Source organism: Vibrio hepatarius (assembly GCF_043642085.1).
GTDB lineage: Bacteria > Pseudomonadota > Gammaproteobacteria > Enterobacterales > Vibrionaceae > Vibrio > Vibrio hepatarius_C.
The window spans coordinates 114,372-220,018 of record NZ_JBHZSA010000007.1 but is presented as its reverse complement, the minus strand read 5'-3'; the positions used below and the strand labels follow the sequence as shown (position 1 = coordinate 220,018).

Annotated in this window: 86 protein-coding genes and 1 pseudogene (1 of these 87 only partly in view); 23 read left to right on the top strand and 64 right to left on the bottom strand. The window is 44.6% G+C overall.

Annotation, left to right across the window (positions count from 1 at the left end; translation table 11 throughout):
• Nucleotides 1-113: 113 nt before the first annotated feature.
• Nucleotides 114-1,175: a protease SohB gene (gene sohB / locus ACHUFZ_RS15265; protein WP_394127813.1), complete on the bottom strand. Its 1,062-nt coding sequence runs from the start codon at nt 1,173-1,175 to the stop codon at nt 114-116.
• Nucleotides 1,176-1,264: 89 nt separating this feature from the next.
• Between sohB and ACHUFZ_RS15260 the strand changes: the two genes are divergently transcribed.
• From ACHUFZ_RS15260 to ACHUFZ_RS15245, 4 genes are all read left to right on the top strand, one after another.
• Nucleotides 1,265-2,008, top strand: coding sequence for a YciK family oxidoreductase (locus tag ACHUFZ_RS15260; RefSeq protein ID WP_394127812.1), 744 nt, complete (start codon nt 1,265-1,267; stop codon nt 2,006-2,008).
• A 148-nt stretch (nt 2,009-2,156) separates the two neighbouring features.
• The gene (gene imuA / locus ACHUFZ_RS15255; RefSeq protein WP_394127811.1) at nt 2,157-2,834 is read left to right on the top strand and encodes a translesion DNA synthesis-associated protein ImuA; all 678 of its coding nucleotides are present in this window, start codon (nt 2,157-2,159) and stop codon (nt 2,832-2,834) included.
• A gap of 2 nt (nt 2,835-2,836) precedes the next feature.
• A complete protein-coding gene (locus ACHUFZ_RS15250) occupies nt 2,837-4,237 on the top strand; it encodes a Y-family DNA polymerase (RefSeq protein ID WP_394127810.1) in 1,401 nt (466 codons plus the stop codon).
• Nucleotides 4,238-4,250: 13 nt separating this feature from the next.
• Complete coding sequence (locus ACHUFZ_RS15245) at nt 4,251-7,322, top strand: error-prone DNA polymerase (protein WP_394127809.1); 3,072 nt, start codon at nt 4,251-4,253, stop codon at nt 7,320-7,322.
• A gap of 288 nt (nt 7,323-7,610) precedes the next feature.
• Here ACHUFZ_RS15245 and ACHUFZ_RS15240 read toward each other — a convergent pair whose 3' ends face one another.
• Together ACHUFZ_RS15240 and mlc are read right to left on the bottom strand one after the other, a co-directional pair.
• Nucleotides 7,611-8,558, bottom strand: coding sequence for a chemotaxis protein CheV (locus tag ACHUFZ_RS15240; protein WP_394127808.1), 948 nt, complete (start codon nt 8,556-8,558; stop codon nt 7,611-7,613).
• 132 nt (nt 8,559-8,690) lie between these two features.
• Nucleotides 8,691-9,908 carry a sugar metabolism global transcriptional regulator Mlc gene (gene mlc / locus ACHUFZ_RS15235; RefSeq protein WP_394127807.1) on the bottom strand — a complete coding sequence of 406 codons (1,218 nt, stop codon included), beginning with the start codon at nt 9,906-9,908 and terminating at the stop codon, nt 8,691-8,693.
• A 321-nt stretch (nt 9,909-10,229) separates the two neighbouring features.
• Here mlc and pyk point away from each other — a divergent pair, with 321 nt between their 5' ends.
• Nucleotides 10,230-11,672 carry a pyruvate kinase gene (gene pyk, locus ACHUFZ_RS15230; RefSeq protein ID WP_134833890.1) on the top strand — a complete coding sequence of 481 codons (1,443 nt, stop codon included), beginning with the start codon at nt 10,230-10,232 and terminating at the stop codon, nt 11,670-11,672.
• Between the two features lie 31 nt (nt 11,673-11,703).
• Here the strand turns inward: pyk and ACHUFZ_RS15225 are convergent, their stop codons facing one another.
• On the bottom strand, nt 11,704-12,861 hold the full coding sequence (locus tag ACHUFZ_RS15225) for a patatin-like phospholipase family protein (RefSeq protein ID WP_134833891.1): 1,158 nt from the start codon (nt 12,859-12,861) through the stop codon (nt 11,704-11,706).
• Nucleotides 12,862-12,868: 7 nt separating this feature from the next.
• Nucleotides 12,869-12,961, bottom strand: a complete 93-nt coding sequence (cydH, locus tag ACHUFZ_RS15220; protein WP_134833892.1) for a cytochrome bd-I oxidase subunit CydH — start codon at nt 12,959-12,961, stop codon at nt 12,869-12,871.
• A 129-nt stretch (nt 12,962-13,090) separates the two neighbouring features.
• Between cydH and ACHUFZ_RS15215 the strand changes: the two genes are divergently transcribed.
• Entirely contained in the window at nt 13,091-13,684 is a 594-nt protein-coding gene (locus tag ACHUFZ_RS15215) for an outer membrane protein (RefSeq protein WP_394127806.1), read from the top strand.
• A gap of 63 nt (nt 13,685-13,747) precedes the next feature.
• Here the strand turns inward: ACHUFZ_RS15215 and ACHUFZ_RS15210 are convergent, their stop codons facing one another.
• From ACHUFZ_RS15210 to yceD, 15 genes are all read right to left on the bottom strand, one after another.
• The gene (locus ACHUFZ_RS15210) at nt 13,748-14,170 is read right to left on the bottom strand and encodes a hypothetical protein (RefSeq protein ID WP_394127805.1); all 423 of its coding nucleotides are present in this window, start codon (nt 14,168-14,170) and stop codon (nt 13,748-13,750) included.
• Between the two features lie 177 nt (nt 14,171-14,347).
• Nucleotides 14,348-15,778: a PTS glucose transporter subunit IIBC gene (ptsG, locus tag ACHUFZ_RS15205; RefSeq protein ID WP_134833895.1), complete on the bottom strand. Its 1,431-nt coding sequence runs from the start codon at nt 15,776-15,778 to the stop codon at nt 14,348-14,350.
• A 445-nt stretch (nt 15,779-16,223) separates the two neighbouring features.
• Complete coding sequence (locus tag ACHUFZ_RS15200) at nt 16,224-16,991, bottom strand: TatD family hydrolase (RefSeq protein ID WP_394127804.1); 768 nt, start codon at nt 16,989-16,991, stop codon at nt 16,224-16,226.
• Nucleotides 16,982-17,944 carry a DNA polymerase III subunit delta' gene (gene holB / locus ACHUFZ_RS15195; protein WP_394127803.1) on the bottom strand — a complete coding sequence of 321 codons (963 nt, stop codon included), beginning with the start codon at nt 17,942-17,944 and terminating at the stop codon, nt 16,982-16,984. The genes ACHUFZ_RS15200 and holB overlap by 10 nt, the downstream gene beginning before the upstream one ends.
• 3 nt (nt 17,945-17,947) lie before the next feature.
• Entirely contained in the window at nt 17,948-18,577 is a 630-nt protein-coding gene (gene tmk, locus ACHUFZ_RS15190) for a dTMP kinase (RefSeq protein WP_394127802.1), read from the bottom strand.
• On the bottom strand, nt 18,574-19,590 hold the full coding sequence (mltG, locus tag ACHUFZ_RS15185) for an endolytic transglycosylase MltG (RefSeq protein WP_394127801.1): 1,017 nt from the start codon (nt 19,588-19,590) through the stop codon (nt 18,574-18,576). The genes tmk and mltG overlap by 4 nt, the downstream gene beginning before the upstream one ends.
• A complete protein-coding gene (pabC, locus tag ACHUFZ_RS15180) occupies nt 19,587-20,390 on the bottom strand; it encodes an aminodeoxychorismate lyase (RefSeq protein ID WP_394127800.1) in 804 nt (267 codons plus the stop codon). The genes mltG and pabC overlap by 4 nt, the downstream gene beginning before the upstream one ends.
• A gap of 97 nt (nt 20,391-20,487) precedes the next feature.
• Entirely contained in the window at nt 20,488-21,732 is a 1,245-nt protein-coding gene (gene fabF, locus ACHUFZ_RS15175; RefSeq protein ID WP_053438273.1) for a beta-ketoacyl-ACP synthase II, read from the bottom strand.
• Between the two features lie 91 nt (nt 21,733-21,823).
• Entirely contained in the window at nt 21,824-22,057 is a 234-nt protein-coding gene (gene acpP / locus ACHUFZ_RS15170; protein WP_004406112.1) for an acyl carrier protein, read from the bottom strand.
• Between the two features lie 305 nt (nt 22,058-22,362).
• Nucleotides 22,363-23,097 (bottom strand): 3-oxoacyl-ACP reductase FabG, encoded by a 735-nt coding sequence (gene fabG, locus ACHUFZ_RS15165; RefSeq protein WP_394127822.1) that lies wholly within the window; start codon nt 23,095-23,097, stop codon nt 22,363-22,365.
• Between the two features lie 27 nt (nt 23,098-23,124).
• Nucleotides 23,125-24,048 carry an ACP S-malonyltransferase gene (fabD, locus tag ACHUFZ_RS15160; protein ID WP_053438274.1) on the bottom strand — a complete coding sequence of 308 codons (924 nt, stop codon included), beginning with the start codon at nt 24,046-24,048 and terminating at the stop codon, nt 23,125-23,127.
• Between the two features lie 76 nt (nt 24,049-24,124).
• Complete coding sequence (locus ACHUFZ_RS15155; RefSeq protein WP_134833903.1) at nt 24,125-25,075, bottom strand: beta-ketoacyl-ACP synthase III; 951 nt, start codon at nt 25,073-25,075, stop codon at nt 24,125-24,127.
• A gap of 5 nt (nt 25,076-25,080) precedes the next feature.
• The gene (gene plsX, locus ACHUFZ_RS15150; RefSeq protein WP_394127799.1) at nt 25,081-26,106 is read right to left on the bottom strand and encodes a phosphate acyltransferase PlsX; all 1,026 of its coding nucleotides are present in this window, start codon (nt 26,104-26,106) and stop codon (nt 25,081-25,083) included.
• A 9-nt stretch (nt 26,107-26,115) separates the two neighbouring features.
• Nucleotides 26,116-26,286 (bottom strand): 50S ribosomal protein L32, encoded by a 171-nt coding sequence (gene rpmF / locus ACHUFZ_RS15145; RefSeq protein WP_004414666.1) that lies wholly within the window; start codon nt 26,284-26,286, stop codon nt 26,116-26,118.
• A 30-nt stretch (nt 26,287-26,316) separates the two neighbouring features.
• Nucleotides 26,317-26,844, bottom strand: coding sequence for a 23S rRNA accumulation protein YceD (yceD, locus tag ACHUFZ_RS15140; RefSeq protein WP_394127798.1), 528 nt, complete (start codon nt 26,842-26,844; stop codon nt 26,317-26,319).
• Between the two features lie 148 nt (nt 26,845-26,992).
• Here yceD and ACHUFZ_RS15135 point away from each other — a divergent pair, with 148 nt between their 5' ends.
• Nucleotides 26,993-27,574, top strand: a complete 582-nt coding sequence (locus ACHUFZ_RS15135; protein WP_394127797.1) for a Maf family protein — start codon at nt 26,993-26,995, stop codon at nt 27,572-27,574.
• Nucleotides 27,575-27,760: 186 nt separating this feature from the next.
• On the opposite strand, the gene rluC is transcribed toward ACHUFZ_RS15135, so the two are convergent.
• Nucleotides 27,761-28,711: a 23S rRNA pseudouridine(955/2504/2580) synthase RluC gene (gene rluC / locus ACHUFZ_RS15130; RefSeq protein ID WP_394127796.1), complete on the bottom strand. Its 951-nt coding sequence runs from the start codon at nt 28,709-28,711 to the stop codon at nt 27,761-27,763.
• A 573-nt stretch (nt 28,712-29,284) separates the two neighbouring features.
• Here rluC and rne point away from each other — a divergent pair.
• Entirely contained in the window at nt 29,285-32,242 is a 2,958-nt protein-coding gene (gene rne, locus ACHUFZ_RS15125) for a ribonuclease E (protein ID WP_394127795.1), read from the top strand.
• A gap of 300 nt (nt 32,243-32,542) precedes the next feature.
• On the top strand, nt 32,543-34,090 hold the full coding sequence (locus ACHUFZ_RS15120) for a SulP family inorganic anion transporter (RefSeq protein WP_394127794.1): 1,548 nt from the start codon (nt 32,543-32,545) through the stop codon (nt 34,088-34,090).
• Nucleotides 34,091-34,180: 90 nt separating this feature from the next.
• Here ACHUFZ_RS15120 and rnd read toward each other — a convergent pair whose 3' ends face one another.
• From rnd to ACHUFZ_RS15080, 8 genes are all read right to left on the bottom strand, one after another.
• On the bottom strand, nt 34,181-35,296 hold the full coding sequence (gene rnd / locus ACHUFZ_RS15115) for a ribonuclease D (RefSeq protein ID WP_394127793.1): 1,116 nt from the start codon (nt 35,294-35,296) through the stop codon (nt 34,181-34,183).
• Between the two features lie 98 nt (nt 35,297-35,394).
• Nucleotides 35,395-37,092: a long-chain-fatty-acid--CoA ligase FadD gene (gene fadD, locus ACHUFZ_RS15110; protein WP_394127792.1), complete on the bottom strand. Its 1,698-nt coding sequence runs from the start codon at nt 37,090-37,092 to the stop codon at nt 35,395-35,397.
• Nucleotides 37,093-37,201: 109 nt separating this feature from the next.
• The gene (locus ACHUFZ_RS15105) at nt 37,202-38,056 is read right to left on the bottom strand and encodes an alpha/beta fold hydrolase (RefSeq protein WP_394127791.1); all 855 of its coding nucleotides are present in this window, start codon (nt 38,054-38,056) and stop codon (nt 37,202-37,204) included.
• The gene (locus ACHUFZ_RS15100; protein ID WP_134835366.1) at nt 38,056-38,610 is read right to left on the bottom strand and encodes a Slp family lipoprotein; all 555 of its coding nucleotides are present in this window, start codon (nt 38,608-38,610) and stop codon (nt 38,056-38,058) included. The genes ACHUFZ_RS15105 and ACHUFZ_RS15100 overlap by 1 nt, the downstream gene beginning before the upstream one ends.
• 21 nt (nt 38,611-38,631) lie before the next feature.
• Nucleotides 38,632-38,934, bottom strand: coding sequence for a hypothetical protein (locus tag ACHUFZ_RS15095; protein ID WP_053438286.1), 303 nt, complete (start codon nt 38,932-38,934; stop codon nt 38,632-38,634).
• Between the two features lie 34 nt (nt 38,935-38,968).
• Nucleotides 38,969-39,670, bottom strand: a complete 702-nt coding sequence (gene tsaB, locus ACHUFZ_RS15090; protein ID WP_394127790.1) for a tRNA (adenosine(37)-N6)-threonylcarbamoyltransferase complex dimerization subunit type 1 TsaB — start codon at nt 39,668-39,670, stop codon at nt 38,969-38,971.
• Nucleotides 39,671-39,694: 24 nt separating this feature from the next.
• Nucleotides 39,695-41,611 carry an ATP-dependent DNA helicase gene (locus ACHUFZ_RS15085; RefSeq protein WP_394127789.1) on the bottom strand — a complete coding sequence of 639 codons (1,917 nt, stop codon included), beginning with the start codon at nt 41,609-41,611 and terminating at the stop codon, nt 39,695-39,697.
• A 90-nt stretch (nt 41,612-41,701) separates the two neighbouring features.
• Nucleotides 41,702-41,905, bottom strand: coding sequence for a hypothetical protein (locus ACHUFZ_RS15080; RefSeq protein WP_394127788.1), 204 nt, complete (start codon nt 41,903-41,905; stop codon nt 41,702-41,704).
• 197 nt (nt 41,906-42,102) lie between these two features.
• Here ACHUFZ_RS15080 and purU point away from each other — a divergent pair, with 197 nt between their 5' ends.
• Nucleotides 42,103-42,936 (top strand): formyltetrahydrofolate deformylase, encoded by an 834-nt coding sequence (gene purU / locus ACHUFZ_RS15075; RefSeq protein ID WP_004414684.1) that lies wholly within the window; start codon nt 42,103-42,105, stop codon nt 42,934-42,936.
• Nucleotides 42,937-42,983: 47 nt separating this feature from the next.
• Here purU and ACHUFZ_RS15070 read toward each other — a convergent pair whose 3' ends face one another.
• A complete protein-coding gene (locus tag ACHUFZ_RS15070; protein ID WP_463596554.1) occupies nt 42,984-44,987 on the bottom strand; it encodes a 2,4-dienoyl-CoA reductase FMN-binding domain-containing protein in 2,004 nt (667 codons plus the stop codon).
• A gap of 208 nt (nt 44,988-45,195) precedes the next feature.
• On the opposite strand from ACHUFZ_RS15070, the gene sppA reads away from it, so the two are divergent.
• A complete protein-coding gene (gene sppA, locus ACHUFZ_RS15065) occupies nt 45,196-47,046 on the top strand; it encodes a signal peptide peptidase SppA (RefSeq protein WP_394127786.1) in 1,851 nt (616 codons plus the stop codon).
• A 158-nt stretch (nt 47,047-47,204) separates the two neighbouring features.
• Nucleotides 47,205-48,221, top strand: a complete 1,017-nt coding sequence (gene ansA / locus ACHUFZ_RS15060) for an asparaginase (protein WP_394127785.1) — start codon at nt 47,205-47,207, stop codon at nt 48,219-48,221.
• A 137-nt stretch (nt 48,222-48,358) separates the two neighbouring features.
• On the opposite strand, the gene serS is transcribed toward ansA, so the two are convergent.
• The 4 genes from serS to ACHUFZ_RS15040 all read right to left on the bottom strand — a co-directional run bounded on the left by serS (nt 48,359) and on the right by ACHUFZ_RS15040 (nt 52,416).
• Nucleotides 48,359-49,666 carry a serine--tRNA ligase gene (gene serS, locus ACHUFZ_RS15055; RefSeq protein ID WP_394127784.1) on the bottom strand — a complete coding sequence of 436 codons (1,308 nt, stop codon included), beginning with the start codon at nt 49,664-49,666 and terminating at the stop codon, nt 48,359-48,361.
• A 96-nt stretch (nt 49,667-49,762) separates the two neighbouring features.
• Nucleotides 49,763-51,109, bottom strand: coding sequence for a replication-associated recombination protein A (locus ACHUFZ_RS15050; RefSeq protein ID WP_394127783.1), 1,347 nt, complete (start codon nt 51,107-51,109; stop codon nt 49,763-49,765).
• 2 nt (nt 51,110-51,111) lie between these two features.
• On the bottom strand, nt 51,112-51,708 hold the full coding sequence (lolA, locus tag ACHUFZ_RS15045) for an outer membrane lipoprotein periplasmic chaperone LolA (protein ID WP_053438296.1): 597 nt from the start codon (nt 51,706-51,708) through the stop codon (nt 51,112-51,114).
• Nucleotides 51,709-51,801: 93 nt separating this feature from the next.
• A complete protein-coding gene (locus tag ACHUFZ_RS15040; protein ID WP_394127782.1) occupies nt 51,802-52,416 on the bottom strand; it encodes an SEC-C metal-binding domain-containing protein in 615 nt (204 codons plus the stop codon).
• Between the two features lie 261 nt (nt 52,417-52,677).
• Here ACHUFZ_RS15040 and ACHUFZ_RS15035 point away from each other — a divergent pair, with 261 nt between their 5' ends.
• On the top strand, nt 52,678-53,241 hold the full coding sequence (locus ACHUFZ_RS15035; protein WP_394127781.1) for a prepilin-type N-terminal cleavage/methylation domain-containing protein: 564 nt from the start codon (nt 52,678-52,680) through the stop codon (nt 53,239-53,241).
• A 53-nt stretch (nt 53,242-53,294) separates the two neighbouring features.
• Entirely contained in the window at nt 53,295-54,248 is a 954-nt protein-coding gene (gene dusC / locus ACHUFZ_RS15030; RefSeq protein WP_394127780.1) for a tRNA dihydrouridine(16) synthase DusC, read from the top strand.
• On the opposite strand, the gene ACHUFZ_RS15025 is transcribed toward dusC, so the two are convergent.
• The 6 genes from ACHUFZ_RS15025 to cysB form a co-directional block, all read right to left on the bottom strand.
• Nucleotides 54,245-55,705 carry a sensor domain-containing diguanylate cyclase gene (locus ACHUFZ_RS15025; protein ID WP_394127779.1) on the bottom strand — a complete coding sequence of 487 codons (1,461 nt, stop codon included), beginning with the start codon at nt 55,703-55,705 and terminating at the stop codon, nt 54,245-54,247. The two genes, dusC and ACHUFZ_RS15025, sit on opposite strands and share 4 nt — an antisense overlap.
• A 134-nt stretch (nt 55,706-55,839) precedes the next feature.
• Nucleotides 55,840-56,634 carry an ABC transporter ATP-binding protein gene (locus ACHUFZ_RS15020; RefSeq protein ID WP_394127778.1) on the bottom strand — a complete coding sequence of 265 codons (795 nt, stop codon included), beginning with the start codon at nt 56,632-56,634 and terminating at the stop codon, nt 55,840-55,842.
• Nucleotides 56,631-57,557, bottom strand: a complete 927-nt coding sequence (locus tag ACHUFZ_RS15015) for an ABC transporter permease (protein WP_394127777.1) — start codon at nt 57,555-57,557, stop codon at nt 56,631-56,633. The genes ACHUFZ_RS15020 and ACHUFZ_RS15015 overlap by 4 nt, the downstream gene beginning before the upstream one ends.
• Before the next feature lie 69 nt (nt 57,558-57,626).
• On the bottom strand, nt 57,627-58,592 hold the full coding sequence (locus tag ACHUFZ_RS15010; protein WP_134835352.1) for an ABC transporter substrate-binding protein: 966 nt from the start codon (nt 58,590-58,592) through the stop codon (nt 57,627-57,629).
• 306 nt (nt 58,593-58,898) lie between these two features.
• The gene (locus tag ACHUFZ_RS15005; protein ID WP_394127776.1) at nt 58,899-60,092 is read right to left on the bottom strand and encodes a methyltransferase; all 1,194 of its coding nucleotides are present in this window, start codon (nt 60,090-60,092) and stop codon (nt 58,899-58,901) included.
• Between the two features lie 54 nt (nt 60,093-60,146).
• On the bottom strand, nt 60,147-61,121 hold the full coding sequence (cysB, locus tag ACHUFZ_RS15000) for an HTH-type transcriptional regulator CysB (RefSeq protein WP_053438304.1): 975 nt from the start codon (nt 61,119-61,121) through the stop codon (nt 60,147-60,149).
• Nucleotides 61,122-61,417: 296 nt separating this feature from the next.
• On the opposite strand from cysB, the gene ACHUFZ_RS14995 reads away from it, so the two are divergent.
• The 3 genes and pseudogenes from ACHUFZ_RS14995 (at nt 61,418) to ACHUFZ_RS14985 (ending at nt 66,385) form a co-directional block, all read left to right on the top strand.
• Complete coding sequence (locus tag ACHUFZ_RS14995; protein ID WP_053438305.1) at nt 61,418-62,182, top strand: hypothetical protein; 765 nt, start codon at nt 61,418-61,420, stop codon at nt 62,180-62,182.
• A gap of 75 nt (nt 62,183-62,257) precedes the next feature.
• Nucleotides 62,258-62,407, top strand: a pseudogene (miaE, locus tag ACHUFZ_RS14990) (tRNA isopentenyl-2-thiomethyl-A-37 hydroxylase MiaE); the annotation flags it as partial.
• 198 nt (nt 62,408-62,605) lie between these two features.
• Nucleotides 62,606-66,385 (top strand): hypothetical protein, encoded by a 3,780-nt coding sequence (locus ACHUFZ_RS14985; RefSeq protein ID WP_394127775.1) that lies wholly within the window; start codon nt 62,606-62,608, stop codon nt 66,383-66,385.
• Between the two features lie 60 nt (nt 66,386-66,445).
• Here ACHUFZ_RS14985 and ACHUFZ_RS14980 read toward each other — a convergent pair whose 3' ends face one another.
• On the bottom strand, nt 66,446-68,551 hold the full coding sequence (locus ACHUFZ_RS14980) for an AAA family ATPase (RefSeq protein WP_394127774.1): 2,106 nt from the start codon (nt 68,549-68,551) through the stop codon (nt 66,446-66,448).
• Between the two features lie 160 nt (nt 68,552-68,711).
• Here ACHUFZ_RS14980 and miaE (ACHUFZ_RS14975) point away from each other — a divergent pair, with 160 nt between their 5' ends.
• Nucleotides 68,712-69,467, top strand: coding sequence for a tRNA isopentenyl-2-thiomethyl-A-37 hydroxylase MiaE (gene miaE / locus ACHUFZ_RS14975; RefSeq protein WP_394127821.1), 756 nt, complete (start codon nt 68,712-68,714; stop codon nt 69,465-69,467).
• A gap of 41 nt (nt 69,468-69,508) precedes the next feature.
• Here the strand turns inward: miaE (ACHUFZ_RS14975) and pyrF are convergent, their stop codons facing one another.
• The 13 genes from pyrF to tig all read right to left on the bottom strand — a co-directional run bounded on the left by pyrF (nt 69,509) and on the right by tig (nt 83,799).
• Nucleotides 69,509-70,204 (bottom strand): orotidine-5'-phosphate decarboxylase, encoded by a 696-nt coding sequence (gene pyrF / locus ACHUFZ_RS14970; protein ID WP_394127773.1) that lies wholly within the window; start codon nt 70,202-70,204, stop codon nt 69,509-69,511.
• A gap of 89 nt (nt 70,205-70,293) precedes the next feature.
• On the bottom strand, nt 70,294-71,463 hold the full coding sequence (lapB, locus tag ACHUFZ_RS14965) for a lipopolysaccharide assembly protein LapB (RefSeq protein ID WP_394127772.1): 1,170 nt from the start codon (nt 71,461-71,463) through the stop codon (nt 70,294-70,296).
• A 30-nt stretch (nt 71,464-71,493) separates the two neighbouring features.
• Nucleotides 71,494-71,772: a LapA family protein gene (locus ACHUFZ_RS14960; protein WP_134835346.1), complete on the bottom strand. Its 279-nt coding sequence runs from the start codon at nt 71,770-71,772 to the stop codon at nt 71,494-71,496.
• A 138-nt stretch (nt 71,773-71,910) separates the two neighbouring features.
• The gene (gene ihfB / locus ACHUFZ_RS14955; RefSeq protein ID WP_053438311.1) at nt 71,911-72,192 is read right to left on the bottom strand and encodes an integration host factor subunit beta; all 282 of its coding nucleotides are present in this window, start codon (nt 72,190-72,192) and stop codon (nt 71,911-71,913) included.
• 211 nt (nt 72,193-72,403) lie between these two features.
• A complete protein-coding gene (rpsA, locus tag ACHUFZ_RS14950) occupies nt 72,404-74,074 on the bottom strand; it encodes a 30S ribosomal protein S1 (RefSeq protein WP_394127771.1) in 1,671 nt (556 codons plus the stop codon).
• A gap of 103 nt (nt 74,075-74,177) precedes the next feature.
• Complete coding sequence (gene cmk / locus ACHUFZ_RS14945) at nt 74,178-74,858, bottom strand: (d)CMP kinase (protein WP_394127770.1); 681 nt, start codon at nt 74,856-74,858, stop codon at nt 74,178-74,180.
• 141 nt (nt 74,859-74,999) lie between these two features.
• Nucleotides 75,000-75,293, bottom strand: a complete 294-nt coding sequence (locus ACHUFZ_RS14940; protein ID WP_394127769.1) for a ComEA family DNA-binding protein — start codon at nt 75,291-75,293, stop codon at nt 75,000-75,002.
• A gap of 135 nt (nt 75,294-75,428) precedes the next feature.
• Nucleotides 75,429-77,288, bottom strand: coding sequence for a peptidylprolyl isomerase (gene ppiD, locus ACHUFZ_RS14935; RefSeq protein ID WP_394127768.1), 1,860 nt, complete (start codon nt 77,286-77,288; stop codon nt 75,429-75,431).
• 178 nt (nt 77,289-77,466) lie between these two features.
• Nucleotides 77,467-77,739, bottom strand: a complete 273-nt coding sequence (locus ACHUFZ_RS14930; RefSeq protein ID WP_004414742.1) for an HU family DNA-binding protein — start codon at nt 77,737-77,739, stop codon at nt 77,467-77,469.
• Nucleotides 77,740-77,932: 193 nt separating this feature from the next.
• The gene (gene lon / locus ACHUFZ_RS14925; protein ID WP_394127767.1) at nt 77,933-80,284 is read right to left on the bottom strand and encodes an endopeptidase La; all 2,352 of its coding nucleotides are present in this window, start codon (nt 80,282-80,284) and stop codon (nt 77,933-77,935) included.
• Between the two features lie 129 nt (nt 80,285-80,413).
• Nucleotides 80,414-81,697, bottom strand: coding sequence for an ATP-dependent protease ATP-binding subunit ClpX (gene clpX, locus ACHUFZ_RS14920; RefSeq protein WP_053438317.1), 1,284 nt, complete (start codon nt 81,695-81,697; stop codon nt 80,414-80,416).
• Nucleotides 81,698-81,762: 65 nt separating this feature from the next.
• Nucleotides 81,763-82,389, bottom strand: coding sequence for an ATP-dependent Clp endopeptidase proteolytic subunit ClpP (clpP, locus tag ACHUFZ_RS14915; RefSeq protein ID WP_053438318.1), 627 nt, complete (start codon nt 82,387-82,389; stop codon nt 81,763-81,765).
• A gap of 105 nt (nt 82,390-82,494) precedes the next feature.
• Entirely contained in the window at nt 82,495-83,799 is a 1,305-nt protein-coding gene (gene tig, locus ACHUFZ_RS14910) for a trigger factor (protein ID WP_134835340.1), read from the bottom strand.
• 507 nt (nt 83,800-84,306) lie between these two features.
• Between tig and ACHUFZ_RS14905 the strand changes: the two genes are divergently transcribed.
• Both ACHUFZ_RS14905 and ACHUFZ_RS14900 read left to right on the top strand, forming a co-directional pair.
• A complete protein-coding gene (locus ACHUFZ_RS14905; protein WP_394127766.1) occupies nt 84,307-86,088 on the top strand; it encodes an ATP-binding protein in 1,782 nt (593 codons plus the stop codon).
• Nucleotides 86,089-86,104: 16 nt separating this feature from the next.
• Nucleotides 86,105-87,448, top strand: a complete 1,344-nt coding sequence (locus ACHUFZ_RS14900) for a sigma-54-dependent transcriptional regulator (RefSeq protein WP_394127765.1) — start codon at nt 86,105-86,107, stop codon at nt 87,446-87,448.
• A gap of 163 nt (nt 87,449-87,611) precedes the next feature.
• On the opposite strand, the gene ACHUFZ_RS14895 is transcribed toward ACHUFZ_RS14900, so the two are convergent.
• The 9 genes from ACHUFZ_RS14895 to ACHUFZ_RS14855 all read right to left on the bottom strand — a co-directional run bounded on the left by ACHUFZ_RS14895 (nt 87,612) and on the right by ACHUFZ_RS14855 (nt 97,753).
• A complete protein-coding gene (locus ACHUFZ_RS14895) occupies nt 87,612-88,973 on the bottom strand; it encodes a TRAP transporter large permease (protein ID WP_053438322.1) in 1,362 nt (453 codons plus the stop codon).
• A gap of 3 nt (nt 88,974-88,976) precedes the next feature.
• The gene (locus ACHUFZ_RS14890; protein ID WP_394127764.1) at nt 88,977-89,663 is read right to left on the bottom strand and encodes a TRAP transporter small permease; all 687 of its coding nucleotides are present in this window, start codon (nt 89,661-89,663) and stop codon (nt 88,977-88,979) included.
• A 97-nt stretch (nt 89,664-89,760) separates the two neighbouring features.
• On the bottom strand, nt 89,761-90,756 hold the full coding sequence (locus ACHUFZ_RS14885) for a TRAP transporter substrate-binding protein (RefSeq protein ID WP_134835335.1): 996 nt from the start codon (nt 90,754-90,756) through the stop codon (nt 89,761-89,763).
• 425 nt (nt 90,757-91,181) lie between these two features.
• Nucleotides 91,182-92,297, bottom strand: coding sequence for an ABC transporter ATP-binding protein (locus ACHUFZ_RS14880; protein ID WP_394127763.1), 1,116 nt, complete (start codon nt 92,295-92,297; stop codon nt 91,182-91,184).
• Nucleotides 92,298-92,302: 5 nt separating this feature from the next.
• Complete coding sequence (locus ACHUFZ_RS14875) at nt 92,303-93,160, bottom strand: carbohydrate ABC transporter permease (RefSeq protein ID WP_394127762.1); 858 nt, start codon at nt 93,158-93,160, stop codon at nt 92,303-92,305.
• Nucleotides 93,157-94,080, bottom strand: a complete 924-nt coding sequence (locus ACHUFZ_RS14870; protein WP_134835332.1) for a carbohydrate ABC transporter permease — start codon at nt 94,078-94,080, stop codon at nt 93,157-93,159. The genes ACHUFZ_RS14875 and ACHUFZ_RS14870 overlap by 4 nt, the downstream gene beginning before the upstream one ends.
• Nucleotides 94,081-94,195: 115 nt before the next feature.
• A complete protein-coding gene (locus ACHUFZ_RS14865) occupies nt 94,196-95,443 on the bottom strand; it encodes an ABC transporter substrate-binding protein (protein ID WP_394127761.1) in 1,248 nt (415 codons plus the stop codon).
• Nucleotides 95,444-95,586: 143 nt separating this feature from the next.
• Nucleotides 95,587-97,041: an ATP-binding protein gene (locus tag ACHUFZ_RS14860; protein ID WP_394127760.1), complete on the bottom strand. Its 1,455-nt coding sequence runs from the start codon at nt 97,039-97,041 to the stop codon at nt 95,587-95,589.
• A complete protein-coding gene (locus ACHUFZ_RS14855; protein WP_394127759.1) occupies nt 97,031-97,753 on the bottom strand; it encodes a response regulator in 723 nt (240 codons plus the stop codon). Before ACHUFZ_RS14855 ends, ACHUFZ_RS14860 begins: the two co-directional genes overlap by 11 nt.
• 202 nt (nt 97,754-97,955) lie before the next feature.
• On the opposite strand from ACHUFZ_RS14855, the gene ACHUFZ_RS14850 reads away from it, so the two are divergent.
• Together ACHUFZ_RS14850 and ACHUFZ_RS14845 are read left to right on the top strand one after the other, a co-directional pair.
• Nucleotides 97,956-98,921 carry an ABC transporter substrate-binding protein gene (locus tag ACHUFZ_RS14850; RefSeq protein WP_394127758.1) on the top strand — a complete coding sequence of 322 codons (966 nt, stop codon included), beginning with the start codon at nt 97,956-97,958 and terminating at the stop codon, nt 98,919-98,921.
• Nucleotides 98,922-98,927: 6 nt separating this feature from the next.
• A complete protein-coding gene (locus ACHUFZ_RS14845) occupies nt 98,928-102,041 on the top strand; it encodes a response regulator (protein ID WP_394127757.1) in 3,114 nt (1,037 codons plus the stop codon).
• Here ACHUFZ_RS14845 and ACHUFZ_RS14840 read toward each other — a convergent pair.
• Nucleotides 102,038-103,504 (bottom strand): protein adenylyltransferase SelO, encoded by a 1,467-nt coding sequence (locus ACHUFZ_RS14840; RefSeq protein WP_394127756.1) that lies wholly within the window; start codon nt 103,502-103,504, stop codon nt 102,038-102,040. The genes ACHUFZ_RS14845 and ACHUFZ_RS14840 overlap by 4 nt on opposite strands.
• Before the next feature lie 255 nt (nt 103,505-103,759).
• Here ACHUFZ_RS14840 and ACHUFZ_RS14835 point away from each other — a divergent pair, with 255 nt between their 5' ends.
• A protein-coding gene (locus tag ACHUFZ_RS14835; RefSeq protein WP_394127755.1) for a methyl-accepting chemotaxis protein crosses the window boundary here: on the top strand, nt 103,760-105,647 show its 5' portion. It continues 110 nt past the right edge of the window; the window shows 1,888 of its 1,998 coding nt (coding positions 1-1,888); the start codon lies at nt 103,760-103,762; the stop codon falls past the right edge of the window.

The window sequence follows — 105,647 nt, the reverse complement described above, 5'->3', positions numbered from 1 at the left end:
AAATCCCCACTAACTTTGTTAGTGGGGATTATCATACGTCCCGAGGATCATTCAAGTCTCTAAACCGATCGGCATTACGCCAAATGGCGGGCGTTATTTAATTGGTCATCCATTTATACAATTGGACGTTGACCTCGGTCGATAAGTTTCATCAGTACATTGTCAGCCGCTTCGCCCGCAAGACCTGCAAGCTTGGAAGTAAGTTTTTTCTTCTCAACATAGTGAATAGCCAATACGGTTTTATCTTTACACGCTTCAACAACCAGATCGTCTGAAGTTTTGATCTCATCAACCAAGCCGAGCTCATGCGCTTGTGTACCAAACCAGTGTTCACCTGTTGCCACTTTATCTAGCTCAAGTGCAGGGCGACGTTCGCGGATAAAGTCTTTGAACAAGCCATGCGTTTCTTCCAGCTCGTGCTTGAATTTCTCACGCGCTTTATCCGTATTTTCACCGAACATAGTCAAAGTACGTTTGTACTCACCCGCCGTTAACTGCTCATACTCAATATCATACTTCTTAAGCACTTTATTAAAGTTTGGTAGCTGAGCAATCACACCGATTGAACCTACGATGGCAAATGGAGCAGAGACAATTTTGTCTGCGATACACGCCATCATGTAACCGCCACTTGCGGCAACTTTATCTACCGAGATAGTCAATGGCAGCTTAGCCGCTTTAAGACGATCAAGCTGAGACGATGCTAGGCCATAGCCGTGAACCATACCACCGCCAGACTCTAGGCGCAGCAACACTTCATCGCCTTCACGAGCCACTGCTAGAATCGCCGTCACTTCTTCACGTAGCGATGTAACTTCTTTGGCATCAATACTGCCTTTAAAATCTAAAACAAACAGATGTGGTTCGCGTTTGCTATCAAGATCGCCTTCTTTTGACGCTTTCTTGATCTCTTTCTCGCGAGTTTTGTTTTTCTCTTTATCTTGTTTTTTCTCTGCTTTATCACGAGCTTTGATAAAGGCTTCATCATGCAGATGGTGCTCTAACTGCTCTACGGTATGCTTGTGCTGTTCAGTTAAGTTGGTAATTTCTAACTCACCTTTCGTTGCGCCGCTTTTACCACCAACCGCTTTGGCTATAACTAAAATCGCAATCACTGCGACTACGACAGTCACAATCTTGGCTAAAAACAGCCCGTAGTCCAATAAAAATTCCAATGTGATTATCCTCTAATGTGCGAATTAGTGTATTGTAACCACCATCTTACGGAATCATAAAGTAAATCATTACAATAAGGATACACATCGTGGAATATGCTGTTTCTTCAGATGCCTTGAAGGGTAAAGTCATTCTGGTAACTGGTGCGGGCGCGGGTATTGGTAAACAAGCCGCTCTTTCTTATGCTCAGCACGGCGCAACTGTGATTTTACTTGGTCGTACAGTGAAAAAGCTGGAACAAACTTACGACGAAATTGAAGCTGCGGGTTACCCACAGCCAGCGATTATTCCGCTTGATATGAAAGGCGCGACGAAGCAAAACTACCTTGATATGGTCGATACCATTGGAGGTCAGTTCGGCCGCTTAGATGGCGTACTTCACAACGCAAGTTTGCTCGGTGTGATCAGCCCATTTGACCAAATTGGCGAAGATACCTTTGACGACATCATGCAGGTGAACGTAAAAGCGCAATTTTTGATGACTCAAGCGGTTTTACCACTGCTACATAAGTCTGAAGATGCTCGCATTGTCTTTACCTCTTCCACTGTAGGCCATAGTGGTCGTGCATTCTGGGGCACTTACGCAATGTCGAAGTTCGCAACAGAAGGTATGATGCAGATCCTTGCTGATGAGCTCAGCGACACCACTATCCGCGTTAATGCGATTAACCCAGGTGCGACACGTACTGGTATGCGTGCCAAAGCGTACCCAGCAGAAGATGCCGAGCTGCTAAAAACACCACTGGATATCATGCCACTGTACCTATACTTGATGGCACCAGAAGGTAAAGCAATCAATGGCGAGTGTATTGATGCTCAGCCAAAAAAGTAATCGCTAACTCGAATACTTTCTAAATAAAATTCAACGCCTTGTGTTTTCAAAGTAGAAACACAGGGCGTTTTTTTATCCATTCGAACACTCACACCCTTGCCGATAATTAATAATAATTTATACTGTATATATATACAGGTAAATTGTTATGTATGAATTAATCGAAAACCTTAAACAGAAACAATGGCTTTGGTCTGGAGTGCAAACTCCGGAGCATTCTGACCACTACCCGACAGGCTATGATCTTCTGGATCAAAAGCTAGAAGGGGGATTTCCTAAACACGGCGTGGTTGAGCTCCAAGGTGCGTCAAGTATTGGCGAACTGCGTCTATTAATCCCACACCTAAAAAATACCAGTCAGGAGCGCTTGTCGGTTTTTATTCAGCCTCCAGGGTATCTCTGCGCAGAGCAATTATGCAATGAAGGGATTGATAACAATAAAGTCTTACTTGTCTACCCAAGAAACGAGAAAGAAGCATTATGGGCTGCAGAGCAATGCTTACGCAGTGGTACCTGTAGTAATGTATTGCTATGGCACTCTAGCCTTGAAGTCCACCAAGCTAGGCGTTTACAGGTTGCAAGTGAGCGCGGCAATGCCGTCCACTTTTTGTTTAAAACCGAGAACAAACACGTTTTCTCTTTACCCGTAAACCTGAGCATGCGGTTAACCCCTCATCCATCAGGTCTGGAAGTCACTATCACCAAAAGAAAAGGTGGGTGGCCACAAGGCAGCTTCATTATTGATATGTCATCTCACTGGCCAAGCCTGACGCTACAGCCAAAACCGCCAGTGGTGATTCCGTTCCCGATCAGACAGCAAGGTTAAACATGCAGAGCTGGATATATCTTCACTTTCCAAGCTTACAATTAGACGGTCTGTTTTCAGAACACACCGCCCTACCCTTAGCGATCGTTGAATCTAAACGATTTAAGGTCGTACAGCACAATATGACCGCCCATGAGCAAGGCATAGAGATCGGTATGGGTTTAGGGACAGCCAGTGCACTCTGTCACCAGCTGCAAGTCCACCCTTATGATGAAGATGTAGAGCAGCAAGCCTTGATGAGCATCGCTCAATGGCTGTATATGGTGACGTCTGATATCTGTCTGACTCCACCCCAAGGTATACTGCTTAAAGTGACCAATATGCTTTCTCTCTATGGCGGATTAGAACGCTATTGGCAGCGTGTGTCCGAGCATTTAAACCAGCTCGACTTTCACTATCAATTCTCGATTGGTTTCTCTCCTTTTTCGGCGATGTTACTGGCGAAAGCGAATACACAGCTATTAACGCTAGATAAACAGGTGATTGTTGGTGCTCTCAAGCCTTTCTCACTCCAAGCCACCGAGCTAGAGATGAACAAAGTCGAGAAATTACAAAGAGTCGGAGTGGCAACTTTACGTGAGTTACTGGACATACCGATGCAAGAGCTGGCACGCCGCTTCGATATTGATTTAGTCAATTACATCGGCCGACTAATGGGACAATTTAAGCACCCGATTGATTTCTATCACCCACCAGAGCAGTTCGAGAACTATCAAGAGCTACTGTTTGATATCGAGAACATCCAGTGGCTGGAAAAACCGTTATCTAAGCTGCTTAAAAAACTAGAGATGTTCTTAACCTTACGCAACCAAGTCGGTTATGAGCTTGAACTTGTGTTGCACCAACGTGATAAACAAGCCTGCTCCGTTCACTTTTATTCGGCCAGTGGCGATTACTTTGCCAAGCGTTGGATGGTGCTGTGCCAGCTCACGATGGAATCTTTACAGCTGGAAGCTCCCGTTCAAGGCTTAACACTGCGCTTAATCCGCTGTGGCGAGCTTGAATCCACCAGCGCAGACCTGTTTAAAGGTTTTCAAGGTGAACAAACTGAGATGGAATTAATCGGTCTTCTGCAAGCGAAGTTAGGCAAAGAGCAGGTACGAAAAACGGTGCACAGTCACGATCCTCGCCCAGAAAAATCCACCTTTCTCTGCGATCCGACTCTGCCGATACCAAATAAAGTGACGAGCAATAAGCTACGACCTAACTTTATGCTGCCTACACCAGAGCTTTTATCGGAAAAAGTATCGCTGATTCAAGGTCCAGAACGTTTTGTCACTGGATGGTGGGATGGTGATGACATGACTCGGGATTACTTTGTTGCACGTAGCGACCAAGGACGCTGGCTATGGGTGTTTCGTAACCAAGATAGGCAGTGGTTTACCCACGGTCTATTTAGTTAATCAAGGTAATGCTATGGCTTACGCTGAACTTTTCTGTCAGAGCAACTTTTCCTTTCTAACCGGAGCCTCTCATGCGCAGGAACTGATCTTACAGGCGGATTTTCTCCGCTATCACTCACTAGCTATCACCGATGAATGCTCTGTGGCCGGTGTCGTGAGGGCTTACAGCACAATCAAAAATCAACAGCTCAATATCAAACTGATTATTGGCAGCATGTTTTGGCTCAATGATGAATGCCAAGTCGTGCTACTGTGCCCTAGCCGCGACGCCTATGCGGAGCTATGCCGTATCATAACCAATGCCAGAAGACGCTCGGAAAAAGGAAAGTACCAACTTTCTGAGTGGGATTTGATGTCGATTCGTCACTGCTTAGTTCTGTGGCTACCTTGCCACAAGCCTAGTGACAATAAATGGGGGCGCTGGCTTACTCAGCACCATCAGCACCGGTTGTGGCTTGCGGTGCAACGTCACCTATCCTGCGATGACAAACAATACCTCGAATACTGCCAGCAACTCGCCGATGAAATACACTTGCCTACCACTGCCTGCGGTGGCGTACTGATGCACACGGCCACACGCCTGCCCTTGCAGCATACGCTGTGTGCCATCAAACACGGCTGCAGCGTGAGCGAACTAGGCGAGCAATTACTGACCAACACCGAAAGAAGCCTGCGCAGCCAAGAAAAACTCAGCAAACTGTTTAAGCCAGAATGGTTAGCCGAAAGTGTCGCCATCGCCCAACGATGCAGCTTTAGCTTAGCTGACCTTCAATATGAATACCCAAGCGAGTTGGTTCCTGACGGCTATTCGCCTATGAGTTACCTCCGACAATTGGTCGAAAAAGGTAAAACGCTGCGCTTTCCTGAAGGTGTGCCTGATGACATCCAACAAACCATTGATAAAGAGCTCTGTTTAATCGACGAACTTAACTACCCGTTTTATTTTTTGACCATTCACGACATCGTAATGTTTGCCAAGCGCAGTCATATCCTCTACCAAGGACGAGGTTCGGCAGCGAACTCGGTTGTCTGCTACTGCTTAGAAATCACTTCAGTAGATCCAAGACAAATCTCGGTATTATTCGAGCGTTTCATCAGTAAAGAGCGTGATGAGCCACCCGACATTGATGTCGATTTTGAACACGAGCGACGTGAAGAAGTTATTCAATACATTTACCAAAAATATGGCCGCGAACGTGCTGCGCTTGCGGCCACGGTTATCTCTTACCGCTTTAAAAGCGCGGTACGAGATGTCGGTAAAGCACTCGGTATCGAAGAAAGTCAGCTCGATTACTTTATTAAAAACGTCAACCGTCGAGACAGAGCTCAAGGCTGGCAAGCGCAGATTGTTGAGCTCGGCCTGCAACCAGACTCGCTCAAAGGTGAACAGTTCATTACCTTGGTCAACGAGATTCTCGGCTTTCCACGCCACCTGTCTCAACATGTTGGCGGCTTTATCATCGCGGCGGGACCATTGTATGAACTGGTTCCGGTTGAGAATGCGTCGATGCCTGATCGCACTGTTATCCAATGGGATAAGGACGACTTAGAATCGCTCAAACTGCTTAAGGTTGATGTCCTTGCGCTCGGCATGCTGTCTGCCATTAGGAAGTGCTTTGATTTGGTAGAAAAATTCCACCAGCAAACGCTCAGTATCGCAAACATTACTCGCCGCCAAGACGACACTAATGTCTATCAAATGATTCAGCGAGCAGATACCGTTGGCGTATTTCAGATCGAGTCACGTGCCCAAATGAGCATGCTGCCACGACTGAAACCTGCGACTTACTATGACTTAGTCATTCAAATCGCGATTGTCAGACCGGGGCCAATCCAAGGCGATATGGTTCACCCTTTCCTCAAACGTAGAAATGGTGAAGAGCAAATCGACTATCCATCAGAAGAAGTGCGCAGTGTCTTAGAGCGCACGCTTGGCGTGCCTATTTTCCAAGAGCAGGTGATTAAAATTGCTATGGTTGCCGCTGGCTTTAGTGGTGGTGAAGCCGATCAGCTAAGGCGAGCCATGGCGGCTTGGAAGAAGAGTGGTGACCTCATCAAGTTTAAAACCAAGCTTATCGAAGGCATGCTAAGTCGAGGTTATCAACTAGAGTTCGCCGAGCGAATCTTTGATCAAATTCTCGGCTTTGGTGAATATGGTTTCCCTGAAAGTCATTCGGCCTCCTTTGCTGTTCTCGCTTATTGTTCAGCATGGTTGAAGCACTACCATCCCGAAGCTTTCTATACTTCTTTACTCAACAGCCTACCAATGGGCTTTTATAGCGCCTCACAGCTGGTACAAGATGCTCGTCGTCATAAGGTAGTAATCTTACCTATTTGCGTGAATGCATCGCTCTATGACCACCAGATGGTCTCTCATCAAGGTGGTTTGGCAATTCGCTTAGGGTTTCGGCAGATCAAAGGGTTTAGTCAGCAAAGTGCCAAGCAACTAATCCATGCCAGAGCCAAAAGCGGCTTTACGCATTCAGGCCAAATCAAACATATTGGTTTAAACCGTCGAGATGTCGAACTACTTGCCTCCGCCAATGCCATGCACACGCTGAGCCACAACCGTTACCAAACCCGCTGGGCAATGATGGACTCACTCTCTGACTTGCCGCTATTTCAAGATACCCAAGATGACACTACGCCACTTATTGGTACGCCAACAGAAAGCCAAACATTGCTTGAAGATTATGCATCGACCAGACTTTCTCTTGCTAAGCACCCTATTGCTCTACTTGATGACGCAGGCGTACTCGGGCGCTTTACTCGTATGCAAGAGCTAAAAAATAAGGAGCACCAATCACTAGTCACCGTGACAGGAGTCGTGACCGGAAAACAATCACCAGGCACAGCCGCTGGTGTTACCTTCTTCACTTTAGAAGATGATACGGGCAACATTAATGTCGTAGTTTGGAAAGCCACCGCGAGAGCACAAAAATCCGCTTACTTAACCGCGAAAATACTGCAAGTAAAAGGCATTTTGGAAAAAGAAGGCGAGGTTCATCATGTCATTGCAGGACGCTTGATCGACATGACCGATAAGCTGCAAGGGCTACATAGTAAATCGAGGGATTTCCATTAACGTTTCAACAGTAAGAAAATAAAAAGGGAGCCAAGGCTCCCTTTTTGGTGTTACTTTGACAAACTAAAACTTGTCGTCAGCGTCCATACTTCTTTTCTTATATTCCCTATACAGCAGCATACATAAGGTCATAACAACCTTAGAAGAAAGCCATATCATGAATAAGAACTACCTTAAGAGTCTGATGAAAAGTTACATTGATAGTTACATCATTTTGATTAACAAAATAACTCAAAAAATATAGCATTTTACCAAAGCATGGTCACGCCACATAAACAGTACGACAAACTATTTATTTAATACTTGTCGCAGTCGTTCTTGGGCTACTTCAACCAATAAGTCTGGTTGGAACTTGGAAATAAAGCGATCACAGCCGACCTTTTTAACCATAGCGTCATTAAAGCTACCACTGAGGGATGTATTCAAAGTGACATACAGATCCTTCATGCGAGGATCGGTACGGATCTCATGGGTAAGCTTATAACCATCCATCTCTGGCATTTCAGCATCGGTGATCATCAGTAGCAGCTCACTAACCACATTTTTGCCTTCATCGGCCCATGACTTAAGTAAGTTGAGAGCTTCTAGACCATCACGACATTCAATGATGTTTAAACCAAGCTGAGAAAGTGTTCCGCGGACCTGGGAGCGCGCCGTTGACGAATCATCAACAATCAAAACATTACGCCCGACCATTTCATCGACTAACTCTTGATCAAGCACACCTTCAGAAATCGAAATATCGTAATCAATAATTTGCGCCAGTACTTTTTCAACGTCGATAATCTCAACGATACTCTGCCCATCACCATCTTTGACATGAGTGATTGCCGTCAGATAGTTCGCTCTACCCGCCGTTTTTGGTGGTGGTTGAATTTCCGTCCAAGCGGTATTGACGATATTCCTAACTTGACCAACCAAAAAGCCCTGCACCGTACGGTTGTATTCGGTAATGATGAGATTCTCTTCTTGGTTTTCTAAGCGCGATGCAGGAAAGCCAATCGCTGCACGAAGATCAATCACAGGCACAGAAACGCCACGCAATGACGCCACACCGGTGATATGGTGATGGGAACCCGGCATTTTGGTTAAGGGTGGAACCTTAATCACTTCACGCACTTTGAAAACGTTGATGGCAAAAATCTGTCTGCTGTTCAAACTGAATAACAACAGCTCCAAGCGGTTCTCACCTACAAGGTTGGTTCGCTGATCAACTGTATTTAATACTCCAGACATACTACTTCTCGCCAAACGTGGATAATGTAAAAATAGCCTATAGAGAGGCTAAGATAAAAATAAACCCATACATCACTCAAGATTATATGGGTTTATTTAGAATTTAACAGTAAGTGACTAGTATCTGTGATCTTAGCCTTCAATCACTTTCATCAACAATAGACCATCATACAGCGCTTGTTTGATCAGCGCAGCGCCTGGCATTGTTGCTTGTTTATAGAAACGAGACTCAACCAATTCAAGATCTTGGTGATAGACAGGTAAGCTCTGCTCTTCAATGCAAGTTTGAATCGCCGGATAAAGAACCTCTTTGGCTTGGTTAATTGCTCCGCCAATCAGCACTTTCTCTGGGTTAAATAGGTTAATAACGATAGCAATCGCAGAACCTAAATAACGTCCGAGCTTCTCAATCACATCAACCGCGAGTGGATCGCCGTTTGCTGCCGCTTCACAAATATCTTCAACCGACACTTCTTCAATTTCCGCAAGGCAAGAAGTCTCACCTTGGGCAATTCGCTCAGTCACTTCACTACGAATGGCTTGCGAGCTGGCAACGGTTTCAAGACAGCCACGATTGCCACAATGACAAAGCTTACCTTGAGGGTCGATTTGAATATGACCAAGCTCACCGATATTACCGTGGCGCCCTTGTAATACTCGACCATCAAGCACAATACCAGCGCCCAAGCCATGGTGAATGGAAATCAGCACCGAGTTTTCATTATCTTGCGAATGGCCAAATAGCTTTTCAGCCAACGCCCAAGCTCGCGTGTCATTGGCGATAAAAACAGGCAACCCAGTCGCTTTGTAAATTTCAGGACCAAGTGGCAGGTTCTCAACGTTGTAGTGTGGCATCTGCAGCACTACACCCTGCTCTGAGTTCACTAGGCCAGGTAACGTGATCGCAATACTTGTTACACGATCTAACTGTTCAGTATAAGTTTGGAAAAACTCATCGATTTCATGCAGCAATCGCGCAAGAACATCGTCTTGGTCCACTTCATGGATATCAATCTTAGTATCGATAAGTACATCACCACCCAACTCATGCAATGCAATCGTCAAGTAGCCACGTCCTAAACGCATCGAAAGAAATTGCCACCCTTCGTTGTTGACCTGTAGACCAACGGCAGGACGCCCACGACTGGTCGCTTCCTGGACTGTGGTTTCGTGTATCAGGTGGGCCTCGATGAGCTCACGAGTGATTTTGGTAATACTCGCAGGTGCGAGCTCACTCTTTTTAGAGAGATCGATTCGAGAAATGGGACCTTTTTGATCAATGAGTTTATATACACGGCCAGCATTGACCTGCTTGATATGATCAATATGGCCAGGTTGAGCCATGTACATAGAGCACTCCGAATATCAACAACCTGGTAATTTTTTTACTTTGCGAAGTAATTGTGAAGAGCTTTGATAGATCGCCGTGACAAGTGTCACGTATAAACATAATTCTTTGTGTACCTAATCAAATAGCGAAGGATTTATCACATTTAATCTTCTATTTTTTTGCATTAATAAATATGTCTTTCATCACCTTTCAAATGAGAACACGAGCAAATAATCAGCACCCTTCCTCGGCAGGTATATACTTATAAATTTAGAGATGAGAACAACAACTTATCAGCCGCATCGTTTTCTTCGCGGTAAAATCAGATCAAGGAGATCCGAATGACCTCAATCCAAAGAAGAACAAAAATTGTTTCTACTCTTGGACCTTCTACCGATGCACCCGGCGTACTTGAAGCAATTTTAGAAGCTGGCGTGAACGTTGTAAGAATGAACTTTTCACATGGAAGTGCAGAAGATCACCGTGAGCGTGCAACACGTGTGCGCAATATTTCTGCCAAGCTCGGCACTCATGTCGCTATCTTAGGCGACCTCCAAGGACCTAAGATACGCGTATCGACCTTCAAAGATGGCAAAGTGCAACTCAACGTAGGGGATATTTTCACTCTAGATAGCAGCTTGCCAGCAGGCCAAGGTGATAAAGACGCTGTTGGCTTAGACTACAAAGAACTGCCAAACGATGTTTCCACTGGCGATGTACTGCTACTTGATGATGGCCGTGTTCAATTGCAAGTAATGGCCGTTAGCGGTACGCAAGTTCGAACTAAAGTGATCATCGGTGGTCCTTTGTCCAACAATAAAGGCATCAACAAGAAAGGCGGTGGCCTATCTGCGGAAGCACTGACTGAAAAAGATAAAAATGACATCAAGTTAGCAGCAGAGATCAAAGTCGATTACTTAGCCGTTTCATTCCCAAGGAATGGCGAAGATATGAAATACGCCCGTAGACTTGCCACTGATGCTGGACTGCAAACCCGTCTTGTAGCGAAGGTAGAACGCGCTGAGACCGTCGAAACAGAAGAAAGCATAGATGACATCATTCTTGCTTCAGACGCCGTTATGGTGGCTCGTGGGGACCTAGGGGTCGAAATTGGTGACCCAGAATTAATTGGTGTGCAAAAACAACTGATTCGTCGAGCGCGTGCATTGAACCGTACTGTCATTACTGCCACTCAAATGATGGAATCGATGATGGAAAACCCAATGCCGACTCGTGCTGAGGTTATGGACGTGGCAAACGCAGTTCTCGACGGTACCGATGCGGTAATGCTTTCTGGTGAAACGGCAGCAGGTAAATACCCATTAGAAACCGTTTGCTCTATGGCAGAGGTGTGTGTCGGTGCTGAAAAAATGTCGTCGATTAACCGCTCTGGCTACCGCATGGATTCAGTGTTTGAAACCGGTGAAGAGACAATTGCGATGTCTACCATGTTTGCAGCCAACCACATGCGTGGCGTCAAAGGCATTGTTACCCTGACGGAATCAGGCCGAACGGCACTTATGATGTCACGCTTAAGCTCGGGCCTACCCATTTTTGCGCTATCGCGAAACGAGCGAACCCTTAATCTATCTGCCCTCTACCGTGGTGTGTTCCCGGTCTACTTTGATGATAAAGGGGATACTGGGTTAGAGATTGCACAAGCTGCAGTCGGAACGCTGAGAGAGCGCGGCCTGTTAGATGAAGGTGACTTAGTCATTATCACCCAAGGTGACGTGATGGACGTTGTTGGTTCAACCAACTGCATGCGTATTGTTGCTGCCTAACGCAAAGTAAATCAATCATGTGGGGAGATGTTTACTCCCCACACTTCAATTCAAAGGTTGGTTTGGCAAGACATTGCGAAAACGACTCCACGAAGCGGAAACCAGCGTCTAATCCCACTTGATAATCATGCAGCAAATCTTCCCTCTCACTCATCAACGACGTTGATTTCAGCGGTTGATCCGGTTTGATTTGGACGATAAAGCAATCGTCTGGCGGAGAATGTAAAAAGTCCTGCGTTAATGAATAGGTCTGATAGTGCACCATCAGCATATCCGCTAATCCAGAATCAAACTTATCACCAAGAAGATGACTCAATCGATAAATATCATCGGCGCCAAAAAGCCAACGACCGCCATTGAGTAGTTCAAGATGGGTATGTTCGCTTTTCTCTAGACGAGAGCGCTCAACTTGCTCGTTAAAAAAGCTACTCCAGTCTTGTTTCCACTGACCCAGTTTATCTTGCCAATGCCCTTGGATAACATTGAACGAATCACGCAACCACTCGACTGAGGGCTCTTGGTTGACCTCTTCTGTATCAGTAATTAGGTCCTCCCCCTCCGTTCTGATCACCACAATACAACGTGCTTCTTTGCGCCAAGCTTCTTGCACAGGAATTGACGCCGATACACCGCCATCGACATATTCACCATGAGGGAACAAAATAGGTTCAGGGTAAAGCCGAGGAATAGCGCAAGTGGCAAGAAGCACTCGCCTCCAGTCATCTTGTAACATCGGTAGGTAGTGATCGGATAAACGATTGGTATCGGTCACTGCAGCATACGCCTCTCGGCCAGACAAAATCTTACGTCCCATATCAATGTCTAACCGATAGGGGTAATCGCAAATTTTTTCTAGTGCCCAATCCATGTCCATATATTGCTTACGGCGGATATAACGAAATAGGTTAAAGAACTCTGAGTCAGTAGTGAGTTCGAGAATAAACGAGCGACCAATACCTTTCTGGCGGCAAAGGAATCCACATAGATTCATCGCACCGGCGGAAGTACCGTAGAAAGAGTGGAAGGGATCGAAGTTGGAAAGAAGAAAGGCATCAAGCACACCGGAAGTAAAAATCCCCCGTTGGCCACCACCTTGTGCGACCAGAGCATTTTTACCGCCAGTGTATTTTTTTAGTCGTTCAGCATCAAACTGTACAGCGGTATTCGTTACGACACCGCAATTTTTCATGGCATCCCTAGGCAGTCGTTATTGCAATCAAGGCATATCCAAGAATAACTGCGAAAGCGGCAGCCGTAATCAGTAGGGCATATTTTAGATTGTGTTCCATAGACACCTCCTCGTTGTTTAACAAAGTAATAACATCAGTGTGAGGTATCTTCAATTAATACGCATTTTTCGTGCGGAATTATGGCGTTAGCGTCACACTTAGCTTTCCAAACGTAGAAAAGGGCAAAAAATGAATATCATCTCCCGATTATGTTTTCCGATCTTGATTGCAGGTGTTAGCCCTCTGGCTCAAGCCGATACTTACTTGTCCCCTTGGCTAGGCTATACCTTTGGAGGAAGTGTCGAAGACCAGAACCAGAATGAGCTCGATTTGAAGGCTTCAGAAAGCTATGCGCTATCATTGGAAACCGATGTCGACAAAGGACGAATGGGGCTGTTTTACGCGAATCAACGCTCAGAGGTGGAAGACGTGAATCTAAACTCTTCAATCCACTATCTACACATTCAAAGTAGCATCTATTACCCAGTACAAGATAAATGGCAGTCCTACTTAGGCGTTGGGCTGGGGGCTTCATATGTCGATGCTGACTGGGTCAAGGATGAATGGGGATTTTCAGCCAGTATCTTTGGTGGCTTTGAGTATCAATTCAGTGACTCGCTAGCACTCAATTCTCAGTTGCGCTGGTTAGGAACTGTGGTCGACAATGAAACCAGTGGCGTGTGTAATCTGCCTGCGGGTGGCGATAGCTCTTGTGTGGTTAAGTTCAAGACCGATTGGATGAATCAGTTCTCAGCGAATCTCGGACTCACTTGGTCTTTTTAATCGTTTGTCAAAAGAATAAGAAAGGGCCAAATCAATTGGCCCTCTTCCCATTGGGCAACTTGGCTAGAATGAATATTTGATACCTAACGCACCGCCTATTTGCAGTTCAGGTCCTGTGTATAGGTTGAGTTCAGGATGTACCTGTCCATACATCTCCCAACCCTTGCTAATATCCCACTTCAACCCTAGTGGCACACGAGCACCGAACTCTTTGTGATCCCACTCACTCCAGCCACCAACACCCACATACCAAGAAACCGGAGTATTGGCATCAAATCGCCCTCTTTTCAGAATGTAGTCAAACGCAGCACCATCATTGCCTAGAGTAAAGCGATAGGTATCATCAAGCTCTAACACCGCGCTGAGTTCCTGATCGATTGCCATCCCCACCGCAACTTTCGTCGACTGCGGTTCTTCTGCATATGCTAACGAGCTTGCTGCTGTAACCAAAACCGTAGCACCGAGTAGTAGACCTGAGTTTTTCATATTAGGCTTTTCCTATACACAAAATAAAACAGCGTACAATTATCCAAGCATGTAAGAAAAGGATGTCAGAGAAAAGTGAAAACGAATGGGAATGACAAAGCCAGAACTCAGAGCCGAACGCTATGAAAACAAAAAAGGAGGCCGAAGCCTCCTTTTGTCAATTAGATGAAAAAGTGATTAACCGTGGTTACGGATCCACTCATCCATTTCTGTTTTCAGGTTGTCAGACTTAGTACCGAAGATAGCCTGAACACCACCTGCTACAACTACTACGCCAGCTGCGCCTAGTTGTTTTAGTTTGTCTTGGTTAACAGCTTCAGTATCTGCAACTGCTACACGTAGACGAGTGATACATGCGTCTAGACCAGTGATGTTTGCTTTGCCGCCGAATGCTGCAACTAGCTCACCTGCCATGTCTGAACCAGAAGTTGTTACTGCTTCTTCAGTTTCATCTTCACGACCAGGAGTCTTAAGGTCCATAGCTTTGATTACTGTGCGGAATACTACGTAGTAGATTGCAGCGTAAACAAGACCAGTCACTACCATCAGACCCATCTTCTGAGAGTTACCAGAAAGAACTAGGAAGTCGATTAGACCGTGTGAGAATGAAGTACCGTGAACAAAGCCTAGAGTATTTGCAACAACGTAAGCAGAACCAGCTAGTAGAGCGTGGATACCGTAAAGTAAAGGAGCAACGAATAGGAATGAGAATTCGATTGGCTCAGTGATACCTGTTAGGAATGAAGTCAGTGCAGCAGATGCCATGATACCCATTACTTTCGCGCGGTTTTCTGGCTTAGCAGAGTGAGCGATAGCAATAGCAGCAGCTGGTAGACCGAACATCTTGAACATGTAACCACCCGCTAGCTGACCGAAGCCATTACCAGCAGCACGAGATGCTTCATCAGCAACTAGGTAACAAGTTAGAACGCCGTTTTGAGTTTCGCCTGCAGCGTTAACACAAGTACCTGCTTCAAAGAAGAATGGTACATTCCAAACGTGGTGTAGACCGAATGGGATTAGAGAACGCTCGATAACGCCGTAGATACCGAATGCAACCTGTGGGTTCTGGTGAGCAGCCCAATCAGAAAACGCTGCAATCGCGCCGCCAATTGGAGGCCATACAACAGAAAGAACTAGACCAAGACCGATCGCTGAGAAACCAGTGATGATTGGCACAGCACGCTTACCAGCGAAGAAGCCAAGGTATTCTGGAAGTTGAATTTTGAAGAAACGGTTGAATGCCCAAGCAGCAACACCACCGACAAGGATACCACCTAGTACACCTGTATCGATTTTTTCAACACCCATAACGCCAGCCATAACGCCTAGAGTTGCCGTCATGATGCCGTAACCAACAATAGCAGCAAGACCTGCTACACCATCGTTGTTAGTGAAGCCAAGCGCAACACCTACAGCGAATAATAGAGCCATTTGGCCGAATACTGAACCGCCCGCTTGTTCCATTAGGTTAGAAACGATATCTGGAATGAAGCTTAGGTCGGCAGCACCGACACCTAGTAAAATACCTGCAACTGGTAAAACCGACACTGGTAGCATCAGAGCTTTACCAACTTTTTGCAGGTTAGCAAAAAGGTTCTTAAACATGTTTATGCTCCTGAAAAGTTTATAAGATTTATTGGGCTCTAACGGCACACCCCCGTAGCCTTAAATGTTAGCACCCTGAAAAAATGTAACCACTTATGTCACTATAATTTCTGGCTCTAAATATATATTGCGGGTGACGATACTTTCTAGCGAGTTACGGAATTTAGTTTCAAACTAATAGATAGATCACAATCCAAACTTGGTTTTGAAATGGATTACAAGAGCATAAGGCCATGATTAATAACAAAATAATCAACGAAAGCATTAATTTCGATGGGTAAATAAAATAGATACGGTTGTTATTTTATGTAACAAAATTACAAAAGGTACTTTTTATGCTCTCAAGTTCAACATTTTTAGTGAACAAGCCAATTTAAACGCTTGCGCGTGAGTTTGATAACAAAAAAAAGGGGCCGAGGCCCCTTTTTCACTGTAATTTAATTTTTCATCTTAAAAAAAGATTTCTAAAGTTTTCGCTGGTTTTCTGCCCAACTTCTCCTAGCGAGCACCCTTTTAGCTGTGCAATGTAGGAAGCGACCTCGACAACATAAGCTGGCTGGTTCTGTTTGCCTCGGTGAGGAACAGGTGCTAGGTATGGTGAATCAGTCTCGATCAGTAGTCTCTCTAACGGTAATGTTTTCACCACTTCTTTCAGTTCTGTCGCTTGTCTGAAAGTCACGATACCAGAGATTGAAATATAGAAACCTAGCTCCATCGCTGCTTCAGCGAAAGGCAAATCTTCAGTAAAGCAATGAATCACGCCACCACATTTATCTGCGCCCCCATTTTTTAGGATATCTAATGTATCTTGGCGAGCATTGCGCGTATGAATGATCAATGGTTTGTTCAGCTTGACTGCCAACTCGACTTGCTGTTCGAAGCGTAGTTTCTGTAAATCCGCTGTTTCCGGTTGGTAGTGGTAATCTAGCCCTGTCTCGCCGATAGCAACAACACGTGGATGAGCCGCATATTCATGTAATCGGTCTAATGCAAAATCACTTTCTACATCCAATGGATGCACACCACAAGAAGCATAAACGTTATCAAACGGTTCAATCATCTCCATCATGTTAGGAAACGAATCTAAGGTAACACCAACAGATAAAAGGTCCGTGACATTGGCCGCCTTCGCTTTGGCAACAACATCAGCAATACCTTCGTGTAACTCTTGATAGTCCAATTTGTCTAAATGACAGTGAGAATCTACGAACATGTTTCCTCGTAAAATTTAAATAACCAATCTAGGATAAGAAGCTCCGCATTCAGCCCTGTGTGTAATCTTAGCTGATCTAACAGTGTTAAAAGCGCTTTCGATTGAGAGTATAGCTTTGGATAGTCACAGACTTGCGCCAACTTTGCCGCCCCAGGCACAAAAGATGGCAAGGCTAGCCCATAATGGACCTTTTGCGCATCAGACAATAAATACCACAACCAACTGAGCGACTCTTGAGGATCTGCCGCTAACTCTTTGGCTAACTTAACCGAATCTGCTTGCTGCTGACAGAGTGCAATAAAGTCATTCTCAGTCGAGCTATAACGGCTGACTTTATCTTGTTGGATAAAATCGAGCGCAGCTAAAGGCGCATTGCCATTGATATGAGCCGCATACAAAGGTACCTCGCCACTATATTGAGAAGAGAGCCACTGTGCGACCGTTTCAGAATTAGGCGGCGTTAAATGCCACTGCTGACAACGACTAGTAATGGTGGGCAACAAAGCATTAGCTCGATGCGCGACCAATAAGAACATACAAGTCGATGATGGCTCTTCCAGCGTCTTTAGCAACGCATTAGCCGCTGACTCATTCATGGCTTCCGCAGGTTCAATGACAAACAATCGAATCCCGGATAACTGTGATGACTCCTGAGCAATGCGATTACATTGGCGAATCTGCTCTACTGTAATCGCTTTGCCTTCTTTCTCAGGCTTGATAATATGAAAATCAGGGTGGCTCGCTGAACTCATTAGCTGACAGCCATGACAAAAACCACACGCCTCTGCCGGATAGTTTTGACACATGACAGCCTGGCTAAACGCATCTACAAGATCTGACGCCCCCATGCCCTCTTCAGCAATCAGCAGCGATGCATTCGAGAAGCGATCCGACTGCAAGTTCGCTTGCCACTCTTGCCACAAAGGCACTAACCAAGGGTATAGCTCATTCATAGCTTATGCTTTCATCCAGCTTGTTAAGGCATTCGAAATATCAGCAGCTACTTTCTCGATTTGTTGCTCGGCATTAACAATAACAACAGAGTCATCTTGATCAGCCAATTGCAAATAGCGTTCACGAGTACGATCGAAAAAGCCCATATCCATCTTTTCAATACGATCTAGCTCACCGCGACCACGAGCGCGCTCTAGGCCGACGCGAGGATCAATATCAAGATAAATCGTTAAGTCCGGCTTAAAATCACCAAGTGTGGTTTGCTTTAACGCTTGCATCGTCGTGATTGGAATTTGACGGCCACCACCTTGATACGCTTGAGATGACATGTCATGACGATCACCGACGACCCATGTTCCTGCATCTAATGCTGGCTTGATGACGTTTTCAACTAACTGAACACGCGCGGCGTACATTAAAAGCAGTTCCGTCATATCTTGAAGTTGTTCACCTTCATGCTCTTGCTTGACCAAGGTTCTCAGCTTTTCAGCAAGTGCCGTTCCGCCTGGCTCACGAGTATTAGTGATACTTTCAACGCCAGATTGTTTCAACGTCTCCAATACTGCGTTAATTGCTGAACTTTTTCCTGCGCCCTCTAGGCCTTCAATAACGATGAATTTAGCGTTTGTCATTTGTTGCTTCTTAGTTGTTTTAAGTATGCTCGAACTGCGCGGTTATGCTCAGCTAAAGATTTTGAAAATACGTGTCCGCCTTTGCCGCTTGCGACAAAGTAAAGGTAATTGCTGTCTTCAGGGTTAAGCGCAGCTGCGATAGATGCTTCGCCCGGCATCGCAATTGGCGTTGGTGGCAGACCAAAAATTGTGTAGGTATTATATGGCGTTGGTGTACGTAAGTCTTTCTTGCGAATGTTGCCATCGTACTTATCACCCATACCATAAATGACGGTAGGATCCGTTTGCAGACGCATACGCTTGTTGAGGCGGTTAACGAAGACGGATGCAACGCGCTCACGCTCAGACTCAACCGCGGTCTCTTTTTCGATGATTGAGGCAAGGATTAGCGCTTCATAGGCCGACTTCAATGGCAGCTTTTGTTGGCGCTGCGCCCACTGCTCATCTAATACTGCCTGCAGCTTATTCGCTGCTCGTTTCAAGATATCGAGATCAGATGCACCAAAGGTGTAGTGATACGTTTCTGCAAGTAGCAGCCCTTCAAGCTTTTCATACTCAGAGCCCAACAACTTGGCAATATCTGCTTCTGTTAAGCCTTGCAATTCATGCTCTAAATAAGGCGAACTTTCTAAAATTTCTCGCCACTCTTTAAATGTCGAGCCTTCAACAAACGTGATCGAAAATTGATGTTCTTTGCCCTGTTTAAATTCTTCTAGAACTTCTCTTAGAGTCAACTCAGGCTCAATTAAGTAAGTACCCGCTCTCAGCTGAGTGAGATCTGGGTGAAAGCGACGAACCAACTTCACCATATCGCTGCTTTCAATAAGCCCTGCACTAGTCAAACTTGCCAATACTCGGTTAAAGCTGGTCCCAGATTCGATAGTAAAGATTTGTGGTTCTTCAAGTTGAAGTGGCTGGCTGACATATTGCTCTACCTGCTGAGCAACGTAGAAGTAACCTCCTGCGACTACACTAGCAACCAAAAGCAAAAATAGAGTGATTTTCTTGATCACGAGTCGATCATCTCCTGAATTCGTTTTGTAATTTTTCCAATATTAAAGCTGGTTGAGCCTATACGGGTAATTGGAGCAACACCAAGTACCGAGTTTGAGACAAATACTTCATCGGCTGACAGTAACTCTTCAAGTTTGAAGTCACCAATTGAAGCTTCGAGCGGTAGTGTCTGCACCTGCTCTAATACGACTCGTTTCATCACACCATTTACCCCTGCATTTCGAAGGTCGGGGGTAAACAAAGTCGCATCTTTAACCCAAAATAGATTCGCCATCGTTGTTTCGACAACATAGTCACAAATATCAAGCACAACACCGTCAGCATTCCCGCCGTCATCGAGCTCCGCTTTTGCGAGAACTTGTTCAAGGCGGTTGTTATGTTTGTGTCCGGCGAGTAATGGATTGTGACCAAGTCGAGTACGACAGATTCCAAGCTCTAATCCTCCACTCACCCATTGTTCATAGTGAGAAGGATAAATAAAGTCGCTAATAGTAACATTTGGTGAGGCTACTTGAGTAGGGCTATATCCCCTGCCCCCTTCTCCGCGACTAATATGCAGTTTCAGGCCCGATTTTGTGTCTGGCTTAATCGCTTGTTGCAACCAATACTCAACTTGATTCCAGTCGGGCTGAGGTATAGCAAGTAAATCCAAACAGGCATTCATTCTCTCTATGTGCCTCGGCCAGTACTGAATACGACCGCCACGTGTCAGCATGGTTGTAAAGCAGCCATCGCCATACTGAAATGAACGGTCAGACAATGAAATCGAATCAGCCGGTTTTCCATTAAGCCAAAACATAGCGAGTCCTTGAATTGAATTTATAGGGGTATTAAATAACAAAACGGCTTAATGCCAAAGCATTAAGCCGTTTAATTAGACTCAGTTAAACAGTTCTTTAGATTTTTTTAAATACTAGAGAGCCGTTGGTACCGCCGAAGCCGAATGAGTTACAAATAGCGTAATCCATTTGAACTTCTTTCGCTGTATGAGGAACTAGGTCGATATCTTCAAGACCTTCAGCGCGGTTATCTAGGTTGATTGTTGGTGGAACAATCTGATCAACCAAAGACATAACCGTTATGATTGCTTCAACCGAACCTGCAGCACCTAGTAGGTGACCCGTCATAGATTTTGTTGAAGAAACTTTAACCTGTTTAACGCCTTCTTCACCTAGAGCACGACGAACACCTTTAATTTCTGCAACATCACCTGCTGGCGTTGATGTACCGTGAGCGTTTACGTAACCAACTTGAGTACCAACGATACCTGCGTCACGCATTGCCGCTTCCATAGCCAGTGCACCACCAGAACCATCTTCAGAAGGAGAAGTCATGTGGTAAGCATCACCAGACATACCGAAACCAACAAGTTCAGCGTAGATCTTAGCGCCACGAGCTTTAGCGTGTTCGTACTCTTCAAGAACCATCATGCCTGCGCCATCACCCAGAACAAAACCATCACGGTCTACATCCCATGGGCGTGAAGCTTTTTGAGGTTCATCATTGCGAGTAGACAATGCTTTCGCTGCGCCAAAACCAGCCATACCTAGCGGAGTGGATGCTTTTTCTGCACCACCAGCAACCATCGCTTCTGCGTCGCCGTATGCAATCATACGCGCCGCGTGACCGATGTTGTGAAGACCTGTTGTACACGCCGTCGAGATCGCGATGTTAGGACCGCGAAGACCACGCATAATAGATAAGTTACCTGCAACCATGTTAACGATGGTTGATGGAACGAAGAACGGGCTAACCTTACGAGGGCCCTTTTCAACTAGCGCTGTGTGGCCAGTTTCAATCAGATCTAAGCCACCAATGCCTGAACCGATTGCTACACCAACACGTGGTGCGTTTTCTTCGTTGATTTGTAAACCAGAGTCATCTAGCGCTTGGATACCTGCAGCAATGCCGTACTGGATAAATAGATCCATTTTACGTGCATCTTTCTTTGACATGTATTCAGTACAGTCAAAATCTTTAACAAGACCCGCAAAGCGAGTTGAGAAGTTTTCAGCATCAAAGTGTTCGATATTAACGATACCACTTTGACCTGCAAGCAGGGCTTTCCATGATGATTCTACGGTGTTGCCTACCGGTGACAACATACCCATGCCAGTGACAACAACACGACGCTTGGACACGATATTATTCTCCGGAAAATGAAATGATTCTATGGAAGGATAGAAGGGTTTAAAAGAACACAGGCGGCCAGAAGGCCGCCTGGGAGAGATATTACTGAGCGCTGTTTACGTAGTCGATTGCAGCTTGAACAGTAGTGATTTTCTCAGCTTCTTCGTCTGGAATCTCAGTGTCGAATTCTTCTTCTAGAGCCATTACTAGTTCAACAGTGTCTAGAGAATCAGCACCTAGATCATCAACGAATGAAGCTTCGTTTTTAACTTCAGCTTCGTCTACACCTAGCTGTTCAACAATGATTTTCTTTACGCGTTCTTCGATGTTGCTCATTTTTTCTTTTCCTTTACAGATTTCGCTCAATGCGATGATTCAGTAGTTTATTCGAACTACTGAAAGTTGCAAGAGGGACCTTGCTGGTCAAACCACAATTTTAGCGATTTTAACCGAAATTCAATACATTTTTGACTTAAATCATGCACAAATCTTGTGCAGGATAGTGTCAATAATCTCAAACTATAGGCTACTTTCCTTACAAAAAATAGCCTAGTTGACGACATTAAGTGCAAATTAACACGATTGCAGAGATTTGAGTGAAAATTAATGTAAAAGTTCACAAATATCTCTACGAAAGCGTTTTACACCATGTACATACCGCCATTTACATGCAAAGTCTCACCAGTAATGTACGCTGCTTCTGGAGAAGCTAGGAATACAACTGCTGAAGCAATTTCACGTGGATCACCTAGACGACCTGCTGGTACGTTAGATAGCGTCGCTGCACGTTGGTCATCATTCAGTGCTTTAGTCATATCTGTTTCGATAAAACCAGGTGCCACTGTGTTCACAGTAATGCCACGAGAAGCAACTTCACGAGCCATAGACTTAGTGAAACCGATAACGCCCGCTTTAGCCGCTGCGTAGTTTGCTTGACCTGCGTTACCCATAGTACCAACAACTGAACCTACGTTGATGATGCGACCCGCGCGTTTTTTCATCATGCCACGCAGAACCGCTTTAGACATACGGAAGATTGGCGTTAAGTTAGTGTCGATGATGTCATCCCACTCTGAATCTTTCATACGCATAAGTAGGTTGTCGCGTGTAATACCTGCGTTGTTCACTAGGATATCAATCACACCAAACTCATCGTTGATCGTCTTCAGTGTTGCTTCGATAGACTCAACATCTGTTACGTTTAGAGCAAGACCTTTACCGTTCTCACCAAGGTACTCGCTGATCGCAGCCGCACCACCTTCAGACGTAGCAGTACCAATAACCTTTGCACCACGCTCTACAAGTAGCTCAGCGATAGCACGACCGATACCACGGCTTGCACCAGTAACTAGAGCAACTTTGCCTTCTAGGTTCATCATGTTCGTTATTCCTTTGTTCTTAAATTACTTAGCAGCGTCTAGAGATGCAGCATCGTTTACTGCAGCGCCACTTAGTGTCTTAACAATTCGTTTTGTTAGGCCAGTTAGAACTTTACCTGGACCAAGCTCAAGAAGTTTCTCTACGCCTTGCTCGCTCATTAGCTGTACGCTTTCAGTCCAACGAACTGGGCTGTATAGCTGACGTACAAGTGCGTCTTTAATTTTTGCAGGGTCAGTTTCAGCTGCGACATCAACGTTGTTGATCACTGGCAGTTGAGGTGCGTTGAATTCTAATTCTTCTAGTGCCACCGCTAGTTTGTCAGCTGCTGGCTTCATCAGTGCACAGTGTGAAGGAACTGAAACTGGTAAAGGAAGTGCACGCTTAGCGCCCGCTTCTTTACATAGTGCACCAGCGCGCTCTACAGCATCTTTGCTACCTGCGATAACCACTTGACCTGGAGAGTTGAAGTTTACTGGTGAAACAACTTCACCTTGCGCTGCTTCTTCACACGCTTTAGCAATAGATTCATCATCAAGACCGATGATTGCAAACATTGCGCCAGTACCTGCTGGTACCGCTTCTTGCATTAGTTGGCCACGAAGCTGAACAAGTTTGATCGCTTCTTTAAAATCGATAACACCAGCACATACTAATGCTGAGTATTCACCTAGGCTGTGACCCGCTAGGTTTGCTGGTTGCTCAAGGCCAAGCTCTTGCCATACACGCCAAATAGCAACAGAAGATGCTAACAATGCAGGTTGAGTACGATGCGTTTGATTGAGATCTTCAGCAGGACCATTTTGAACCAATGCCCAAAGGTCATAGCCTAGAGCGTCAGACGCTTCAGCAAATGTTTGTTTAACTACGTCATACTGCTCGCCAAGCTCAGCAAGCATACCGACAACTTGTGAACCTTGACCTGGAAATACAATAGCAAACTTGCTCATTTTCGTTTCCTTAAAACAAAGTAAGAAAGATAAGATGCCGTTGTGGCATCTTAAATTTAAATCTTGATATTAAAACTTAGAACTTAACTAGCGCTGAGCCCCAAGTGAAACCGCCACCAAACGCTTCTAGTAGTAAGGTTTGACCACGCTTAATACGGCCATCACGTACTGCTTCATCTAACGCTGTAGGAACAGTCGCTGCAGAGGTGTTGCCGTGCTTATCAAGAGTGATTACCACTTGGTCTAGTGACATTGACAGTTTTTTCGCTGTCGCCGAAATAATGCGGTAGTTGGCTTGGTGTGGTACTAACCAATCTAGCTCAGACTTGTGCATATCATTTGCAGCAAGCGTATCTTTAACGAGCTTAGACAGTTGCGTTACCGCTACTTTGAATACTTCATTGCCAGCCATGTGTAACCATTTATCCGCGTCTTTGCCGCGCTCAGGTACTTCAAGGCTTAGTAGCTCACCGAATCGACCATCTGAATAAATGTGTGTCGATAGAATGCCCGGCTCTTCACTTTGACCAACCACAACTGCGCCCGCTGCATCACCAAATAGAATGATTGTCGAACGGTCTGTAGGGTCACAAGTTTTAGAGAGCGCATCGGCACCAATAACAAGCACATTTTTGCACATGCCCGATTTAATATGCTGATCAGCCACTGACAATGCGTATACAAATCCTGAACAAGCCGCTGCTAAATCAAACGCTGGACAGCCTTTGATCTCAAGCTTAGCCTGAACCTGACACGCAGATGATGGGAATGTATGGCTGCCGCTCGTGGTAGCAACGATAATAAGGTCGATATCGTCCTTATCAATGCCCGCCATTTCAATCGCGTTTTTCGCAGCTAAGTAACCCATGTCGGCTACTGTTTCATTTTCAGCAGCAATGCGACGTTCTTTAATACCAGTACGAGTTACAATCCACTCATCACTTGTATCTACCATTTTCTCTAGGTCTGCGTTTGAACGCACCTGAGATGGCAGGTAGCTGCCAGTACCTAAAATTTTGCTATACATGAAGACTAATAATGCCTCTCGAGTAAAACCGCTTCCAAACGATCGCTAATACGGTTTGGTACTTGTCGTTGGACCTCATGCAGCGCCTCACCAATTGCATTGATGACTGCGTCTACATCAGCACTTCCGTGGCTTTTTATGACAATGCCGCGCAATCCTAGCAAACTTGCGCCATTATACTGGTCGGGGTTCAATGTTTTTAGCTCATTAAATAAGCTAGAAAATAATTTTCTTGCAATCCAACCCTTTATAGATGAGGCCATCATGTGTGATTTCAACTTATCTATAAATAATTGGGCGGTCCCCTCGCATGCCTTCAGACAGACGTTTCCGACAAAACCATCACAAACAACAACATCTGCGGCATCATGAAGAAGTTGATTTCCTTCAATATAACCAACAAAGTTTACCGATTTGGTTTGAGACAGCATTTCAGCACAGCGCTTGACAAGATCATTACCTTTTATTTCTTCAGCACCTATGTTGAGAATCGCAACTCTCGGCGGTCGTTGTAGATATTGCTCTGCCAATGCACTGCCCATAACAGCAAACTGGAACAAAGAGTCTGCGTCACTGGAAACATTCGCACCTAAATCTAACATCCAAGTACGGCCACCGGAGGCTGTGGGTAAAGCAGAAATAAGCGCAGGGCGTTCAATACCAGGTAGTAGCTTGAGCTTAAATCGAGACAAAGCCATTAAAGCGCCGGTATTACCGCAACTAACACAAGCATCAGCTTGGTTATCAGCCACGAGCTCAATCGCTGTTCCCATGGAACTGCCTTGACTGTTTCTTAATGCGAGAGAAGGTTTTTCGGAATTAGAGATCACTCGGTCTGTATGTTGAATACTCAAACGAGAATTCGTCTGAAAACCAAGCGAAGATAATTGAGACGTGATCTGAGATTGATCACCAATAAGGATCACTTTTAGCTCTGGGAAATGCGACAGTGCCTGCACGGCGGCAGGCACTGTGACGCGAGGACCGAAGTCCCCGCCCATTGCATCAAGTGCAACGGTTATATTTTGCAAAGGTCAACCTTACTTGTTGATAACCTTTTTGCCACGGTAGTAACCTTCAGCAGTTACGTTGTGGCGTAGGTGAGTTTCACCTGAAGTTGCGTCTACAGAAAGTGCTGCTGTAGTTAGGGCATCGTGTGAACGACGCATACCACGCATTGAACGTGATTTCTTGCTCTTTTGTACGGCCATTGACCCTACTCCTATGTAAGTATTAAAGAATTACTTCTTTAAGCTTTTTAAAACGTCAAATGGATTCGGCTTCTCATCTTCCACAATTTCTTCTGGAATCTCACCAAACACCATATTATCTGAATCAACGCTACAGTCCGCTTCTTCGTGCATTGCTATTTGAGGCAAGTTTAGAATGAACTCGTCTTCAACTAACTGTATTAGGTCTAACTCACCGTACTCGTTCAGATCTACCAAATCGTACTCTTCCGGTGCTTCCTCTTCAGTCCTTTCACCGCGGTACGGTGTATAGGTGAATTGGACATCGCACTCATGTGCGAAAACCTCATTACAGCGCTGACACTCTACGTCGACTACGATGTTAGCTTTACCAGAGATAACAACGAGTCGCTGCTCATCTAAGTCAAATGACAGTGACACTTGGGCGTCGCGTTTAACGCCTTCAACTGATTCCAATAAGCGCTTAAAGAGACTAACTTGAATAATACCTTCAACATCTAGTCGCTTTTGAGCTGCGCGTGTCGGATCAATCGTACGCGGTATTTTTACCTTTTGCATAGGGCGCGAATTCTATCTTCCAAATCGTTTATAGTCAAAGAAAAAGGGCAAAAAGTTGTACTTTTTTTCCTTATCAGCGAGAGAGCTAGTATCACAACCATAATATCGATTAAGCTCACACTAACCCGCCGTTAGATTGTAAATTAAAATGCAGAATTACCAACTAGTTTTAGCCTCAACCTCGCCATACCGCAGACAACTGCTCAATAAACTAGCAGTAGAGTTCGAGACCGCATCGCCCGAGTTTGATGAGACTCCATTAGAAAATGAAAGCCCAATCGGGCTAGTCACCCGCCTGGCGAAAGGCAAAGCGCAATCATGCCCACTCACAAAACCGAGCTTAGTGATAGGTAGCGATCAAGTTTGTGTGATCAACGGTAAAATCATCGGTAAACCTCACACCCGCGAAAAAGCCATCGAGCAACTCACCCAACAAAGTGGTCAATCGATCCAGTTTTATACCGGGTTAGCGCTATATAATTCGCACACTAATGAAACCAAGGTAAAAGTCGATACTTTTACGGTTCATTTCCGTCAACTGACGGCCAAGCAAATCGCCAATTATGTAGATAAGGAAGAGCCGTTCTTTTGCGCGGGCAGCTTTAAAAGCGAAGGATTAGGTATTGCGCTGTTTGAACGATTGGAAGGTAAAGATCCAAATACCTTGGTCGGACTGCCGTTGATAGACCTAATTGATATGCTCGAAGCACAAGGGGTTGAAGTGCTTTAATACCTAACACGAAAAACAAAGGGAGACGCTGTTACGTCTCCCCTATATGACCAGCCAATAAATCCGTCATTCCATAGAGCGACGAAGGAGTGAGTAGGGAATCTCCTGCAGTAATCTACTTGCTTTAAAAGATTCCCAACTCGGTCGTCCCTCCCTCTCGGGAATGACCACCTATCAACTAGCGAACTATTTGTTCAGCTTACGTAGCCCAGCCAACGCTTTCTCTAACTTAGGCTCCATTGGGGCATTAATCTCCATCCACTCATCGTTCGATGGGTGTTGGAACTTGATATTAGCCGCATGTAAGAACAGACGATCTAACCCGACTTGCCCAGTGTAAGCATCAAAGCGGCGATCACCATAACGATCATCCCACGCGATTGGATGACCTGTATATTGGGTATGGACGCGAATCTGGTGCGTACGCCCGGTAATTGGGCTCGCTTGAATCAAGGTCGCATCAGCAAACTTTTCAAGAATCTTAAAACGAGTTTCTGACGGTTTGCCTTTTGGGTTAACACGAACAATGCTGTTCACTTCATTTTTCAGCAATGGCGCATTGACCACTTTGCAATTGGCTTTCCATTGGCCCATCACCAAAGCAAAGTAAAACTTCTTCACGGTCTTTTCACGGAACTGGGCTTGTAAATGGCGTAGCGCAGAACGCTTTTTCGCTACCAGCAGGATGCCAGAGGTATCTCGGTCAATACGGTGAACAAGCTCTAAGAATCTCGCTTCTGGTCGAAGGGCTCTTAACGCTTCGATTGCACCAAACTTTAACCCGCTGCCACCATGAACCGCTGTACCTGAAGGTTTGTTGAGAATCAGCATATGATCATCTTCATGGATAATCATGTGCTCTAGTTCTGCTACCTTATTAAGCTTAGTGCTCGGAGCCGCCTCTTCCGGTTTCTCTTCAATGGTCACTGGCGGGATACGAACCAAATCGCCCGCTTTTAGCTTGTATTCAGCCTTGATGCGTTTTTTATTTACACGCACCTCTCCCTTACGCAAGATTCGATAAACCATGCTTTTAGGGATACTTTTCAATTGGTTGCGTAAGAAGTTATCAATACGCTGACCCGCCATATCTTCGTCAATATCGACGAACTGGACTTTTGTTCTAATTTCGCTCATGCGTTTATTCTAACACCCTAACTTGCGCAGAATCACATTTTCTTCGCAACAAAATGGAAAATAGCTTAATAAGAGTGAATTCAAAATCCTCTACGGATAAAAATCCATCAAATTTATTACATTTTTCAAAAAAGAGCTCAATAGCACCTATAAAACAAACACTTATAAAAAATAAAATCAGCTTTTTCAGCGTTTTATTATAAAGCAGATTGCTGAGTTTAGTGGGTACTGCTATAGTTCACACCTGCAATATATGAGTTGGTTGCATTTTAAACAAACCTCCCCATATTTTGAGCAATAGAATGAGTAGCTCGCTAATTTACCAAAATGCTGCATACGGCGTAAGACATTTCGGAATTGGCAATCTTGTCACTCTACTCGTCGCACATCATGTTGAGTATTTTCCGCCGATTATGCGGCTTACAAGCTGAACGAGAAAAGCTTGTGAGACTGAAGTGCCCCAAGAGCATCCCTCCAGCCGGGAGGCTGCAACGATTAAGCCATGGGATCAGGCACCGTGAACGCGACCGCAATGACAAGAACAAAACAAAAGAATGACAACGAGATTTATCAATGAAAAGAATGTTAATCAACGCAACTCAAAAAGAAGAGTTGCGTGTTGCTTTGGTTGATGGTCAGCGCTTATTCGATTTAGATATCGAAAGCCCTGGTCATGAATCTAAAAAAGCAAATATCTACAAAGGACGTATCACACGCATCGAACCAAGCCTAGAAGCGGCTTTTGTTGACTATGGTGCAGAAAGACACGGTTTCCTCCCTCTTAAAGAAATTGCCCGCGAATACTTCCCTGAAGGTTACACCTACCAAGGCCGTCCAAGCATTAAAGAAGTGCTAACTGAAGGCCAAGAAGTAATCGTACAAGTAGAAAAAGAAGAACGTGGTAGCAAGGGCGCTGCTCTTACTACGTTTATCTCTCTCGCGGGTAGTTATTTAGTTCTTATGCCAAACAACCCTCGTGCAGGCGGTATTTCTCGCCGTATCGAAGGTGATGAGCGTACTCAACTAAAAGCTGCACTAAGTACTTTAGAACTGCCTCAAGGCATGGGTCTAATCGTACGTACAGCTGGTGTTGGTAAAAGTGCTGAAGAACTTGAGTGGGACTTAAACGTACTTCTGAACCACTGGGGCGCAATCAAGCAAGCTTCTGACTCTAACGCTGCACCTTTCTTGATTCACCAAGAGAGTAACGTGATTGTTCGCGCTATCCGTGACTATTTACGTCGCGATATCGGCGAAATCCTTATCGACAGCAACACGATTTATGAGCGCGCGCTAGAGCACATCGGTCTAGTTCGTCCAGACTTCGTCAACCGCGTTAAAAAATACGATGGTGAAGTTCCACTGTTTAGCCACTACCAAATCGAAAGTCAGATCGAATCTGCGTTCCAACGTGAAGTTCGTCTGCCTTCTGGTGGTTCAATCGTAATCGACCCAACTGAAGCGTTAACTTCTATCGATATCAACTCTGCTCGTGCAACGAAAGGTGGTGATATTGAAGAGACAGCTCTAAATACTAACTTAGAAGCTGCTGAAGAAATCGCTCGCCAACTACGTCTACGTGACTTAGGTGGTCTAGTTGTTATCGACTTTATCGATATGACGCCTGTGCGTCACCAGCGTGAAGTTGAAAACCGTCTACGTGATTCTGTTCGTATGGATCGCGCTCGTGTACAAATCGGCCGAATTTCTCGTTTTGGTCTATTAGAAATGTCACGTCAGCGTCTGAGCCCATCTCTTGCAGAAGCGAGTCACCACATCTGTCCTCGCTGTACGGGTACTGGTGTCGTTCGTGACAATGAATCATTAGCGCTATCTGTTCTTCGTCTTATCGAAGAAGAAGCGTTAAAAGATAATACCGCGCAAGTACTGGCCGTTGTTCCTGTACCTATCGCGTCTTACCTGCTTAACGAAAAGCGTCGTTCAGTTAACCACATTGAACGCATTCAAGAAGTGAAAATCACTGTTGTACCTAACTCAGATATGGAAACACCGCATTTCGATGTTATCCGTGTCCGTGAAGGTGAAGAGTTTGATCTGCTTTCTTACCTACTTCCTAAGAAGCTTGAAGCAATGAAGGAAGCTGAAGGTAAAGAGCCTGTAGAAGTTGAAGCTAAGCCTAAGAAGATCGAAGAACCTGCACTGAAAGGTTTCGCATCTCCTAGCCAAACAGCTCCAGCTCCTGCTACTCCAGCGCCAACAGCAAAACCGGCACCAGCGAGAAAGGCTAAGAGCGAACCTGCTCAAGATGAACAGCCTGGTTTGGTAAGCCGCTTCTTTAAAGCTCTAGGTAGCTTCCTATTCGGTTCTTCTGAAAAAGAAGAAGAGAAGAAAGAAGAGCAAAAGCCTAAAGAGCGTAAAGAAGGCAACCGCAATAATCGTAACCGCCGCAACCGTAACGATAACCGTCGCCGCAACAACCGTGACAGCCGCGACAATCGTAACGAGAACCGTGAAGACAAACGCGATAACAAGCGTAAGAACACTCGCGATGAAGCAGCGAATGAAGCGAAACCAAATGAGCGTAAGCAACAGAACCGTAAGCCTAAACAAGATCGCCGTAACAAGCGTGAAGATGTTAAGCCAAGTAAAGTTGCTGAAGAAGGTCTAAAACTGGCAGCAGACGCGCAGCAAACTGACAAGCCTGATGTACGTAAAGAACGTACAGAAGAGAAAGCAGCGAAAGTTAAAGAGCGTCGTCAACGTCGTAAGCTATCTAAGCAAGTTCGCGTTAAAGACCAAGCTAACAAAGCGAAAGCTGACGAAGAAGCGAAACAAGTTCAATCAGAAGCAAAAGCAGATGCTGTTGAAGAAAAAGCAGTTAACGCAGTTTCTGAAGAATCTGAAGAGCAACCGAAGCAACGCCGTAACCGTCGTTCACCTCGTCACCTACGTGCAAGTGGTCAACGTCGTCGTCGCGGTCGTGATCGTCGCCCTAACCCATTCCGCCTACGTAAAGGTGGTGTAGCATCTCCAGAAATGGCGATGGGTAAAGTAATGCCAAGCTACGGCATCACTAAACCAGCACCGAAGCAGCAAGCGAAAACAGACAATGTTGACGCTCCGATTGTTGAAGCGAATGTAGAAACTAACGTGGCATCACTAGGTGGCTTTGCTTGTCCTGAAATGGCAATGGGTAAAGTGATCGTTCGTCGTGAGCAACCTGTAGTTGAAGAAAAAGTTGAAGTGACTGCTCCTGTTACTCCTGAAGTAAAACCTGAGCCAGTAGTTGAAGCACCAGCAGTTGTTGAAGCTCCAGTCGTAGTTGAAACTATCGCTGAAGAAGCACCAAAAGTTGAAGAAGCGAAAGCTGCTCCTTCTGACATTGTGGTTCCTCAAAGCTTTAAAGGTCACGCCTCTGCCGCTATGGCAAAAGCACCAGGCAACACAGAGATGAAAGAAATCACTGTCAATGCCGCACCTTTCAAAGCTGAGCGCTACGAATCACGCGGTGCAGGTAGCCAAGTTGCTCGCAACCAAGCTGGCGCAGCGATGACCAAACCTCAGTTCTAGTACTGCTATAACTCGATAATAAACAGCCTCTTATTAAGAGGCTGTTTTTTTATCTAACGAGCGTTTGAGCCTGTAACAAGCCCGCTAACGAACCCACTCAATTTTGTTGCGAATAATTGATCACAAATATTGTTCGATATCTGTATCAATCTTGAACTTAATCACACTTTTCGGTAGCATGCGCCGACTCGATCTGAATTGTTGAATTTGGTCTTTCTGCTCTTTTACATTGCATTTTTGCCCGCTGGCGACTAAATACAATTCAGAATACTTTTAAACACTTAGCCAAACTGAGCAAATATGTTTGAATTTCCCCAATTTTCTAAACACTCTGTGAAGAACGATGTGTTGTCAGGTCTAACAGTAGCACTCGCTCTTGTCCCTGAAGCCGTTGCCTTCGCTTTTGTTGCTGGTGTTGACCCAATGGTTGGTCTATACGCAGCATTTATCGTAGGTCTAATTACGTCTATCTTCGGCGGCCGCCCAGGTATGATTTCTGGTGCGACGGGTGCGATGGCAGTCGTAATGGTTTCTCTCGTTGCAACCCACGGTGTTCAGTACCTATTTGCGGCAATAATGTTAGCAGGTATCATTCAGGTAGCTGCCGGCGTCTTTAAGCTGGGTAAATTTATCCGCATCGTTCCACATCCGGTAATGATCGGTTTTGTGAACGGCCTTGCTATTGTTATCTTCCTCGCTCAGCTAGGCCAATTTAAAGCACCAGACCTTTCTGGCGCTCTAACTTGGTTACCTCAAGATCAAATGATGTTGATGCTTGGCCTTGTTGCTCTGACAATGGGTATCATCCACTTCCTGCCTAAGTTCACCACAGCAGTACCATCATCTCTGGTTGCTATCGTAACAGTAACGGCATTAGTGGTAGGTCTAGATCTTGAAACACGTACCGTAGTGGACTTCCTACGTACAATGTCTGGTGATGAAGCGGCAACTTTAGCTGGCTCTCTACCAACCTTCTCTATTCCAACAGTGCCATTTACGCTAGAAACATTCCAAATCATCCTGCCATACGCAATCATCCTTGCGGCTATCGGCCTAATTGAGTCACTACTAACACTGACTGTTCTTGATGAAATGACTAACACTCGCGGCCAGTCAAACCGTGAATGTATCGGTCAAGGTATGGCGAACATGACTTGTTCTGTGTTTGGTGCGATGGGTGGTTGTGCGATGATCGGTCAGTCAATGATCAACGTAAACTCAGGCGGCCGTGGTCGTCTATCGGGTATCGTTGCTGCTGTTGCACTACTGATGTTCATTCTATTCGCTTCAGCGCTGATTGAAATGATCCCTCTAGCAGCACTAGTTGGTGTGATGTTCATGGTAGTTATTGGTACATTTGAGTGGGCAACATTCAAACTTGCACGCCGTGTACCAAAACAAGACTTCTTTGTTATCGTGCTAGTAACCGTTGTTACGGTACTCACTGACCTTGCAGTTGCCGTATTCGTTGGTGTTATCGCTTCTGCGCTTATGTTTGCATGGCAACACGCTAAGCACATCTATGCTGATACTCACACTAATGACGAAGGTTCTAAAGTATACAAGATCAACGGTCCAGTATTCTTCGGCTCTACCGCTAACTTCCTCGAACTATTTGACGCAGCAAACGACCCGCAAGATGTGATTGTCGATTTTGCTAACTCTCGCGTTACTGACCATTCAGCAATCGAAGCGATCGATACTATTGCTGAACGTTACTCTGTACTTGGTAAGACACTGCACCTGCGCCACCTAAGCCAGGACTGTGTTAAGACTCTGCATAAAGCGGGTAGCCTAGTTGAGGTTAATGACGCAGAAGACCCTATCTATAAGGTTATGTCGAGCTAAGACTCAGCTTACAGCAGTCATATAAATTAAGGGCTTCCAATTGGAAGCCCTGTTTGTTGGTCTATCTTGACTAATGAATTGTTGGGGGAGTTAAAGCAGTTTATTGAGCTTTTCACCAAACAATTCTAGTCGCCAGCTTTGCATCACGTCAGGCAACTTCGCAGGGTCGCGGTCTTTCTTCCACACCCAACTCATTAGCTGGTTCAGTTGCTTCTTAGAGGCCAAAAACTCAGTAGCTAAGCCACTTGCTACTGAAGCGCGTTTCACTTCATCTTTAAGCACTTTGAACTTCTGCTTATAACCTGGCATATCCATAAGACGTTCTATCTTCTCTGGGTATTCTTCTACAGGCGTCATCCTCGCTTGCTTCACGATGGAGATAATACGTGCGCTGTGGCGCTGTACAGAGCGAGGATCCATGCCCTCTTGTTCCATACGGTTACGATTTTGAATACCTAGCTTAGCGATGGTGAGAAGGTCATTCTCTTTAAACACGAAGTTCAGCGCTAAGTCTCTACGCAATGCTTCTTTGAGTCGCCAAGTGGCTAACGGTTTAAGGATAGCAAGCTCACTTGGTTTAAGCTGCCATGCGCCTTTGACGTCAAGGTAAGCCATCTCTTGATTGACGGTTTTGATGCGTTTTGATGCCGCGAGGTCACTCTCTTGTTGCGCAGCTTCCCACCAGCCCGCTTGAGTGATTTTTTCAAATAGCTGCTCGTATAGAGGCTGCAAGTAGAAAACATCAGCTGCAGCGTATTCTAGCTGCTTGTCTGAAAGCGGTCTTGCTAGCCAATCGGTACGTGATTCACTTTTATCCAGTTCGACGCCTAGGTAATTTTCCACCAGAGCAGCGAATCCTGTCGACAAGCCATGACCAAGGAATGCCGCCATCAGTTGGGTATCTACCATTGGATACGGTAGACAGCCAAAGCTATTGTGGAACACTTCTAAATCTTCACCACAAGCATGCAGCACTTTAAGAACTGAGGTGTCTTTTAGCAGCTCAACGAACGCCGTCATATCGTCAACAACAGTCGGGTCAATCAGTGATAATTTGTCACCATCGAAAAGCTGAATTAAGCCAAGTTGCGGATAATATGTTCGCGTACGGACAAACTCCGTATCGAGCATTACGACATCCACATTGCGTGCGCTTTGACACACCTCTTCCAATTGCGATGATTGGGTAATAATTTGATAGTTCACTAACTTCTCACTATGAGCGGTTGTAGGCGGCCATAAAAAATGCCGACAAGTCATTGTCGGCATTCTATCATTATTCACTTATCGTTGCTTAGGTAACTCTATTGTTCCGGCTTAGATTTCGCGAGGTTAGCGTCATTTTCTTCACGAAGAACACGGCGAAGGATCTTACCTACGTTGGTCTTCGGCAGTTCATCTTTGAACTCAACCAATTTTGGCACCTTATAACCTGTTAGGTGCTGACGACAGTGAGCGATGATTTCGTCTTTCGTTACGCTTGGGTCGCGCTTAACAACGTAAATCTTCACAAGCTCACCAGACACTTCATGTGGCTGACCAATGGCTGCCACTTCTAGCACTTTACCGTGCAGTGCAACAACATCTTCGATTTCATTCGGGTACACGTTAAAGCCAGACACAAGAATCATGTCTTTCTTACGATCGACAATGTGAATCAAGCCTTCATCATCAAACTTAACGATATCACCCGTAGATAACCAACCTTCCGCACTAATCACTTCTTTAGTCGCTTCAGGGCGTTGCCAGTAACCTTGCATCACCTGAGGGCCACGCACTTGTAGCTCACCCACTTCTGTATTTGGTACAGGGTTACCTTCATCATCAACAATGCGAACTTCTGTTGATGGTACAGGTAGCCCAATCGCGCCTGTATAGTCAGTTAGATCGTATGGGTTACCCGTTACCAGTGGTGAACACTCAGTTAGACCATAGCCTTCTAACAGGTGGATTCCCGTAGTTTTCTTCCACTGGTCAGCGACAGCGCGTTGAACCGCCATACCGCCGCCCACAGCAAGCTTAAGATTCTTAAAGTTAAGCTCATGGAAATCTTCATTATTCACAAGCGCATTAAAGAGTGTGTTCACACCAGTAATCGCTGTGAATGGGTATTTCTGTAGCTCTTTGATAAAGCCAGGAATATCGCGCGGGTTAGTAATCAGTAGGTTCTGACCACCCATTTCGACAAACAGTAAACAGTTCACTGTCAGTGCGAACACGTGATACAGCGGCAATGCGGTAACCACTAACTCACGACCTTCAGACAGAACTGGACCGTAAGCCCCTTTCGCCTGCATCACGTTAGCAATCATATTGCGGTGCGTTAGGATCGCCCCTTTCGCCACACCTGTAGTACCACCAGTGTATTGTAAGAACGCAATATCATCACCAGACATAAATGGCTTGACGTACTGAAGACGACGACCTTTGTGCAGCGCTTTACGCATAGAGATCGCACCCGGCAGATCGTATTTAGGTACCATGCCTTTTACGTATTTCACCACGAAGTCAACGATAGTGCCTTTCGCGCGCGGTAGCATTTGACCTAGACTCGTCAGGATTACATGTTTAACTGGCGTATTCTCTACGACTTGCTCTAGTGTATTAGCAAAGTTTGAGACAATCACAATCGCTTTTGCGCCTGAGTCTTTTAGCTGGTGCTCTAGTTCACGCGGCGTATACAGCGGGTTTACGTTTACCGCAATAAGACCTGCACGCAGCACACCAAACAAAGCTACTGGATATTGCAGCAAGTTTGGCATCATCAAAGCAACGCGGTCGCCTTTTTGTAGCTTAAGGTCATTTTGCAGATAAGCGGCAAAAGCACGGCTACGCTCTTCCAGTTTACGGAAAGTCATTACCGAGCCCATGTTCATAAATGCAGGCTGGTCAGCGAACTTTTGCACGGACTGTTCAAACATTTCCACCAAAGATGGGTATTGGTCTGGGTTGATATGCTCAGGCACATCAGTTGGATAACGTGATAACCAAGGTTTATCCACGGTAAAACTCCTCGAAATTAACTGGCTGTCATCGGAAAGACGCTTATTTTCAATGTCGACTATTACAGCACAGGCGCAGCGCTTGAGCACGAAACACTCAAACACTTGTTTAAATTTTGTTAACTAAGCCAAAAATTAGATTAACGACTCTAGAAGGGGCTTGCAGATGACAATGATGACCGCCTTCGATCATCTCAATGTGAGTGGAGTCTGAAGCATCATGTTGAAAAGACTGCAAATAAGAAAAGCCTTGCTCTCCTAAGATGATGAGTTGCGGACAACGAATATGTTGTCGAAACACATCAGCATGCTGTAGCGACATGCGGTAGAGCGACTGGCTTTGCAAGTTAACATCGTGTCTCCATTCACAACCGGAATCAGTCTGAACGAGACCACGCTGAACGATAGGTGCAATCAGTGAAGCTTCTATCTGATTCACTTTTGCGCGCCTATCTACTGCTTCTTGCACAGATTGCATTGCACGAGTCGGCTTTCTTCGAATTCTCTGGCGGCTCATCACTCCCTCTCTTAGACGCGAGACAGTATTTTGAGGCTCTTCCGCCAAAGGACCATACCCTTCTATCTGAACCAATCCACTGACTTGTTCAGGAAAGGCGGCACTATAGCAACTTGCAATCAAAGCACCAAGAGAATGACCCACTAACACCAGTCTGTTTGGTGATAAGTTAGCCAAAAACTGATAAAGATCGTCTATATAGTCGTGAAAAGGGTAAAAATTGTTGCCATTTTTGGCACTAGATAGGCCGTGACCGGGTAAATCGATTGCGCAAAGGTGGAAGTGTTTATTTTGGCTATGTAGCGCGTCCATTACCGTTTCGAAACTGGCTGCGTTATCTAACCAACCATGTATAAAAACGACCGTGAGTTCGGCCGTTTCAGTCTGTCCATATTCGATAGCCGCGATATGCCCGTTAGCAATATCACGGCGAGTTTCATTTCGCATCACTTCACTTCTTGGATTACTTTTCCTTGGCGAGTGCCATAACGTGCGTCACGGCAATAGAGCCCACGACAAGGGTATAAATAGCTATCGAAGTCATGAATAATCACTCGCTCTTCGACTCGCCAAAGGTGGTAGGCTCTAGCATTCATCACTGGAAAGTCATATTGGAACTCACCGACTTTGCCCTGTTCGCGGCCACTACTATCACCGATTAATGAGATAAGTCGACCTTGCGATAAAGTCACTGGGTCAGCAAAACCATCGATATAAGCAACGAACCTGCCTTGAGGTTCCTGACTGATATCAGGTTTACCCGACGCACTAATAGGTAGATTCACCACTTCAATACGGGTTTTATCTTTAAGATTCTGAACATCGGCAATTAAGCCACCGAGTCTCAACTCATTTTGTCCATCACTATTAGATTGCCAAACTTGATAATCAGTAATGATATTGGGATTGTCAGATTGAAGATTGTCAGGGAGAGAGCTACACGCTGAAAGCAAAACAGCGCTGATGATAACAAGTAACCATCGAGAGATACGTGGGATCATAAGACTTTGAATACCTTAGGGCTAGATATAGATATCGACACCGATCATTTGTGATAGTTCATCTCGCTTCGCTTGAGTCATCACCTTCATATACTCTTGCATTGCTTGGCGCCCACGCCCTTCAGGTAAGTCGTACTGAACTTGCGCTTTATGAATATCTGATTCGTTAACATGACGGATAGAATGGGCAACAGCATTGGCCACCTTGGTTGGTTGTCCAACCGAGGTTTTAGCTTCAGATTTTTTAACCTCATTCTTCTTGCCGGCCTTATTGGTTCGATTAGGGCCGGGTAACGAAGGAGGTAATCCATTAATTGAAACCATACTATCCGTTCATATTGCGATCTAATGATCTGAGTTATTCTCTACCCGGGAGCTTTTTCCAAGCAACAGTATCACGGAGATAAACCGGGCTCGCGTCTTCAGCATCAACTGTGTTGCCTTTGGCTAGCTCAAACTTTGCCAATTGGACAATATCTTCCGCATCTGGGAACAAGACCTTGCTCTTTTCAGTCGCAAACTTAACACCTTCAAGCTGCTCGCTGTACGCATCCCAGCCAGTACCAGCAGTAAACCATGTCGACTCGTCAGCTTGGCTGTTATCTGCTGCCGTTTGTGGTGGTGTCACACACTCTGCATCGGTTTGTGCCCAAGTGCCATCTTCTTGACGGCTAAAACGTCCCCAGTAAACTTCGCTCATTCGCGCATCAATCGCACACGCGACTTGGCTTTCACCATGCTGGCGGTAAACACCTTGCGCCATCGCTTCCAGTGTAGAAATACCAATCATAGGCAGATCTGCACCAAATGCTAAACCTTGTGCAATACCAATGCCAATGCGAACACCAGTAAAGCTACCCGGTCCTCGGCCAAAAGCCAAAGCATCCAGATCAGTCAGCGTTAAACCCGCTTCTTTTAGTACTTCATCCACCATTGGCAGTACTTTCTTCGTGTGGTCCCGCGGTGCTACTTCACTGCGAACATAAACTTTTTCATCCACTAATAGAGCAACAGAACAGTTTTCTGTTGCTGTATCGAGAGCAAGAATCTTAGTACTCATTGATATCTCAAATTATCGTTTTGTTTAAATATTTACTTGTTCAAGAAAGTCTCGTACCACCCCGAGATCTCGGGTACGTGGTATTGGCGGTAAGCTCGATAAAAAGACGCCGCCATACTCGCGGGTCACTAATCGATTATCACAGATAATCAAAGCGCCCTTATCGTGCTTATCTCGAATCAATCGCCCTACGCCCTGCTTTAAGGTAATCACCGCATCAGGAATTTGTACCTGAGCAAAAGGATCGCCACCTTTTAGTTGGCAATCTTCGATGCGGGCCTTGAGTAGCGGGTCGTCTGGTGCAGTAAAAGGCAATTTGTCGATGATAACACAGCTCAGCGCATCACCTCTAACGTCAATCCCTTCCCAGAATGCACCTGTCGCGACTAACAAGGCGTTACCCAGCTCCATAAACTCAGCAAGGGTTTTCTGTTTACTGGTTTCCCCTTGAAGCAAAACCGGTACCGACAACCTTTCACGAAAGCGCTCGCCGAGCTCTTTCATCATGCTGTGCGAGGTACATAAGAAGAAACATCGCCCTTGGTTTAGCTCAATCACCGGAGTCAGCATGTTGACGAGCTTGTCTGCCATCCCGGGGCTATTTGGCTCTGGTAAGTATCGAGGTACACAGAGTCTTGCCTGTGTCTGATAGTCAAACGGACTCGGCAAAGACATTTGTGCTTGCGGCTTCAAGCCTAAGCGTGAGGTAAAATGGCCAAAGTCATCATTTACCGCAAGAGTCGCTGAGGTAAAAATCCAAGCCCCTTGCTTAAGCTCGATCTGCTCATGAAACTTATCGGCAACCGATAATGGAGTAATGTGCAGGCTAAAGTGACGAGGCGTGGTGTCGTACCAATAGGAATACCCGGTTATAGAGACGTCACACACTCGGTCTAAGCGCGCCTTAATGGTGTTTGCTCGTTCAAATGCACTGTCTAGCAGTTGGCTACGCCCGAGTGCGAGCTTTAAAACTTCAATAACAAAATCTAACGTATCTTCTAATCGACGAAGCTCACGACCAATTGAAGGAGACGTAATCGCTTCACGCCAGTTGCCGCGAAACCCCGGCTCACCAAGCACAATGCGTAAGTCCATCGCTGTTTGATAGAGCTTTTCGCCCGCTTTTTGTAGCTGGCGCATATCTTTTGCTTCGGTGCGATAGGCGATTTCAATATCCTTGCTCAGCTCTTGAATTTGTCGACTAGAGAGCGACTGACCAAAATAATGACTAGCGATATCAGGTAGCTGATGGGCTTCATCAAAAATAAACACTTCTGCTTCAGGAATCAGCTCACCAAATCCTGTTTCTTTAATCGCTAAATCGGCTAAAAACAGGTGATGATTGACCACCACCACATCGGCATCTAACGCTTTCTTGCGCGCTTTCAATACAAAGCAATCTTGATAACTTGGGCACTCTTTGCCTAAGCAGTTATCGTTGGTCGAAGTGATGGTTGGAATAACCGGGCTATCTTCAGCAATCGCATCACAATCACCCAAATCGCCACTTTTGGTTTCAGATGCCCAGCTTCTGACTTTGACCAGTTGAGTCAGTAGCGTCGGATCAGCCGTTTGGCTGTGACTCTCAACCATTTGGCGACTGAGTCGATCAAGACACAAATAGTTTGCTCGCCCTTTCAATAGTGCCACTTGTCCATAGAAGCCAAGTGCATTGGTCATTAATGGCAAATCGCGATGAAATAGCTGCTCTTGAAGGTTTTTCGACCCGGTGCTGATAATGGTTTTCTTCCCACTGAGTAAAGCAGGTACAAGATAAGCGAAGGTTTTGCCTGTCCCCGTTCCCGCTTCTACCACGACCTGGCTTTGCGCTTTAATGGCTTGGCTGACGGCTTCTGCCATATCGAGCTGCGCCTGACGAGGTTGGAACCCAAGGATAGCTTTACCTAAGGCTCCTTCAGAAGAGAAGGTTTTTGAAATCATTAACTAGCAAAGGGTTGACGAAAAGAAGAGTGATTATGGCAGTTTTCATAAAAAGGCGCGAATGAGATTTCGCGCCGAAGAGAAATTTAACTAGCGTTTGGTGAGGTAGCGGTTTAACCAAGCAGGCCCATTAAAGCCGTCTGGCTCATCTGAATTTAGGGCTTTCGCTGCTTCGCTAGGAGACGCGCGGTTTTCCCACATTGTATCTAACATTTCTTCATCAAGCTCTTTACCACCAGACAATGCACTCACACGTTCAGAGTACAACTTACGAGCTAAGAGTTCTTTATCCATAAATACCACCTAAAGACACGCAAAAGAAAAGAAATATCGAACAAATAATTCGAGCCAAACGGTTAACTCAGATTAATTGTTGAAACCAATTCGATATTAGTTTAATTGTAGCTTTATTATTGCGGGTTAGTTCACCGTTCGAACGCCCGTAAAAATTTCACAAAACAAAAAAAATAAAGCACGGAAGTTTGAACCTAATGGAAAAGAAAACACTGCTAACACATTGTACTGACGCCCCAGGTCTTATTTCAAAGATCACAAATATCTGTTACAAGCACCAACTGAATATCATCCACAACAACGAGTTCGTCGATAACACTAGCGGCCATTTTTTCATGCGCACCGAGCTTGAAGGCTACTTTAACGATGAAACCTTGCTTGCGGACCTTGATCAAGCGCTGCCTCAAGGGGCTAAACGCAAGCTGATCGGCTCTAACCGTAAGCGTATTGTGGTATTAGTCACCAAAGAAGCACACTGTCTAGGTGACATTCTGATGAAGAATTATGACGGTAGCCTAGATGTGGAAATCGCTGCGGTTGTCGGTAACTACGATACGCTACAAAGCCTGACAGAAAGATTCGACATTCCTTATCACCATGTCTCTCATGAAGGGTTGAATCGCGAAGAGCATGAGAAAGAGATGCTCAAAGTGATCGACCAATATCAAGCGGATTACTTGGTACTGGCTAAATACATGCGCGTACTAACGCCATCGTTCGTCGAGAAGTACAACCACAAGATCATCAACATTCACCACAGTTTCTTACCAGCATTTATTGGCGCGAAACCTTACCAACAAGCGTATGAGCGTGGCGTGAAGATCATCGGTGCAACCGCTCACTTTGTCACCAACGACCTTGATGAAGGCCCAATCATCAAGCAAGACGTCATTCCAGTGGATCATAACTTCAATGCGCAAGATATGGCGCAAGCAGGCCGTGATGTAGAGAAGAATGTGTTAAGTAAAGCGCTAAACAAAGTGCTAAATGACCACGTATTTGTGTACGGTAATAAGACCGTGATTCTTTAATCTATTCTGCAATAAAAAAGGCTTCCGATTTGGAAGCCTTTTTTGTTTTATAGTTTCGCCGCGAGTTCTACACCCTGTTTGATGGCCCTCACTGCGTCCAGTTCACCAGCGTAATCAGCACCACCAATAATATGGAGTTTGTCTCCAAGCAGATGCCATTGGTTTTCAAATGGACGCACAGACTCTTGACCCGCACAGATCACGACCGTATCTGCATCCAGTAGCTGCGCTTTTTCATCGACACTGATGTGAAGCCCTTGCTCATCAATCTTATCGTAGCTAACGCCGCCTAAAAGGTTCACACCGCGCTTTTCTAATGTGCGTTTATGAATCCAGCCGGTTGTCTTACCCGGACCTTTACCGACTCGTCCCTTGCGGCGCTGTAGCACCCAAACGGTTTTTTCACTCATTGAGTCTGGATAAGGAAATAGACCGCCAGGATGGGCAATCTCTTTATCAATGCCCCACTCATGTAACCAATCATCTAAGTTATGGCCACTTGGCTCAGTGAGCATGGTCGCCACGTCAACACCGATGCCACCAGCACCAACAATCGCCACTTTATTACCGGTATAGGTCTTATCACGAATCAGGGTTTGATAGTCCACCACTTTCTCTGGTGTATCGATACCTTCGATTTTGACTTTACGAGGCTCAACACCGGAAGCCATCACCACTTCGTCGTACTCTGCCAACAGATCGTAATTGGCTTCTGTGTCTAGGTGAAGCTTAACGCCCGTTTCATCGATTCGATTAGCGAAGTAACGAATCGTCTCGCGGAACTCTTCTTTGCCTGGGATCTGCATCGCTAATCGGAACTGGCCACCAATGCGGTCATTACGCTCGAACAGATCTACATTGTGTCCACGCTCGGCAAGTGTTGTTGCACAAGAAAGGCCAGCCGGCCCTGCCCCCACAACTGCAATATTCTTTTTCGTCTCAGCAGGTTTAATGACTAACTCTGTTTCACGACATGCCAATGGGTTAACCAGACAGCCCGCGCGCTTGCCTTTAAACACATTGTCCAAACATGCTTGGTTACAACCGATACAGGTATTGATCATTTGTGACTGGTTTTGCTCAGCTTTAATCACAAAGTGTGGATCCGCTAAGAATGGACGCGCCATTGAAACCATATCCGCTTGACCACCGGCCAAGATTTTTTCAGCTTCTTCTGGGGTATTGATTCGGTTACAGGTAATAATTGGCACAGAAACATGAGGGCGCACTTTTTCTGTCACCCATGTGAACGCGCTACGCGGTACTTGCGTGGCAATCGTAGGGATACGTGCTTCGTGCCAGCCAATACCGGTATTAATAATGGTCACACCCGCTTTTTCTAGCTCTTTAGCTAACATAATCACTTCGTCAAACGTGCTACCCTCTTCAACAAGATCAAGCATAGATAAGCGGAAGATAATGATGAACTCTTCACCCGCTGCTTTGCGGATTGCTTTAACCACTTCAAGCGGGAATCGAATGCGATTTTCATAACTACCGCCCCACTCATCGTAACGCATGTTAGTGCGCTTACAGATAAACTGGTTAAGTAGGTAACCTTCAGAGCCCATAACCTCTACGCCATCGTAGCCCGCTTCTTTTGCTAACGCAGCACTATTGGCAAAGGCACTAATGGTATTATTGATTTGGCGGTTGCTCATCTCACTTGGTGCAAATTTCGCAATTGGCGCCTTGATCGATGATGCGCTCTGAGAAAAAGGGTGCATCGCATAGCGACCCGCGTGTAAAAGCTGCAGCGCAATCTTACCGCCTTGTCTGTGAACCGCTTCTGTCACGACTTTATGCGCTTTGGCATGTTTGGTCTTACTAAATTCAGCACTGAAAGGATGCAGTCGGCCACGAAAATTCGGAGAGAAGCCACCTGTTACAATCAGGCCTACACCGCCTTTTGCTCGCTCTTCATAGAACGCAGCAAGTTTGCCAAGACCTTCTTTGTGTTCTTCAAGGCCAGTATGCATTGAGCCCATGAGTACTCGGTTTCTTAGCTGGGTAAACCCGAGATCCAATGGCTTAAGTAGGTTTGGGTACATGGTAGACATCACTTTACTCTTTATTATTGTGGTCTGACCAGAGTAAGTACTCTTAACTCAAAAATCAAACAACTGTTTACATTTTTGTAACACCGATCAATCTTGCGGTTGTTTGGGTATACTAGTTTAAGTAGGATGTAACTTATTCAAGTTTATAAGGTCTTACAGCGAATAAGCCTTGAACTGCGCACGTCGCAGCGGAGATAAAATGAAAACAGTATTTAAATTTGTCGGCATGTTCTTTAAGGGGATTTGGAAACTCATCACCTTTATTCGTCTTGCTCTCGTCAACCTAATCTTTCTAGCAAGTATAGGCGCTATCTACTTTCTCTATACGACGGCAGATACCCCTACTCCAGCAGCACCTAAAGAGTCGGCATTAATCGTTAATATCTCTGGACCCATTGTTGAACAATCAACATACGTTAATCCAATGGATTCATTAACGGGTTCATTCTTTGGCCGAGATTTACCGAAAGAAAATGTCCTATTCGATATCGTCGACACCATTCGCCACGCTAAAGATGACCAAAATGTCAGTGGTTTAGTGTTGGCGCTACGTGATATGCCAGAAACCAACCTGACCAAGCTGAGATACATTGCCAAGGCACTTAATGAGTTTAAAGCGTCAGGCAAACCTATCTACGCTGTCGGAGACATGTACAATCAGAGCCAATACTACCTTGCAAGCTACGCCGATAAGATTTATTTGGCACCAGACGGCGCGGTAATGCTGAAAGGCTACAGTGCTTATTCACTTTACTACAAAACCCTGCTTGAGAAGCTTGATGTCAATACACACGTATTCCGCGTAGGCACTTACAAATCAGCGATTGAACCGTTTATCCGTGACGGCATGTCGGATCCAGCGAAAGAGTCGGCTTCTCGCTGGCTTGGGCAACTTTGGGGCGCATACATTGATGATGTTGCATCAAACCGCCAACTAGAGCCGAAGCTGCTCACGCCCGATATGGATACCTTCCTTGAGCTGCTTAAGAAGAATAATGGTGATTTAGCCGCTCTATCGTTAAATGAGGGCCTAGTAGACCAGTTGGCAACGCGCCAGCAAGTTCGTAAAGATCTTATCGAAGTGTTTGGTAGCAATGGCGAAGACAGCTATAACCATATCGGTTTCTACGAATACCAAGCCACAGTAACGCCTAAGTTCGACTTGGCTCAAGACGATATTGCTATCGTTGTTGCTAGCGGTGCAATTATGGACGGCGCTCAACCTCGCGGCACAGTCGGTGGTGATACAACCGCTGCTCTACTACGCCAAGCTCGCAATGACGATAAAGTCAAAGCCGTGGTACTTCGCGTTGATAGCCCAGGTGGTAGCGCGTTTGCGTCAGAAGTGATTCGCAACGAGATTGAAGCGCTCAAAGAAGCGGGCAAGCCAGTTGTGGCTTCAATGTCTAGCCTAGCCGCGTCTGGCGGTTACTGGATTTCTATGAGTGCAGACCGTATTGTTGCTCAGCCGACAACCCTTACAGGTTCAATCGGTATTTTCAGCGTGATCACGACCTTTGAAAAAGGCTTAAACAACCTAGGTATCTATACCGATGGTGTGGGTACTTCGCCGTTTTCTGATGTCGGCGTTACCACTGGATTGTCAGATGGCGCATCACAAGCATTCCAAATGGGTATAGAACATGGCTATAACCGCTTTATTGGCCTAGTTAGCCAATCGCGTGACATTCCACTAGAGAATGTCGACGACGTGGCTCAAGGTCGCGTTTGGACCGGCCAAGACGCTCTAGAATTTGATCTGATTGATAAAATTGGCGATTTTGATGACGCAGTTAAACTGGCAGCAGAACTTGCCAAAGTTGAGCAATTCAATGTCTACTGGGTTGAAGAGCCACTGTCACCAGCGCAGCAGTTTATCCAAGACTTTATGAACCAAGTTAAAGTTAACTTAGGCATCGATGCAACGGCGCTATTGCCGCAAGCTCTGCAACCTATGGCGGCTCAAGTCATCCAAGATGCCAACATGCTGCAAAGCTTCAACGATCCTAAAGGCCAATATGCATTTTGTTTAAACTGCCAAGTGCAATAATTACACAATTAATCACTAGCAAAGCGTAAAGTTACAATACAACGTTTCAAACGCTGCTAATTTAGGGGGATTCCTGTGCGGGATGCCCCTTTTTATTGGCAAAGATTAATATATAATCCCACGCTCTGTTCCCCCTACGATTAACTGGTTTCAAAGCAATGGCTAGAAAACATATTTATATCGCCTACACTGGCGGCACCATTGGAATGCAAAAATCCCATGACCACGGTTATGTTCCAGTCGCTGGTTTTATGGAAAAACAACTCGCAAGCATGCCAGAGTTTCACCGCCCAGAAATGCCAGAATTTACCATTCACGAATACGATCCTCTGATCGACTCTTCTGATATGACGCCGGCAGATTGGCAACAGATTGCCGACGACATTCGTGATAACTATGACAAGTACGACGGTTTCGTAATCCTGCATGGTACGGATACCATGGCATATACAGCGTCTGCGTTGTCATTTATGCTTGAAAACCTTGGCAAACCTGTAATTGTAACTGGCTCACAGATCCCTCTTGCCGAGCTTCGTTCTGATGGCCAAGCAAACTTACTCAATGCGCTACACATCGCGGCTAACTACCCGATCAACGAAGTAACACTATTCTTCAATAACAAGTTGATGCGAGGTAACCGTAGTACGAAATCGCATGCCGACGGCTTTAATGCCTTTACCTCTCCAAACTTACCACCTCTGCTTGAAGCGGGTATCAATATCCAAATCAGCAGCGATATTCAAGTGGGAAAAATACCTGAAGGCGAGTTTAAGGTTCACGATATTACTCCGCAGCCAATTGGCGTCATTACCATGTACCCAGGCATCTCGCATGAAGTAATTCGCAATACGTTGCTACAGCCTGTGAATGCAATGATTCTTCTAACGTTTGGCGTCGGTAACGCTCCGCAGAACCCTGAACTTCTTGGTCATTTGAAAGATGCCTCAGAACGCGGCGTGCTTGTGGTAAACCTTACTCAATGTCTAGCAGGTAAAGTTAACATGGGCGGTTACGCGACGGGTTGTGCCCTTGCAGAAGCTGGTGTAATTAGTGGCTACGATATGACGCCTGAAGCAGCGCTGGCAAAACTTCACTTCTTACTAAGCCAAGGCTTAAGCTACGAACAAGTAAAAGTGAAAATGCAGCAAGTTCTGCGTGGTGAGATGAGCATCTAAGCGACACTCGATTTAACAAGATTGTTAAGTAAGCAAAGCCGACGTAATGTCGGCTTTTTAGTACTCGATAAGTAATAAAAAAGGCGACTCAGTGAGTCGCCTTTTCTCTATTCATTTCGACCAAGCGGATCTTTCGATTAACCGATGTGCGTTGCGCCAGCCATGTACTTCTGAAGTACTGCTGGAATTGCGATACGACCATCAGCTTCTTGGTTGTTCTCTAGGATTGCAACCATAGTACGGCCAACCGCTAGACCAGAACCGTTTAGCGTGTGTACTAGCTCAGGCTTCTTCTCGCCTTTACGACGGAAACGAGCTTGCATACGACGAGCTTGGAAGTCCCACATGTTTGAACAAGATGAGATTTCACGGTAAGTTTCTTGTGCTGGAACCCATACTTCTAGATCGTAAGTCTTACGAGCACCGAAGCCCATGTCACCAGTACATAGAACAACTTTACGGTAAGGCAGCTCTAGAAGCTGAAGAACTTTCTCAGCGTGGCCGGTTAGCTCTTCTAGCGCATCCATTGAATCTTCAGGGCGAGTGATCTGAACTAGCTCAACTTTGTCGAACTGGTGCATACGGATTAGACCACGAGTATCACGACCGTAAGAACCCGCTTCAGAACGGAAACATGGTGTGTGCGCTGTCATCTTAAGTGGCAGATCAGCTTCGTCAGAAATCGTGTCACGAACCATGTTCGTTACTGGTACTTCTGCCGTTGGGATCAGAGACAGTTTACGCGGCTCTTCGTCGTTCACTTTCTCTTCTAGTGGTTCAGTATGGAACAAGTCTTTACCAAATTTTGGTAGCTGACCAGTACCGAATAGACTGTCTGAGTTCACTAGGTACGGTACGTACATTTCTGAATAGCCGTGCTCTTCAGTGTGAAGATCTAGCATGAACTGAGCAATTGCGCGGTGTAGTCGAGCGAACTGACCTTTCATAACGATGAAACGTGCGCCAGTGATCTTAGTTGCGCTTGCGAAATCAAGACCGCCGCCCATTTCACCAAGATCAACGTGATCTTTTAGCTCAAAGTCGTAGCTCTTTGGCTCACCCCAACGAGAAATCTCTACGTTGTCATCTTCGTCTTTACCATCTGGCACGTCATCAGCAGGCAGGTTAGGAACAGATAGCGTGATTTCATCAAGTTGTGCCATTACAGCATCAAGTTCAACTTTTTTAGCATCAAGATCGCTACCTAGAGTACCGATTTGTTTCTTGATCTCTTCAGCGCCTTCTTTATCACCAGCCGCCATTTTTTGGCCGATCTGCTTAGAGATGGAGTTACGAGTGGATTGTAAATTTTCAACTTCGACTTGAATCGACTTACGTTGCTCTTCAAGTGTACGGATTGTCTCTACGTCTAGCTTAAAGCCACGACGTGCTAGTTTTGCAGCTGTTTCATCCAGCTCTGTACGAAGTAATTTAGAATCCAGCATTGTTAATCCTATGCTTTTTTAGTTGTGAAATTGCGCTCGAACATCTTGCTCAAACGCTAAAAATATTAACCGAACAAATGTATCTAAAATGCGCGCTTATTCATAGCGCTTTTGTGGGCTTTTTGCGTCTAAACTAGCCAAGTAATCTAACTTTTCGCCAATTTTGGTTTCTAAGCCCCGATTTGTCGGTTGATAGTAACGAGTCTCTGCCATTTCAGGTGGTAAATACTGTTCACCTGCCGCATACGCCCCGGGCTCATCATGGGCATAACGATACTCTTGGCCATAACCAAGATCTTTCATCAAGGAGGTCGGGGCATTACGTAAATGAACAGGCACTTCGTACTCTGGCAGATTATGCGCGTCTGTTAATGCTTGCTTCCACGCAGTGTAAACCGCATTACTCTTAGGCGCGCAGGCTAGGTAAACAATCGCTTGTGCTATTGCTCGCTCGCCTTCGGCAGGGCCAACACGGGTAAAACAATCCCATGCAGAAAGCGCAACTTGCATGGCTCTTGGGTCAGCATTACCGACATCTTCTGAAGCAATCGCAAGTAAACGGCGCGCAATGTAAAGCGGATCGCAGCCTGCAGCTATCATACGTGCCGACCAATACAACGCCGCATCTGGGTTAGAGCCACGAATCGATTTATGCACAGCCGAAATAAGGTCGTACCAAATATCGCCCTTGTTATCAAAACGAGAGACTTTTTCGCCCGCGACTTCAGCCAAAAGCGGTAAGGTAATCACCTTCACACCTTGATCGTCTTCTTCAGCCATATCATAGAGAAGCTCAAGGTAATTCAGTGACATACGAGCATCACCATTAACTAGCTCAGACAACCTATCAAGCACACCTTCAGCAAAAGACGCTTCGACGCTGCCTAAGCCTCGCTCTTGATCTTCAATCGCTTGTTTAAGCGCCAGACGAATATCCGGCTGAGCCAATGAGGTCAATTTGTAAACACGTGCTCGTGATAGCAGTGCGTTGTTCAGTTCGAACGATGGGTTTTCCGTTGTTGCACCGATGAAGGTCACCGTGCCATCTTCAATATGTGGCAAAAACGCATCTTGTTGTGATTTATTGAAGCGATGCACCTCGTCAACGAACAAGATTGTGCGTCTACCTGCAAGTTTGTTCTCACGCGCTCTTTCTATCGCCGCACGGATTTCTTTCACACCCGAGGTGACCGCAGAGACACGCTCTACTTCTGCATTCGCGTAGTTAGCCGCGACTTCAGCTAGGGTCGTTTTTCCGGTACCCGGCGGACCCCATAAGATCATTGAGTGGATATGACCCGCTTCCAACGCACGACGCAGAGGCTTTCCTACCCCCAGAATATGCTGCTGACCGATATATTGGTCGAGCGTTTCTGGGCGCATTCTAGCAGCAAGGGGACGAAAATCTTCGTCCCCTGAAAAATCGAATGAGAAATTACTCACATTTAGTTCCTTTGGTCATCAACCTCTACACCTTCAGGAATGACAAAAGTAAAACGGTTTGCCTTTGGCTTATTGAGGTTAATGTTGTTAAACGTAAAGTTACTTTGCTGGCCATCTTGCTCAACCACACTAAAGCCTTGAACAGCGCCTTGCTCATCAATGTTTAGCTTGAACTGACCTTGGTTACTATCTGCTGCGGTAGGCGTCAGGATGAAAGTATCACCTTGCTGGTCAACCTTGTAGTTATCCCAATCACTGGCGCGATTACGCGTCAACAAAACAAAAGGCGTTTGCTCTGTTGCTTGCTCTTGCCAGTAAATACTCACTTGCTCGATAAACGGGCTGTAATACCAAAGCGATTGACCATCTGAAACCAGCACGTTTTCATCTGGCGCCGTCGTTGTCCAACGGAATAAGCTTGGTCTAGCAATTTCGACTTTACCCTGCCCTTCCATCACAAGATCACCTTCAGGGCTAATCAATTGCTGAGCAAAGTCCGCACTAAAGCCATCGTTCTTTTGTAGACGCTGGCTTAATTCATCTTTAGGCGCAGCTAAAACTGAAAAGCTCATCAAAAATAATACGGCCAATTTTTTCATTAAGTTCTACCCTGATTGTTGGTTTGATCTAGTTATAACGTGCTTTAACCTTCTCTTTGACCGGAGAAGGTTAACTTTGTTCGCTTGAGATAACTACTTTCCGCAGCACTGTTTAAACTTTTTGCCGCTGTTACATGGGCAAGCGTCATTACGACCAATATTTTTATATGGATTAACACTTTGAGCTTTGGCGCCAATCATCGCTTCATCAGCTGACTGTGCAACCTCTGAAATCATCAAGTCAATTTGATCGAGAAAATCCGCCAAGCTTGGTGGGCACTCAATACCTGATGCTTTCATCTGCTGTTGCGTTTGCTCTTCGTCGATCGCCAACATAAAGGTAGTCAGCATCGCTTGTAACATGCGCAGCGTACCATCACCGACATTCACTTCCATCCATTGTTCTTCAATGGTTGGCCACAAGGTCATAAAACCTTCTGCGAAATCAGCCAACTGCTCGCCTTTAGCCTCTTCTTCTAGCAGTGCTAACAGCGAATACTCGTTGCGTTTTAGAAAGCCATATTGCTGATTAATCTGCCCTTCAATTGCCCCTTTCGCTGCGTCTGCTTGCTGTGCAAATACTGAAGGCAGCCAAGTTTCAGGCGCTAACGGCTTAGTTGCCATATTGGCAGCGAGCGTCAAACCTTCAACAAAATACGGAGATTCGTCAGTAATTGAGTCTTCTAGTGTCAGTAATTGATACTTCATTATCATTTTCTAGTGTTAAGCATATATTGGGCGCATTATAACCCTATGCAAGGCCTTGGGTCACTTCGAGACTTTCCTCCCTGACTCGATAGCCTCTCCTTGTAAACTTTCGACAATGTTCCCGTCACGGCTAGCTGTATCGATTTGTGCCTAGCCTTTTTTCTTGGTCGCACTTATTTCTCTTTGAGAATTTGAATTCTAGGCGCATGATTCGCTTAATTACATTTCCTTACATTCGTTTTATTTTTTGTAGTATTTGAAATGAAAAACTCTAGCAACAAAGGCTTCACTCTTATCGAGTTGGTGGTGGTCATTGTTATTCTCGGTGTATTAGCGGTAACCGCTGCCCCGCGTTTTCTCAATTATCAGCGAGACGCCCACCTTGCGCGCGCTGACGCCGCTTTTGCCAGCTTCGAGACATCAATCCAACTGTTCCATTCTAAATGGCTAACGGAAGGTGAACCAACAAGTATTGTCGATTACGGCCAAGGTGACATTTATCCTTCAGCTACTGGGTTCCCAATATCGGTCAACCGAGCACCGCTGACTCCCAATGACAATGACACTATTCTCATTCGTGGTGGAGACTGCGTATTGTTGTGGAACGCTTTGGTCGATACTGATTTAGAAATACGTTCGCAACACGACGATCCAGGAACGGTACTTCCGTCAGATGAAGAGATCGTCAGCTGGTATACATCGGGCAACGAGTGCTATTACTATTACACGCCAAGCTTCACCATTGATGAGAGACTGCCCATTCTTTACTACTCTCCACTGACAGGGGAAACCAGACAGACGACCGAAATGGCATCGAGCTCGTGACATTTCAGCCCCCAGCCTCTAAAATCACGCCTCCTTAAAAAGAGGCGTTTTTTATGCGAGTAGTGTTAGGCCCTATGGAGGGCGTGTTAGACCATTTGATGAGAGAAATTCTAACTGACATCAATGACTATGATTTATGTGTCACTGAGTTTGTTCGAGTTGTCGATCAGCTATTACCTGATCACGTATTTCATCGCTTGTGTCCTGAACTACTCCAAGGCTCGCATACTAAGTCCGGTGTTCCCGTTCACGTACAATTACTTGGTCAAGACCCAGAATGGATGGCAGAGAATGCGATTCGTGCCGCGGACCTGGGCGCAAAAGGTATCGACCTCAACTTCGGCTGCCCAGCAAAACTGGTCAACAAAAGCAAAGGGGGCGCTGCTCTTTTACAGCACCCAGAGCTTATTCATAACGTAGTTAAAGCCTGCCGTGAAGCCGTGCCTCAAGGGACCCCGGTCACCGCAAAAATTCGCCTAGGTTGGGACAATCCGGAAGACTGTTTCGAGATTGTTGATGCGATTCAAAGTGCTGGCGCAAATGAACTGACCGTGCATGCTCGCACTAAAACAGGCGGCTATAAAGCCAGCGAAATCAAGTGGGACTATATCAATCAGATTAGAGAGCGATTTTCAATTCCACTGATTGCCAATGGTGAAATATGGAATTACCAAGATGGACAAGCCTGTATTGAGACAACAGGTGTGGACTCGCTAATGGTATGCCGCGGTGCCTTTAATGTACCTAACCTTGGCAATGTTGTTAAACACAACCATAAAGTGATGCCGTGGTCAGAAGTGGTCGAACTGTTGCTGATCTACTCGCAATATGAAATGAAAGGCGACAAAGGCCTGTACTACCCGAACCGAGTGAAACAGTGGTTCTCATACTTGCGTCAACAATACCCAGAGGCTGCCGAGCTATTTAGAGAAATCCGCACCTTTAATAAAGCGGCACCAATTGTCGAATACATCACCCGCTACCGCGATCAACTCATCACCGCTTAGAATACCAACTTATCTTTACCTGTCGTTTTGGCTTGGTAGAGCTTTTCATCTGCGGCTTTGAATAAAGAATCAAAGCCGCGCTCTTCACCCTTAGTCACAATTTCTACGCCACCAGAAATCGTAAAGCCTTTTTCAACCGCATCAGCAGAAGTCGCAACAATCGCCAGTTGAACACGGGACATACCTTTTTGCAGCAGCGCCTTATCGTTACCCGTCATATAGACAACAAACTCTTCTCCACCAATACGCGCCGCCACATCACTATGTCGAATATTTAGACTAATTTGATCGGCTACATGGCTAATCACAGTATCTCCGACGTCATGGCCATAGGTGTCATTAATGGATTTAAAGTTGTCGATATCGAATACCGCTAGCGCTATATAGTCACTATGCTGCGCTGTTTTCAAAAACGCCTTCAACCCTCGGCGGTTAAGCAGCCCAGTCATCGGGTCTTTAGCTGCCAGCTCTTTGAAGTAACCATGCTCGACACGAGTATTGATGAAAAACAAGACAATAACAGAGAAGACGTAAATAAAGGCCACAACCGCTAAGCTATATCGTTCAAAAATAAAGAAGTTACGAATTTCCTTGGCCAAATCAAATTGATAAAAGAGCGTGTGAGAACCCCTTGCTCCCTCTAGTTCTAGATCTAGCGTGCGCATCGCATTGTCTGGCAAGGAAAGGAAGCCCGTATCAACAATGCCTAATTTACCCGCAAGCTTCCCATGCGTATCGAGGATATCGTCATAAGAAATATCGAGAGAGAGCATCCCCTGTAGAACTTCACCCTGATAAACAGGCATGGTCATATTCAAGATCAGCGCACTGCTCACTGGCATAGGCGCCGGACCAGTCACTGTAATCAAGTCACGGTTGTTAGCGGTTGCTCGCCAATAAGGACGAGCCTTCAAGGTAGCAAGTAATTCAGGGGTAATGCTTCTAGCATAAGTATCCGGTGAAGACATCAGATAGCCTTCACGGTCAATGTAGTGGATACCAAGTAAATAGGAGTCAATATCGTGGAGAAAGGATAACACTGGAGCGAGAGAAACTTGGCCAGATACACGTTTATACTCATTGCTTTCTGAGTCACATAAGCTCGCGTCACCCACCAGCATATAATTTATGTCTACAGCAGGAATTTCGTGGTGTCGCCCTTCAGACAAGAGCAAGGCATCTATCGGCCACATTTGGCACACACCATTTTTCACTTGGAAATTGTGTTCTAACATTAAAATATAGCTAGATTTTGAGTAGTTAGAAAAGCTGTAATCAATCGCACTGATCACTTTACTAGCACGAGATAGCCCTTCTGTAATACGTTCATACTCATCATCGATATCACGATTGACTGAATCGTAATAGTTCTTACCTGTTAAGGCTAAGACCAACAGGGAAATTACCAAAGGCATTAACAATACAAATTTTACACTAAAATGCCTTTTTACCTGCATCCCACCCTCAAATAACAATAAAAGCCTATTCACCTATACAAGGCAAATAGGCTTGGAAACGTATTGTTTTCAATTATGACACATAAGTATCATTTTCAAAGAGTCAGTCTCGTTAAAATTCAGCCAACTTTTGCCTAGTTCAACAACAAACTGTCATCGGCTAACTCTTCTCCTCTCACCTTAGAGAACATCTCCAATAGATCTGGAACTTGCATATTCTGACGCTGCTCTCCGGCGACATCTAACACAATCTCCCCTTGGTGTAGCATCACCGTGCGGTCACCACACGCTAATGCATCTTTCATCGAGTGAGTTACCATCATCACAGTTAAGTTAAACTCATTAACGATTTTCTTGGTTAAGTCGATGATAAATGCCGCCATACGGGGATCTAGTGCTGCAGTATGTTCATCCAATAGCAGCAATTTACTATCCGATAGCGTTGCCATAACAAGACTCACCGCTTGGCGTTGACCTCCAGAAAGGAGTCCAATGCTGTCACCCAATCTATCCTCTAAACCTAAACCGAGGATGCTGATCCTTTCTTGAAAAAGCTGCCGACGCTTGGACGATAGCGACAAGCTCCAGCCACGTTTTTTACCACGCATATAAGCAAGAGCCATATTCTCTTCTATGGTCAACTCGCCACATGTACCCGCGAGTGGATCTTGGAACACTCGCGCACATTGCTGTGCTCGTTGATCGACGGTTTGTTTAGTTACATCGAGTTCATCAATAATAACTTTACCGCCAATCATAGGCGTTTCACCTGTCACCGCCCCAAGCAAGGTTGATTTACCGGCACCATTCGAACCAATTACAGTTAGAAATTGATGCTCAGGTACTTCTAAAGTCACCCCTCTTAACGCTCTGTTTTCCAAGATTGTGCCTGGATTAAACGTTACTTGAATATCTTCCAATCGAATCATGCTACTTCTCCAGACTCTTTTCCTTGAGCTTGTGGGCGACTACGCTTTTTTGACTTTAGGTTTCCTTTAATTTTTGGTGCGATCAATGCTGCGGCAACCAGTACTGCAGTGACCAAGTTTAGATCCGATGCTTGCAAACCAAACATCCCAGAACTTAATGCAAACGCGACCGCTAGGCGATAGAGCACCGAACCAACAATAACGGCGACAACAGCGACCCAAATCTTACGACCCGGTATTAGCGTCTGACCTAAGATAACTGCAGCAAGGCCAACAACAATGGTGCCGACGCCAGAAGTCACGTCTGCAAAGCTGTTGGTTTGAGCAAATAGCGCACCAGAAAAGCCAACAAAACCGTTGGAGAGTGCAAGACCAAAATATGTGTAGAAAGCCGTACTCGCACCTTGAGCCGAGACCATTCGAGCGTTAACGCCTGTCGCTCTCAAACCTAAGCCAAAATCACTGTTGAGTAAGCGAACCACAAACCATGCTGAGATCAGCACCAATACGCCAACCACCAAAGGGCGAACCAGCATTGGATCACCGATGGTTTCAAACGGGGTTAGAATGGTTTCTTCACCGAGTAAGGCAACGTTTGGACGTCCCATAATTCGGATGTTAATAGAGAAGGCCGCAATCATCGTCAGTATCGAGGCGAGTAGGTGTAAGATGCCACACCTCACTGCTAGGAAAGCCGTTACCCACCCCGTCGCCGCACCAGCGATAATTGCCATGAACGTCGCTACCCATGGGTTTATGCCTGAGACGATTGCCGTTGCAGCGACAGCCGCGCCCATAGGAAAGCTTCCATCAACACTGAGATCTGGAAAGTCGAGAACACGAAAAGTTAAATAGACGCCCAAAGCTACAAGTCCGTATAACAGACCAATTTCAAGCGCACCAAAAAATGCAAAAGCAGACATCAACAACTCCCTTTCTGCAAAGGTTAGTTAACCTCAACCCAGTTCTAGACCGGGTTGAGGTAAGAGCATTTACTTAACGCTTGTTGCTCGTTCAAGTACAGATTGAGGAATAGTGACACCTAGTTTCGCTGCGGCCGTTTTATTGACCACAAGGTCTGAGCCTTTCGCTACTTTGACATCTAATGTGCCAGGGTTAGTGCCTTCAATGATGGCTGCAACATAATCGGCAGTTTGTACACCAACTTGGTAGTAATCAAAGCCTAAGCTCGCGATAGCGCCTTTCTCAACGTATGACGTAGCGCCACCCAATACAGGTGTTTTCGCTTGATTAGCCGCAACAATCATACCTTCAATAGCACTCGCGACTGTGTTATCAGTCGGTGCGTAGATGACATCAGACTTTGCTGCAATCGCTTGAGTTGCAGATTGGACATCTGCACTTTTCAACGCGGTCGCTTCTACAACTTGAATGCCTTGAGCCTCAGCACTTTGCTTAAGAAGATCAACCAGCGTTACCGCATTAGCTTCACCTGGGTTGAACACTACACCAATAGATTTCACATCTGGGATAATCTCTTTGATCAATTCAACGTGCTGACTAACAGGAGAAAGATCAGAAAGACCGGTTACGTTTTTACCCGGTTGCTCTAAGCTTTTTACCAGTTTCGCCCCAACAGGATCTGTTACTGCAGTGAAAACAACAGGAATAGAACGGGTTGCTGAAACCAGTGCCTGCGCGGTTGGGGTTGCAATACCCACTAACACATCTGGTTTTTCACCCACATATTGGCGGGCGATTTGCACTGCGATTGCAGGGTTGCCTTGCGCCGTTTTGTAATCAAATTCGAGGTTCTTACCTTGCTCATAACCTTTGGCCTTTAGACCATCGATCAAACCTTGGCGAGCTGCATCCAGTGCTGGGTGCTCAACGATTTGCGAAACGGCTACTTTTGCCGTTTTCGCCATAATACTAGTGGATGAGAGTAATGTGACACCTGCGAGAACAGCGGTCGCAAAAACTTTTCCTGCTTTCATCTTAACTCCTTGATGTGATACCAATCCATTGACCATCAAACATACTTCGCACAAAAGGCTTTGCCTAAATTTGGCCGTGTCCTTCTTGAGCTAAGTCAGCCACGCTCTACTTCCTGCGGTATCAACTGATGATAACGGCTACGGGCGGGTTGCGAATGGCTTGGTGTAAGCAATAATTTTGTTGTGTTTAACTGTTTATATTTATTGAGTTGCACAATTTGTGTGCACTCTAATTATTACCAGTAAGCCGGAGAAAAGAAAAGCAGACTTTAACATTTAAGTAACAAAAGGAGATGCAGGTTACTTTTAACGCTTTGTGGCATGAACCAAGATATTACGCGGGGTTGTTTCTCTTGAGCAGAATTGAGATAACTTGACCTTGTAACCGCATTGTTCAAGATATAGAGCTTTATCTAGCACCAGCCAAAGTTCCAATGCTCGTCTAAACGGCTGCTGAACAAGGCTCATCCGCTCCATCTGCCAATAACGCTGACGACCTTTGTCCTCATACTCGGCGTAGTCGACTTCTGGCAACTCAATACCCTTTTGCTCGCGCGCCCAGTGGCAAAAAGCCGCAAAGCCTTCAGACAACTGAGACTTTTTAATACTCGGTATTGGCTGATATTGCTCCACTCCCTTGGCTTCCTTTAACACCAAGTCAAAACCAAGGCGGAACGTCATCTCTTCGATACGATGTCGCTTAACGCGCTCACCACCTGTGACGGTTTCTTGCAGCGGAATGCGCAGCTCTGACTTATTCAACGCTAGACTAGACCGCTTGGCCGCATCAGACATTGACTGATAATTCTCTGCACGAATGAGATGGTAACAACATGGAGAAAACGTCAGTGCTGGTAGCTTTTTTTGGCAGCCATAATGAATAAGTGACACATGTAAGTCGCCGCAGGCATGCAGTGCGACGGCGTGCTGATTGGAATTAAACGCATCGATAGAGTCCGGACTAAACGCGTCACCCTGGACAAACTTCATCGTCAATCCCTGTTTATCCGCTTCACGCTGCCCTAATTCACACAACGCTTGTTGATACTCAAAGCTGGTGACCGCTTGTCCTGACTGGCTGGCCAGAATCCTTCCGAGAAACCCTTTGCCAGAACACCACTCTAACCACTCGCTGCCATGGTGTGAGTTCAACGCCGCCTCTCCCATAGAGACAATCTGTTGTAGCTTTCTTCCCGGCACGCCACTGTCGACTCCTCGAGACAACTGCAGACCTTGAGTATTTAGAGTAGGTAGATTAGTCCAAGTAGCAATTTGCGTGATTTGAGGTAGGTAGCCAGAGATTGCTTCAACGAGCGCATCATTATCCAGTTTAAAGTGATCGATTTGCTCAGGGGATACAGACTCTAGCCAAGCACATAACGAAGCGTTATCCGTTAGCCAAGGAAGCGTATTGGTACGGCTGGCAAAAAAGGGCTCAAAGCGCCACAGCGATTGGTTGTCGACTAAGAATCGATCGAGTGATTGGAATAGATGTAACATGACTTCCCCCTGAAAACGCTAGTTTAGAGGGAAGTCACACAAGATGGTAGCGGATTAGCGAACTGGTAGGTCAATATCCTTAAACATCTCTTCAATCTCAGCATTAGATTTCAGAGATAGTGCCTGCTCAACCACTGGACGTGTTAAGTGCGGTGCGAAGCGTTCCATAAAGTCGAACATGTAAGAGCGAAGGAAAGTACCGCGTCTAAAGCCAATGCTTGTGGTACTCGCACCAAAGATATGGCTCGCGTCGATCGCCACCAGATCAGTATCTTGCTCTTGGTCGATGGCCATACTTGCAATCACACCCACACCGATCCCCATACGAACATAAGTCTTGATAACATCAGCGTCGGTTGCGGTAAATACCACTCGCGGTGTTAAACCATATTTGTTAAACGCAGTATCAAGCTCTGAGCGTCCGGTAAAACCAAACACATAAGTGACCAGCGGGAATGAAGCTAAATCTTGGATTGTCACTTTCTCTTTCTGCGCCAATGGATGGTTCTTAGGCACAACGATTGAACGATTCCAGTGATAACAAGGCAGCATAATGGCATCTTGATAGAGATGAAGCGCTTCGGTTGCAATGGCAAAGTTCGCTGTACCTTTAGCAATCGCTTCCGACATTTGCGAAGGCGTGCCTTGGTGCATGTGCAGTGACACTTTCGGGTAACGAGCAGTAAAACCTTTGATCACATCAGGGAGCGCATAACGCGCCTGAGTGTGCGTTGTCGAAATATTGAGCGTGCCCATTTCTGGGTGGGTGTGCTCACCGGCAACTGCCTTGATACTCTCAACACGTGCAAGAATCTCTTGAGAGATACGAATAATGTCTTCACCAGCCCCCGTCACTTGCGTTAAGTGCTTACCACTACGCTCGAAGATTTGAATTCCAAGTTCATCTTCTAGTAAACGAACCTGTTTACTGATGCCTGGTTGAGAGGTGTAAAGGCTCTCCGCCGTAGCAGAAACATTTAAGTTATGGTTAACAACCTCAACAATATACTTCAATTGTTGTAATTTCATTCTGACCTCGTAATCCCTTATCGATGCCGCACAGCGATCAAACATAGTTTATAATATTTAGTTATAACGCCTTAAAAGTGAAATTGATAGTCAAATTGGGGCGACTGTTTAGAAAAGCAGGCAGTTTTTTGTTGATAATGCGCATTTTGCAACCAAATACTCAGATTGAGCTTTGCAAAGAGAGTTTTCATTAATAAAATTACTAAGTTGAGCAATAATGCGAAACAGTTACAGTCGCATGGCAGGATCGTGTATGCTTAACGGCTAGCCACTAAAAAACATAAGATACGGAATTTATGAATATTGGTTTAATCATAGCTTTAGTTGCCATCTTACTGGTGTTAGTTCTCGGCTATAACATTATGCTCCAGTATAAAGTTAAAGCGGAAACAGCGCGTAAACAGGAAAGTTCGCGTTACCTGCAAATTATCGATGCAACAGAAGAGCTTATCGGCCACGCTCATCACATGCCATACAGCAAAGAGCTATTGGTATGTCTGAATACTCGTATCCTAGATGCAGTTCAGAGTATGCATGAACTCGATCCGAAGAATAAACATCTTGAGCAACGTGTCGCCCACGTTAAAGATCAGATAAAGCAACTTGAAGAGAACTACAAGGGTGGCGAAAGCACCAGCTTTAAAGTGCCAAGCAGCGATAAACAAGCGATTGTTATGCTGAAGCTGGTTAAGCGCCTACGCGATACCATTCGCAGCGAGCATAATAAAGGCCGCTTTGAGACTCAGGCTTATGTCACTGAGAATGCGCGCTTAGAGACCATCCAAGTACGTATCAACATTGAAAACGTAATTAAGCGTTCAAACGACGCAATAGTTCGTGGTCAGCCAGGTACCGCAATCCAGTTACTGAAAAAAGGCTTGGATGCACTGAGTACCAAAAACGACGCTTATTCAAATCAAGCGCGTGAAAAGCTGCAGACTATGTACGACGAGCTTGAGTCTAAACGTCAAACTAAAAACGCAGAAGAGCTACACCAAATGGAAGAGAGCCAGCGCCAAAATGATATGGATGCCCTCTTTGGTGAGAAGAAAAAGTGGTAATATAATCCGCACAACTATTTTCAAAAAGGTCGCACTAGCGGCCTTTTTCTATTTATCTAGTAAAGTAAGTCCAAGATGATCGAATTAGAACAATACCAGTCGCTACTTGAGCCAATAAACGGCTTTCTACAGTGCTCAACTCCAGATGCATGGGTTGAAGAAGCTCGTAAACCGGAAAACCTCCAAGTGGTCCTTATCGATCACTTATTATGTGAGCTGAAAGCTTAGGTGTGCACATTCAAACCACTGAGCACGTCCACAATTAAACAATGCTAGCTCACTAGCTAACTTTTACAGTCTTTCCTGTCTCCCATAGCCATAACTATGTCTCTGAACCCACACACATTTTTTCACATCAACGTGTATTGATGTTCTTAATACATGTAATATAAATATGTATTTAGTCCCATATAGGCAAAGATAGTGACACAAAAACTCCCTTTGAAGACCTGTCGCATTGATCAATTGTTAACGAAACAACGGCATACTTACCAAGAGTCAGAGCATGTGTCAGATCCCCAACGTTACATAGAAGCCCAGTATCTTGCAAAAATCCTTTGGCATTTAGAGCTCGACACTCCAAGAATCGATCGAGATCTGGCTATTGGACTGTTAAAAGGAAATATCCTTTGGGAAACCAAAAAAGGGAAAAAGATATCCTTAAAGGAGAACTTCGATTTTGAACTCCTAGAGGAACTAGGAATTATCATTTATGAACACAACTGGGTACGAATCAATGCAAGACTACCTAGCAAGCATAGTAGCAATGATTTTCATTCTTCAATGAAACCTTTGCTTCGCTTCACAGAAAAGTTAAAAGGCATTCTCTATGACTACAATTCCTATTTAAAGCCTGTCTCATTCTCAATTTCAAAAGAAAGCTACGAAGCTATTGTACCTAGAGGCTATGCTTTTTCTCATTTTTCTGTAGAAATAGAGGAAGCTAAAACGAGGTTAAAGGTAAAATTAAATGATGATGGCTGGGGGAATGGCTCACCAATATCAGATTATTTCTGGAAAATTTATCTTAGCAAGTCTGACCGTGATGAGGCGATAGATAGATTTTTCGACCTTAGAGCAGCATACAGCTATACCATAAGGTTTCCAAATTCTAAATCATTCAACAGAGAAGAGAGTGATGAGTTTGGTCACTTCTATGATAGATGCATTCAACAATCCAAACTAATTCAGCTATCCTTACTTGAATACAAAAACTATCTGATTAGTAGCAATTCTTTTGACATCAGTTTAATGTCTACCATTCATACGACACATATCGAACTTTCTAATGAAAGCAAGAATCGGAATGAGACAAAGAAATCACCAAACTCCCTCAATGATCTAAGAAAGATCTACAGTAACTGCGAAGATATCGACTTAAGTTCAGATATTGAATTGCTGAAATGGAGCAGCCGATATGATTCACACTATCACTACTTCGATGACCTTGCATACTTAGCTTTAAGAAACCTATCAAAAAAAGGCATCTATATTGATGACTACTTTGGGGGTAGATGTTCTGAAAAATTTGACGCAATTTTAAAACTATCAAAAACCCTTCCAGTACTTCGCCTTCTTATTATAAAACACATCCCCTTCGGCGCTGAAAACAGTGTTAACCTTTACTTTTTATCAAAGAGCGATCTTCTTCATATAGGTTTCAAGAATCTAATCAGAGAGGTTAAGAGTACATTTAGTCAAAATGATGAAGACTATAAGAATACAATTGAAAACACGATAGATTTGATATGTCAAACATCACTTAATGTATGCAAAAATGCAAACGATATAACCTTGTTGTCTCCAATCATTATAGAATTGGTAAAAAGTAACATAGGTGAATATAAATCAGAAGATGAGATTGACATAAAATGCTTAAATAACTTTTTATCATACATCGATGACCGTGACTCGATGAAGTTATTTATAGATATTTCAGACAATTTAAATTTGAACGAAATAGAAAATGATAACCGATATAAGATATATTTACTGTTTAGAATGTTAAATCATTTAGACTCTGTTGATTATATACTAAAAGAAAACTGCACCGTAAAAAATATAACAATAAAGTTAGTTGGATTTTACACACTAGTTATTGAAAAATCTCTTGATATAAATGACATCGTCATAGAATCTGATATATTCTATGACAAATTAGAGTGGTATTGTTTAGATAAAAAGGAAGTAGTTGAAGATTTTGTCAAAAAATTACCATCAACAAATAAGATAATTGCCAATTACTTTAAGTGTGACAGTTCATCGAGAATTGATTACACTAGGTCTATTGGGCATTACTTGCAAGTACTGAATAACTGTATAAAATTACAAAGATCAGATAAAGAAAAACTATTTAGAACTATCAAAGAACTCTCACTTTTCTTTGGTTTCAAGAATGATGAAATCCCATTTCCTATTTTTGGCGATTACTTACCAAGCTTATATAAACAAAATTATGATTTGTGGGACGCTATAACAGAAACACTCGATATACTAGATTATAATAAATTCAAAGAAATTGCGGATGAAGTTTCAGAGTATGCTCCTTATTCTATGGTTTTAATGCTATCTTCAAATACATTATTCTATAACAGAAAAAAATACATTTCAGAAATCCTAGTTAAATCAGAACTAGATATGGTGGAAGAAGTTAGTATCAGCGACTTGGAGAAAAGTTTTTCACTTTCATTAGAACAAAAACACTTGGAACTAGCACATAAGATACTAATTAAAGCTAACTCATTTTTTGATAAACATAATTATAAAGAAAATAGTATGTACAAACAAAGACTCTATAACTGGAGAGTCTTAGAGTACAAATATAATCTCCTCCAAATCTACTATTCAAACGCTACAAATGAGAAAAAATGGCAAGAGATAACTGAAGTTGAATTGCCAAAGAATCCTCATAAACACAATCATAACTTTAGTCATCCAGAGAATGAAGCAAAGTTATTTTACAGATATATTTTAGGGTTAGTCAAACTTACCTATGAACCTAAAACTTCACTAATAATATTTGAAGAACTATACAATAATTATAAAACAGATAATTTTTCTTATCTTACATTTGTAGCAGAAGTGAATGTTCTAGAAAAAGAAAACTCGAGTTCAGAACACTACAGAAAAGCAATTAAAAGCTATAAGAAGAAGACCAAAAACTTTAATTTTTTCGACCTTGACATTGAAAAGAAAGCATTTCTTCTAAATGTACTTTTTCTATCAAAGACCTATAACGAAATCCAAAGTCACTATATAAAGTTAGATGACATTGAGAAATATTCAAAATCAATATTATTAGTCTATAGCAAATACCTTAGAGTTGTTAATGATTTAGGCTCCGCAAGATCATTAATAGAAAGATACAAAGAATACAATTCACCATACGTTATTGATGACGAAATTGAGGCGGAGTATAGAAATATTGTAGGTGGTAATTCCTCTATCAGCAAATCACTAGATAAAGAAGAGTTAGTAAGTTATGACGAAAGCTTATCTGGTATCGGTATAAATGATGATCTAATTGACTTGGGATACTTGAGAAACAAATTCAACGAGATTAAAGGTCGTCCAGTAAAGGAATTATCACAGATCATATCTCCTAGCCCATCTGATCTAGATAGATTTCTATACAATGAAATTATCGCCTGCTCTAAAGAAATATTATCACGAGCAACTAATTTGGCGACTCTTCGAAAAAAGAAAAATGAAGACATTATAAATGATTGGTTCGTTTCTCTATTTAACTCTAGGTTCTGTTTATTCAAGCCTTACATGGCGGAACAAAGACGAATGGGTCAATCTGATACAAATAGTACAGGTGGAATCGGAGAATTAGATGGTTTAATTGTAGATACTGGATATGGCCCTATATCGATATATGAGGCTATGAACTTAGATTGTTTAGATAACACTGTAATAAACAAGCATTTAAATAAACTATCTAAGTATGATACGGTTGGTCTATCTCCTATTTTCGTTGTTTCTTTTTGTTACTTTAAAGATTTCAACATAAAATCTAATCAATATTTTGAAAACTTAAAGAAAAAACAATATTTAGGCTTTTCAGACATTGATCCTAAAACACATTCTATAAGACGAATTGAAGAGGATACAATTGCTCACTTAGCAACTGCTGTTGAAACTCGATATAGAGAGGGACAAGTTATCAAAATATTTCATATATTAATTGACCTAAGTTAGTTTTAGCCAAGCACAAAGAGCGAGCGAAAAGCTCATTCTTTGTGCTTGTTCTACCACAAGCTATAAACCAGCATTCATTAAGAATTCATCACAAGCCTTAGCGACATACTCAGGTATCAAATCATATTTCGTTGGATCAAGCTGACATATGTACTCATTCTCTATATGGTATGTTTCATTGATAAATTTTTGAATCACTGAGTTACCCACATCAAGCTCTTCATCTACTTCTTTAAATAAACGGAAAACCTGAAGCTTTTCGTAACCATTTGAGCAATTATCATACAGCTCTTTTAGTGATTCTTTAGCTTGTAATTGTTCAAGTACACTGCCGTATTCAAAACCATCAATTTTATCTAAAATGTCAGCAATACCACGGTCTAACTTTTCTGGTTCCATTATCGGCGAACCATCTACTCTCCTATCTTCTGCTTCTTCCAAAGTTCTAAGGTGTAGCAAGTTAGAAAGAACCTGATAAGCATCTCCCATCTCATCTGTAATCTCAAAATATCTGCGTAAGTATATTAACTTTAAAATAGAGTGAGCTTCAGTTTCTAAGTAATCTGTACAGATTTGAGAAAACGTTTTGATGTCACTCTTATCTATAGCTAGTTCGCTTATTAGCCCAGAATCAAACCTTAGATAAGAAGCGAACACCTGACTATCAAACTGTTTCTTCACCGCTTTCACAGTGTCAATGATTGGTTCAACATCATGAGTAAGCATCAAGACAGTCTTACTCTTTAAGCAGTTAGCAGGCTTTCTCCGAAAAAGCATTTCTAAAATTGCATACTTTTTATTCTTATCAAATGAAGAAATCGGATCGTCCAGAATGATCAAGTCAGGCTTCTTGGATAAGCACTCGTACATAAACAAGACAATTGCAAATGCGTTCCGCTCACCGAAGCTAAGATGTTGATCTCCACCAGAAACAAAATCGTCATGATCAATATGCTGCAATTTCAATTGGGATTGATCATCTTCTCCTGATATTTGCACTTTGTATTTATAACCAGCGTAAGATAGAAAACTGTTAATCTCTGTTTGATACTTTTCTACCAACTTTTTCATCACACCACGTTGTTGATTTAGCTTTCCTTGTAACTGACCAGCCTTAACTACGACTTCATCTATCGAGTTATTAATAGTGTCAATTTCTTGTTTGGTGGCATCCGAATTTAGTTCGGTAAGAAAAGCAAGATCGATCTTGTATGCATTGAGTTGATCTCGCACAGACTCATCTCTCTTAAAATCAAACCCTTTGAGTAATTTCAACTTAACCAGACGCTCAGACAAACGGTCAATCTGCGTTTTGATCTGTTTAAGATAATCGACATGTTCTGGCTCAAGACCATTTGGAAGAAGAGTTATATCTGTTAGTTTCTGCTTTGCTTCTTCAGTAAAGTAATTGCCAAGTTTGTTGATGACATCAATTATCTTTACCAAGTTTTTAATAACATTTTTGTCATATTCTTCACCTACTCTGGTAATTTGTTCTTTCTTCTCTGTAGTATCTGAAGAGCAGTAAGGACAACAATCTGACAACTCAGAAAACTGTTGTGAACCTTTTGTTTGCCAATCAATCCACGCCACATTGGAAGAACTACTGATGAAGGGTTGATATGCCTCTAAGCCTTCAGGGATATGTTGTAATTTATTTCCCTGAGAAAGACCTTTCATGCCTGTCGATTTCTGTGATAGTCCAGATTTTGTCAAGGTGAAAGCAGTACCTAATTCACTCAAATTACTAATGAACGTTTCCAGGTTCTCATTGCCATCAAACAACCCATTGATTTCTTTTACAATTGTATCGATTTCTTCTTCGACAACATTGTACGCATCGGTTCTGATAAAAATATCGAAGCTATTACTAACCAATTCATCTGATTGAAAAGTGAACTGACGTACATACTCCTCGTTGAAACACATAACTGAATTAACCTCAACATCAGAAGTTACTGAGGGTGCTTTTGAGTCAGGATTATCTGTTTTCAACTTAAACGGCATTAGGGAGTCGAGAGCATCGCCTTGTGAGTGCAGCGTAATAGCTCTTGCTATCGTGCTCTTTCCTGTACCATTTGGTGCAAATTTGATATTGAGTTTTTTATCTGTCAGTGCAATCGTTGCTGAGTCTATGCTGTTGCAATTTTCTATTGTGATATTCATTTATTGTTCTTATTCCTACCAACTTAACCAGACGTTATCTTACCTGATATGCAACAACGTCTTCTCTGATGCATTTCATAATTTCCTTCTTATAAAGAGTAAAACTAACCGTACTAAGCGTGTTAAGATTCTCGAAATAACCCGCAACTCTTTGTAAATGATGTACGAACAACTTTTAGCCCCTATTCATAACTTCCTAAAATGTTCAACACCAGACTCTTGGATTGAAGAGGCTCGTAAGCCTGAGAACCTATCGGTGATTTTAAGGGATCATTTACTATGTGAATTGAAAGCTTCGCAGAGTGCGGTTTTCCTGCTAAAACGCTATGTCTTAACCGAAGAAGGTAAAGAGCAGATTACTCAATTGGTTGAGCCTTATGAGCACTTTGCTTACAAAGGTATTGGCAGCCTTGAAACACTCAAAGGAAAAAGCAACATTTCTAAATCAATCAAGCCCAAAAATGGCTGTGCCTACGGGCAGGATATGATTGATAAAATGGTTCTACTGATTAGAGAAGAGCTACATCACTTCTATCAAGTTCTAGAAATCATTGAAGAGCAAGGCTTAGAATACCGCCCTGTTACAGCAAGCCGTTACGCCAAGGGGATGATTAAACATATCCGTACTTTTGAGCCAGCAGCGCTTATCGATAAGCTGATTATTGGTGCGTTCATTGAAGCTCGTTCTTGTGAACGTTTCGCTAAGCTTGCTCCTCATATGGATGAAGACATTGCCAAATTCTACGTGTCACTGCTTCGCTCAGAAGCTCGTCATTACCAAGACTACCTGACTTTAGCAGAAGAGATCGCCGGAAAAGATATCACTGAACGCATCGATTACTTCGGTCGTTTAGAAGCCGAGTTAATATCATCACCCGACAGTGACTTTAAGTTCCATAGTGGTGTTCCCGCTTAATAAAAAAGGATGCTTAGGCATCCTTTTTTATTAATCTGTGATTATGCTAGTGATGCATTAATCTCTGCTAACACCGCAGATGGATCTGCAGATTGAGTGATTGGGCGACCAATCACCAAGTAATCTGAACCAGCTTGAACTGCATCTACAGGAGTCATGATTCGCTTCTGGTCGCCTACCGCTGCACCTGCAGGGCGAATACCCGGGGTTACAAGCTTGAACTCTTTACCAAGCTCACTCTTAAGCATTGAAGCTTCTTGAGCAGAACATACTACGCCATCTAGACCTGAGTTTTTAGTTAGGTTAGCGAGACGAACCACTTGCTCTTGTGGGGCAATATCCAGTCCAATACCCGCCAAGTCACTCTGTTCCATACTGGTCAATACCGTTACACCGATAAGTAGCGGGCGATCTTTACCATAAGGCTCGAGAATCTCGCGTGACGCTGCCATCATACGCTCGCCACCACTTGCATGAACGTTTACCATCCACACGCCCATCTCTGCGGCTGCGCGTACTGCTTTAGAACAGGTATTTGGAATGTCGTGGAACTTAAGATCAAGGAACACAGAGAAACCACGTTTGTGTAGCTCTTTAACGAAATCAGGACCAAATAGTGTGAACATCTCTTTACCTACTTTTAAGCGGCAAGAGCTTGGGTCGATTCTATCAACAAAAGCGAGTGCGTCTGCTTGGTTATCATAATCCAGTGCGACAATTACTTTTTGGTCGATCATTTCATCTCCTAACTTACTTTAAACAAATCGAAAAAAAGCAGCGGGATCACCGCTGCCATTTGTTATGGGATTTACCCAATCTTTTAAAATCATTCACCATCCAATCCACGGATTGGCTTGATCGTCCCCCACCCTTTACAGGAAGGACAATGCCAATACATTGAATGGGTCGAGAAGCCGCACGTACGACAACGGTAATGGGGCTTCACTTTTAACTGTTCACCAACTAATTTCTGCAGCGTATCTAAGCTCGCTTTAGCTCGCCCTTCTTCCGCTTCAGCTAGATGGTAATCCATCAAGCGATAGAAACCTTTCATGGTTGGATTCTTTACCAGCTGGCGAGTCAATAGCTCTTGAGCCGCTCCTGGTCCATCATGTTTGGCCACCATTTGCGCCAGCATAAGCTCCGCCGACACGCCGGCTTTACTTACAATACATTGGCGTAAGAAATTCAGTAGCTCATCTTCTTGACCTAGATGGTGATAACACTCAGCCAGTGTTGGTAAAACTTCGCTAACAAAGTCACTATCTTGCTCTAACACCGCTTCTAAATGAGCGATAGTGCGCTTGTAATCTTCATCCTCTAGGTAGAGCTTACCAAGAGCAATACTCGCCCTAACGCATCTAGGATCTTCAGCTAAAGCCTTTCTGAAGTTTTGTCTAGCCTGCGCGTGGTTGCCGTCAGCTTGCTCTTGCATTGCAAGCTCACACCAAAAATGGCCAATGCTAGTACGCATACGCTTGCGGCCCATTTTAACCAATAAAGAAGCGTAGTGAATCGCTTTACTCCACTCACGTGTCTGCTGATAGATCGCGACAAGTTGCTGAAGCGCCGCTTCTCTATGATCAGGTTCATCCACAAGCTGCTCGAAGATTTTTTCAGCGCGATCCAAAAAGCCTGACGCCATATAGTCTTTTGCTAGTTGTTGAAGCGCGATGTTTTTTTGGTCAATAGTTAGACCTGAGCGAGAGATAAGATTTTGGTGAATACGAATAGCGCGGTCGACCTCTCCACGCGATCGAAACAAATTACCTAACGCTAAGTGCGTATCAATAGTTTCATTATCAACTTGAAGAAGTTCAATAAAGTGGTCTACCGCTTTATCAGACTGATCTGATAAAAGCAGGTTTAGACCCGTCACGTATTGACGGGATATTTGATTAGATTGTTTCTGCTTATCTTGTTGGGCACTGCGATTACCCATATACCAGCCATATGCTGCTGCAATTGGTAGTAATAAGAAGAGAATTTCTAACATCAAGTAACAGCCTACCTAATAAAAATCTTGTTAAGCTTTTTCTTGAGTCGGCTCAACAGCTGGAGGAGAAAGCTTATTAAGTTTCTTCTTCAGTTTTCGAACTTGGAGCTGCGATCTAAGGTGTAAGCCACCAAATACTAACCAAGCAAGGCTGAAACCAACCACGAATACTACACCTAGCAGTGTAGATAAGTGAAAGTCACCCTGAGCAATGAGGTAGTTGAATGTCACGATAGCTTGATTCTGAGAGCCTAATGCCAGTGCAATTAAGAATAGGGCCAGTACAAGAACGATTTTTATAATTTTCATAGTCCATCACCTAAGATTAGTTCTGCCGTACGATTATGCAGTAAAAGCTCGAAACAAACCATGGTTATCTCTGTAATTCGAGTTATAAAAAAGCGGCATACTTCCGTATGCCGCTTTTTTATCAATAGATTACGTCGCTTACCCTAGATTAACGCGCTCACGTAATTCTTTACCCGGTTTAAAGTGTGGAACGAATTTACCTTCCAACTCCACTTTGTCACCAGTTTTTGGGTTACGGCCGACTCTAGGTTCACGGAAGTGCAAAGAGAAACTACCGAAACCACGGATCTCAATTCGATCGCCACCTTCTAGAGTTGACGCCATATGCTCTAAAATATCTTTTACAGCATCTTCTATCTCTTTCGCTGAAAGGTGCGTCTGTTCTGCACAGAGTCTTTCAATCAATTCAGACTTAGTCATAGTTGCCCTCATAGAGTAATTTATCACTTATTATAGTAAGTAATACCAGTTCCAACAAACACTTGCCTTCAATTTTAGACAAAAATTGAACAATGTGTGTAGTGAAAAAGTGCTTTTTTCAGAACATCTTGTAGAGATTGGTATTACTACTAGTTATTACGTAAACATAAAAAAGGAGCCTTTCGGCTCCTTTTTCTTAAAAGCGATTTAATTATTCGCCTTTAGCTGCTTTGAAAGCGTCAGCCATAGCGTTACCGAACGAAGCATCGTCTGCTTTGTTCAGTGAAGCCATTGCTTCTTGCTCTTCAGCTTCATCTTTAGCTTTGATAGATAGGTTGATTACGCGGTTCTTACGGTCTACACCTGTGAACTTAGCTTCAACGCTGTCACCAACGCTTAGGATTAGTGACGCATCTTCGATACGGTCACGTGAAACTTCAGAAGCACGTAGGTAACCTTCTACACCTTCTTCAAGCTCGATAGTTGCACCTTTAGCGTCTACTGCAGTAACAGTACCGTTAACTAGTGCACCTTTCTTGTTATCTGCAACGTAAGCGTTGAATGGGTCATTTTCCATTTGCTTAACGCCTAGAGAGATACGCTCGCGCTCTGCATCTACAGCTAGAACTACAGCAGAGATCTCGTCGCCTTTCTTGTACTCACGTACAGCGTCTTCGCCTGCAACATTCCAAGAAATGTCAGATAGGTGAACTAGACCGTCGATGCCGCCTTCTAGACCGATGAAGATACCGAAGTCAGTGATAGACTTGATCTTACCAGTAACCTTGTCGCCTTTAGCTTGCGCTTCAGCGAAAGATTGCCATGGGTTAGCTTTACACTGTTTCAGACCTAGAGAGATACGACGACGTTCTTCGTCGATTTCAAGAACCATAACCTCAACTTCGTCGCCAACATTAACAACTTTAGATGGGTGGATGTTCTTGTTAGTCCAATCCATTTCAGAAACGTGTACTAGACCTTCAACGCCTTCTTCGATTTCAACGAAACAGCCGTAGTCAGTTAGGTTAGTAACGCGACCAGATAGTTTGTGACCTTCTGGGTAACGCTTAGCGATAGCTACCCATGGATCTTCGCCTAGCTGCTTAAGACCTAGTGATACGCGAGTACGCTCACGATCGAACTTAAGAACTTTAACTTGGATCTCGTCACCAACGTTAACGATCTCAGAAGGGTGCTTAACGCGCTTCCAAGCCATGTCAGTGATGTGTAGTAGGCCGTCAACGCCGCCTAGGTCTACGAATGCACCGTAGTCAGTAAGGTTCTTAACGATACCTTTAACTTCTGCGCCTTCTTGTAGAGTTTCTAGAAGCTCATCACGCTCAACGCTGTTCTCAGACTCGATAACTGCACGGCGAGAAACAACTACGTTGTTACGCTTCTGGTCAAGTTTGATAACTTTGAACTCTAGCTCTTTGTTTTCTAGGTGAGCAGTGTCGCGGATAGGACGCACGTCTACTAGAGAACCAGGAAGGAAAGCACGGATACCGTTTAGTTCAACAGTGAAACCGCCTTTAACTTTACCGTTGATGATACCAACAACAGTTTCAGCTTCTTCACAAGCTTTCTCAAGAACGATCCAAGCTTCGTGACGCTTCGCTTTCTCACGAGAAAGTTGAGTCTCACCGAAACCATCTTCAACAGCGTCTAGAGCTACGTCTACTTCAGCACCAACTTCAACTTCAAGTTCGCCAGCAGCGTTCTTGAACTGTTCAGCAGGGATAGCAGATTCAGACTTAAGACCAGCGTCAACAAGAACGAAACCGTTCTCGATAGCTACTACAGTACCTTTAACGATGCTGCCTTGTTGGAATTCTGTTTCGTTTAGAAACTCTTCAAAGAGTTGAGCAAAAGATTCAGTCATTTATTTAATCTTCAATAAATTAAACGTCCACGGGTTTCCTACCGCGTGGGGTTATTAAATTCGCCAGTCATCATCCTTGCGACCAACGCTCTGACCTAGCCGCCTAGGCGACTAGCTTAGATTCGATATATTGTAGTGCCTTTTCTACCACTTCGTCGATACTCATCGTAGTAGAATCTAGCAAAAGCGCATCCTCTGCAGGGCGTAATGGTGCCACTGGGCGGTTACGATCTCGGTCGTCACGCTCTTGGATCTCGCTCAAAAGGTCGTCAAATCTAACATCTAAACCCTTGCCTTGCAACTGTTTAAGGCGGCGAGTCGCTCGCTCTTCAGCGCTAGCATCAAGGAAAATTTTCACCTCAGCTTGAGGAAAAACAACCGTGCCCATATCACGACCATCGGCAACTAGGCCTTCGCCTTCGGCAAACGCACGCTGACGACGCAGTAATGCTTCACGCACGCGAGGTAACGCTGCTACTTTTGATGCCGCCATCCCCGTTTCTTCTTTACGTAGCTCACCAGAGACATCTTCGCCTTCTAGAATAACCTTCACTAAGTCGCCTTCCGCAACAAACTGTACGTCAAGGTGGGTAGCAAGTGGAACCAGTGCGTCTTCCGATTCTAAGTTCACACCGTGATGGATAGCAGCAAGTGCCAATACTCGGTAGATGGCACCAGAATCTAATAAGTGAAAACCTAGCTTGTTTGCTAACAGCATACAAAGAGTGCCCTTACCTGCACCACTTGGTCCATCAACGGTGACTACCGGTGTATGAGACGACATGTTTTACTCCGCGTTAGTTACTGGTCATTGCTCCACGCACTGACCTTTGTTTGGCGTGAAATTATAGAGGTAAATGTGTAGAGGTTCTAGGAAGATAATGGGGAAATTTAAAAAAGAGCGCGATTGCGCTCTCGTACAGGTTTATAACTTGATTCTATCTAAGTTGCGAGTAACTAGACCCTCACCTATCCCTTTAACCGCGGTTAACTCCTGCGCTGTTTTAAAGCTGCCATGCTCATCACGATACGAAACTATCGCTTGCGCTTTCTTTAGTCCAACACCATTAAGTAGTGCCGCTAGCTCCTCAGCTCCCGCACTATTGATATTGACGGTAATTTCGATCCCTTCGTATTTAGGATTAGTTTTACTGTCGGCAGCTAAACCTAACGGAGCCACCACGATTAAAGCCATAATTAACACTATCTGTTTAAACATTCCGATTTCCTTTCTATCAAGATGTCTGAACAGATTAATCAAGCTGGCAGCCGAGCTATAACGCTAAGCTAGAAAAACAAAACGGGCTGCAATTGCAGCCCGTTTTAATCTATATATCAATTACATTATGACTAGCTATTGAGTCACAACGTAGTATTCAATATCAATCGTTTTACGCAAGATGCTGATCAGGCCTGAAAGGTCTTGTTGAGCATTTGCTTGTGTCATTTGCTGAGCGATCTGTTCGTTATACATAGTATTAAACATTGAAGAAACATCCGTCAGTTCAACGACGACGATGTCACCATTCAGGTCTTTCGCTTGAGCAAACTCTACTTTACCTTCTTCAGGTTTCACCATAGAGAACACAACGTCTGCTAATGGAGAGCTACGGTCAACCGTTTCTGTTTCGCCGAATGCTAAACCATTTTCTCCCAATAAATCTTGCTTGCCTTGTTTAAGTTCAGCAACCAGTTTATCAGCAAGTTCGATAGCACTCTGTTCACCTTTCACTTTCGCTAGTGTCGTTGTCACTTGTTCGCGAACGTCTGCTAGTGGTAGAACCATCTCATCACGTGCGTCTTCAACGCGAACCACAATCACGTGCTCAGGTGCAACTTCGATAACCTCTGAGTTTAGGCCATCTTCTTTCACTTCTGGGCTAACGATAGCTTGTAATACAGCTGGCGTCTTCAATAGCTCAGGAGCGTCGACTTGAGAAATGAAGTCAGTGGTATGAATCTTAGCGTTGATTGCTTGAGCAGCATCATCTAAAGAATCAGGGTATTCGAACGCTACCTTTTCAAGTTCACTTTGCAGTTCGTAGTACTGATCGACTGCTTGCTGATCTTTTAGCTCTTGCTTGATTTGTGCTGCCACCTCTGAATATGGTTTAGCAACTGCATCTTTAAGTTCATCAAGCTTGATGATGTGGTAACCGAAATCTGATTTAACCAGACCTGTTGTTTCACCCACTTTCGTTAGAGCAAACGCTGCATCTTCAAATGCTGGGTCCATTACGTCACGTTCAATCCAACCTAGTGAACCACCTTCTGACGCGCTACCAAAGTCATCAGATTTTTCTTCAGCTAGTGTTGCAAAGTCAGCACCGGCGTTTAGTTCATCAAGAATCGCCTGCGCTTTAGCTTCATCATCGCCTTCAACTAAGATGTGACTTACACGGCGCTGTTCTTCAGATGAGTATTTATCTAGGTGTTCTTGGTAGTACTGCTTCGCTTGCTCTTCCGATACCTCAATACCGTCTTTAAGCTGCTGAGCAGATAGCTCAATGTAGGCTACTTTCACTTGCTCAGGGCGTGTGTAACGCTCTGAGTTTTGTTGGTAGTAGTCATTGATTTCATCTTCAGACAGTTGCGCTTTTGCCGCAAAGTCTGCTAGAGATAGCGTGACTTTCTTCACTTCACGAGTTTGAGTCAGTAGCTTGCTTTGAGCTTCTACTTCACCCGGTAGCGTAAAGTCACTACCTTGAATAGCATTAAGCAACTGGTTACGTACTAAATCACGACGCAGGTACTCTGCAAAGCTCTCTGCGTTGAAGCCAGCACGACGAAGCGCCGTTTGATAAATCTCTTGATCGAACTTACCGTCAATTTGGAACTGAGGCATTTCAAGAATCAGTGTACGTACTTGCGCGTCGCTCACACGTAACCCCAAAGCTTCAGCGTGTTGCTCAAGTAGCAAGTCGTTTACCATACGATCAAGTACAGATTTGCGGAAAGACTCTACGTAGCTAGGGTCAGCCAACAAGTTAGAGAAGTAATCACCAAGCTGAGCTTGCATACGATTACGTTCGTTTTGGTAAGCTTGTTCAAACTCACCACGGCCAATTTCAACATTACCTACTTTCGCAGCTGTGTTGTTTGAACCGCCAACAATGTAGCTACCAACACCTGCAAACACGAAAGATAGGATGATAAGTCCCAGGATAATTTTAACCGCGATGCTGTTAACGCCTTCGCGTAATCGGTCCATCATACTTAAACTACTCTCCGCTTATACATCGCACCAACATGATTGAAAAATTGCGCACGATATACTTCATTAAAATAAAAATTGATTAGCGCGATAATACCAGAAAAAGAAATGCGCATCAGTATGATGCGCATAATTTAAAAAGGTTCGAAAAAATCAGCCTAAATGGCGATTTTTTTGATTAGTTGCAAGAATCTTTAAGAGCTTTACCAGCTTTAAACGCAGGAACTTTAGCTTCTGCGATTTGGATTTCTTCACCAGTCTTAGGATTACGGCCTGTGCGTGCAGCACGAGTACGTACGCTGAATGTACCGAAGCCAACTAGAGCAACTTGATCACCAGACTGCAGAGTATCGCCTACTGCTTCGATGAATGCGTCAAGCGCACGGCCAGCTGAAGCTTTTGATAGGTCTGCGTTTTCTGCGATTTTTTCTACTAATTGTGTTTTATTCACTGTGATTCCCCTTTGCGCCACCTGGTTATTTTTTTATAGGTAGCTTAACGTTCCATTTCATTTCAAATTAGCGACAAACCCTTGTATAACAAGGCCCGAAGCTATAGTCGCTAACGTTAGCGTCCAAAAAAAACGCTGACAAGCCTTTTTATGCTTATCAGCGTAATCTTTTACTTATTTTTGCTACATATCACTATTTTACCGCAGCAAACTCGACACCAGACGGCTCATTTTCTAATGCAACTTTCAAAACTTCGTCGATCCATTGCACTGGAATCACCTTAAGATCGGCGATAACGTTATCAGGAATGTCTTCTAGATCACGTTCATTGTCTTTTGGAATCAGTACCGTTTTGATACCACCACGGTGTGCTGCAAGCAGTTTTTCTTTCAGGCCACCGATAGGAAGAACTTCACCACGTAGGGTAATTTCACCTGTCATACCCACTTCTGCTTTTACAGGGTTACCTGTTAGGCTAGAAACAAGTGCTGTACACATCGCGATACCCGCACTTGGGCCATCTTTTGGTGTTGCACCTTCAGGTACGTGGACGTGGATATCACGCTTCTCATAGAAATCTGGGTTAATGCCCAGCTTCTCAGCGCGTGAACGTACTACCGTCATCGCTGCTTGAATCGACTCTTTCATTACGTCGCCAAGCGAACCTGTTTGTGTCAGCTTACCTTTACCTGGCATCGACTCCGTTTCAATAGTCAGTAAGTCACCACCAACTTGAGTCCATGCTAGGCCCGTTACCTGACCTACTCGGTTGCTATCATCCGCTTTACCAAAGTCGTGGCGCTGAACACCTAAGTACTCTTTAAGGTTATCCATGCTTACAGTCACAGATTTCAATTGAGCATCCAGCAGAATATTCTTCACCGCTTTACGACAGATCTTCGAAATTTCACGCTCTAGGCTACGCACACCCGCTTCTCGCGTGTAGTAACGGATAATACCAATGATGGCTGAATCTTCGATCTCAATCTCGTGTGGCTTAAGACCATTGCGTTTCACTTGCTTCTCAACAAGGTGACGCTTAGCAATGTTCAGTTTCTCATCTTCGGTGTAACCCGATAGACGAATTACTTCCATGCGGTCTAATAGCGGACCTGGAATATCCATAGAGTTAGATGTCGCAACAAACATGACATCAGAAAGATCGTAATCGACTTCTAGGTAGTGATCGTTAAACGCGTTGTTCTGCTCTGGATCGAGAACTTCTAGCAGTGCTGAAGATGGATCGCCACGCATGTCCGATGACATCTTGTCGATCTCATCAAGAAGGAAAAGTGGGTTCTTCACGCCAACTTTAGACATCTTCTGGATAAGCTTACCCGGCATTGAACCGATATAGGTACGACGGTGACCACGGATTTCCGCTTCATCTCTTACGCCACCTAGTGCCATACGGGTATATTTACGCCCTGTTGCAGCTGCAATAGAACGGCCTAGAGAAGTTTTACCTACACCAGGAGGACCCACAAGACATAGAATTGGGCCTTTGAGCTTATTGATTCGGTTTTGAACCGCTAAGTACTCAAGAATACGTTCTTTAACACGCTCTAGACCGTAGTGGTCTTCGTTTAGAATCTCTTCGGCTTTGGCTAGGTTCTTCTTCACCTTAGAGCGCTTGTTCCAAGGCACACCTAACATCCAGTCGATGTAGCCACGAACTACGGTTGCTTCCGCTGACATCGGTGACATCATCTTCAGCTTTTGTAGCTCTTGCTCTGTCTTTTCACGCGCTTCTTGAGGCATTTTCGATTCTTCGATCTTCTGCTTGAGAGTCTCGAATTCATCAACGCCATCTTCGCTTTCGCCAAGCTCTTTCTGAATCGCTTTCATTTGCTCATTCAGGTAGTACTCGCGCTGCGATTTTTCCATCTGCTTCTTAACGCGAGTGCGAATACGCTTCTCAACTTGTAGCAGATCGATTTCAGATTCCATTTGCCCCATCAGGAACTCAAGGCGCTCGGTCACATCTTGAAGTTCTAGCACCGCTTGCTTATCAGCAAGTTTAAGAGGCATGTGAGCGGCAATGGTATCGGCCAGACGAGCGGCTTCATCGATACCGTTTAGCGAAGTGAGTACTTCTGGTGGGATCTTTTTATTGAGTTTGATAAAACCTTCAAACTGGTTAATTGCACTACGTACAATCACTTCTTGCTCACGCTCATCAAGCTCAGCTGTGGTTAGGTACTCAGCTTCAGCAAAGAAGAATTCATTCTCAATAAAGTGGTTAATTTTTGCACGCTGCTGACCTTCAACAAGCACTTTAACCGTGCCATCTGGTAGCTTCAGTAATTGAAGGATCGTCGCAACGGTACCAACTTCAAACATGTCCGATTGAGCTGGTTCGTCAGTATCCGCTTCTTTTTGCGCTACTAACAATACTTGCTTGTTGTTATCCATTGCAGCTTCAAGACATGCAATCGACTTTTCTCGGCCAACAAACAATGGAATTACCATGTGCGGGTAAACGACTACATCTCTTAGAGGTAGTACGGGGATCTCGATACGTTCGGAACGTTCCAAGTTCATATTATTCTCTCTTCCGCTTAGTCCTATCTGCAGTATATGGGGCTTAATTGTTTGGATTCAATGAAAGAATAAAAAAAAGGGAGTAATTGATTACTCCCTTTCTACCGATATCTAATTATGTGATTCGTATTAAGATTCTGCGCCTGCAGCTTGGTTATCTGAGTTGCTGTAAATCAGCAATGGATCAGACTCGCCTTTAATCACTGACTCATCGATAACGACTTTACTTACGTCGTCCATTGATGGCAGTTCATACATGGTCTCAAGCAGCACGCCTTCAAGAATTGAACGAAGACCACGAGCACCTGTTTTACGCTCCATTGCTTTCTTAGCAATCGCACGCAGTGCATCTTCACGGAATTCTAGCTCCGCATCTTCTAGTTCAAACAAAGCAGCGTATTGCTTAGTCAGTGCGTTCTTCGGCTCACATAGGATTTGGATTAATGCATCCTCATCTAGCTCTGTCAGCGTTGTCGTTACAGGAAGACGACCAATGAACTCTGGGATTAGGCCATATTTAACCAAATCTTCTGGCTCAACTTGAGTGAACAATTCACCCACAGTCTTGGTTTCGTCTTTAGAACGAACTTCTGCACCAAAACCGATACCAGTGCCCGTTGCAACACGTTGCTCGATCACTTTATCTAGGCCAGCAAATGCACCGCCACAAATAAATAGAATCTTAGATGTATCTACTTGTAGGAATTCTTGCTGAGGATGCTTACGACCACCTTGTGGTGGTACTGAAGCAACTGTACCTTCAATCAGTTTCAATAGCGCTTGCTGAACACCTTCACCTGATACGTCACGCGTAATTGATGGGTTTTCAGCTTTACGTGAGATCTTGTCAATCTCATCGATGTACACGATACCACGCTCAGCTTTCGCTACGTCGTAATCACACTTCTGCAGAAGTTTCTGGATGATGTTTTCTACATCTTCACCAACGTAACCCGCTTCTGTTAGCGTAGTCGCGTCAGCCATAGTGAATGGTACATCTAGGAAACGAGCTAATGTCTCTGCTAGGAGCGTTTTACCACTACCTGTAGGACCGATTAGCAAGATGTTACTTTTACCAAGTTCTACACCTTCGCTCGTCGTATCTCCGTTACGTAAACGCTTATAGTGGTTATAAACGGCTACTGCTAGCACTTTCTTCGCGTAATCTTGGCCAATCACGTAGTCATCAAGGTGTTCACGAATATCTCTTGGCACTGGAAGTGCTTCCGACTGTTTCTTCGGTAGAACATCTTTAATTTCTTCACGAATGATGTCGTTACATAGGTCGACACATTCGTCACAAATATAGACTGACGGACCAGCGATTAGCTTACGAACTTCATGCTGGCTTTTGCCGCAGAAAGAGCAGTAAAGAAGCTTACTACTACCGCTCTCTTTGCTTTTATCTGTCATTCGCTAACCTCTTAGCCTTTACTTATATGACTTGAGTGTATATCAATATATGGCAATGTTGCTAGTTATTCACCGCGATGAGTGAGAACTGCGTCCACTAGACCGTATTCAACCGCTTGATCGGCTGCCATGAAGTTGTCACGATCAGTATCACGCTCAATCACTTCTAGAGGCTGGCCAGTGTGCTCAGCAAGTAGAGTGTTAAGTTTTTGTTTGATCGTTAGAATCTCTTGAGCATGGATCTGAATATCCGATGCCTGACCTTGGAAGCCACCTAGTGGTTGGTGAATCATTACTCGTGAGTTAGGTAAAACATAGCGCTTGCCTGGTGCACCACCAGCAAGTAGGAATGCACCCATCGAGCATGCTTGACCCATACATACTGTGCTTACATTAGGCTTGATAAACTGCATTGTGTCGTAGATAGACATACCTGCAGTTACGCTGCCGCCTGGCGAGTTGATGTATAGGAAAATATCCTTGTCTGGATTTTCTGATTCTAGGAAAAGTAGCTGTGCCACGACAAGGTTTGCCATGTGGTCTTCCACTTGACCAGTCAAGAAAATAACACGCTCTTTCAGCAAACGAGAGTAGATATCGTAAGAACGTTCACCACGGGAAGTTTGCTCAACGACCATTGGTACTAGCGCGTCCATAATTGATGGCATTGTATTTTTTTCTTGGTAGCTCATATTCTTATGTCCCTAAAATAAATGGCCCGTATGATACATATCATACGGACCATTGTTAGCAGAATAGTTAACGTTTAGTCAACCTTCTCAGCAATAAATTGCTTATTAAGCAGCTGGTTGCTGGTTCATTAGCTCGTTGAAGCTAACTTCTTTTTCAGAAACCTGAGCTTTAGAGATGATTGCATCAATTGCTTGCTCTTCTAGAGCAACATTGCGCATGTTGTTCATCATTTGCTCGTTCTGCTCGTAGTAAGAAACAACTTCTGTTGGATCTTCGTATGCAGTCGCCATTTCTTCGATAAGTGCTTTCACTTTCTCGTCGTCAGCTTTTAGCTCTTCAGACTTGATTACTTCACCTAGTAGAAGACCTACAACTACGCGACGCTTAGCTTGCTCTTCGAACAGTTCACGTGGAAGTTGTGCAGCCGCTTCTGGGTTGCCACCGAAACGCTGTGCAGCTTGCTGACGTAGAGTGCCGATCTCTTGATCGATTAGTGCAGCTGGTACGTCGATGTCGTTTTCTTTAACTAGACCGTCGATAGCTTGCTCTTTGATGCGGTTCTTAATCGCTTGCTTAAGTTCACGCTGCATGTTCTTACGAACTTCTGCTTTAAGAGCGTCAACGCCGCCTTCAGCAACACCGAACTTAGAAACGAACTCATCGTTTAGTTCTGGAAGCTCACGAGCTTCAACTTTGTTTACTTTGATTGCGAACTTAGCAGCTTTACCTTTTAGGTTTTCTGCGTGGTAATCTTCTGGGAAAGTCACGTCGATTTCGAATTCCATACCAGCAGTCTTACCTGCGATACCGTCTTCAAAACCAGGGATCATGCGACCAGCGCCCATCTCTAGTGGGAAGTTCTCAGCTTTACCGCCTTCGAACTCTTCACCGTCGATAGAACCAACGAAATCGATAGTAGCACGCTTACCTTCTTCAGCAGCTTCTTCAACTTCAGCCCAAGTTGCTTGCTGTTTACGTAGAGTGTCGATCATCTCTTCAACGTCTGCGTCTTGAACTTCAGTTGTTGGTTTCTCAACAGTGATGTTCTCTAGGCCTTTTAGCTCAACTTCTGGGTAAACTTCGAAAGTTGCGTTGAATACTAGGTCTGCACCTTCTGTAGACTCAACTGGAGCGAAAGTAGGTGCGCCTGCTGGGTTGATTTTTTCTTTAACGATCGCTTCGATGAAGTGACGTTGCATTACTTCGCCCATCACGTCTTGACGTACTGCTTTGCCGTACATCTTCGCAACCATTTTTAGAGGCACTTTGCCTTTACGGAAACCATCGAAACGACGGTTTTTTGCGATGTTGCGTAGTTCAGCTGTTACAGCATCTTCGATGTTTGCAGCAGGAACAGTAATGTTTAGACGGCGCTCTAGGCCCTCTAGCGTTTCAACAGTAACTTGCATTATTCATTAACCTCAAAACTGGCTCAGATAACTGAGCTTATGTGCTCTACTCTGCAACAGAGATAGAACCCATCCTTGTTTGTACTCTAAGAGTACTCTTCTATAAATCGAGTATCGACAACTGACGAGTCAATCATCGGACTAATTAGCGATATCCTTACGAAATTGATTCGATAAAAAGGTATCTCCGATTAGCCTCAGGATAAAAATTCAGACGCAGCATTCTACCGACCAGATCAACCGCTGTCGAGTCCAGCCCTACGATCGCTACGGGATTCACCTAAAAACTCATCTTAACTGCTAAAAAAAGCGCCAATAAAGCATGCTTTGTTTCCAGAAATGGGGACATTAATAGCTTTTTCAAGAGAAACTAATATTTTTTTTCGATTAAAGATCAAAACTCGATCTACGTCCGGTTTTATACCTCACTTTGTTAAGACCAATAAACACATTCATAACAAAAACCTTTACGCTATATATGGATGTGTAAGTGATACAGGTTTGTAAATGTTGACGTTTCAAAGAAGTAAGTTCTACCTTTGCATCCTCTATATCACTGTCATCACGCTTGGTGCGAGTTGGGTTTGGAATGCCAGCGAAGAAGAACAATTTGACACTCACAAAGAACAGCTAGAACGCTTCGCTGAGTTTATCTCGAGTAAACTCGACAAGTACGCTCATTTACCGAAATTGATCGCTAAAGACACTGAGCTCATTTCAGCATTGCAGAACCCAAGCAACTCGGCGCAAATTGAACTCACCAACCGTTACCTCGAGCAAGTGAATAGCACGATTCAATCAACCGATGCCTATTTACTTGATGAGTTTGGCAACACTATCGCATCAAGTAACTGGAATTTGCCGCGCTCGTTTATCGGTCGAAATTATGCGTGGCGCCCATATTTTTCCAATGCCATTCAGGGGCAACCCAGTCAGTACTTTGCCCTAGGTTCAAGCTCGAAACAACGCGGTTACTATTTTTCTTACCCGGTCACTTATGCCGCCGAAATCATTGGCGTGATTGTGATAAAAATGGACCTCACCGCGATTGAGTCGAATTGGCAAAACAAAACCAATACCTTTGTCGCAACGGATAACTACAACGTTATTTTTATGTCGAGCAATGAAGAATGGCTGTTCAAGAGTTTAACCACCCTATCGGAAGCTCAGCGCCAGACCATCTTAAATAGTCGTCAGTATCTCGACTCGCCGATACGTTCGTTTGGTTTTGCAGGTGACTTGTCGATACCTCGTTCAGAACTAACGAATCCACTATCAACAGGGTTCGAAAACTCCTACCTGGTCTCTTCAAGGCCTCTAGAAAAGCACGATTTAACCCTGCGAGTACTAACGCCTAAAGTGACGTTACTATGGTCAACGCTGAGCTTCTCGTTGATCACGACCCTATTGTTTGTGATTGCTTACTTATCACTGCAACTTACCTTCCAGCGTAACCTCAAGAAAAGACAATTTGAGCAGCTTCAATCTGAAGCCAAACAAAAGCTTGAGTTTTTGGTTATGGAACGAACGTCCGAGCTGCAAGCGGAGGTCGCAGAGCGAACCAAAACCGAGCAAGCATTACGTCAGACCCAAGATGAGTTGATTCAAGCGGCTAAACTCGCCGTATTAGGCCAAATGTCCGCGAGTATCAGCCATGAGCTTAACAACCCTTTAGCTGCCATCCGCAGTTTCGCTGATAACGGGCGGCGCTTTTTAGAAAAATCCAAATATGATCGTGTAGACGATAACCTTACACGGATTTCAGCACTGACCGATCGCATGGCAAAGATAAGTAGCCAACTGCGTTCGTTTGCTAAAAAAAGCGACAGCGATGAAATCAGTACAGCCGATGCAACCCCAATTATATTGGCGGCGAAAGAGCTACTCGCGCCACAGTTTAAGGCGAATCAGGTTGAGTTAAATCTTGATATCCAATCAAGTTTACCAACTATCGAGATCAACCCAATCCAACTTGAGCAAGTGCTGATTAATCTACTGACTAATGCGATACAAGCAGTTGAGGGCCAACAAACGAAACAGGTTGCTCTGTCTGTCCTGCATAATAATGGCAAAGTCGAATTAGCGGTCGATGACAATGGGCCAGGTATCCCATTTGATAGCCAAGCTCAGCTATTTGAACCTTTTTACACCACCAAGAAAAATGGCTTAGGCTTGGGCTTATCTATCTCCCATCAGATTACACACGCAATGGGGGGCGAGTTGAGCGTAACTACATCGCCACTTGGCGGAGCGCGGTTCATACTCACGATACCGACGACAACACAATAACGATCAAGGAAAGTCGATGTACGATGTCATATTCATTGATGATGAGAGCGATATTCGCCTCGCCATTGAACAAAGCTTCGAGCTAGAAGAAATCCCAGCACGATTTTTTGCCAGTGCCGAAGAAGCGCTGCTGGCAATCAAAACCGATGGCCTACCTAAAGTCGTGATTACCGATATTTGTTTACCCGGCCTGTCTGGCGAAAACATCCTTTCAAGTATTTTGCATCAGGACGCGGAAATACCCGTTATTTTGATTACCGGTCATGGTGATATTTCTATGGCGGTCAATGCGCTGAGAAACGGCGCCTACGACTTTATCGAGAAGCCCTTCCCCATTGACAGGCTGATTGATACCACACGCCGAGCGTTAGATAAACGCGCATTAACACTCGAAAACCAAGAGCTCAAACGTAGCCTTAAAGCTAGCCAAGCACTTGGCCCGCGCATTATTGGTGAGACTCCGTCTATTCAGGCGCTTAGGGATACCATTATCCACATTGCCGATACCAACGCAGACATCTTGCTGTTTGGTGAAACAGGGACAGGTAAAGAGTTGTTTGCTCGCTCTATTCACGAACAAAGCTCTCGCCGAGACAATAATTTTGTCGCGATTAACTGTGGTGCCGTACCAGAAAATTTGATTGAGAGTGAGCTTTATGGCCACGAGAAAGGCGCATTCACTGGCGCAGACAGCACCCGAGTCGGCAAGCTAGAGCATGCCAAAGGCGGCACCCTATTCTTAGATGAAATAGAATCCATGCCGATGCAAGCGCAAATTCGCTTATTGCGTGTGCTCCAAGAGCGGATGATTGAACGTGTCGGCTCCAACTCTCTGATCCCAATTGATATCCGTGTCATTGCGGCTACCAAAGTCGATCTAAAACAAGCCGCGGCTGAAGGCATTTTTCGCGAAGACCTCTATTATCGACTCAACATCGTCACCTTAGAGCTGCCTCCTCTTAGGCAGCGTAAGGAAGATATTGCCACATTGTTCCACCACTTCTTACTGGTCGCCGCCTCGCGCTATGGCAAATCTGCTCCAGCTATTGAAGCTCAGCAAATTCATCAACTCATGGCCCATGACTGGCCGGGTAATGTTCGTGAGTTACGTAATGCCGCTGAGCGCTTCGTCCTACTTGGCCGCCTTTCTCAGTTCGGTGGGAATGACGACGTCAGTAGCAAAGAAACCAGCCTTGCCCAGCAAGTGGCTGAATTTGAGAAGAGCATTATTGAGCAAGCACTTAATCAATGTGATGGTAGTATCAAAGCTACGATGGAGCACCTGCAACTTGCGCGTAAAACCTTATACGACAAGATGCAAAAATATGGCCTAGACAAAAACAACTATAAAGGTGAATAACCTATTCACTTTTTATTCATGTTTGGGGCTCTATATTGGTTTTATCAAACGGAACTGATGATTCAGAGTTAACTTATTAGCTCTTACTGTCTAAATAGTATGTCCCTAAAACGAAAGCCCCAGATAGCTGTCTATCCGGGGCTTTTTTTGTCTAGGGTTTACGTTACTTAGTGATTATCTCAGGTCCCATCAGCGTGGTTGGTAACCAAGTTGATACCCAAGGTACGTATGTAACGATAATGAGGAAGAGGAACATGACTCCAACCCACGGCAACGCCGCTTTGACCACCTGCATCATCGACATCTTGGCGACCCCGGCGGTAACAAACAGGTTGAGCCCGACCGGCGGCGTAATCATACCGATCTCCATGTTCACCACCATCATGATACCAAGGTGAATTGGGTCAATACCCAGTGCAATCGCAATAGGGAATACCAGCGGCGCAACGATGATCAGTAGGCCTGATGGCTCCATAAACTGACCACCAATCAGAAGCAATACGTTGACCACGATCAGGAAGGTAATTGGGCCTAATCCTGCCGAAAGCATCGACTCCGTGATCATCTGCGGAATACGTTCTTCAGTTAATACGTGCTTTAAGATCAGTGCGTTGGCAATAATGAACAACAGCATGATTGTCAGCTTACCCGCTTCATACAGGGTATGCTTAGTATCTTTATGAACAAACGCTTGAACCACTTTGACTAACGCTGGCTTACGGTTTTCTTTATCCGCAAATGGGCCCATATCTTTATAGATAAAGTTGGCGATCAGGAATGAGTAAACCGCCGCAACTGCTGCTGCTTCAGTCGGTGTAAAGATACCACCGTAAATACCCCCTAAGATGATCACCACCAGCAGTAGACCCCAGCTGGCATCTTTGGCTGCGGCAAACATTTCACCCCAACCAACAAACGGCTGCTTAGGTAAGTTCTTCACTCGCGCAGCAATGTAGATAGCAATCATCAACATCACACCTGCAAGCAAGCCTGGGATAACGCCACCTAAGAACATACGACCTACTGATACATCGGTCGCTGCAGCGTAAACCACCATAACGATAGATGGCGGAATAAGAATACCCAGCGTGCCCGCGTTACAAATCACACCCGCGGCAAAGTCTTTTGAGTAGCCGTTTTTGATCATGCCCGCGATCACGATACTACCGATAGCAACAACAGTTGCAGGAGATGAGCCAGACAGCGCTGCGAACATCATACACGCCACAACCGAAGCCATCGCCAGACCACCACGGAACCAGCCAACCATGGCAATCGCAAAGCGGATGATTCGTTTCGCTACCCCGCCAGTCGACATAAAGCTCGATGCTAAGATAAAGAACGGAATCGCCAGTAAGGTGTAGTGCCCTGCAAAGGCATTAAATAGGGTTTGCGCCACTGATGCTAATGAAGCATCTGAGTGAAGCATTAAGAAAATAATACTCGATAGACCAAGTGATATGGCGATCGGAACACCGATCAACATAAAGCCAATCACCATGACAAATAAAAATAGGATTTCCATGGTTTAGCGCTCCTTGCTCTTATCGTTGCTGTCCACATTTCCGATATTTTTCGGCTCCATAGCCTCACCAGCGTCTTTTAACTCTTCTTTTAACGCCTCTAGCTCTTCCTCTGCTTCATGGCCTGCAATTAAGCGGTCCAACTTACCAGTAAGAATTTGCCATGTTGCTTGGGCAAAGCGGAAAGTTAGCAGTGCCATACCAATGGGCAGAGCCATATAAGGGATAAAGCGTGGCAGCTTCTCGTAGCGCTCACCTTCGTTTAACCAATCGGCCAAAAACTGCAGCATTTCCGGCATTGGAATATCATCGGTTTCATACCAAGCACGCTCAGTGGCAAACGGGTACCAATAGTTCCAAGAACCAATCAACAGCAAAATTGAGAATGCTAAACAGCAAGCCGCAGCCATCACTGCATACGCCTTACGGAGTTGTTCTGGGGCAAGGTTGATAATAACATCAACACCGATGTGGAAATGTTTTTTCACGCCATAAGAGGCACCGACAAGTACCATCCAGGCAAACATAAATACGGTGAGCTCTAACGCCCATAAGATGTTGTCGTTAAAGACATAACGAAATATTACGTTGGCAAAAGTGAGCAAGGTCATTGCTCCTAAAAAGAACGCGATCAGAGTTTCCTCTACTGCGTCTGTCACCTTCCCAATTCTGGCAAAAATTGACTGTTCCATAAGCTACTTCACTTTATCGCGGGTAAAGAAAGGCCCTCTTCCCGATATACCCTGAAGCAGGGTATTAAGAGGGCCAATAGTTGGGGGATTATTGTTATTATTTATTTGATGCTAATGCGGCTTCGATTAAGTCCGTGCCGATATCTTTTTCAAACTGCTTCCATACAGGTTGAAGTGCCGTTACCCATTGCTGACGTTGCTCCGGTGTCAACGAACGTACTTCACCACCCGCTTCGATGATGTTGTTCTTGTTCGCTAGATTCACACGTGAAGACTCAGCATTACGTGTTGCCGTCACTTCTTGAATGATGGTGTTTAGCTGGTTACGTTGATCATCAGGCAGCCCTTTCCAAAAGTCTTTAGATGTCACTACTAGGTAATCAAGGATACCGTGGTTGGTTTCTGTGATGCCGTCTTGAACTTCAAAGAACTTCTTACCGTAGATGTTTGACCAAGTATTTTCCTGACCGTCGATAACTTTAGTCTGTAGGCCTCCGTACACTTCTTTAAACGACATTTTCTGAGGGTTTGCGCCTAACTGTTCAAACTGAGCAACCAGTACGTCTGACGCTTGGACACGGAACTTAAGACCTTTCGCATCTTCAGGAGAGATAAGTGGCTTGTTCGCTGACATCTGCTTCATACCGTTGTGCCAAAACGCGAGACCTTGCAGACCACGACGACGCATCGCATTTTTCAGCTTCTCGCCAGACTCTGAGTTTTGGAAACGGTCAACCGCTTCAACATCTTCAAACAGGAATGGCAGGTCAAAGATACGGTATTTCTTCGTGAACTTTTCAAACTTTGATAGAGAAGGGGCAGCAAGTTGCACGTCACCGTTAAGCAGTGCTTCCAGCACTTTGTTGTCATCATACAGCGTCGAGTTAGGGAAAACCTGCATACACATTTTTCCGTCCATTTCGTCGTTGACACGCTGTTCAAGTAATGAAGCCGCAATACCTTTTGGGTGCTTATCTGTGTTCGTTACGTGGCTGAACTTAATTACCGTTTCACCTGGATCACAGTTAGCGGCAGCGTTGAAGCTCGTGACAGCAAGAATCGAAGCAGATAGTAGGGTCAATGGCTTAAACATTATTATTCTCCTTGTTAAATGAACAACCCCATCAATGGGTGTTGATAGATAACTAAGGGCAATAACTAAGCCAACTTATAAATGAAGATCAAGTTGCCATATTTCAATAACTTATAGCAACCACTTATTCGAGAGTGTTTCCAGTTCAAATTTATTCAAAATAAATGGGGGGATTTCCACCCATTAAATTTTTCAATACGGGTGAATTTATACCAAATCACGAAGTGACGTTGTCTACGGAAGGTTTATAAAAACAAATGGCAGCTATACAAGCTGCCATTTTCGTTACTAGAGATGAGGTGGGCAATAAGGAGACATGACTGCCCACCTCATCTCACAATGCATGATGGTTACTTCATGCTATGACTCTAAGACTAGTAGAATTCATTCATTATTACTAATAAACGTATCAATTAATTCACTCATTAGTTAAATTCAATGCGCTGCTCAGTAGCCGCATCAAAGAACACCGCTTTTGAAAGATCGAAATGAAGTGGTGCCACTTGACCCGCTGTAACGTCAAACTCAGGCGATAAACGACACGCGACTTCCTGCTCGTTAACCTTAATCATCGCAATCGTATCTGGCCCTGTAGGCTCAAGTACTTCCAAGATTAAATTTAGCTGAGTGGAAGCACCAGACTCTTGATTTTCGCTATCAGTAATGTGCTCAGGACGCAAACCAATCACCACCTCTTTGCCATCTTGCTCGCGCATTGAGGCTGGTAGCTTAATATGATGCTCTTGACCATTACCTGCGGTAACTTTAATCACTGGCTTTTCTTGCGCATCAAGGTCGACCATCGTTTTGATAAAGTTCATCGACGGTGAACCCATAAAGCCAGCAACAAACATATTATTCGGCTTGTTGTAGATCTCTTGCGGCGTACCTAGTTGCTGTAGCTCACCATCTTTCATAACGGCGATACGATCCGCTAAGGTCATCGCCTCAATTTGGTCGTGCGTTACGTAAACTATGGTGGTGTTAAGCTGCTGGTGTAAACGCTTAATCTGATGGCGCATCTCGACACGCAGTTTCGCATCTAGGTTTGAAAGTGGCTCATCAAATAGATACAGCTTAGGTCGACGAGCAAGCGCGCGCCCCATTGCCACGCGTTGACGCTGACCACCCGACAATTGCGAAGGTTTACGATCAAGCAGATGGTCAATTTGCAGCATCTCTGCCACACGGTTCACTTCAGCGTCGATCTCTTGTTTTGGCATCTTGCGAATCTTTAGACCGAATTCGATATTGCCGCGTACCGTCATATTTGGGTAAAGTGCGTAAGACTGAAACACCATCGCGATATCACGATCTTTCGGTTCGACATCCGACACATCATTACCATCAATCACGATTTCGCCAGAGCTGATATTTTCTAGACCGGCAATGGTGTTCATCAGGGTCGATTTACCACAACCTGACGGTCCGACCAAAATCAGGAACTCCCCTGAGTCGATATCAATATCGATCCCTTTTAACGTTTCCTGCTCCGCTTTTGGATAGGTTTTACGGATTTGTTTAAGTTCTAGTGTTGCCATGATAATTATCCTTTTACCGATCCAGCCGTTAAGCCGCGAACAAAGTATTTTCCTGCTAAGACGTAAACCAATAAGGTCGGCAATGCAGCAATGATCGCCGCCGCCATGTCGACGTTGTACTCTTTAATCCCGGTACTGGTATTGACTAAGTTATTCAGTGCCACCGTTATCGGCTGAGTTTCTGAACCGGAGTAAACCACGCCGAATAAGAAGTCATTCCAAATCGCCGTGAACTGCCAGATAACCGTGACCATAATGATGGGTGTTGATATCGGCAGAAGAATCTTAAAGAAGATGGTAAAGAACCCTGCGCCATCAAGCTTTGCTGCTTTAACAAGCTCATCTGGAATGCTGATGTAGAAGTTGCGGAAAAACAGCGTCGTAAATGCCATGCCGTAGATAACATGAACAATCACCAGACCCGTTGTGGTATTCGCTAAGCCTAACTTGCCCAACACAGTCGCCATTGGTAGAAGAACGACTTGAAATGGAATAAAGCAACCAAACAACAACAGGCTGAAGAATAGATTTGAGCCACGGAATTGCCATTTGGTCACAACGTAACCATTAAACGCGCCCAATAGCGTCGAAATAGCCACTGCTGGAATCACCATCTGGAACGAATTCCAAAAATAGCCCTTAACGCCTTCACACTTCACACCAGTACAGGCACTATCCCAAGCCTTAAACCAAGCATCAAATACCCACTCAGTCGGCAAGCTCATCAAGTTACCCGCCTTAATATCTGGCAAGGTTTTGAACGAGGTAATCACCATCACAAACAGTGGCATTAGGTAAACAAGACAGAAGAACAGCAATGTCGAGTAAATAAACAGTCGAGAGAAATTGATACTCTGCATCATGACTTCTTCTCCCTAAGTTCAGAATAAAGATACGGCACAAGAATCGCTAAGATACCCGCCAGCATCATCATCGCACTGGCAGCACCAAGACCAATTTGACCACGAGTGAACGAGTGTGCGTACATAAACAGCGCCGGTAAATCAGATGAATAACCAGGGCCACCGGCGGTCATCGCCGTAACTAGGTCAAAACTCTTAATCGCGATGTGTGATGTAATGATCACTGCGCTAAAAAACACTGGTCTTAAGCACGGCATTATGATGCGCCAGTAAATGGTCGGCAGATTAGCACCATCGATTTGCGCTGCTTTGATAATGGAGGCATCAATACCACGCAAGCCAGCAAGGAACATCGCCATCACAAACCCTGACGATTGCCATACTGCGGCGATCACTAAGGTATAAACCGCCATATCGGAATCAACTAACCAGTTAAATTTAAAGTCGGTAAAGCCCCAGTCTTGCATTAGCTTCTCAATGCCTAACCCCGGGTTCAAAATCCACTTCCAAGCAGTACCTGTCACAATGAATGACAACGCCATTGGATAAAGATAGATAGTACGAATTGCCCCTTCTTGGCGGATATTTTGGTCAAGCAAGATGGCTAAGCCGACGCCAAGGCCGATTGCGACCAGCATAAACAGCAAACCAAAGATGCCTAAATTGGTAATTGAAGTAATCCAACGATCGTTTTCCATCAACTTTTCATATTGCACAAAGCCAGCAAAGTTGAAACTTGGTAGAAAACGGGAGTTGGTCATTGAAAGTGCCGCCGTCCAAAAAATGTAACCGTAAATACACACCACAGTTACTAACACGGTCGGGGCAAGAACGATTTTCGGTAGCCAGTGCTGAAGTCTATCGGCCAAATTTGGCTTCGCTGTCGACTTCTTCTCGTACCGATTTACAACATGCTCCATAACGAATCCTTACGTCATCAACCCAAATCAAATTCCTATTTGGGTAAAGGAAAAGGGCGAACAGGCTCCCCACAAGCCTGAACGCCCTTTGGGGGTGTTTGATATCAACGAAGATTTAAATCGCTGCTTTAACCGCTTTGGCTAGTTTCTGTGCAGCTTGCTGAGGATCGGCGTCAGCATCGTTAAAGAAATTAGTCACAACGTCGTAGATAGCGCCCTGAGCGTAGCTTGTTGTTGATAGACCGTGCGCCATACTTGGTACAAGATCACCCGACTTCGCACTCGCTTTAAAGGTTGCCATTGAATCTAGAGCACATTGGTCAAACTTCGCCATGTCCATATCCAAACGTACTGGGATAGAACCCTTGTTAAGGTTGAATACTTCTTGGAAGTCTTTAGTTAGGATGGTGCGCGCAAGATCTTGCTGCGCTTTTTGATTGCCTTTATCGCTGAGCTCAAAGAAAGCAAAGCTATCGATATTGAAAGTAAACTGGCCAGCTGTACCCGGCGCTGGTGCACAGATGTAATCTTTACCCGGTACTTTGCCTGCTGCCGTAAACTCACCTTTTGCCCAGTCGCCCATGATTTGCATTGCGGCTTCACCATTGATCACCATAGAAGTTGCGACGTTCCAGTCACGACCTGGCGAGTTTGCATCAATGTAATCACGAATTTTTTGGAACTTGGTGAACACTTCAACCATCTTGTCGCCAGATAATACGCTCATATCGAGGTCAACAAATGCTTTGTTGTAATCTTCACTGCCTAGCACATCGAGCGCGACAGCTTCAAACACAGTCGCGTCTTGCCATGGCTGGCCACCGTGTGCCAATGGAACATAGCCCGCAGCCTTAATTTTTTCAGCCGCAACAAAGAACTCATCCAATGTAGTTGGCAGCTCTACTCCCGCTTTTTTAAGCACTTCTGGGTTAGCCCAAATCCAGTTCACTCGGTGTACGTTAACAGGTACCGCTACGTATTCACCATCAAACTTCATTACTTTAGTGACGACTGAAGGTAAGATTTCGTCCCAGTTTTCTTGTTTACCTGTGCTATCAAGAGACGTTAAGAAGCCTAAACCACCCCACTCCTGAATATCATGCCCTTTGATCTGCGCAGCAGAAGGTGGATTACCTGATACCGCGCGCGTTTTCAGTACCGTCATCGCTGACTCACCGCCGCCACCAGCAACCGCAAAATCTTTCCAAGTATGGTTTTGCTGCTCAAGCATATCTTTTAGCACGGCTGCTGATTTCGCTTCGCCGCCTGCAGTCCACCAGTGAAGCACTTCAACTTCGCCAGCACTTGCAACATTCGTAGCTGAAAGGAGGGATAAAGTAAGTAGGGTTTTATTAAGTTTCATTATTATCTTCCATGTATTGGATTAGACATTCAGGCCAACAGCTCAATGACCCCAAGCGTTCTTGCTTGTACTAAAACGAGTCTAACCAAATAGAATTTTTTGATTGAAACAAACCGTAAAGACAATGTAACAACAATGTTACATTAGACTTCTAAGCTAGAAGGAATAAAGACTTGCGCGCGAAGTCCCTTAGTAGGCAAGTTGTCAATAATGAGATCTCCACCATGTCCGTGGAGAATATTACGGCAAATTCCGAGCCCTAAGCCGTGCCCATCATCATCTGTCGCTAAGCGGAAATAGGGCTCAAACACAGCTTCAAGCTTATCTTCTGGTATGCCCGGTCCCTGATCGCAGATCACCACTTTAATCCACTCTTCATCAGTGCGGATTTCGATGTTCGCTTTCATGCCATACTTCACTGCGTTATCAACTAAATTACTTAGTACACGTTTCATGGCGAGCGGCTTAGCCACAATCGGCTCCATATCAGCAGGCGTAAACACAACCTGCTGCTGGTACTGATTCAGCGGCTCGACAATGGAAGTAATTAATTCACTGAGATCGATATAGGCATTATTTTCATGTAAGTCGGTATCTCTTACACACTGCAATGCCCCTTTGACCATCATCTCTAATTCATCAAGGTCGCGGTTAAATTTCGAACGCTTTTGATCGCTTTCAAGCAGTTCCGCGCGAAGTCGTAAACGAGTAATCGGTGTTTTTAAGTCATGGGAGATAGCAGAAAACAGATGCTCTCGATCGGCGACATAGCGACGAATACGTTGTTGCATGCGATTAAATGCTCGCGTCGCGGTCACTAGCTCACTCGCTCCCTCTTCTTTGAGTGGCGCTTGGTCAATGTCCATACTCATTTCATTGGCCGCTTTTGCTAAGCGCTTCAGAGGTTTGACTTGCCGGCGTACCAGCAAGTACGTCAACGCCAATAAAATCGTCGTTGAGAAAATGAGAAACAGTATTTGCTCTCTCCCAATCAAGGTATCGTCAAGGGTAACGTAAGGGGCGGGTAATAACGCTGCGATATAAAGCCATTCATGGGTCGCGAGCTCAATCTGTACCACAAGAATCGGTGGGTCAATTGGCTTTAGGGTCAAGGTGTGGTGCGCCCATGACTTGGGCAGATCGTGCAGGTAGATATCGTTTTTAAGCAGACGTAGATTATCAGGGTGAGAAAAATCAACTGAGATACTTTCTGCTTTGCGTAGCTTGTTTTTCAGGACGGATTCTATGGCGTGAATCGACGCCAACTTTAACGGCGTATCTTTGATCGGCTCTACAATCAACTGCTCTTTATTAAAAGAAACGAAGAACCTTGTCCCGCCCATATTGCGAATCTGATCTAGCACGATATGGCGATATTTTACCGGTAGTGATTGAAAGAAGGTCACAGTCGAAGCAAACATATTCGCCATACTCTCTGATGCATCTCGAATGCCTGCCAACTCTTTGTGTTTGGATTCGGTATACCAAATACTGGTGGCAACACCCTGCGCTAAAATGACCGCCAGTAGCGTCAATCCTAACGTGCGACCAACCAGTGAATTGGGCTTAAATAACCGAAACCATGACCTATTGCTCATAGCTCACCGGAACCGCCAAGATATAGCCGTTGCCTCGCATGGTTTTTATGTAGTGAGGAAATCGAGCACTGTCGCCTAAACGCTGACGAAGGCGACTCAGTTGAACATCGATACCTCGCTCAAAGGGTAACGCCTCGCGCCCTCGAGTAGCAAAAGATATCGTATCTCGATCAAGTACTTCATTGGGGCGCTTCAAAAACAACATCAGCAGCGCAAAGTCACTACCAGATAGGTCATGACTCTGATGGTTTTCTAAATGGGTAATACGATGCGCTAAAGGATCTAGCTGCCAATCGCCAAACACGATCGATTTGGCGGTTGAGCTGGCAGGGAGCTCTTCGGCTTGAGAGACTCTGCGCATGACCGCTTTGATGCGTGCATTTAAATGACGAGGGTTAAAGGGTTTGGCAATATAGTCATCAGCACCAATTTCTAAACCAATGATTTGGTCAGTATCATCTGAGACTGCTGTCAGCATGATAATCGGAACCGAAGACTGACGACGGATGTGCTGACAAAGGGTAAACCCGTCGTCACCAGGCAGCATAACATCAAGCAAAATCAGATCAGGATAACCATGCTGATCAATCTCGGCCTTCATTTGCTCGCCATCATTAACCGCACTCACTTGGTAACTTTGCTTAGTTAGATACTCTTCTAACAACTCACAAATTTCTTGATCGTCATCGACAACGAGGATCTTGGCTGTCATACCCTTACCTACTACAACTTCAATTTATAAAGCGAGTGTAATCATTTATCCGAGACTCATTGATCGACAAATGGCCATAATTTGAAACTCTCGCGGACACAGGTCACATCTCATTAACAAAATTAGCAACGTAAACTCTTCAAAACACCCGCTTTCCGTCTAAGCTAAACAAATAAATAGGACAATTACGCTAGGTGACGCAATGAAAATCGGCACAAGGTTATCCCGCTCTTTTTTAACTACATTGGTGATTTTGTTTGTTCCGTTTTCTTTATATGCAGCACCTTCATATAAGATCGCACTCGCAACTTGGACTGGTTATCCGGAGAACGTTCAAGGGTTCAAAGATGGGTTAGCTGAAAATGGGGTTAATTTGGACAAAGTCTCCTTCATCTCAGCTCAACCTTCGAGTGATAAACAAGTCCAAGAACAAACGATTTTATCCATGTCGGCTCGAGAGGTGGATTTGGTTTACTCTCTGACTACCCCCGGTACCATCATTGTCAAACGAACCTTTCCGAAAACAACGCCGATCGTATTTTCCATCGTGACCTACCCCGCTGACTCTGGACTTATCGATTCATTTGAATATTCAGGCAATAACCTTGTTGGCACCAGTAACTACATCTCACTACAACACTATGTTCAACTGATCGACACTCTGGTCCCTAACACACTGTCTGCCGCTATTTTTCATCGCGTCGGTGAGCCTAACTCCAAGATCCAAGCATCAAACCTAATCCGCCTATTAAAGAGAAAAAACATCGCTGTTCATGATATTGAAGTGAACAACCTTCAAGAGCTCAAACAGCAAGCTTCACTTATCGCGCCCAATGTCGACTTGTTCATTACAACAACCGACACGTTGCTGCAAAATGGTGGAGAAGAGGTCTTGATCACGATTGCCAATCAATCGAATATCCCAATTTTGAGTTCAAACAAAAAAGGCATACAAAAAGGCGCGACTTTTGGACCCGTCGCTGACTTTTATCAACTGGGGAAACAGTCAGGCTCCTTGGCTGCCGATATCCTTCTCAATGGTAAAGAACCTCGACATCTTCAATCGAGCTTACAAGATCAACCCACCTTTCTGATTAATCGTAAAAGTATGGAGCGGCTGGGGATTGACACAAAAGACCTCACTTCATTCCGTTTCCAATGGTACTAATCAATTATGGGCTTAACGCAGAAAATTCTGGCCATCGTGACCCTACTTATCGTCTGTATTTTCCTTGGCGCGGGTTACTACATTGCTAGTTTTTCAGAGCGGACCATTCGCTATAACGCTCACCAAAGCCTAAGTGGCTCTCTCGAGCTCGCAGAAGGCATTATTGATGGCTATAACCAAAAAGTGACGTCAATTGCCAACCTCAACAGCCAGAATCGCAGGGTCATCAAAGCACTTGATCTCGGCATCAATCGAGGCGTGGCTCAGGAGTTGAATGATTCGATAAAAAACAGTCAGTTCGTCAATTACATCTTTATCGTCGACTATGACGGTCATGTTTTTTCAACGTCCACCATCAATTACCAGAAAGAAAAGTTCTATGGTGAACAATGGCTATACGAGAAATTGCTTACCCGTACTATGTTTAGTCCTTTGTTTATCCGTAACACCGTCATCAGCACGCCGGGCATTGACCCTTTCCTTATCGACAAGGAGGCGATTTCTCAATGGGTTGCCAGCCCAATATTATTCCGTGAGCAAGTGCTCGGCTGGACTCTAATCTCATTTGACTGGCAAACCAGTATGAAGGATTTACTCGATGCTACGTTGCTTCGTCTTGAGCACGCCTTCTATCCAGTCACTCAAATCAAGCTATCTGACGAATTGAGTAATATTGCGCCCATCACCGTTGGTAATGCAACGCCACCAGCAATGCCAATAAGTGCTGAAAAGGATATGTTCTTTGATCAAGTAAACTACCTGCTATCCGTCACGTTCGATGAGGAAGAAGCACTCAGTAGTCTCAGTGCCATCAAGCAAATGATGTTGTTCATTTTTGCCCTTTCGGCAGTCCTATTAACTTTGGCGTTATGGATTTCTTTACGGGCTCTGATCGTCCAGCCCCTCAATCAACTCGACTCGCGTATTCGTAAAATCAGCTCTAATCGGCCAGAACAGAGACTGCCTAATTTTGCTAGCCCAGAAGCAAATACTATCGCCTCAACGATTAACCACTTACTGCAACGTATCCATACCAACACCATCTCGATAAAGAGACTTGATGAGGAGATGAAGCTAAAACAAGTATCCGAAGAAAGCCAAATACTGCTTAGTCAAAAACTTGAGGCCATCTTGGATACCGCTGCTGACGGCATCGTCACCATAGATCAAAGAGGCAAGATCCTTAGCTTTAACCAAGCTGCCCAGAGAATGTTTGGCTATTTAGAGCACGATGCGATTGGCATGCCTGTCGAAAACTTAATGCCTAAAAAGTACGCCTCCATGCACCAAACCTTTATCGACCAACATAATGCGACAGGACGCAGCAAAATCATTGGTGTTAAAGACAAGGAAGGCCGTCTTGGCAGAGAGTTTCAAGCGGTAAATAAAGAAGGCGAGCAGTTCCCAATCCTTTTATCCATTGCCAAGGTCGAAACCAATGACGGCGTGATATTTTCTGGTGTAATCAAAGATATTTCCAAGCAGAAGGATGGAGAGCAAGCGTTGATCGCCGCCAAAGAAGAAGCCGAAGAAGCGGCGAAATCAAAAAGCGAATTCTTGGCGGTGATGAGTCACGAGATCCGAACGCCAATGAATGGCATTATTGGCATGCTCGATCTGCTATTAGAGAACAACCTCAACACCTCACAGTCTCATCAAGCTTATCTCGCTCATACCAGTGCCCTCTCCCTTTTGGCATTACTCAACGACATTTTGGACTTCTCTAAAATTGACGCTGATAAGCTAGAACTTGAACGTCATCACTTTGATTTAAGGCACATGCTCGGCGATTTCTCTGAACAGATGGCAGCGAGCTCAACCAACCCGAACGTTGAGATCATTCTTGATATGGTCCAGGTCGAACACTCAATGATTCTCGCTGACAGTACTCGAATTAGACAGATTTTCTCTAACTTAGTCAGCAATGCATTGAAGTTTACAGAACAAGGCGAAGTGGTAATTAGCGTACGCTTGGATGAACACGATGAGGATAACTGGCAGCTCAAAGCTTCGGTGAGAGATTCAGGTATCGGCATACCACAAGACAGACTTGATTCCCTATTTGATAAATTCAGTCAAGTTGATGCTTCTACCACACGTCGCTATGGCGGTACTGGTTTAGGGTTAGCGATTGTTAAGCGCTTATGCCACGCGATGGGGGGTCGCGTTACAGTCAATAGTGAAACGGGCAAAGGGAGCGAGTTTTCATTTCATATTCAGGTGGGTAAATCGGACCAATCGACAAAAGTCATTCCATCTGTCGACGTGTCATTGCTCAATATCTTAGTTGTCGACGACAATGCGATTAACCGCGAAGCCATTACGCGACAATTGCAGCACTGGGGTTCAAAAGTGATTGCCGCTTCTAGTGCTAAAGAAGCCTTTGAACTGTGCCAACGCCGCGATGACGAGCAATTCCCGATGTTTGATATTGCTCTATTAGATATGCAGATGCCCGATGTAAGTGGGCTGGAGTTGAGCCAAAATCTGAAAGCCAATCCAAAGACTCAATCGATCAAACTCATCATGATGACGTCAATTGAGGCGATATCTCAACAAAACGCCTTTGAAACTTATGGCTTCAGCGGCTATTTCGTTAAGCCGGCAACCACTCAAGATTTACTTAACGCGCTAAAAGTTATTGCCAGCCCCGACTTCTCACCTGGGGAGCAATTGGTCACCCACAACTATTTATCTGCGTTAGAGCCTGCCCCACAGCCAGAACCCGAATTGAAAAGCGGTTTAAGGCTACTGGTTGTCGAGGATAATCGTGTCAACCAAATGGTCATCACCGGCGTTTTACACAAGATGGGGCTATACAGCACGATTGCCAATAATGGTAAAGAAGCACTCGATGCGCTTTCAGGTTCACAGTCATTCGATATGATATTGATGGATTGCCAAATGCCCGAAATGGATGGCTACGAAGCCACCCACCGAATTCGCAACGGAGAGGGGGGTAACGAAGTAAGAAACATCCCGATCATTGCGATGACAGCCAATGCAATGGAAAGTGATCGCAAAGCCTGCAAAGACGCAGGCATGAACGACTTTCTGACCAAACCATTAAATCGCACCCTACTCAAAGAGAAGCTCCAGATATGGAGCCAATCAGATTAAGATGAGCAGCTAATTTCCATTTTCTTACCCCAGTCTGGCGGTAAGTTGGCATACGCTTCCATCTCTGGCTGCTCTGCATAGGGTTGACGTAATAACTGCGCTAATTGATGAACCTCGGAAAAGTCCCCCTGCTCAGCTTTATCAATCGCTAATTGAGCAAGATAATTACGCAGGATGTATTTAGGGTTCGCTTTACGCATCTGTTCGCAGCGCTGTGCATCACTAATTTGTTGGCCTTGCTCATCCCTTTCCACCTCGCAGCGCTGCAAATAGTTCGCTAGCCATAACTTCGCGGCCTTTCGATCGATAAATAGATCGTACACCTCACTGATATCACTCCGATCAAGGCAGGATAAGGTGCGCATGAAGCGAGTGTAATCGACTCGGTTTTGATGCAGCAATTCGAACATTGAAGCGAACAACTGAGAATCTCCCTCATGCTTGCTTTGCAGGCCCAACTTATCGCGCATTAAGCGGCTAAAATGTAGGCCAAGTTTTGTTTCATAGCCAGATAATGACCGCTCTAGGTCTTCTCGCGCAACTAACGGCGATAGGCTATGCGCCAATGCAGATAAGTTCCATAAACCAATTCTTGGTTGCTGATCGAAAGCATAGCGGCCTTGATAATCAGAATGGTTACAAATATAACCAGGCTCATAATCATCCAAAAAGCCAAACGGCCCATAATCAAAGGTTTCGCCGACAATCGACATATTATCGGTATTCATCACACCGTGCGCAAAACCATACGCCTGCCACAGCGCAATCATCTCTGCGGTACGCTCGACAATATTGTTAAACATTACCGCGTAAGGTTTATCGTGCTCTAGACACTCTGGCCAATACCATTCAATGACTTTATCGGCCAATAGTTTTAGTTCGCTAAGTTGATTGGTGTAAAAGAAATGCTCAAAATGACCAAAGCGAATGTGAGTGGTTGCCACTCGAAGTAACAAGGCGCCCTGCTCCATTTTCTCGCGATACACTGGCGTGTCACTCACCAGCATACCAAGCGCCCGAGTTGTAGGTATACCTAGTCCCGCCATCGCCTCACTGCATAGGTACTCACGAATGGTTGATCTCAGTACTGCTCGGCCATCTCCCATACGCGAATAAGGTGTCAATCCTGCGCCCTTAATATGAAGATCGTATACTTGACCGTCTTGGGCGGTCATTTCACCGAGCAACAAGCCCCGTCCGTCACCTAGCTGTGGGTTATACGTTCCAAATTGATGTCCAGCATACTTCATGGCAAGTGGCGGTCTACTTTCATCAAGCTGTTCGCCGCTTAGTAAAGCTTTAAGTTCGCCAGTTGGGGCCGACTGTGGCATTCCAAACTGAATCGCCAACGCCTCGTTCCAAGCGACCCAACGGGAATCGTCTAACGGCTGTGGTTTAACTAACGTGTAAAAGCATTGCGGCAGAGAAGCATAACGCTGAGAGAGTGTGACAATTGCGGACATATACAAACCATGAAAAAAAGCCAATATTGTGAGGCTAGCATACGTCTATTTTATAAATTAACACCAGCCTTTATCTATCAATACCTTAGCCTATTTTTGATGATAATTGTCGAACAACTAAAGATTATTTTCCGCACAAGTCAACACCTATAATAGGGTTATCAATAACTATTGGTGTTTGGTCACTCTAAAAAATATCCGTTTCGTCTATAGTTGCATATATAAAAATATAACAACTTTGTCAGGAGACTAGGTATGCATTCATTGATGAAGCGCTTTTCGATACACCACATTGTTACTGCCCTCGCAGGGGTTCCGCTACTCATTGCCGTATTCTTGTCTGTAGAGCTTTTTCTCAGTCAAAAAACAACGGTCGATCAAGCACATAAAGATCAAGAGATTATCCAACTGACCTTACTGTACGATAACCTTGCGCATAATCTAGCAGTAGAGCGTGGTTTAACCGCTGGCGTATTAGGCAGTAAAGGTGCGCCAGAGCAAGTAAGTAAACTCTCTGAACAGCGCCAAAAAGCCGATCAACATATCCGTGAATTTAAAACGTTCAACCCTGAATACATTGCGGAAAGTTTAACTAATCAACTCAAACAAGATTTGCTGACGCAGTTGGCCAAGTTATCAGATGTTCGCGCCCAAGTAGACACATTATCCCCGACCATTTCACCATTTAGCTATTATTCCAATCTGAATCAGCTAGCGATTGATAACTCATCGATTTTAATCTCAGCGGTAAACAATCAAGAAATAACTCGCCTTGGCAACTCACTCACCGCCATCATGGTTATTAAAGAGCGAGCCGGCCAAGTTCGTGGTGCGTTAAACGGAGCTTTCGCAAGAAAACAATCGTCGCCAGCGCAATATGCGGCTATCCAGCAATACCTCGCATCAGGTGACTACAGTGAAAGAATGACTCTACTGACGATGCCACAAGCCTATATCAATCAGCTAAATGCTGCCAAAGGCAATGCGACTTGGCAACAAGTTGAGGAAATTCAGCAAAGTTACCTAGCGCAAAAAGATACTCTAGCCCATTTACAAGGCCCTTCTCCTTTAGCTTGGTTTAGTGCAGCAACAGAACGTATCAAGCTGGTCAATCAAATTCGTAATCGCCTACAGGCCGACATGACGGAAATCGCGACTAGCCAAGCTAGCGCGGCAACGTGGCAAATGAGTACTTTGCTGGCGACAATGCTTTGTGCAGGCTTGGTGCTGATTTCAGTACTAGTGGCGTCATTACGCACTCTAAAACGCCGCGTGGGTGACTTAACCACTAACCTTTCGCATATGTCAGAAACCAACAATCTCAGTGTGGTACTCCAATCAGATGGTAAAAATGAGCTTTCTCAGATTTCGCGTAGCGTAAATGGACTCATTACCAGCATTAAGAATCTTTTGCTCAACGTCACGGAAAGTAATCAACACAGCAACCATAGACTTGAGCAGATGGTACAAGGCGCCACAGATTTAGGCGCAAGTAGCCAAGCAACCGCCGCTAAATGTGGCAATATCGCTGCTGCAATGACCGAGCTTTCGCAATCCAGTTTGGAAATTGCTTCTTCGTCAGAACGTTCACTTGAAGAGACCGAGCAAATGACGAATAAAGTGATGACTTGCCAACAGCAAAGCCAAGAGTCTTACCACATGGTTGAAGCCTTGGTGTCTCAAATCGAACAAACGCAGTCGTGCATGTTACAGCTAGAAACGGACGCGCAAAGTGTCAGCAAGATCGTTGAGACGATTAACGGTATTTCAGAGCAGACCAACCTACTCGCGCTAAATGCGGCTATTGAAGCGGCCCGTGCGGGCGAGCATGGTCGAGGATTTGCGGTCGTCTCTTCTGAAGTCAGGGACTTGGCGCAAAGAAGTAAGGAAGCAACGGAAGACATCTCTCAGCTGCTGGCTAACATCACCAATAATACTCAAACGGCTGTGAGCAATATGAATAAGAGCCGTGAAGCGACCGACGCCACCTTTAGCTCAGTGTCTGATGTCAATAGCAGTATTACTCAACTAGAAAGTTTGATTGAGACGGTTAACTTGCACATTACCAGTATTGCCAACTCGACGGTTGAGCAATCGAAAGCGAGTGAAGCGGTAGATAAAGATGTCGATGTGCTAGCGGAAA

Coding starts and splice junctions, on each gene's coding strand:
- imuA (WP_394127811.1), top strand. CDS start 2,157: ATGTATGAATTAATCGAAAACCTTAAACAGAAACAATGGCTTTGGTCT.
- ACHUFZ_RS15250 (WP_394127810.1), top strand. CDS start 2,837: ATGCAGAGCTGGATATATCTTCACTTTCCAAGCTTACAATTAGACGGT.
- ACHUFZ_RS15245 (WP_394127809.1), top strand. CDS start 4,251: ATGGCTTACGCTGAACTTTTCTGTCAGAGCAACTTTTCCTTTCTAACC.
- ACHUFZ_RS15240 (WP_394127808.1), bottom strand. CDS start 8,558: ATGTCTGGAGTATTAAATACAGTTGATCAGCGAACCAACCTTGTAGGT.
- mlc (WP_394127807.1), bottom strand. CDS start 9,908: ATGTACATGGCTCAACCTGGCCATATTGATCATATCAAGCAGGTCAAT.
- pyk (WP_134833890.1), top strand. CDS start 10,230: ATGACCTCAATCCAAAGAAGAACAAAAATTGTTTCTACTCTTGGACCT.
- ACHUFZ_RS15225 (WP_134833891.1), bottom strand. CDS start 12,861: ATGAAAAATTGCGGTGTCGTAACGAATACCGCTGTACAGTTTGATGCT.
- cydH (WP_134833892.1), bottom strand. CDS start 12,961: ATGGAACACAATCTAAAATATGCCCTACTGATTACGGCTGCCGCTTTC.
- ACHUFZ_RS15215 (WP_394127806.1), top strand. CDS start 13,091: ATGAATATCATCTCCCGATTATGTTTTCCGATCTTGATTGCAGGTGTT.
- ACHUFZ_RS15210 (WP_394127805.1), bottom strand. CDS start 14,170: ATGAAAAACTCAGGTCTACTACTCGGTGCTACGGTTTTGGTTACAGCA.
- ptsG (WP_134833895.1), bottom strand. CDS start 15,778: ATGTTTAAGAACCTTTTTGCTAACCTGCAAAAAGTTGGTAAAGCTCTG.
- ACHUFZ_RS15200 (WP_394127804.1), bottom strand. CDS start 16,991: ATGTTCGTAGATTCTCACTGTCATTTAGACAAATTGGACTATCAAGAG.
- holB (WP_394127803.1), bottom strand. CDS start 17,944: ATGAATGAGCTATACCCTTGGTTAGTGCCTTTGTGGCAAGAGTGGCAA.
- tmk (WP_394127802.1), bottom strand. CDS start 18,577: ATGACAAACGCTAAATTCATCGTTATTGAAGGCCTAGAGGGCGCAGGA.
- pabC (WP_394127800.1), bottom strand. CDS start 20,390: ATGTTTTGGCTTAATGGAAAACCGGCTGATTCGATTTCATTGTCTGAC.
- acpP (WP_004406112.1), bottom strand. CDS start 22,057: ATGAGCAACATCGAAGAACGCGTAAAGAAAATCATTGTTGAACAGCTA.
- fabG (WP_394127822.1), bottom strand. CDS start 23,097: ATGAACCTAGAAGGCAAAGTTGCTCTAGTTACTGGTGCAAGCCGTGGT.
- fabD (WP_053438274.1), bottom strand. CDS start 24,048: ATGAGCAAGTTTGCTATTGTATTTCCAGGTCAAGGTTCACAAGTTGTC.
- ACHUFZ_RS15155 (WP_134833903.1), bottom strand. CDS start 25,075: ATGTATAGCAAAATTTTAGGTACTGGCAGCTACCTGCCATCTCAGGTG.
- rpmF (WP_004414666.1), bottom strand. CDS start 26,286: ATGGCCGTACAAAAGAGCAAGAAATCACGTTCAATGCGTGGTATGCGT.
- yceD (WP_394127798.1), bottom strand. CDS start 26,844: ATGCAAAAGGTAAAAATACCGCGTACGATTGATCCGACACGCGCAGCT.
- ACHUFZ_RS15135 (WP_394127797.1), top strand. CDS start 26,993: ATGCAGAATTACCAACTAGTTTTAGCCTCAACCTCGCCATACCGCAGA.
- rluC (WP_394127796.1), bottom strand. CDS start 28,711: ATGAGCGAAATTAGAACAAAAGTCCAGTTCGTCGATATTGACGAAGAT.
- rne (WP_394127795.1), top strand. CDS start 29,285: ATGAAAAGAATGTTAATCAACGCAACTCAAAAAGAAGAGTTGCGTGTT.
- ACHUFZ_RS15120 (WP_394127794.1), top strand. CDS start 32,543: ATGTTTGAATTTCCCCAATTTTCTAAACACTCTGTGAAGAACGATGTG.
- ACHUFZ_RS15105 (WP_394127791.1), bottom strand. CDS start 38,056: ATGCGAAATGAAACTCGCCGTGATATTGCTAACGGGCATATCGCGGCT.
- ACHUFZ_RS15100 (WP_134835366.1), bottom strand. CDS start 38,610: ATGATCCCACGTATCTCTCGATGGTTACTTGTTATCATCAGCGCTGTT.
- ACHUFZ_RS15095 (WP_053438286.1), bottom strand. CDS start 38,934: ATGGTTTCAATTAATGGATTACCTCCTTCGTTACCCGGCCCTAATCGA.
- tsaB (WP_394127790.1), bottom strand. CDS start 39,670: ATGAGTACTAAGATTCTTGCTCTCGATACAGCAACAGAAAACTGTTCT.
- ACHUFZ_RS15085 (WP_394127789.1), bottom strand. CDS start 41,611: ATGATTTCAAAAACCTTCTCTTCTGAAGGAGCCTTAGGTAAAGCTATC.
- ACHUFZ_RS15080 (WP_394127788.1), bottom strand. CDS start 41,905: ATGGATAAAGAACTCTTAGCTCGTAAGTTGTACTCTGAACGTGTGAGT.
- purU (WP_004414684.1), top strand. CDS start 42,103: ATGGAAAAGAAAACACTGCTAACACATTGTACTGACGCCCCAGGTCTT.
- ACHUFZ_RS15070 (WP_463596554.1), bottom strand. CDS start 44,987: ATGTACCCAAACCTACTTAAGCCATTGGATCTCGGGTTTACCCAGCTA.
- sppA (WP_394127786.1), top strand. CDS start 45,196: ATGAAAACAGTATTTAAATTTGTCGGCATGTTCTTTAAGGGGATTTGG.
- ansA (WP_394127785.1), top strand. CDS start 47,205: ATGGCTAGAAAACATATTTATATCGCCTACACTGGCGGCACCATTGGA.
- serS (WP_394127784.1), bottom strand. CDS start 49,666: ATGCTGGATTCTAAATTACTTCGTACAGAGCTGGATGAAACAGCTGCA.
- lolA (WP_053438296.1), bottom strand. CDS start 51,708: ATGAAAAAATTGGCCGTATTATTTTTGATGAGCTTTTCAGTTTTAGCT.
- ACHUFZ_RS15040 (WP_394127782.1), bottom strand. CDS start 52,416: ATGAAGTATCAATTACTGACACTAGAAGACTCAATTACTGACGAATCT.
- ACHUFZ_RS15035 (WP_394127781.1), top strand. CDS start 52,678: ATGAAAAACTCTAGCAACAAAGGCTTCACTCTTATCGAGTTGGTGGTG.
- dusC (WP_394127780.1), top strand. CDS start 53,295: ATGCGAGTAGTGTTAGGCCCTATGGAGGGCGTGTTAGACCATTTGATG.
- ACHUFZ_RS15025 (WP_394127779.1), bottom strand. CDS start 55,705: ATGCAGGTAAAAAGGCATTTTAGTGTAAAATTTGTATTGTTAATGCCT.
- ACHUFZ_RS15020 (WP_394127778.1), bottom strand. CDS start 56,634: ATGATTCGATTGGAAGATATTCAAGTAACGTTTAATCCAGGCACAATC.
- ACHUFZ_RS15015 (WP_394127777.1), bottom strand. CDS start 57,557: ATGTCTGCTTTTGCATTTTTTGGTGCGCTTGAAATTGGTCTGTTATAC.
- ACHUFZ_RS15010 (WP_134835352.1), bottom strand. CDS start 58,592: ATGAAAGCAGGAAAAGTTTTTGCGACCGCTGTTCTCGCAGGTGTCACA.
- ACHUFZ_RS15005 (WP_394127776.1), bottom strand. CDS start 60,092: ATGTTACATCTATTCCAATCACTCGATCGATTCTTAGTCGACAACCAA.
- cysB (WP_053438304.1), bottom strand. CDS start 61,121: ATGAAATTACAACAATTGAAGTATATTGTTGAGGTTGTTAACCATAAC.
- ACHUFZ_RS14995 (WP_053438305.1), top strand. CDS start 61,418: ATGAATATTGGTTTAATCATAGCTTTAGTTGCCATCTTACTGGTGTTA.
- ACHUFZ_RS14980 (WP_394127774.1), bottom strand. CDS start 68,551: ATGAATATCACAATAGAAAATTGCAACAGCATAGACTCAGCAACGATT.
- miaE (WP_394127821.1), top strand. CDS start 68,712: ATGTACGAACAACTTTTAGCCCCTATTCATAACTTCCTAAAATGTTCA.
- pyrF (WP_394127773.1), bottom strand. CDS start 70,204: ATGATCGACCAAAAAGTAATTGTCGCACTGGATTATGATAACCAAGCA.
- lapB (WP_394127772.1), bottom strand. CDS start 71,463: ATGTTAGAAATTCTCTTCTTATTACTACCAATTGCAGCAGCATATGGC.
- ACHUFZ_RS14960 (WP_134835346.1), bottom strand. CDS start 71,772: ATGAAAATTATAAAAATCGTTCTTGTACTGGCCCTATTCTTAATTGCA.
- ihfB (WP_053438311.1), bottom strand. CDS start 72,192: ATGACTAAGTCTGAATTGATTGAAAGACTCTGTGCAGAACAGACGCAC.
- rpsA (WP_394127771.1), bottom strand. CDS start 74,074: ATGACTGAATCTTTTGCTCAACTCTTTGAAGAGTTTCTAAACGAAACA.
- cmk (WP_394127770.1), bottom strand. CDS start 74,858: ATGTCGTCTCATACACCGGTAGTCACCGTTGATGGACCAAGTGGTGCA.
- ACHUFZ_RS14940 (WP_394127769.1), bottom strand. CDS start 75,293: ATGTTTAAACAGATAGTGTTAATTATGGCTTTAATCGTGGTGGCTCCG.
- ppiD (WP_394127768.1), bottom strand. CDS start 77,288: ATGATGGACCGATTACGCGAAGGCGTTAACAGCATCGCGGTTAAAATT.
- lon (WP_394127767.1), bottom strand. CDS start 80,284: ATGAACTTGGAACGTTCCGAACGTATCGAGATCCCCGTACTACCTCTA.
- clpX (WP_053438317.1), bottom strand. CDS start 81,697: ATGACAGATAAAAGCAAAGAGAGCGGTAGTAGTAAGCTTCTTTACTGC.
- clpP (WP_053438318.1), bottom strand. CDS start 82,389: ATGAGCTACCAAGAAAAAAATACAATGCCATCAATTATGGACGCGCTA.
- tig (WP_134835340.1), bottom strand. CDS start 83,799: ATGCAAGTTACTGTTGAAACGCTAGAGGGCCTAGAGCGCCGTCTAAAC.
- ACHUFZ_RS14905 (WP_394127766.1), top strand. CDS start 84,307: ATGTTGACGTTTCAAAGAAGTAAGTTCTACCTTTGCATCCTCTATATC.
- ACHUFZ_RS14900 (WP_394127765.1), top strand. CDS start 86,105: ATGTACGATGTCATATTCATTGATGATGAGAGCGATATTCGCCTCGCC.
- ACHUFZ_RS14895 (WP_053438322.1), bottom strand. CDS start 88,973: ATGGAAATCCTATTTTTATTTGTCATGGTGATTGGCTTTATGTTGATC.
- ACHUFZ_RS14890 (WP_394127764.1), bottom strand. CDS start 89,663: ATGGAACAGTCAATTTTTGCCAGAATTGGGAAGGTGACAGACGCAGTA.
- ACHUFZ_RS14885 (WP_134835335.1), bottom strand. CDS start 90,756: ATGTTTAAGCCATTGACCCTACTATCTGCTTCGATTCTTGCTGTCACG.
- ACHUFZ_RS14880 (WP_394127763.1), bottom strand. CDS start 92,297: ATGGCAACACTAGAACTTAAACAAATCCGTAAAACCTATCCAAAAGCG.
- ACHUFZ_RS14875 (WP_394127762.1), bottom strand. CDS start 93,160: ATGATGCAGAGTATCAATTTCTCTCGACTGTTTATTTACTCGACATTG.
- ACHUFZ_RS14870 (WP_134835332.1), bottom strand. CDS start 94,080: ATGGAGCATGTTGTAAATCGGTACGAGAAGAAGTCGACAGCGAAGCCA.
- ACHUFZ_RS14865 (WP_394127761.1), bottom strand. CDS start 95,443: ATGAAACTTAATAAAACCCTACTTACTTTATCCCTCCTTTCAGCTACG.
- ACHUFZ_RS14860 (WP_394127760.1), bottom strand. CDS start 97,041: ATGAGCAATAGGTCATGGTTTCGGTTATTTAAGCCCAATTCACTGGTT.
- ACHUFZ_RS14855 (WP_394127759.1), bottom strand. CDS start 97,753: ATGACAGCCAAGATCCTCGTTGTCGATGACGATCAAGAAATTTGTGAG.
- ACHUFZ_RS14850 (WP_394127758.1), top strand. CDS start 97,956: ATGAAAATCGGCACAAGGTTATCCCGCTCTTTTTTAACTACATTGGTG.
- ACHUFZ_RS14845 (WP_394127757.1), top strand. CDS start 98,928: ATGGGCTTAACGCAGAAAATTCTGGCCATCGTGACCCTACTTATCGTC.
- ACHUFZ_RS14840 (WP_394127756.1), bottom strand. CDS start 103,504: ATGTCCGCAATTGTCACACTCTCTCAGCGTTATGCTTCTCTGCCGCAA.